113 protein-coding genes and 3 pseudogenes (2 of these 116 only partly in view) are annotated in these 107,530 nt (G+C 72.3%); 62 read left to right on the top strand and 54 right to left on the bottom strand.

All coding sequences use genetic code 11. The features are described 5' to 3' along the window. A protein-coding gene (locus ACZ6S4_RS11830) for an NAD(P)-dependent alcohol dehydrogenase (RefSeq protein ID WP_465474904.1) crosses the window boundary here: on the bottom strand, positions 1 to 470 show its beginning. It extends 493 nt beyond the left edge of the window; 470 of the gene's 963 nt are visible here — the first part of the coding sequence; its start codon is at positions 468 to 470; its stop codon lies beyond the left edge, outside the window. 190 nt (positions 471 to 660) lie between these two features. After that, on the bottom strand, positions 661 to 1,569 hold the full coding sequence (locus ACZ6S4_RS11825) for an AraC family transcriptional regulator (protein ID WP_465474903.1): 909 nt from the start codon (positions 1,567 to 1,569) through the stop codon (positions 661 to 663). A gap of 160 nt (positions 1,570 to 1,729) precedes the next feature. Between ACZ6S4_RS11825 and ACZ6S4_RS11820 the strand changes: the two genes are divergently transcribed. From ACZ6S4_RS11820 to ACZ6S4_RS11795, 6 genes are all read left to right on the top strand, one after another. Further along, positions 1,730 to 2,503 (top strand): SDR family NAD(P)-dependent oxidoreductase, encoded by a 774-nt coding sequence (locus ACZ6S4_RS11820; protein ID WP_465474902.1) that lies wholly within the window; start codon positions 1,730 to 1,732, stop codon positions 2,501 to 2,503. Positions 2,504 to 2,756: 253 nt separating this feature from the next. Further along, positions 2,757 to 3,716, top strand: a complete 960-nt coding sequence (locus tag ACZ6S4_RS11815; RefSeq protein WP_465474901.1) for a TolB family protein — start codon at positions 2,757 to 2,759, stop codon at positions 3,714 to 3,716. Positions 3,717 to 3,733: 17 nt separating this feature from the next. Then, on the top strand, positions 3,734 to 3,874 hold the full coding sequence (locus ACZ6S4_RS11810) for a hypothetical protein (protein ID WP_465474900.1): 141 nt from the start codon (positions 3,734 to 3,736) through the stop codon (positions 3,872 to 3,874). Continuing rightward, entirely contained in the window at positions 3,862 to 4,071 is a 210-nt protein-coding gene (locus tag ACZ6S4_RS11805) for an Imm51 family immunity protein (protein WP_465474899.1), read from the top strand. The genes ACZ6S4_RS11810 and ACZ6S4_RS11805 overlap by 13 nt, the downstream gene beginning before the upstream one ends. 129 nt (positions 4,072 to 4,200) lie before the next feature. After that, positions 4,201 to 5,322 carry a hypothetical protein gene (locus tag ACZ6S4_RS11800; protein ID WP_465474898.1) on the top strand — a complete coding sequence of 374 codons (1,122 nt, stop codon included), beginning with the start codon at positions 4,201 to 4,203 and terminating at the stop codon, positions 5,320 to 5,322. Between the two features lie 169 nt (positions 5,323 to 5,491). Next, positions 5,492 to 5,713, top strand: a complete 222-nt coding sequence (locus tag ACZ6S4_RS11795; RefSeq protein ID WP_465474897.1) for a hypothetical protein — start codon at positions 5,492 to 5,494, stop codon at positions 5,711 to 5,713. 180 nt (positions 5,714 to 5,893) lie between these two features. On the opposite strand, the gene ACZ6S4_RS11790 is transcribed toward ACZ6S4_RS11795, so the two are convergent. Beyond that, positions 5,894 to 8,947, bottom strand: a complete 3,054-nt coding sequence (locus tag ACZ6S4_RS11790) for an EAL domain-containing protein (protein ID WP_465474896.1) — start codon at positions 8,945 to 8,947, stop codon at positions 5,894 to 5,896. 171 nt (positions 8,948 to 9,118) lie between these two features. Between ACZ6S4_RS11790 and ACZ6S4_RS11785 the strand changes: the two genes are divergently transcribed. Together ACZ6S4_RS11785 and ACZ6S4_RS11780 are read left to right on the top strand one after the other, a co-directional pair. Beyond that, on the top strand, positions 9,119 to 10,729 hold the full coding sequence (locus ACZ6S4_RS11785; RefSeq protein ID WP_465474895.1) for a chitinase: 1,611 nt from the start codon (positions 9,119 to 9,121) through the stop codon (positions 10,727 to 10,729). 60 nt (positions 10,730 to 10,789) lie between these two features. Continuing rightward, the gene (locus ACZ6S4_RS11780; protein WP_465474894.1) at positions 10,790 to 11,968 is read left to right on the top strand and encodes an amidohydrolase family protein; all 1,179 of its coding nucleotides are present in this window, start codon (positions 10,790 to 10,792) and stop codon (positions 11,966 to 11,968) included. 340 nt (positions 11,969 to 12,308) lie between these two features. On the opposite strand, the gene ACZ6S4_RS11775 is transcribed toward ACZ6S4_RS11780, so the two are convergent. Beyond that, positions 12,309 to 13,076: an NIPSNAP family protein gene (locus ACZ6S4_RS11775; protein ID WP_465474893.1), complete on the bottom strand. Its 768-nt coding sequence runs from the start codon at positions 13,074 to 13,076 to the stop codon at positions 12,309 to 12,311. Between the two features lie 41 nt (positions 13,077 to 13,117). Here ACZ6S4_RS11775 and ACZ6S4_RS11770 point away from each other — a divergent pair, with 41 nt between their 5' ends. After that, positions 13,118 to 13,765 carry an Rrf2 family transcriptional regulator gene (locus tag ACZ6S4_RS11770; protein WP_465474892.1) on the top strand — a complete coding sequence of 216 codons (648 nt, stop codon included), beginning with the start codon at positions 13,118 to 13,120 and terminating at the stop codon, positions 13,763 to 13,765. Here the strand turns inward: ACZ6S4_RS11770 and ACZ6S4_RS11765 are convergent. Beyond that, positions 13,707 to 14,198 (bottom strand): Lrp/AsnC family transcriptional regulator, encoded by a 492-nt coding sequence (locus ACZ6S4_RS11765; RefSeq protein WP_360556522.1) that lies wholly within the window; start codon positions 14,196 to 14,198, stop codon positions 13,707 to 13,709. The genes ACZ6S4_RS11770 and ACZ6S4_RS11765 overlap by 59 nt on opposite strands. Positions 14,199 to 14,309: 111 nt before the next feature. Between ACZ6S4_RS11765 and ACZ6S4_RS11760 the strand changes: the two are divergent. Further along, positions 14,310 to 15,431: pseudogene (locus ACZ6S4_RS11760) on the top strand (APC family permease); the annotation flags it as partial. 85 nt (positions 15,432 to 15,516) lie between these two features. Here the strand turns inward: ACZ6S4_RS11760 and ACZ6S4_RS11755 are convergent. Beyond that, positions 15,517 to 16,359 carry an alpha/beta hydrolase family protein gene (locus ACZ6S4_RS11755; protein WP_465474891.1) on the bottom strand — a complete coding sequence of 281 codons (843 nt, stop codon included), beginning with the start codon at positions 16,357 to 16,359 and terminating at the stop codon, positions 15,517 to 15,519. Between the two features lie 74 nt (positions 16,360 to 16,433). Between ACZ6S4_RS11755 and ACZ6S4_RS11750 the strand changes: the two genes are divergently transcribed. Next, positions 16,434 to 17,381, top strand: a complete 948-nt coding sequence (locus tag ACZ6S4_RS11750; protein ID WP_465474890.1) for an LLM class F420-dependent oxidoreductase — start codon at positions 16,434 to 16,436, stop codon at positions 17,379 to 17,381. Here the strand turns inward: ACZ6S4_RS11750 and ACZ6S4_RS11745 are convergent. The 3 genes from ACZ6S4_RS11745 to ACZ6S4_RS11735 form a co-directional block, all read right to left on the bottom strand. Then, positions 17,374 to 17,931 (bottom strand): hypothetical protein, encoded by a 558-nt coding sequence (locus tag ACZ6S4_RS11745; protein WP_465474889.1) that lies wholly within the window; start codon positions 17,929 to 17,931, stop codon positions 17,374 to 17,376. The genes ACZ6S4_RS11750 and ACZ6S4_RS11745 overlap by 8 nt on opposite strands. A gap of 9 nt (positions 17,932 to 17,940) precedes the next feature. Further along, positions 17,941 to 18,150, bottom strand: a complete 210-nt coding sequence (locus tag ACZ6S4_RS11740; protein WP_465474888.1) for a hypothetical protein — start codon at positions 18,148 to 18,150, stop codon at positions 17,941 to 17,943. A 195-nt stretch (positions 18,151 to 18,345) separates the two neighbouring features. Next, positions 18,346 to 18,987 carry a hypothetical protein gene (locus tag ACZ6S4_RS11735; RefSeq protein ID WP_465474887.1) on the bottom strand — a complete coding sequence of 214 codons (642 nt, stop codon included), beginning with the start codon at positions 18,985 to 18,987 and terminating at the stop codon, positions 18,346 to 18,348. Positions 18,988 to 19,167: 180 nt separating this feature from the next. Between ACZ6S4_RS11735 and ACZ6S4_RS11730 the strand changes: the two genes are divergently transcribed. The 8 genes from ACZ6S4_RS11730 to ACZ6S4_RS11695 all read left to right on the top strand — a co-directional run bounded on the left by ACZ6S4_RS11730 (position 19,168) and on the right by ACZ6S4_RS11695 (position 28,602). Beyond that, on the top strand, positions 19,168 to 21,249 hold the full coding sequence (locus ACZ6S4_RS11730; protein ID WP_465474886.1) for a sensor histidine kinase: 2,082 nt from the start codon (positions 19,168 to 19,170) through the stop codon (positions 21,247 to 21,249). After that, a complete protein-coding gene (locus ACZ6S4_RS11725; protein WP_465474885.1) occupies positions 21,246 to 21,896 on the top strand; it encodes a response regulator in 651 nt (216 codons plus the stop codon). Before ACZ6S4_RS11730 ends, ACZ6S4_RS11725 begins: the two co-directional genes overlap by 4 nt. A gap of 379 nt (positions 21,897 to 22,275) precedes the next feature. Beyond that, complete coding sequence (locus ACZ6S4_RS11720; RefSeq protein ID WP_465474884.1) at positions 22,276 to 22,689, top strand: hypothetical protein; 414 nt, start codon at positions 22,276 to 22,278, stop codon at positions 22,687 to 22,689. A 26-nt stretch (positions 22,690 to 22,715) separates the two neighbouring features. Beyond that, on the top strand, positions 22,716 to 24,770 hold the full coding sequence (locus tag ACZ6S4_RS11715; RefSeq protein ID WP_465474883.1) for a S9 family peptidase: 2,055 nt from the start codon (positions 22,716 to 22,718) through the stop codon (positions 24,768 to 24,770). Between the two features lie 129 nt (positions 24,771 to 24,899). After that, complete coding sequence (locus ACZ6S4_RS11710; RefSeq protein ID WP_465474882.1) at positions 24,900 to 25,364, top strand: hypothetical protein; 465 nt, start codon at positions 24,900 to 24,902, stop codon at positions 25,362 to 25,364. Between the two features lie 196 nt (positions 25,365 to 25,560). Further along, complete coding sequence (locus ACZ6S4_RS11705) at positions 25,561 to 27,120, top strand: pectate lyase family protein (protein WP_465474881.1); 1,560 nt, start codon at positions 25,561 to 25,563, stop codon at positions 27,118 to 27,120. A 123-nt stretch (positions 27,121 to 27,243) separates the two neighbouring features. Further along, positions 27,244 to 27,795: a hypothetical protein gene (locus tag ACZ6S4_RS11700; protein WP_465474880.1), complete on the top strand. Its 552-nt coding sequence runs from the start codon at positions 27,244 to 27,246 to the stop codon at positions 27,793 to 27,795. A 24-nt stretch (positions 27,796 to 27,819) separates the two neighbouring features. After that, positions 27,820 to 28,602: a hypothetical protein gene (locus ACZ6S4_RS11695; protein ID WP_465474879.1), complete on the top strand. Its 783-nt coding sequence runs from the start codon at positions 27,820 to 27,822 to the stop codon at positions 28,600 to 28,602. 160 nt (positions 28,603 to 28,762) lie between these two features. Here ACZ6S4_RS11695 and ACZ6S4_RS11690 read toward each other — a convergent pair whose 3' ends face one another. Together ACZ6S4_RS11690 and ACZ6S4_RS11685 are read right to left on the bottom strand one after the other, a co-directional pair. After that, complete coding sequence (locus ACZ6S4_RS11690; protein ID WP_465474878.1) at positions 28,763 to 28,918, bottom strand: hypothetical protein; 156 nt, start codon at positions 28,916 to 28,918, stop codon at positions 28,763 to 28,765. Positions 28,919 to 29,021: 103 nt separating this feature from the next. Then, positions 29,022 to 30,059, bottom strand: a complete 1,038-nt coding sequence (locus ACZ6S4_RS11685) for a flavin-containing monooxygenase (RefSeq protein WP_465474877.1) — start codon at positions 30,057 to 30,059, stop codon at positions 29,022 to 29,024. Between the two features lie 60 nt (positions 30,060 to 30,119). On the opposite strand from ACZ6S4_RS11685, the gene ACZ6S4_RS11680 reads away from it, so the two are divergent. After that, positions 30,120 to 30,461, top strand: a complete 342-nt coding sequence (locus ACZ6S4_RS11680; RefSeq protein WP_465474876.1) for an ArsR/SmtB family transcription factor — start codon at positions 30,120 to 30,122, stop codon at positions 30,459 to 30,461. Between the two features lie 65 nt (positions 30,462 to 30,526). After that, positions 30,527 to 31,109, top strand: a pseudogene (locus tag ACZ6S4_RS11675) (hypothetical protein); the annotation flags it as partial. Here the strand turns inward: ACZ6S4_RS11675 and ACZ6S4_RS11670 are convergent. Continuing rightward, the gene (locus ACZ6S4_RS11670; RefSeq protein WP_465474875.1) at positions 31,096 to 31,566 is read right to left on the bottom strand and encodes a DUF4262 domain-containing protein; all 471 of its coding nucleotides are present in this window, start codon (positions 31,564 to 31,566) and stop codon (positions 31,096 to 31,098) included. The pseudogene ACZ6S4_RS11675 and the gene ACZ6S4_RS11670 overlap by 14 nt on opposite strands. Before the next feature lie 167 nt (positions 31,567 to 31,733). Between ACZ6S4_RS11670 and ACZ6S4_RS11665 the strand changes: the two genes are divergently transcribed. After that, the gene (locus tag ACZ6S4_RS11665; protein WP_465474874.1) at positions 31,734 to 32,261 is read left to right on the top strand and encodes a YsnF/AvaK domain-containing protein; all 528 of its coding nucleotides are present in this window, start codon (positions 31,734 to 31,736) and stop codon (positions 32,259 to 32,261) included. On the opposite strand, the gene ACZ6S4_RS11660 is transcribed toward ACZ6S4_RS11665, so the two are convergent. Further along, positions 32,237 to 33,334: a PQQ-dependent sugar dehydrogenase gene (locus ACZ6S4_RS11660; protein ID WP_465474873.1), complete on the bottom strand. Its 1,098-nt coding sequence runs from the start codon at positions 33,332 to 33,334 to the stop codon at positions 32,237 to 32,239. The two genes, ACZ6S4_RS11665 and ACZ6S4_RS11660, sit on opposite strands and share 25 nt — an antisense overlap. A 59-nt stretch (positions 33,335 to 33,393) precedes the next feature. Next, the gene (locus ACZ6S4_RS11655; RefSeq protein WP_433729872.1) at positions 33,394 to 34,182 is read right to left on the bottom strand and encodes a DeoR/GlpR family DNA-binding transcription regulator; all 789 of its coding nucleotides are present in this window, start codon (positions 34,180 to 34,182) and stop codon (positions 33,394 to 33,396) included. A gap of 109 nt (positions 34,183 to 34,291) precedes the next feature. Between ACZ6S4_RS11655 and melA the strand changes: the two genes are divergently transcribed. The 5 genes from melA to ACZ6S4_RS11630 all read left to right on the top strand — a co-directional run bounded on the left by melA (position 34,292) and on the right by ACZ6S4_RS11630 (position 39,677). Further along, positions 34,292 to 35,584, top strand: a complete 1,293-nt coding sequence (gene melA, locus ACZ6S4_RS11650) for an alpha-galactosidase (RefSeq protein WP_465474872.1) — start codon at positions 34,292 to 34,294, stop codon at positions 35,582 to 35,584. Positions 35,585 to 35,666: 82 nt separating this feature from the next. Next, positions 35,667 to 36,554 carry an SIS domain-containing protein gene (locus ACZ6S4_RS11645; RefSeq protein WP_465474871.1) on the top strand — a complete coding sequence of 296 codons (888 nt, stop codon included), beginning with the start codon at positions 35,667 to 35,669 and terminating at the stop codon, positions 36,552 to 36,554. 17 nt (positions 36,555 to 36,571) lie between these two features. Next, positions 36,572 to 37,891: an ABC transporter substrate-binding protein gene (locus ACZ6S4_RS11640; protein ID WP_465474870.1), complete on the top strand. Its 1,320-nt coding sequence runs from the start codon at positions 36,572 to 36,574 to the stop codon at positions 37,889 to 37,891. Beyond that, on the top strand, positions 37,891 to 38,835 hold the full coding sequence (locus ACZ6S4_RS11635; protein ID WP_465474869.1) for a carbohydrate ABC transporter permease: 945 nt from the start codon (positions 37,891 to 37,893) through the stop codon (positions 38,833 to 38,835). The genes ACZ6S4_RS11640 and ACZ6S4_RS11635 overlap by 1 nt, the downstream gene beginning before the upstream one ends. Then, positions 38,835 to 39,677, top strand: coding sequence for a carbohydrate ABC transporter permease (locus ACZ6S4_RS11630; protein ID WP_465474868.1), 843 nt, complete (start codon positions 38,835 to 38,837; stop codon positions 39,675 to 39,677). Before ACZ6S4_RS11635 ends, ACZ6S4_RS11630 begins: the two co-directional genes overlap by 1 nt. On the opposite strand, the gene ACZ6S4_RS11625 is transcribed toward ACZ6S4_RS11630, so the two are convergent. The 3 genes from ACZ6S4_RS11625 to ACZ6S4_RS11615 all read right to left on the bottom strand — a co-directional run bounded on the left by ACZ6S4_RS11625 (position 39,658) and on the right by ACZ6S4_RS11615 (position 41,807). Next, on the bottom strand, positions 39,658 to 40,134 hold the full coding sequence (locus ACZ6S4_RS11625) for a DUF3291 domain-containing protein (protein ID WP_465474867.1): 477 nt from the start codon (positions 40,132 to 40,134) through the stop codon (positions 39,658 to 39,660). The two genes, ACZ6S4_RS11630 and ACZ6S4_RS11625, sit on opposite strands and share 20 nt — an antisense overlap. Before the next feature lie 32 nt (positions 40,135 to 40,166). Next, positions 40,167 to 40,826 (bottom strand): helix-turn-helix transcriptional regulator, encoded by a 660-nt coding sequence (locus tag ACZ6S4_RS11620; RefSeq protein ID WP_465474866.1) that lies wholly within the window; start codon positions 40,824 to 40,826, stop codon positions 40,167 to 40,169. Between the two features lie 81 nt (positions 40,827 to 40,907). Beyond that, positions 40,908 to 41,807, bottom strand: a complete 900-nt coding sequence (locus tag ACZ6S4_RS11615) for a carbohydrate kinase family protein (RefSeq protein ID WP_465474865.1) — start codon at positions 41,805 to 41,807, stop codon at positions 40,908 to 40,910. Between the two features lie 245 nt (positions 41,808 to 42,052). Between ACZ6S4_RS11615 and ACZ6S4_RS11610 the strand changes: the two genes are divergently transcribed. Genes ACZ6S4_RS11610 through ACZ6S4_RS11595 form a run of 4 tightly spaced genes read left to right on the top strand, consistent with a single transcriptional unit; the run spans position 42,053 to position 46,052 of the window. Then, positions 42,053 to 42,883: an endo alpha-1,4 polygalactosaminidase gene (locus tag ACZ6S4_RS11610; protein ID WP_465474864.1), complete on the top strand. Its 831-nt coding sequence runs from the start codon at positions 42,053 to 42,055 to the stop codon at positions 42,881 to 42,883. Between the two features lie 4 nt (positions 42,884 to 42,887). Next, a complete protein-coding gene (locus ACZ6S4_RS11605; RefSeq protein WP_465474863.1) occupies positions 42,888 to 43,946 on the top strand; it encodes a 1-phosphofructokinase family hexose kinase in 1,059 nt (352 codons plus the stop codon). A 12-nt stretch (positions 43,947 to 43,958) separates the two neighbouring features. Next, positions 43,959 to 44,810 carry a class II fructose-bisphosphate aldolase gene (locus tag ACZ6S4_RS11600; RefSeq protein WP_465474862.1) on the top strand — a complete coding sequence of 284 codons (852 nt, stop codon included), beginning with the start codon at positions 43,959 to 43,961 and terminating at the stop codon, positions 44,808 to 44,810. Further along, the gene (locus tag ACZ6S4_RS11595; RefSeq protein ID WP_465474861.1) at positions 44,811 to 46,052 is read left to right on the top strand and encodes a Gfo/Idh/MocA family protein; all 1,242 of its coding nucleotides are present in this window, start codon (positions 44,811 to 44,813) and stop codon (positions 46,050 to 46,052) included. A 4-nt stretch (positions 46,053 to 46,056) separates the two neighbouring features. Here the strand turns inward: ACZ6S4_RS11595 and ACZ6S4_RS11590 are convergent, their stop codons facing one another. Then, positions 46,057 to 46,611 (bottom strand): hypothetical protein, encoded by a 555-nt coding sequence (locus ACZ6S4_RS11590; RefSeq protein WP_465474860.1) that lies wholly within the window; start codon positions 46,609 to 46,611, stop codon positions 46,057 to 46,059. A 392-nt stretch (positions 46,612 to 47,003) separates the two neighbouring features. Here ACZ6S4_RS11590 and ACZ6S4_RS11585 point away from each other — a divergent pair, with 392 nt between their 5' ends. The 9 genes from ACZ6S4_RS11585 to ACZ6S4_RS11545 all read left to right on the top strand — a co-directional run bounded on the left by ACZ6S4_RS11585 (position 47,004) and on the right by ACZ6S4_RS11545 (position 55,604). Then, on the top strand, positions 47,004 to 48,449 hold the full coding sequence (locus ACZ6S4_RS11585; RefSeq protein WP_465474859.1) for a Y4yA family PLP-dependent enzyme: 1,446 nt from the start codon (positions 47,004 to 47,006) through the stop codon (positions 48,447 to 48,449). Beyond that, on the top strand, positions 48,446 to 49,765 hold the full coding sequence (locus ACZ6S4_RS11580; protein WP_465474858.1) for a pyridoxal-phosphate dependent enzyme: 1,320 nt from the start codon (positions 48,446 to 48,448) through the stop codon (positions 49,763 to 49,765). Before ACZ6S4_RS11585 ends, ACZ6S4_RS11580 begins: the two co-directional genes overlap by 4 nt. A 1-nt stretch (position 49,766) precedes the next feature. Next, a complete protein-coding gene (locus tag ACZ6S4_RS11575; RefSeq protein ID WP_465474857.1) occupies positions 49,767 to 50,939 on the top strand; it encodes an aminotransferase class V-fold PLP-dependent enzyme in 1,173 nt (390 codons plus the stop codon). A 99-nt stretch (positions 50,940 to 51,038) separates the two neighbouring features. Continuing rightward, entirely contained in the window at positions 51,039 to 51,812 is a 774-nt protein-coding gene (locus ACZ6S4_RS11570; protein WP_465474856.1) for a class I SAM-dependent methyltransferase, read from the top strand. 92 nt (positions 51,813 to 51,904) lie between these two features. Beyond that, positions 51,905 to 52,885 (top strand): metal ABC transporter substrate-binding protein, encoded by a 981-nt coding sequence (locus ACZ6S4_RS11565; protein WP_465474855.1) that lies wholly within the window; start codon positions 51,905 to 51,907, stop codon positions 52,883 to 52,885. A 1-nt stretch (position 52,886) separates the two neighbouring features. Then, the gene (locus ACZ6S4_RS11560; protein WP_465474854.1) at positions 52,887 to 53,657 is read left to right on the top strand and encodes a metal ABC transporter ATP-binding protein; all 771 of its coding nucleotides are present in this window, start codon (positions 52,887 to 52,889) and stop codon (positions 53,655 to 53,657) included. Further along, positions 53,654 to 54,505, top strand: coding sequence for a metal ABC transporter permease (locus ACZ6S4_RS11555; RefSeq protein WP_465474853.1), 852 nt, complete (start codon positions 53,654 to 53,656; stop codon positions 54,503 to 54,505). Before ACZ6S4_RS11560 ends, ACZ6S4_RS11555 begins: the two co-directional genes overlap by 4 nt. Then, positions 54,502 to 55,314 (top strand): metal ABC transporter permease, encoded by an 813-nt coding sequence (locus ACZ6S4_RS11550; protein ID WP_465474852.1) that lies wholly within the window; start codon positions 54,502 to 54,504, stop codon positions 55,312 to 55,314. The genes ACZ6S4_RS11555 and ACZ6S4_RS11550 overlap by 4 nt, the downstream gene beginning before the upstream one ends. Then, complete coding sequence (locus ACZ6S4_RS11545) at positions 55,311 to 55,604, top strand: ArsR/SmtB family transcription factor (RefSeq protein WP_465474851.1); 294 nt, start codon at positions 55,311 to 55,313, stop codon at positions 55,602 to 55,604. Before ACZ6S4_RS11550 ends, ACZ6S4_RS11545 begins: the two co-directional genes overlap by 4 nt. A gap of 17 nt (positions 55,605 to 55,621) precedes the next feature. Here ACZ6S4_RS11545 and ACZ6S4_RS11540 read toward each other — a convergent pair whose 3' ends face one another. From ACZ6S4_RS11540 to ACZ6S4_RS11520, 5 genes are all read right to left on the bottom strand, one after another. After that, entirely contained in the window at positions 55,622 to 56,869 is a 1,248-nt protein-coding gene (locus tag ACZ6S4_RS11540) for a CobW family GTP-binding protein (RefSeq protein WP_465474850.1), read from the bottom strand. A 207-nt stretch (positions 56,870 to 57,076) separates the two neighbouring features. After that, a complete protein-coding gene (locus tag ACZ6S4_RS11535) occupies positions 57,077 to 57,733 on the bottom strand; it encodes a lamin tail domain-containing protein (RefSeq protein ID WP_465474849.1) in 657 nt (218 codons plus the stop codon). Positions 57,734 to 57,806: 73 nt separating this feature from the next. Next, on the bottom strand, positions 57,807 to 58,778 hold the full coding sequence (locus tag ACZ6S4_RS11530) for an NAD(P)-dependent alcohol dehydrogenase (protein WP_465474848.1): 972 nt from the start codon (positions 58,776 to 58,778) through the stop codon (positions 57,807 to 57,809). Continuing rightward, a complete protein-coding gene (locus ACZ6S4_RS11525) occupies positions 58,775 to 59,008 on the bottom strand; it encodes a helix-turn-helix transcriptional regulator (RefSeq protein WP_465474847.1) in 234 nt (77 codons plus the stop codon). The genes ACZ6S4_RS11530 and ACZ6S4_RS11525 overlap by 4 nt, the downstream gene beginning before the upstream one ends. Beyond that, entirely contained in the window at positions 59,002 to 59,430 is a 429-nt protein-coding gene (locus ACZ6S4_RS11520) for a hypothetical protein (RefSeq protein ID WP_465474846.1), read from the bottom strand. The genes ACZ6S4_RS11525 and ACZ6S4_RS11520 overlap by 7 nt, the downstream gene beginning before the upstream one ends. 167 nt (positions 59,431 to 59,597) lie before the next feature. On the opposite strand from ACZ6S4_RS11520, the gene ACZ6S4_RS11515 reads away from it, so the two are divergent. From ACZ6S4_RS11515 to ACZ6S4_RS11505, 3 genes and pseudogenes are all read left to right on the top strand, one after another. Continuing rightward, positions 59,598 to 60,623 carry a sigma-70 family RNA polymerase sigma factor gene (locus tag ACZ6S4_RS11515; RefSeq protein WP_465474845.1) on the top strand — a complete coding sequence of 342 codons (1,026 nt, stop codon included), beginning with the start codon at positions 59,598 to 59,600 and terminating at the stop codon, positions 60,621 to 60,623. Continuing rightward, a pseudogene (locus tag ACZ6S4_RS11510) lies at positions 60,607 to 60,996 on the top strand (PhzF family phenazine biosynthesis protein); the annotation flags it as partial. The gene ACZ6S4_RS11515 and the pseudogene ACZ6S4_RS11510, both read left to right, overlap by 17 nt. A 13-nt stretch (positions 60,997 to 61,009) precedes the next feature. Continuing rightward, on the top strand, positions 61,010 to 61,204 hold the full coding sequence (locus tag ACZ6S4_RS11505) for a hypothetical protein (protein ID WP_465475079.1): 195 nt from the start codon (positions 61,010 to 61,012) through the stop codon (positions 61,202 to 61,204). A 72-nt stretch (positions 61,205 to 61,276) separates the two neighbouring features. Here ACZ6S4_RS11505 and ACZ6S4_RS11500 read toward each other — a convergent pair whose 3' ends face one another. After that, on the bottom strand, positions 61,277 to 61,918 hold the full coding sequence (locus ACZ6S4_RS11500; protein WP_465474844.1) for a DUF4360 domain-containing protein: 642 nt from the start codon (positions 61,916 to 61,918) through the stop codon (positions 61,277 to 61,279). A gap of 420 nt (positions 61,919 to 62,338) precedes the next feature. On the opposite strand from ACZ6S4_RS11500, the gene ACZ6S4_RS11495 reads away from it, so the two are divergent. Next, positions 62,339 to 62,983 (top strand): DUF4360 domain-containing protein, encoded by a 645-nt coding sequence (locus ACZ6S4_RS11495; protein WP_465474843.1) that lies wholly within the window; start codon positions 62,339 to 62,341, stop codon positions 62,981 to 62,983. Positions 62,984 to 63,062: 79 nt separating this feature from the next. On the opposite strand, the gene ACZ6S4_RS11490 is transcribed toward ACZ6S4_RS11495, so the two are convergent. Both ACZ6S4_RS11490 and ACZ6S4_RS11485 read right to left on the bottom strand, forming a co-directional pair. Continuing rightward, positions 63,063 to 63,749: a response regulator gene (locus ACZ6S4_RS11490; protein ID WP_465474842.1), complete on the bottom strand. Its 687-nt coding sequence runs from the start codon at positions 63,747 to 63,749 to the stop codon at positions 63,063 to 63,065. Continuing rightward, a complete protein-coding gene (locus ACZ6S4_RS11485; RefSeq protein ID WP_465474841.1) occupies positions 63,746 to 64,945 on the bottom strand; it encodes a sensor histidine kinase in 1,200 nt (399 codons plus the stop codon). Before ACZ6S4_RS11485 ends, ACZ6S4_RS11490 begins: the two co-directional genes overlap by 4 nt. Before the next feature lie 162 nt (positions 64,946 to 65,107). Here ACZ6S4_RS11485 and ACZ6S4_RS11480 point away from each other — a divergent pair, with 162 nt between their 5' ends. Continuing rightward, the gene (locus ACZ6S4_RS11480; protein ID WP_465474840.1) at positions 65,108 to 65,824 is read left to right on the top strand and encodes an ABC transporter ATP-binding protein; all 717 of its coding nucleotides are present in this window, start codon (positions 65,108 to 65,110) and stop codon (positions 65,822 to 65,824) included. Next, positions 65,821 to 66,546: a hypothetical protein gene (locus tag ACZ6S4_RS11475; RefSeq protein WP_465474839.1), complete on the top strand. Its 726-nt coding sequence runs from the start codon at positions 65,821 to 65,823 to the stop codon at positions 66,544 to 66,546. Before ACZ6S4_RS11480 ends, ACZ6S4_RS11475 begins: the two co-directional genes overlap by 4 nt. On the opposite strand, the gene ACZ6S4_RS11470 is transcribed toward ACZ6S4_RS11475, so the two are convergent. After that, a complete protein-coding gene (locus tag ACZ6S4_RS11470) occupies positions 66,539 to 67,129 on the bottom strand; it encodes a TetR/AcrR family transcriptional regulator (protein ID WP_465474838.1) in 591 nt (196 codons plus the stop codon). The two genes, ACZ6S4_RS11475 and ACZ6S4_RS11470, sit on opposite strands and share 8 nt — an antisense overlap. Before the next feature lie 86 nt (positions 67,130 to 67,215). Between ACZ6S4_RS11470 and ACZ6S4_RS11465 the strand changes: the two genes are divergently transcribed. Together ACZ6S4_RS11465 and ACZ6S4_RS11460 are read left to right on the top strand one after the other, a co-directional pair. Beyond that, entirely contained in the window at positions 67,216 to 67,665 is a 450-nt protein-coding gene (locus ACZ6S4_RS11465; RefSeq protein ID WP_465474837.1) for a hypothetical protein, read from the top strand. Between the two features lie 32 nt (positions 67,666 to 67,697). Next, the gene (locus ACZ6S4_RS11460; RefSeq protein ID WP_465474836.1) at positions 67,698 to 67,949 is read left to right on the top strand and encodes a hypothetical protein; all 252 of its coding nucleotides are present in this window, start codon (positions 67,698 to 67,700) and stop codon (positions 67,947 to 67,949) included. Here the strand turns inward: ACZ6S4_RS11460 and ACZ6S4_RS11455 are convergent. Beyond that, entirely contained in the window at positions 67,928 to 68,959 is a 1,032-nt protein-coding gene (locus ACZ6S4_RS11455) for an MFS transporter (protein ID WP_465474835.1), read from the bottom strand. The two genes, ACZ6S4_RS11460 and ACZ6S4_RS11455, sit on opposite strands and share 22 nt — an antisense overlap. On the opposite strand from ACZ6S4_RS11455, the gene ACZ6S4_RS11450 reads away from it, so the two are divergent. After that, positions 68,909 to 70,039, top strand: coding sequence for an FAD-dependent oxidoreductase (locus ACZ6S4_RS11450; RefSeq protein WP_465474834.1), 1,131 nt, complete (start codon positions 68,909 to 68,911; stop codon positions 70,037 to 70,039). The genes ACZ6S4_RS11455 and ACZ6S4_RS11450 overlap by 51 nt on opposite strands. A 3-nt stretch (positions 70,040 to 70,042) precedes the next feature. Here ACZ6S4_RS11450 and ACZ6S4_RS11445 read toward each other — a convergent pair whose 3' ends face one another. The 3 genes from ACZ6S4_RS11445 to ACZ6S4_RS11435 all read right to left on the bottom strand — a co-directional run bounded on the left by ACZ6S4_RS11445 (position 70,043) and on the right by ACZ6S4_RS11435 (position 72,903). Beyond that, a complete protein-coding gene (locus ACZ6S4_RS11445; RefSeq protein ID WP_465474833.1) occupies positions 70,043 to 71,458 on the bottom strand; it encodes a cellulase family glycosylhydrolase in 1,416 nt (471 codons plus the stop codon). A gap of 103 nt (positions 71,459 to 71,561) precedes the next feature. Beyond that, a complete protein-coding gene (locus ACZ6S4_RS11440) occupies positions 71,562 to 72,206 on the bottom strand; it encodes a GNAT family N-acetyltransferase (RefSeq protein ID WP_465474832.1) in 645 nt (214 codons plus the stop codon). A gap of 46 nt (positions 72,207 to 72,252) precedes the next feature. Then, positions 72,253 to 72,903: a TetR/AcrR family transcriptional regulator gene (locus ACZ6S4_RS11435; RefSeq protein WP_465474831.1), complete on the bottom strand. Its 651-nt coding sequence runs from the start codon at positions 72,901 to 72,903 to the stop codon at positions 72,253 to 72,255. Between ACZ6S4_RS11435 and ACZ6S4_RS11430 the strand changes: the two genes are divergently transcribed. Continuing rightward, positions 72,872 to 73,303, top strand: a complete 432-nt coding sequence (locus ACZ6S4_RS11430; protein ID WP_465474830.1) for a hypothetical protein — start codon at positions 72,872 to 72,874, stop codon at positions 73,301 to 73,303. The genes ACZ6S4_RS11435 and ACZ6S4_RS11430 overlap by 32 nt on opposite strands. Before the next feature lies 1 nt (position 73,304). Here the strand turns inward: ACZ6S4_RS11430 and ACZ6S4_RS11425 are convergent, their stop codons facing one another. Beyond that, entirely contained in the window at positions 73,305 to 73,757 is a 453-nt protein-coding gene (locus ACZ6S4_RS11425) for a DoxX family protein (RefSeq protein WP_465474829.1), read from the bottom strand. Positions 73,758 to 74,077: 320 nt separating this feature from the next. Here ACZ6S4_RS11425 and ACZ6S4_RS11420 point away from each other — a divergent pair, with 320 nt between their 5' ends. From ACZ6S4_RS11420 to ACZ6S4_RS11405, 4 genes are read left to right on the top strand one after another with little or no spacing between them, the layout of a single operon-like run. Next, entirely contained in the window at positions 74,078 to 74,677 is a 600-nt protein-coding gene (locus ACZ6S4_RS11420; RefSeq protein WP_465474828.1) for a DUF4956 domain-containing protein, read from the top strand. Continuing rightward, complete coding sequence (locus ACZ6S4_RS11415; RefSeq protein WP_465474827.1) at positions 74,674 to 75,462, top strand: polyphosphate polymerase domain-containing protein; 789 nt, start codon at positions 74,674 to 74,676, stop codon at positions 75,460 to 75,462. The genes ACZ6S4_RS11420 and ACZ6S4_RS11415 overlap by 4 nt, the downstream gene beginning before the upstream one ends. Beyond that, on the top strand, positions 75,455 to 77,533 hold the full coding sequence (locus ACZ6S4_RS11410; RefSeq protein WP_465474826.1) for a CotH kinase family protein: 2,079 nt from the start codon (positions 75,455 to 75,457) through the stop codon (positions 77,531 to 77,533). The genes ACZ6S4_RS11415 and ACZ6S4_RS11410 overlap by 8 nt, the downstream gene beginning before the upstream one ends. A 30-nt stretch (positions 77,534 to 77,563) precedes the next feature. After that, a complete protein-coding gene (locus ACZ6S4_RS11405) occupies positions 77,564 to 77,971 on the top strand; it encodes an ester cyclase (RefSeq protein WP_465474825.1) in 408 nt (135 codons plus the stop codon). Here the strand turns inward: ACZ6S4_RS11405 and ACZ6S4_RS11400 are convergent. The 6 genes from ACZ6S4_RS11400 to ACZ6S4_RS11375 all read right to left on the bottom strand — a co-directional run bounded on the left by ACZ6S4_RS11400 (position 77,968) and on the right by ACZ6S4_RS11375 (position 82,993). After that, positions 77,968 to 79,182 carry an NAD(P)/FAD-dependent oxidoreductase gene (locus ACZ6S4_RS11400; RefSeq protein WP_465474824.1) on the bottom strand — a complete coding sequence of 405 codons (1,215 nt, stop codon included), beginning with the start codon at positions 79,180 to 79,182 and terminating at the stop codon, positions 77,968 to 77,970. The two genes, ACZ6S4_RS11405 and ACZ6S4_RS11400, sit on opposite strands and share 4 nt — an antisense overlap. Before the next feature lie 72 nt (positions 79,183 to 79,254). After that, the gene (locus tag ACZ6S4_RS11395; RefSeq protein WP_465474823.1) at positions 79,255 to 80,097 is read right to left on the bottom strand and encodes a hypothetical protein; all 843 of its coding nucleotides are present in this window, start codon (positions 80,095 to 80,097) and stop codon (positions 79,255 to 79,257) included. A gap of 9 nt (positions 80,098 to 80,106) precedes the next feature. Then, entirely contained in the window at positions 80,107 to 81,732 is a 1,626-nt protein-coding gene (locus ACZ6S4_RS11390) for an alkaline phosphatase D family protein (protein ID WP_465474822.1), read from the bottom strand. Positions 81,733 to 81,751: 19 nt separating this feature from the next. Then, positions 81,752 to 82,333, bottom strand: coding sequence for a glycosyl-4,4'-diaponeurosporenoate acyltransferase CrtO family protein (locus ACZ6S4_RS11385; RefSeq protein WP_465474821.1), 582 nt, complete (start codon positions 82,331 to 82,333; stop codon positions 81,752 to 81,754). 22 nt (positions 82,334 to 82,355) lie between these two features. Next, positions 82,356 to 82,733 carry a response regulator gene (locus ACZ6S4_RS11380; RefSeq protein WP_465474820.1) on the bottom strand — a complete coding sequence of 126 codons (378 nt, stop codon included), beginning with the start codon at positions 82,731 to 82,733 and terminating at the stop codon, positions 82,356 to 82,358. Between the two features lie 80 nt (positions 82,734 to 82,813). Further along, positions 82,814 to 82,993: a hypothetical protein gene (locus ACZ6S4_RS11375; RefSeq protein ID WP_465474819.1), complete on the bottom strand. Its 180-nt coding sequence runs from the start codon at positions 82,991 to 82,993 to the stop codon at positions 82,814 to 82,816. A gap of 178 nt (positions 82,994 to 83,171) precedes the next feature. Between ACZ6S4_RS11375 and ACZ6S4_RS11370 the strand changes: the two genes are divergently transcribed. From ACZ6S4_RS11370 to ACZ6S4_RS11355, 4 genes are read left to right on the top strand one after another with little or no spacing between them, the layout of a single operon-like run. Next, on the top strand, positions 83,172 to 83,690 hold the full coding sequence (locus ACZ6S4_RS11370) for a sigma-70 family RNA polymerase sigma factor (protein WP_465474818.1): 519 nt from the start codon (positions 83,172 to 83,174) through the stop codon (positions 83,688 to 83,690). After that, on the top strand, positions 83,674 to 84,753 hold the full coding sequence (locus ACZ6S4_RS11365; RefSeq protein ID WP_465474817.1) for a hypothetical protein: 1,080 nt from the start codon (positions 83,674 to 83,676) through the stop codon (positions 84,751 to 84,753). Before ACZ6S4_RS11370 ends, ACZ6S4_RS11365 begins: the two co-directional genes overlap by 17 nt. Then, the gene (locus tag ACZ6S4_RS11360; protein WP_465474816.1) at positions 84,750 to 85,721 is read left to right on the top strand and encodes an ABC transporter ATP-binding protein; all 972 of its coding nucleotides are present in this window, start codon (positions 84,750 to 84,752) and stop codon (positions 85,719 to 85,721) included. Before ACZ6S4_RS11365 ends, ACZ6S4_RS11360 begins: the two co-directional genes overlap by 4 nt. Next, complete coding sequence (locus ACZ6S4_RS11355; protein WP_465474815.1) at positions 85,718 to 86,560, top strand: ABC transporter permease; 843 nt, start codon at positions 85,718 to 85,720, stop codon at positions 86,558 to 86,560. The genes ACZ6S4_RS11360 and ACZ6S4_RS11355 overlap by 4 nt, the downstream gene beginning before the upstream one ends. Before the next feature lie 18 nt (positions 86,561 to 86,578). On the opposite strand, the gene ACZ6S4_RS11350 is transcribed toward ACZ6S4_RS11355, so the two are convergent. The 6 genes from ACZ6S4_RS11350 to ACZ6S4_RS11325 all read right to left on the bottom strand — a co-directional run bounded on the left by ACZ6S4_RS11350 (position 86,579) and on the right by ACZ6S4_RS11325 (position 93,142). After that, a complete protein-coding gene (locus ACZ6S4_RS11350; protein WP_465474814.1) occupies positions 86,579 to 87,553 on the bottom strand; it encodes an ABC transporter substrate-binding protein in 975 nt (324 codons plus the stop codon). 3 nt (positions 87,554 to 87,556) lie between these two features. Beyond that, positions 87,557 to 87,922 carry a 4Fe-4S dicluster domain-containing protein gene (locus tag ACZ6S4_RS11345; RefSeq protein ID WP_465474813.1) on the bottom strand — a complete coding sequence of 122 codons (366 nt, stop codon included), beginning with the start codon at positions 87,920 to 87,922 and terminating at the stop codon, positions 87,557 to 87,559. Continuing rightward, the gene (locus ACZ6S4_RS11340; protein ID WP_465474812.1) at positions 87,919 to 89,529 is read right to left on the bottom strand and encodes an FAD-dependent oxidoreductase; all 1,611 of its coding nucleotides are present in this window, start codon (positions 89,527 to 89,529) and stop codon (positions 87,919 to 87,921) included. The genes ACZ6S4_RS11345 and ACZ6S4_RS11340 overlap by 4 nt, the downstream gene beginning before the upstream one ends. Beyond that, positions 89,526 to 90,293: an ABC transporter ATP-binding protein gene (locus ACZ6S4_RS11335; RefSeq protein ID WP_465474811.1), complete on the bottom strand. Its 768-nt coding sequence runs from the start codon at positions 90,291 to 90,293 to the stop codon at positions 89,526 to 89,528. Before ACZ6S4_RS11335 ends, ACZ6S4_RS11340 begins: the two co-directional genes overlap by 4 nt. A 2-nt stretch (positions 90,294 to 90,295) precedes the next feature. Continuing rightward, positions 90,296 to 91,159, bottom strand: coding sequence for an ABC transporter permease (locus ACZ6S4_RS11330; RefSeq protein WP_465474810.1), 864 nt, complete (start codon positions 91,157 to 91,159; stop codon positions 90,296 to 90,298). 348 nt (positions 91,160 to 91,507) lie between these two features. After that, a complete protein-coding gene (locus ACZ6S4_RS11325; RefSeq protein WP_465474809.1) occupies positions 91,508 to 93,142 on the bottom strand; it encodes a methyl-accepting chemotaxis protein in 1,635 nt (544 codons plus the stop codon). A 321-nt stretch (positions 93,143 to 93,463) separates the two neighbouring features. Between ACZ6S4_RS11325 and ACZ6S4_RS11320 the strand changes: the two genes are divergently transcribed. Next, complete coding sequence (locus ACZ6S4_RS11320; protein WP_465474808.1) at positions 93,464 to 94,480, top strand: sensor histidine kinase; 1,017 nt, start codon at positions 93,464 to 93,466, stop codon at positions 94,478 to 94,480. Positions 94,481 to 94,533: 53 nt separating this feature from the next. Further along, complete coding sequence (locus ACZ6S4_RS11315) at positions 94,534 to 95,157, top strand: DedA family protein (RefSeq protein ID WP_465474807.1); 624 nt, start codon at positions 94,534 to 94,536, stop codon at positions 95,155 to 95,157. Positions 95,158 to 95,165: 8 nt separating this feature from the next. On the opposite strand, the gene ACZ6S4_RS11310 is transcribed toward ACZ6S4_RS11315, so the two are convergent. The 6 genes from ACZ6S4_RS11310 to ACZ6S4_RS11285 all read right to left on the bottom strand — a co-directional run bounded on the left by ACZ6S4_RS11310 (position 95,166) and on the right by ACZ6S4_RS11285 (position 101,188). Further along, entirely contained in the window at positions 95,166 to 95,549 is a 384-nt protein-coding gene (locus tag ACZ6S4_RS11310; RefSeq protein ID WP_465474806.1) for a VOC family protein, read from the bottom strand. After that, the gene (locus ACZ6S4_RS11305) at positions 95,546 to 96,289 is read right to left on the bottom strand and encodes an arsenate reductase/protein-tyrosine-phosphatase family protein (protein WP_465474805.1); all 744 of its coding nucleotides are present in this window, start codon (positions 96,287 to 96,289) and stop codon (positions 95,546 to 95,548) included. The genes ACZ6S4_RS11310 and ACZ6S4_RS11305 overlap by 4 nt, the downstream gene beginning before the upstream one ends. A gap of 20 nt (positions 96,290 to 96,309) precedes the next feature. Continuing rightward, on the bottom strand, positions 96,310 to 98,229 hold the full coding sequence (locus tag ACZ6S4_RS11300) for a hybrid sensor histidine kinase/response regulator (RefSeq protein WP_465474804.1): 1,920 nt from the start codon (positions 98,227 to 98,229) through the stop codon (positions 96,310 to 96,312). Positions 98,230 to 98,234: 5 nt separating this feature from the next. Further along, on the bottom strand, positions 98,235 to 98,669 hold the full coding sequence (locus tag ACZ6S4_RS11295) for a response regulator (protein ID WP_465474803.1): 435 nt from the start codon (positions 98,667 to 98,669) through the stop codon (positions 98,235 to 98,237). Then, positions 98,669 to 99,799: a sensor histidine kinase gene (locus tag ACZ6S4_RS11290; RefSeq protein WP_465474802.1), complete on the bottom strand. Its 1,131-nt coding sequence runs from the start codon at positions 99,797 to 99,799 to the stop codon at positions 98,669 to 98,671. Before ACZ6S4_RS11290 ends, ACZ6S4_RS11295 begins: the two co-directional genes overlap by 1 nt. Before the next feature lie 75 nt (positions 99,800 to 99,874). Then, positions 99,875 to 101,188: a hypothetical protein gene (locus tag ACZ6S4_RS11285; RefSeq protein WP_465474801.1), complete on the bottom strand. Its 1,314-nt coding sequence runs from the start codon at positions 101,186 to 101,188 to the stop codon at positions 99,875 to 99,877. A 272-nt stretch (positions 101,189 to 101,460) separates the two neighbouring features. On the opposite strand from ACZ6S4_RS11285, the gene ACZ6S4_RS11280 reads away from it, so the two are divergent. After that, positions 101,461 to 101,640 carry a hypothetical protein gene (locus ACZ6S4_RS11280; RefSeq protein ID WP_465474800.1) on the top strand — a complete coding sequence of 60 codons (180 nt, stop codon included), beginning with the start codon at positions 101,461 to 101,463 and terminating at the stop codon, positions 101,638 to 101,640. Between the two features lie 36 nt (positions 101,641 to 101,676). Here the strand turns inward: ACZ6S4_RS11280 and ACZ6S4_RS11275 are convergent, their stop codons facing one another. The 3 genes from ACZ6S4_RS11275 to ACZ6S4_RS11265 all read right to left on the bottom strand — a co-directional run bounded on the left by ACZ6S4_RS11275 (position 101,677) and on the right by ACZ6S4_RS11265 (position 105,568). Then, a complete protein-coding gene (locus tag ACZ6S4_RS11275; protein WP_465474799.1) occupies positions 101,677 to 103,227 on the bottom strand; it encodes an alpha/beta fold hydrolase in 1,551 nt (516 codons plus the stop codon). A 9-nt stretch (positions 103,228 to 103,236) separates the two neighbouring features. After that, entirely contained in the window at positions 103,237 to 104,214 is a 978-nt protein-coding gene (locus tag ACZ6S4_RS11270) for a serine hydrolase domain-containing protein (protein WP_465474798.1), read from the bottom strand. Between the two features lie 73 nt (positions 104,215 to 104,287). Beyond that, positions 104,288 to 105,568, bottom strand: coding sequence for an aminotransferase class I/II-fold pyridoxal phosphate-dependent enzyme (locus ACZ6S4_RS11265; protein WP_465474797.1), 1,281 nt, complete (start codon positions 105,566 to 105,568; stop codon positions 104,288 to 104,290). Positions 105,569 to 105,804: 236 nt separating this feature from the next. Between ACZ6S4_RS11265 and ACZ6S4_RS11260 the strand changes: the two genes are divergently transcribed. Beyond that, positions 105,805 to 106,308: a hypothetical protein gene (locus ACZ6S4_RS11260; protein ID WP_465474796.1), complete on the top strand. Its 504-nt coding sequence runs from the start codon at positions 105,805 to 105,807 to the stop codon at positions 106,306 to 106,308. A gap of 301 nt (positions 106,309 to 106,609) precedes the next feature. On the opposite strand, the gene ACZ6S4_RS11255 is transcribed toward ACZ6S4_RS11260, so the two are convergent. Beyond that, positions 106,610 to 107,530: the 3' portion of an ROK family transcriptional regulator gene (locus ACZ6S4_RS11255; RefSeq protein ID WP_465474795.1), read on the bottom strand. Its footprint extends 255 nt past the window's final position; 921 of the gene's 1,176 nt are visible here — the last part of the coding sequence; its start codon lies beyond the right edge, outside the window — the gene reads right to left on this strand; its stop codon occupies positions 106,610 to 106,612.

The following is a 107,530-nucleotide window of genomic DNA, read 5'->3' as shown; positions in this document are numbered from 1 at the left end:
ACCAGGACTCTTTGTCCTTTTCGGACCCGAGTCAGTTCGCGGAGGAAGTACCAGGCGGTGGTGAAGCCGTCGACGCTGGCTGCGGCCTGTGCGTAGCTGACGTTCGGCGGCATCGTGGTGAGCGATGCCCGCTCGGACAGGCACTTGTACTCGGCATTGGCCCCGACGGCGAAGCCGGTGAACCCGAACACCCGATCACCGATCTCATACCGGCCCGCTGCCGGGCCGAGCGCCGTGACCTGGCCGGCGAACTCCAGCCCGAGCACGCGGACTCCCTTGCGGGGGCGGAGTGGTCCGAGGATGAGTCTGCCCCAGCGGGGTTCACCCCGACGCATGCCACATTCGGCGGAGGTGACCGTGGTCGTGTGCACCTGAACCTGAACTTGGTCACCACGGGGCACGGGCTTCGGCAGGTCGATCGGGGTGAGGACTTCGGGCGGGCCGTACGCCTGGAACATCACCGCTCGCATGGACCCATCATGGGGCGGCGCCGCTGTGACTGCGCTGAGGGCGCTACGACCGGGCCGGGCCGCGCCGAGCGAGGCGGACGCGTCAGGACCGGGCGTCAGGCGGGCTGGGACGGACGAGTCAGGACCTGGCGTCAGGCGGGCTGGGACGGACGAGTCAGGACCTGGCGTCAGGCGGGCTGGGACGGACGAGTCAGGGCATCGACATCTCGGGAGACTCTGTGGCGTCGCGGAGTCGCGCGGCGTCCTGGCTCGGTGGCGCGCCGAACTGGCGCCGGTACTCGCGGCTGAACTGCGACGGGCTTTCGTAGCCCACCTGGTGGCTGACCGCCGTGACGTCGCCCGGCTGGGTGGCCAGTAGCAGCCGCGCCTGCTGGAGCCGGAACTGCTTCTGGAACTGGATCGGGCTCATCGCGGTGACCGCCTGGAAATTGCGGTAGAACGCCGACACGCTCATGCCGGACATCCGCGCCACGTCCTGCACCCGGAACGACTCGCGGTAGTTGTCGCGGATCCACCGCACCGCGCGGGCCACGTGGGCCAGGCTGCTGTCGGCCAGGCCGAGCTGGCGTACCGTGGCGCCCTGCTCGCCCGTGATCAGCCGCCACAGGATCTCCCGGGCGATCAGCGGGGCCAGCACCGGGATGTCGCGGGGCCGGTCGAGCAGGCGCAGCATGCGGACGGCCGCATCGATGAGCTCGGGCGGTGCGTCGCTGACGGCCATCGCGGACGGTGTGCCGCCGCCGGGGGCCCGGGGCAGGTCGCCGGGCGGTGCGTCGAGCAGCAGCTGCGCGATCGCCGACGGCTGCAGGACGAGACCGAAGCCGAGCGCCGGCCGTTCGGGGCTGGCCTCGGTGTAGTAGCCGGTGACCGGCAGGTCGACCGAGGCGACCAGATACTGCCCGGCGCGGTACTCGTACACCCGGTCGCCCAGCGCGAGCATCTTCGCGCCCTGGGCGACCAGGGCCAGCACCATGCCGGACATCGATGTCGATGACTGGAACGCCTGCTCGGCGCGGCCGATCAGGACACCGTCGATGGGGGTGGTCCCGTCTTCGCGGGCATGGCGGGTCAGCAGGGCGCGCAGTTCGTCGAGGGGCACGCATCTATTGGAGCATCCGGCCGCATTCCTCACAAGGAGAGGATCAGGCAAGGGTACGAGAGCATCGCTCTACTGTTTTGCCTGCTCACGGTGATGTGATGGATTCACCGAGATAGCACGGAGCTGGACAAGGCTCCATGAATGAACAGGTGGGCACAACATGAAGGTCGCCATCGTCATCGGCGCCAGCTCGGGCATCGGGCAGAGCACAGCGATCCAGCTGGCGAAGCGGGGGACGGACGTCATCCTCACCTACAGCGGCAACGAGGCCGGCGCGCGGGGCACGGTCACCGCCATCGAGAAGGAGGGTGGCACAGCCGTCGCCCTGCGGCTCGACATCGGCCGCAGCGAGACGTTCCCGGCGTTCCGCGAGCAGGTCGTGGCCGCTCTGCGCGACACCTGGCAGCGGGACACGTTCGACTGCCTCGTCAACAACGCCGGCTTCGGCGGGATGTCCATGTTCGAGGACACCACCGAGGAACTGTTCGACAAGTTCATGCGGGTGCTGCTCAAGGGCCCGTACTTCATGACCCAGACTTTGCTGCCGCTGCTGACCGACGGCGGCGCCATCGTCAACGTGAGCAGTAACTCGGCGCTTCCGACCGGACTGGTGGATGCCGGCTTCTCCGCGTACGCCACGATGAAGGGCGGCCTGAATGTGCTGACCCGCTACCTGGCCAAGGAATTCGTGCCGCGGGGCATCCGGGTCAACGCCGTCTCGCCCGGCCCGACGCGCACCCGGCTCTCCGACTCCTCCGGCGTCGCGGCCTTCGAGGCGTACCCCGAGGTCATCCCCGCGCTCGCGGCCAAGACCGCCCTCGGCCGCATCGGCGAGCCTGACGACATCGCCTTGGTGATCGCGACCCTGCTCGGAGAGGAGGGCCGCTGGATCACGGCGCAGAACATCGAGGTCTCCGGCGGCTACGACCTCTGATCGGGTCGGTGTCGCAAGGCTCTACGGTATCGGGATGGCTGTCGTGGAGACTGTGGCGCGCGTCCGGATCGGTGCTGGAGCTGCCATCGAGCGACTGCTGTGCCATCCCAGCCTCCCGTTGGTCGCCGGTTTGGCCTCCGGAAGCCCGGCGGTGCGCATCTGGGACTGTGCCGCAGGGCACCTGCGGGAGGTCGGGACCATCAACGCTGATCGCCTGCCTCCTGCGGCGTGGCATCCGACCGAGCCTTCGCTCATGGTGGCCGGTGCGGACGGAGTGTTGCGATGGACGACCGCGGGACTCTCCGAAGTGGAGGGCGCGTCGGCCGACGCGGCGTACAGGGATCTGGCCTTCAGCCCGGACGGCCGGACGTTGTGGGCGTCGCCGTCGTCGCGCACGACGGGCTACAGCTCGGACGTCATCGACCTCGCCGCCGGAACGGTCGGCGCGGGGCCGTGGTGGGACACCGGGGTCGCGGTGCACCCGGCCGGCGGTCTGATGGTGACCTTCAGCAGCGATCAGGGTGCGACCCTCGGCCTCTTCGCGCGGGTCGACGGGAGCGCGATGCGCGTGGTCCGCCGGGCACTGATCCTGGACTTCGACGGGTACGAGACGCCGCTGTTCAGCCCGGACGGCGCTCACCTCGCGATCCGCGGCAACGCCTACGACAACTCGGTGGAGGTCTTCGCGTTCCCGTCGCTCGAACGGGTCCTGGCCACGACGCTCGGCGAGCCGAGCCCCGGATATCCGTATCCGCCGGAGTGGCTGGAACAGATGCAAGCGTGGTCGCGGCACAACCTGGCGTTCGCGGGCAGGCCCGGCGTGCTGTGGATCGGCACGCCGGCCGGAAGTCTTGTTCAGGTTGACGTGAACAGCTCGCAAGCCACCGCGCACGACGTGCTGACCGGCGCGGTGACCGCGCTGGCGACCACGGCGGCGGGTGAGCTCGTCGTAGCCGGTGACGAAGGCGACCTGCTGCTCCTGACGGTGGACGGTGCCGGCGGCGAAGCGTCGCCGGCCGGCGTGGCGGCCTTCCTGGACGCCACTTCCGATGTTCCCGACGACGGCGACCCGGAGCAGCATCTGGTCCTCACCGACGGTTCGCGCAGCTGGGAGCAGAATGACCTCGCGACCGTGACCACCGCCGAGACCACGGATCCGACGTGGCTGCGCATCCGGGCGGCCATGAATGCCGCGCCGGACCAGGCGACCTGATCTGCGAAGATCGCCCGATGGCATCCATCGAGGTAGCAGAACTGACGCCGGGCGAGTTCCGCCTGTACCTGGTAGCGGGCACGACGGCGGTGGACGGCGTGATCGTCGGACTCGGCCACGAGCCGAACGGCCGTTCTGGGCGGGCATGGTCGAGCTGATCGTGGCTACCGAGGCGCCGGAGCTCGATGGGCGGTTCTGGACCGATGCGGAAGCGGACGCTTTCCTCGCCCACAGCAAGGACCGGGCGGTGCTCGACGATCTGGCGGCCCGGCTCCGGACGGTCGCGGCCGACGAGGCCCGCCTACGCGGACTGATGGACCTTGCGACGAGCCGAGGCCACGCCTTCGACGACTGACCCGGGCCCTCGTTTCGATGAGTCAGCGAAGCGACAGAGCGTTCCGTGAACGAAACCGCTGCCCACGGTGACGAACAAGGTGACATGGCCACTGAGCGAGGAGCCGACACCTTGTATCCGATCCGAAAAATGAGTCTCATTCTGACCGCCGGCACCGTGGTGCTGACCGCCGCTGCCGTCCCGTCCATGGCGACCGCGGCCGCGCCACCCGCCGCCGGTACGGGACGGCTGGTCCAGCTGCACTCGCTGGGTGGCCAGGGGTCGTTCGCCAAAGCCGTGAACGAGCGTGGCGACATCATCGGCGCCAGCGTCGACGCCGGCGACAACTATCGGGCCGTGGTGTGGTGGCAGGGCCGGCGTACTCCGACCGCCCTGCCCGTCAAGGGCGCCACCGCCGGCGACATCAACGAGAAACGGCACATCGTCGGAGGCGTCGAGGCCGGACTGTTCCTGTGGCGCGGCGGCCGGTCCGTCAGCTATCTGAAGCGGCCCGCCGGGGCGTCGTTCGGGGCGACCTTCATCAACGAGCGCGACCAGGTCGCCGGCACCGCGACCGACAGCAGCGATGCCTCCCGCGCCTTCGTCTGGGCGCGTGGGCGGATGACGATGCTGGCGACACCCAAAGGCATGGACAGCCGGGCCGTCGGGATCAACAACCGGGGTCAGGTCATCGGTGTCCTCACCACGCCCGGCGTCTCCACCGAGCGGGCGGTGCTGTGGCAACAGGGCCGGATGACCGAGCTGGGCACCCTGGGCGGAGAGAGCAGCACGCCGACGGCGATCAACGACCGGGGTCAGGTGGCCGGCACCAGCGCGGTCGCCGGGTCGGCCGGTGACCACCCGTTCCTCTGGCAGCGCGGCCGGATGACCGACCTGCTCACCGGTACGGGCGCCACCGCCGGCCGGGTCGCGGACCTCAACCAGGCCGGGATGGTCACCGGCGCCGCCAGCTTCGGCGCCCATGACTCACGGCCGGTTGTCTGGCGGGCCGGCCGGATGCTCGACATCGGCCTGCCCGGGCACGTGGGCGCGGCCTTGGACATCAACGAGCGCGGCGACGTCACGGGTTACACGAGGGCGGACCCGCAGAGTTCCGCGGTGCCGTTCCGCTGGCGCAAGGGGCAGACCACGCTGTTCCCCGAGCCGGCCAGCGACATCGCGATCACCGTCATCGGCATCGACCGGCGCGGTGTCATCGTGGTGGACCAGGAGACCTCGCAGTTCGGCAACCTCGTCCTGCGGTCAGCCTGATCAGGTGAACCCACGCCGGGCGCTCAGTGCCCGGCGTGGGTCGTGCGCACGGAACCGGTCAGGAATCGAGAAGCGGCCGCCACCGCACCGCACATAGCGTGACCGCCGTGAGATCCCATCGCGGCGGCCCGCCGCAAGCTGGGGTCAGCCACTTCAGGAGGAGGTCCCCATGAACAAGTGGATCCGGCAGTTCCACCGCTGGCTCGCCATCGCCTTCACGGTGACGGTCATCGTCACGTTCGTCGCCCTCGCGCAGGAGGACCCGGTGGTGTGGGTGTCCTACGTGCCACTGCTCCCGCTGGCGTTGCTGCTGTTCTCCGGCCTGTACCTGTTCGCGCTGCCGTATCTCACCAAGCGGCGCAGCAGGCGGCGCCTCGCCGCTGACAGCTGAGGGGGCATGCGCAGCTCGCCTCTGAGAGCGGAGGCCGCACACGGCAATCGCGGCGCGGCGTCGCGTTGAGCGGACCCACCCGGTGCCGACGTCACCCGCGGCGCGGCGTCGCGTTGAGCGGACCCACCCGGTGCCGACGCCACGCGCGGCGCGGCGTCGCGCAGAGCGGATCCCCGCCAATCAGCGGCTGGCAGCGTCAGCGAGCGCCCGCTCCACCGGAACAGGACGCCCCAGATAGAACCCCTGCCCGAGCGGCACCCCACACTCAACCAGCGCATCTCGCTGCTGAGCCGACTCGATCCCCTCAGCGATAACCGTGCAGTTGTGCTCGCCGGCAAATTCCACCAGCGACCGGATCGAAGCACGACGAGCCCCCTCGGCCTCAACCCCGGCCAAAGATGCACGCCCCAACTTGAGGAAGCCCGGCTTCAACGACTCCATCCGAGCCAGAGTGTCGTAACCCGCACCCGCGTCATCGACCGCGATCCGAACCCCCGCAGGCAGGTTGTCCAGATCAGCACCCTCGGCATCAGAAATCTCCAGAATCAGCGGCCGCGCACTCTCCGCCAGCAGCGGCTCCAGCTCCCGGGGCCGCCGCAACAGATCACCGGAGACGTTGACCGCCAGCCATGTGTCCTCCGGCAGAGCGTTCGCCGAGGCCAACGCCGCCCGGATCAGCGCCGCGTCCAGGTCGATGTGCACACCCTGCGCCTGCGCCGCCGCCAGGCCGCGTTCCGGCCGGGTGCCGTCGGCGAACCGGGTGAGAGCCTCGTAACCCACCACCGTCCCCGACTTCAGCTCGAAGATCGGCTGGAAGACCGTGAAGAACGTGAACTCCTCGAACGAGTTCGACCGCGGCTGCGGATCCTGCGGCCCCCGCCGGGACCGGCCCCCGGCCGGCGCCTGAGCCGACCGGACCGCCACCAAGCCCGACGATCCCTTGTCGGAACGGTAATGCAGCACTGAGGCCCAATCACCGATCGCGCCGGTCGCCGCCATCGCGCGACCCTCCGAGTGGGTGGCCGGTGTCGGCTGCTTGCCGGCCACGCGGGAACGCTTGGGCTGCACCGGCCGGTACAGCCAGTTGCGCAGGTGTGTGACCAGGTCCACGACAGTGTTGCCGACCCCGACGAACGCCACCATCGCGTACGTGGCCAGCACCAGGTTGAGCCCGGCGAAGACCAGGTTGTCCCACTGGTGCAGCTGAACGTCACGCACAGCGGTCCAGGCGCACAGAGCGATCAGGGCCAGCGGCGCGATCAGGTACGTGGTTGCGGCCGTCGTCCGGTTGCGCACTTTCGGCGTACGTTTGAACGCGCTTTTCTCTCCGGTCAGCAGTTGCAGGATCGAGGCGAAGCTGCCGGAGAGGTTGACCGGCAACAGGATCAGGTTGAAGCCGTAGACCCGCAGCACGTCCAGCCGCTTGTAACCACAGGCTTTCAGGTCCGCGCTCATCATCAGGAAGTACGGCACCGACACCAGCAGCAGGATCGGGTTGAGCAGGTCGGCGTTGAACGGGTACGCCAGCATGACCACCAGGCACACGGAGCTCCAGAAGATGGAGGCCATGTAGTTCACCCGCAGGAACAGTTCACCGAAGCGGTTCTTCTTGCCCCGCGCCGCCCGCGCCCGGAACTGGTCCTTGAGCCGGGACAGAATCAGCAGACCGCCGTTGGCCCAGCGCTGGCGCTGGATGCACAGCGAGCCGAAGTCCGGCGGAGTGGCGCTGTACGCCATCCGTTCCGGGTAGTTGTAGAGCGTCCAGCCGTGCACCCCGAGGTCGATCGTCGACTCGGTGTCCTCGATGACCGTCCGGTCCTGGATGTAGCGGCTGATCTCCCAGTCACCCTCGTAGGCGACCTCGCGGATGTCGTCCAGGGCCTTCTTGCGCAGTACAGCGTTGGCGCCGACCCAGAACGTCGCGTCGTAGTGCGTCATGCCCTGGTGCACGATGTGCTGGATGTCGGTGGTGGCACCGGACATGCGCTCGATCCGCGTCGCCGAGCCCGGGAACGCGCTGTACGGCGTCTGCGCCACCGCGTCCCGCTCGTGCGCGCCCTGCTCCATCAGGTGCACCAGCCGCAGGCAGTATTCCGGGAGCAGCACGCTGTCGGCGTCCAGGGTCAGCACGTAGTCCGGGTCGGGCACGACCAGCTCGGCCTGCCCCGGCCCGGCCGGCACCAGCGCCACCCCGAGCGGGGTGCTGACCTCCTGGTAGCCGCCGCCCATCAGCCCGATGTAGCTGTTGAGGTTCATCGCCTTGTTCGCCTCGCTCGACAGCGAGACGTACCGCTTGCGCTCGAAGCTCGTCACCGAGGCGTCGAAGATGGCCAGCAGCCGCCGGTACAGCTGAGTCAGCCGTTCCACCGGCAGGGCGGCCTCCTCGTCGGCGCCGGAGCCCAGCGCCTCGGCGATCGTGCCGAGGTCCTCGGCCAGCGCGTTGAGGATGTGCTCGACGAAGAAGACGTCGGTGTGGTCGACCATGTCCTGTCGCCGGCCCAGGCCGATGAGCCAGCCTGCGGCGAACCGGTACTCGGCGGCCAGGTCACGCATGTCCTCGGTGGTGGCTGCGCGCTCGTCGCGCTCGGCGAGGGCTTCTTCGAACCGTTCGTACGCCGCCTGCACCCGACCGTACGGGACACTCAGCTCGGCCTCGAGCGCGCCTGGCAGCGCCCGGGCGGCCAGGAGCAGGTCGCGGGCCGCGCGGGTCCGGGGTTGCTGCGGGTCGTCGATGAGCAGCACGACCCGCAGGCCGGGATACTCCTGCAGCGCCGCGGACAGTAGCGTGGTGCGGATGACCCGCTCGTCCTCCTGGTACGAGGGCACGATGACCGTCACCGACGGTGTCGTCCCCTGCAGGAAGTTGTCCAGGACGATGCGCGGCGCCCGGTGGTGGGCCCGGGTGCGGTAGAAGTAGCCGATCCGGGTGATCAGGTACGCCGTCGCGGAGGCGGCCAGCCCGGTCACCACGATCAGGTAGACGATCGCCTCGATGGCCAGCCGCGCCGTGCTCGCCCGTCCGGCGATGAACTGCTGGATCACCGTACCGATGACGTAGCAGGCCCAGACGGTGATGGTCAGCACGATCGCGAGCCGGCCCCGGGCGATGCGGCCCTCGGAGATCGCCGGCGGCACCAGCGGATGCGGCGCCGACCGCCGGTCGGCGCCCCACTGGCGCGGGGCGTCCGGACGGCGCTGGTCCACCGGGTTGCGCTGCATCAGGTCGCCCTTCACTGTCGTACGGCACCGGCCATCGGCGGACCTGTCGCGCCCGTTCGACCTCCCATCGGCGTTCTCGGACCCGTTCTTAAAGGTTTGCCCGCCCCGGCCTTCAGTTGCCGGGGAATCTGCCGATCCGAGAGCTGGAGGGGTCCGCCCCGACGCCCCACGATCGAGAGGCCGCCCATGCTCACCGACCGCGCCGTCCCGCTGTCCGTGCGGCCGGAGGACGACCCGCTCGCCGACCCGGACTGGCAGGAACCGGAGGCTCCGGCCGAGCGCCTGTCCTGGCTGCGGCTCGGCTTCCTGGTGCTGGTGCTGGCCGGGCTCGGAGCCGGCGGCACGGTCGCGGTGCTGCACCTGCGCGACGCGGCCGGCCCGACCGCGAAGTCGTGGGCCGTACCTTATGTTGACGTCACCCTGACCCCGACGTTCGAGTTCCAGGACCCGGCGGCGAACCCGGCCAACGACGTGGCTCTGGCCTTCGTCGTGGCTGACCCCAAGGACGGTTGCGCGCCCAGCTGGGGCGGCGCCTACACCCCGGACGAGGCGGCGGCCTCGCTGGAGCTGGACCGCCGGATCAGCCAGCTGCGCTCGGCCGGCGGCAACATCCTGCTCAGCGTGGGCGGCCTGACCAACACCGAGCTCGCGGTGGCCTGCACCGACCAGGCCCGGCTGACCGCTGCCTACCGGCAGCTGGTGCGCCGCTACGACGTGCAGACCTTGGACCTGGACATCGAGGGTACGGCGGTAGCGGACCAGGCGTCCTTGCAGCGGCGCGCGCTCGCCCTGGCGACGTTGCAGGCTGAACGGGCCTCGGCGGGCAAGCCGCTGGCGGTGTGGCTGACCCTGCCGGTTGCGCCGGACGGCCTGACCGCCGACGGGCTGGGCGCGGTACGCGCGACGCTGGAGGGCGGCGTCTCGCTGCGCGGCGTCAACGTGATGACCATGGACTTCGGCTCGGAGGCGGGCTCCGACCCCGACATGCTGGAGCTGAGCACCCGGGCGCTGGAGTCGACCCACCGCCAGCTCTCGGACCTCTACCTGCGGCTGGGTGTGCAGCTCACCTCGCCGCAGGTGTGGTCCCGGATCGGGGCCACCCCGATGATCGGGCAGAACGACGTCGACGCCGAGCGGTTCACCGTCGACGACGCGCGCGGGCTGGCCACGTTCGCCGTCGACAAAGGGCTGGGCCGGGTGTCGATGTGGTCGCTGAACCGCGACGCCCGGTGCCGCGGCACCTTCACGAACGTGGTCGTGCACTCCAACACCTGCAGCGGCGTGGCCCAGGAGGCGCTGGCCTTCTCGTCGGTCTTCGCGGGCCTGCCCGGCAGCGCGGTCGGCACCTCCGGTCGCGATTCCGTGGCCATCCCGGACCAGGCGCCCATCGTCGACGACCCGGAGACCAGCCCGTACCCGGTGTGGCGGCTCACCGCCCAGTACGTGAGCGGTTACAAGGTGGTCTGGCACGGCGTCGTCTACGAGGCGAAGTGGGTCAACCAGGGCTTCGACCCGTCGGCGACGGGCGACGGTTCCAACCCGACACCGTGGTCGGTGATCGGCCCGGTGGGCCCGTCGGAGAAGGCGCCCCGCCCGAGCCCGGCGGTGACCGGGGTGACCGACAAGTGGGACCCGGCGACGGTCTACGCCCGGGGGGACCGGGTGCTGTTCGACGCGCTGCCGTACCAGGCCCGATGGTCGACGAAGGGTGACGCGCCCTCGACCGAGTATCCGACCAACCCGGACGACCCGTGGCAGCCGCTGTTCACGGTGCCGGGGGAGCCGCCGACGAACTGACCCCTCCGGGCGTGGCACTATGCCCGTTTGATGCGCGCCGGCGCTTCTGGGGGAGTTCGCATGCTTGCGGTTCGGGTGGCGAGGGTGTTCGACGGCGAACGGATGCACGACGGCGGCGCGGTGGTGCTCGTGTCCGGCGGCCGGATCGCCGAGGTGCGGTTCGGCACGGACGCGGTGCCCGACGGCCTGACAGCGTCCGAAGCGCCGGACGGCACGTTGCTGCCCGGGCTGATTGATGCTCACGTCCACCTGAGCGCGGACAGCTCTCCCGGTGCGCTCGACCGGCTGGCCGACCTGCCGGATGCCGAGGTGTCCGGGGTGATCGAGGCGTCGTTGCGTGCCCAGCTGGCCGCAGGCGTGACCGCGGTCCGGGACCTGGGCGACCGGCGCGATGCGGTGCTGGCCTGGCGGGCCGCGGCGAGTGCGGGCCTGCCTGTCGTGGTGGCCTCGGGCGCACCGCTGACGACGGTCGGTGGGCACTGCTGGTCGCTGGGCGGTGAGGTCAGGGGCGTGGCGGAGATCCGTGCCGCGATCCGGGAGCGGGCTGCCGCGGGCGCCGACCTGGTGAAGATCATGGCGAGCGGTGGCGTGTTCACTCCGGGGACGGACACCACGAGGCCGCAGTTCACCGACGACGAGCTGACCGCGGCCGTACGGGAAGCTCACGACCAGGGCCTGCCGATCACCGCGCATGCGCATGCCACCTCCGCCGTCCGGCAGGCGGTGCGGGCCGGGGTCGACGGCATCGAACACTGCACCTGCGTGACGGCCACGGGGACCCGGGTCGAGGACGACCTGGCAGCCGCGCTCGCCGAGGCGGAGATCGCGGTGTGCGCCACGCTGGGCTCGGATCCCGCCGTGGTGGTGCCGCCGGCCGTGCTGGCCATGGCCGAGCGTGCCGGTCTCACCCAGGCCGGCCTGCAGGACGGGGCCGCGCGGCTGTACCGGGCCGGAGTGCGCCTCGTGGCCGGCTCGGACGCCGGGATCGGCCCGGCCAAGCCGCACGGCATCCTGCCCGCCACCATCGCGGAGTACGTGGACTCCGGCATCGACCCGGCCGCCGCCCTGGCCGCGGCCACGTCGATCGCCGCGGAGGTCTGCGGCCTGGGCGAGCACAAGGGCCGCATCCGCCCGGGCTTCGACGCCGATCTCGTGCTCGTGGAAGGCGATCCCACCCGGGACATCACGACTCTGGCCCGGCCGCGGACGGTGTACCTGGCCGGTGCGCCGGCTGCCTGAACCTGAGGTCATCATGCTCCGGCTGACCTGAGGACGCACCGCGCCACCCGGCTCTGGCCGACAGCTTCCGCGCTGCGCCTCAGGCCGGCGCCGGTCGCTTTCGCGCTGCGGCTAGGCCGGCGCCGGTCGCTTCCGCGCTGCGGCTAGGGCGGCGCCGGTCGCTTCCGCGCTGCGCCTCAGGCCGGCGCCGGTCGCTTTTGCGCTGCGGCTAGGGCGGCGCCGGTCGCTTCCGCGCTGCGCCTCAGGCCGGCGCCGGTCGCTTTTGCGCTGTGGCTCGGGGCGGCGCCGGTCGCTTCCGCGCTGCGGCTAGGGCCGGCGCCGACAGCTTCCACGCTGCGGCTCAGGCCGGCATCGGCCGCGGATGGCGTGACGTGGCCGTCGGCTCGAGGCGCATGAGCTCGGCGGTCGCCCCCGCGTCCCCGAGCCGCTTGGCGAGCTGCTGCCATTCGGTGTCGGCGCTGAGCCGCTTCTCCGCCTCTGCCCACTCCTCCCGGTCGGCAAAGACCGCCAGCGCGACCACGTGGTTGCCGTCGCGTACCGGCAGCCGCGGGAACGTGTTGGCGCTCGGCTCGGTGCGCCACATGGCCACCGGCACGCCGAGCACCCGCTGGAGCACCTCGTGTCCGCGGCCGGTCACCGCCGCCTCGAGGTCGGAGCCGGCTGGGAGCGACCACGCCAGAGTGATCACCCACGCCGGGTCGGCCGTCGGTCCCGGGGCTCCGGCGGTAACCGCAGGACCCGGGCGATGAGCCGGCGAGGTCGGGCGCAGCAGCAGCACGTCATCGCTGTCGATCATGGTGGCGTTGGCGGCGTCCCGATGCTCCAGCCACACCGGCCCGAGGTAGAAGTCCTCCAGCGCCTCCTGGCGTTGCGCCATGGACGTGAAGCCGCGGAACCACACGAAACGATCCGGGTCGTCCCGGTCCCGGAACTGCCCGCCCAGCCGCATGCCCGACCGCTCCAGGCCGTCGACCAACCACCGCTGGAACACCTCCTGGAGCTCGTCGAACGTGCCCGGCCGCAGCGTGTACCGGCGCATCTCGACGACGTCGCAGCCGGCCAGGTCGGTGGCCACGGTGTTCTGCTGATTCCGCACGGGCTCCCCCATCTGTAACAATGTGTGTTACTCATTATGGGGGGAGGCCAGCCATGGCCGGCAACAGTCGTCTCACCGTGGCCGTGCACGCCCTGTGCTGGCTCGCGCTGGCCCGGCGGCACGGCCACCCCGGGCTGACCAGCGATCAGATCGCCGCGAGCCTGGACAGCAACCCGGTCGCCGTACGCCGGGCACTCGGGCCCCTGCGCGACGCCGGCCTGGTCACCGCCGACCTAGGCCCCGGCGGCGGCTGGTCGCTGGGCCGGCCGGCCGCCGGCATCACGCTCGCCGACGTGTACGCCGTGGTCGAGCCGGGCGCCGTCTTCGCCCCGCACCCGCACCGGCCGAGCCAGGAATGTCCCGTGGGCTACGGCATCGGACCGGTTCTCGGGGACATCTACGACGGGGTGGCCCGGGCCGTGGCCGGCGAGCTGTCCCGGCACACGATCGACCACCTGCTGGACACCCTGCTGCGCACGCACCCCCTGCCCACCGAGTGGGCCGGAATACCCGCTGCCGGCGGCCGGCCGGCCCAGCGACCAACCGCCCCCGGAGCCGGGGCCGCCGCCGGGGCCGGGGCCGCCGCCGGGGCCGGGGCCGCCGCCGGGGCCGGGGCCGGGGCCGCCGCCGGGGCCGGCGTGTCTAGCGGTCGTCCCGGCGCGGCGCGAGGTGGTCCAGCGGCAGCGGCCCCCGGCTCTTGACGGTACGGATCGCGAAAGTGCTGCGCGCGTCGATGACGGACGGGATGGCGAGGATGCGGTCCAGCAGCAGCCGTTCGTACGCGGCGAGCGTCGGCACCGCCACCTCCACCAGGAAGTCCGAGTGGCCGGAGATGACGTGACAAGCCACCACGCCGGAGATGGCGGTCAGGGCGCGTTCGATCCGCTCGGAGGTCTCCTGTGAGTGCCGCTCGGCCTTCAGCTCGACGAAGACGGTGAGCTCCAGCCCCAGCCGGGCGCGGTCCAGCTCGGCCCGGTAGCCGGCGATGATCCCGTTCTCCTCCAGGGCCCGCAGCCGGCGCAGGCACGCCGACGGTGACAGCGACACCGCGTCGGCCAGGTCGACGTTGGCGATGCGTCCGTCGTGCTGGAGCCGCTCCAGGATCGCGCGGTCGGTGGCGTCGTACAGAGGCATTCGAACATTATGGCGCGCCAAGCCGGTTCTGCGACATGATCGTGCTCCGCCCACGCTCTGCAGCGGCATCTTTGCCATCGCGTGCGGTCCGGTACGGAACAAAATTGCGGCATGAAGCTCAGCGTCACCCGGGGCGTGGCCCTCTACGTCGGTGCCCTGCTCGGCCCCGGTCTGCTCGTCCTGCCCGGACTGGCCGCGGCGGCCGCCGGCCCGGCCTCGATCCTCGCGTGGATCGGCCTGCTGATCCTGTCCGGCCTGCTCGCCGTGGTCTTCGCCGCCCTGGGCGTGGCCCGGCCCTCGGACGGCGGGGCCGCCACGTACGTGCGGGCCGGGCTCGGGATGCGGGCCGGCCGCGCCGCCTCCTGGTGCTTCCTCGCCGGCATCATCACCGGAGCACCCGTCGTCTGCCACATGGGCGCCGGCTACCTCGCCGCCCTGCTCGGCGCCGGTCGGGAGGCCACCGCGCTGGCCGGCGCCGGCCTGCTCCTGGTCGTGCTCGCCGTGACCATGTGCGGAGTGCGGGCCTCGACGACGGTGCAGCTCGCGTTGATCGGTGTGCTCGTCGTCGTGGTCATCGTGGCCGTCGCCGGCGCGGTGCCGAGCTCGGCCGCCCGCAACTGGCAGCCGTTCGCGCCGCACGGCTGGCCGGCCGTCGGGTCGGCGGCCGCCCTGCTGATGCTGTCCTTCGTCGGCTGGGAGGCGATCGCCCCGCTCACCGCGCGGTTCACCGATCCCCGTCGGCAGTTGCCCAAGGTCATCGGGATCGCCTTCGCGGTGACGACCGTCGTCTACCTGTCGCTGGCCGCCGTCACCGTCGCCGCGCTCGGCCCGCGCGCCGGCACGGAGGTGCCGCTGGCCGCCCTGCTGTCGCTGTCCTTCGGCTCCGCGGGTTCGGCCGTGGCGGCGGGCGCCGCGATTGCCCTGACCGTCAGCACGACCAACGCGTACTTCACCGGCGGCGCCACCCTGGCCCGGAGCCTCACCGCCCCCGGCCGCCGGCGCTGGGCCGATCGCCTGGTCATCCCGCCGTGGCTGCTGACCGTCATGCTGACCGCCGAACTCGTCGCGACCTGGCTGCTCGGCACCGGCACGGTCCCGGTCTCGGCCATGCTCACCGTGCCGAGCGCCTTCTTCCTCGCCGTCTATCTCGGCTGCACCGTGGCCGGCTGGCGCACCCTCACCGGGGCCTCGCGCACTGTTGCCGCCGTCGCCACGGTGGCCGTCGCCGCCGTCCTGCTCCTCACCGGATACGCCCTGATACCGGCCCTGCTCGTGACGGCTGCGACGGCAATGTGGCCGGCCGGCCGCGCGGGCGTGGTCACATCCCGGCCGGCAGATGCCGGTCGAGGAAGTCGACGACAGCGCGAGCCAGCGCGGTCCGGTGATCGGACAGCGCGTGATCGGTCTCGAAGAGCCGGTGTTCCAGCCGATCGAGCGGAAACTCCCGGTACAGCCGCACCAGCGGGTGGTGATGCGTGTCGGCGGGCGTGACGGGATCGCGGCCCGTGCCGACGAGCAGCACCGGCCGGTCGGCCAGCCGCGGCGCGAGCCCGCCCAGGCTCCACGCCGGGCCGGCGGCCTCCATCTCCCGCACGAGTGCCTCGCCGCTGGTGTCCCGCAACGGCAGCAGATCGTCGTCGAAGGCCTCGACGTATCCGGCGCGGATCGCCGGGTCCTGGCAGGCCGCCGCGGCCGCGCCGAAGTCGAAACCGGCGATCGAGGCCACCGCGCCGACCCGCGGATCCGCGGCCGCGGTCATGAGGGCGGCGAACCCGCCGAGGCTGTGACCGACCACAGCGACCCGGGAAGGGTCCAGCCGGTGCGCGCCGGCCATGGCGTCCCCGCGTACGGCGTCCACGACAGCGGCCGCGTCCTCGAGCACGTGGCCCCAGGACCAGGAACCGTCCACGCCCCAGGAGCCGCGGTAGTGGAACACGAGGGCCGCGTAGCCCGCCCGCCGCAGCGCCTGGGCCAGGTCGAAGTTGCGCTCGTTGCCCGGGAACCCGTGCAGGACCACGACCACCGGGTGCGGGCCCGGTCCCGCCGGCAGGTGCAGAACGCCCAGCAGCGTGTGGCCGCCGCTGGCGAACCGCACCGCGGGCGTGGTGGCCGGCGGCGTGAGGGACGGCGGGAAGTCCGCCTCAGAACAAGCGGCTGTCATGGCGATTCCTTTCCGGTGCGCGCTCGGTCGGTACCACGTAACCACCGGCATCCGAGCGGAAGGACCGTCGTACCGTGGCCCTGACTTTCAGTATTTTTCTTCCCACCGGTTTCGGGCAGGAGTTTGCCCGCTTCACCGACCCGGTCCAGGCCTACGAGACGCTGACCCGGATCGCCCGCGCGGCGGACGAGCTCGGCTACGGAACGCTGTGGGCACCCGACCACCTCACCACGATCCCGCCGTCGGCGGAAATGGTCTTCGAGTCCTGGTCGGTGCTGACCGGCCTGGCCCGCGACACCACCCGGGTCCGGGTCGGGCAGCTGGTCACCGGCAACAGCTACCGCAACCCCGCCCTGCAGGCCAAGATGGCGTCCACCGTGGACGTGCTCTCCGGCGGCCGGCTCACGCTGGGGATCGGCGCGGGCTGGTACGAGCCGGACTACATCGGGTACGGCTACGAGTTCGGCACCGCGGGCGACCGGCTCCGTCGGCTCGGCGAGGCAGCGCAGATCATCCTCTCGCTGTGGACGGAGAAGGAGACGACCTTCGACGGCAAGTACTACCAGTTGCGCGGAGCGGTCAACGAGCCCAAGGGCGTCCAGTCGCCGCACATCCCGCTGATGATCGCCGGCGGCGGTGAGAAGGTCACCCTGCGACTGGTCGCGAGGTACGCCGACGCCTGCAACGTGATGGATTCGCCCGCTGTCCTGGCGCACAAGTACGCGGTGCTGCGCGCGCACTGCGAAGAGGTCGGGCGGGACTACGAAAGCATCCTGCGCACGGCGACGACGGTGTGCATCATCCGGGACACCGACGCTGAGGCCCGTGCCGCGGTGCCGCCCGGCATCGAGTTCGCCTATCCGGGCGACCTGGGCGGGTACGGGCTCGTCGGGACGGTGGCCACGGTCCGTGAGCGGATCGCCGCCTACGAGGCCGCCGGGGTCCAGGAACTCATCGTCGGCTTCGACGATCCGACCGACGTGGAGCAGGTCCGCGGTTTCGCGGAGGAATTCCTCAGTTGACAGGCCGCAGCCACTCCTCGAACTCCTGCGGCGTGCGGACGCCGTGCTCCAGCACCGCGGTGTAGATCTCGAAACCGCTCACCTCGTCCGGATACTCCGGACGCCGGTGCCACACGTCTTTGATGCGCAGAATGGTCAGCCGCTGGACGGTGGTGAGCGAGGCGGCCAGGTCCCGGTGGTACGCCGTCACGTTCGCGTGATCGTCGTACAGCCAGACCGACAGGTCGACGCGCCACGCGCCGACACGCAGCGGCAGGTGGAACCGCTCGTCACGCTGCTCACCGGTGGGCGAGCGTTCCCCGCGTTCGTCGGCGCAGGCGAAGCTGGTGAGACCGGGCAGCTCGACGGCGCGGCCGAGCAGCCCCAGCACGTCGTGCGGTCCGAACGACGGCCCGCCGAGCAGCATCACGTCGAGGTCGCGCCACACCATCAGCCCGGACACGAAGCTGCCGGTCGGCGCGAGCGGTCCCAGGATGCCGAGCCGGGACAGCAGTTCGGCCCCCTCGGCCTGCAAGGCGGCCTGTCGTTCGAGCAGTTCCTGGTCACCCATGACGTCGTCCTACACCAGCGGGCAATCCCATGCCTTCGGCGCGCTGTGCCGGGCCGGCTGCTCGTCTGCCCACGCCGCCGGCACGTCGTCCGGCACCGTCACGATCACGAGCGACTGCGCGGCCTCGGGCTGCGCTGCCGGCTCGGGACCGGCGACGACCATCGTGATCACGGCGGCGAGGGAAACGAGTGCGGCACTGACGGCGGTTCTGATCCGCATGGCACAGCTCCTGACGTCTTCGGGCGAGGCGTGTGGGCGTCAACCGTGCGTCCAAGGTTAGGCCGACCGCACGAGCGGCTGGGAGGACCTGGCATCGGGGGTACTGACAGACCCTCCCGGGCCGGCCACCCGCGGCACAGCTGAACGCCCCGGGCGCCCGCGGTGGCGGGGGACCGGGGCGTGCCGGACGGGAGATCAGTCGCGGGCGCCGGTCAGGTGCGGGCGCAGGGCCAGGATCAGGCCGAGGCAGCCGTAGCCGAGCGCGGCGTGGGTGGCCCCGATGTACTGGGCCACGCCCATGCCGAATATGGCGAAGGACGGCACGGTCACCACGGCCCAGCTCTCGGCGACCAGCGGCCACACCCGGGCCAGGCCCCGCCAGCGGCCGGCCACCGCGATCTTCACGCCGATCACGAACATGCCGAGCATGGACAGCGGCCAGAACGCGTCCAGCACCGCCAGCCACAGGTCGTCGCGGAAGGCGGGCACGGCCCCGTGCAGGATCGTCCAGAGCGTGGCCAGGGCGAGCAGGACGTACTCGACGCGCAGCATGCCCCGGGCGAGCCGGGTGGTGCCCGTGGCGGCGGTCCGCAGCTGGGTGGTGACCAGGGCGAAGAGACTGAACTGGAAGGGCAGTGAGCCGAGGTCGATGAGGGTGATGCCGGTCGGGTCGGTGGTCTGCGGGTTGACCGCGTACATGGTGGCGGCCCAGATCGCGCCGCCGGCGGCGACGAACCAGCCGGTGCGGCGCACGCTCGCCGCGGAGGCGGCGGGCCGGTCCGGGCCGGCGGCGGAGACATCGGTACGGGCCGGCACGGCGCTGGTGCTGATCGACATGGTGAGTCCTCTCGTTGAGCGGCGGCGGTGCGGTGTGCGCCGCGACGAGGAGAACTCTGTCCGGGACGCGTCCCGGGCCGGCAGGGCCGCGCGCCCCCGACCCGGTCCCGCGGATCGTCCCGGGTCGCCCGGGACACCGGTCTCGGGACCGCGGGACGCCTGGGCTGCGACGATGACCCGGTGGAAGAGCACGGACGCGCGCGCCCCGCGCACACCGCGGTCGGCGTGTCGGCCGTTCTGCTGTCGATCGCCGCCACCGTCGTCGCGGCGGTGCTGGACGTCGCCGTACCGGCCGCGCACCGCGCCGTCACGGTGCTCGAACCCGGCTCGATCTCCGGCATCCCCGGTCTCGCCCTGACCGTGCCGGGTGCCCTGCTGCTGCGCCGCCGGCCGCGGCACCCGCTCGCCTGGGTGCTGCTCGTGACCGGGGTGCACTGGAGTCTCGACGGGCTCGCCTCGTCCTGGCTGGCCTACGCCACGCTCACCGATCCGGCCCGGCCCGGCGCCGCCCTGGCCTTCTGGGTCTACCAGCGGCTGGGTGCCGCGCTGCTGCTGTCGCTGCCGGTGGTGCTGCTGCTCTACCCGTACGGGCGGCTGCCGCGCGGCCGATGGCGGCTCGCCTCGCTGGCCGGGCTGGCCAGCACCGCGCTGCTGCCGCTGGTGCTGCTGCTGGTGCCCTCCGGGCTGGCCCAGGCCGACGCGGGCGGCCCGATCCCGGCGCCGTTCGCCGGTCTGGACCTCGACCTCACCACGGTGTGGCTGCCCGACGGTGTGTGGACCGCCCTGCTCGGCGTGGCCGGTGCGCTGGTGCCGGTCAGCCTGGTCGTGCCGGTCGCAGTGGTGATGGGCCGGTACCGTCGCTCGGCCGGCGACCCGCAGCGCCGGGCCCGGATGCGCTGGCTGCTGTGGGCGGCCGTGGTCGCCACCCTGGTGATGCTCTCCACCCTGGTGCTGCCGCCGGCGTGGACGTCGATCGGGCTGACCACCTCGGTCGCGCTGACCGGGATCGCCCTGGTGATCGGCATCGTGCGCCCGCAGCTCGTCGACATCGACCGGCTGCTCGGCGGGACGGTGCTCTACGGCGCCCTGGCGGTCAGCGTGCTCGCCGTCGATGCCTGCGTCCTGGGCCTGACGAGTGCCGTGCTGGGCGAACGGCTCGCCGAACGGGACGCGGCGGTGCTGGCCCTGCTCGTGGTGGCCGCCGGGTACGGGCCGCTGCGGCACCGGCTGTGGCTGCTCGTGCGTCGGGTCGTGCTGGGCCGGCGCGACGACCCGTACGGTGTCGTCGCCGGGCTGGCCGAGCAGCTGGAACGCTCCGACAGCCCGGAGGACCAGCTGCTCGCCGTCGCCCGCAGCGTGGCCGAGGCGTTCCGTTCGCCGTACGTGTCGGTCGAGGTGGACCGGGCCGGCGGGGACCGGATCGTCGCCGCGCACGGGCAGCCGCCGGCCCAGACGCAGGTGCTGCCGATCACCTACCGGGGTGAGGCCGTCGGCCGGCTGGTGCTGCCCCGCGGTGGCGCCCGGGCCGTGCTGTCCGCGCGCGACGAGCGGCTGCTCGGTGACGTGGTGCGCCAGGCCGCTTTCGCCGCCCGTACCGCGCACCTGGCCCGTGAGCTGCAGCGCAGCCGGGAGCAGATCGTCTCCGCCCGGGAGGAGGAGCGCCGCCGGTTGCGCCGTGACCTGCACGACGGGCTGGGTCCGGCGCTGGGCGGGGTGGCGCTGCGCATCGACGCGGCCCGCAACCTGGCGGTGCGTGACCCGCAGCAGGCCGACGCACTGTTGCGCCAGGCCCGCGACGACGTCACGGCGGCTCTGGCCGACGTCCGGCGGCTGGTGCACGACCTGCGCCCGCCGGCCCTGGACGACGTGGGACTGCTCGGCGCGGTACGGCAGCAGGCCGCCCGGCTGCGCGCGCCGGGGCTCAGCGTCACCGTCGACGGCGGCGACGGGCTCGACACGCTGCCGGCGGCGGTCGAGGTGGCCGCGTACCGGATCGCCTCCGAGGCCCTGACCAACGTGGCCCGGCACGCGGGCGCGCGCACCTGCCGGGTCCGCCTGGAGGTCACCGGCGGCGACCTCGTCGTCGAGGTGGCCGACGACGGCGCCGGCATCCCGGCCGGCACCCCCTCCGGGGTGGGACTCGTGTCGCTGCGCGAACGGGCTGCTGAGCTGGGCGGCGACTGCCGGATAGAGTGCCCCGACGAACAAGGCACGGTGGTACGCGCGCGGCTGCCGCTCGCTGTCACGGAGGTGGGGGCATGACCGAGGAGCCGGTACGGGTACTGGTCGCCGACGACCATCCGATCTTCCGCGACGGCCTGGCCATGCTGCTCACCTCGGTGGCCGGCGTCGAGGTGGTCGGCACCGCGGCCAACGGCGCCGAGGCGGTCGCGGAGGCGGTCCGGTTGCTGCCCGACGTGGTCGTGATGGACGTGCAGATGCCCGAGCTCAACGGGGTGGAGGCGACCCGGCGGCTCGCGCTGGAGGCACCCTCGGTGGGCGTGGTCGTGCTGACCATGTCGGAGGACGACGGCACAGTGTTCGCCGCGGTCCGCGCCGGCGCCCGCGGCTACCTGGTGAAGGGCGCCGAGCAGGAGGAGATCGTCCGGGCGATCACCACGGTGGCGGCCGGCGGCGTGGTCTTCGGGGCCAGCCTCGCGGCGCGCATCGCCGAGTTCTTCGCCGCCGGCCCGCCCGCCCCCACGGCGGCGTTCCCGCAGCTCACCGCCCGGGAACGGGAGATCCTCGAGCTGCTCGCCGCGGGCCGGTCGAACGGCCAGATCGCCGCCGCGCTGTACCTGTCACCGAAGACGGTCCGCAACAACGTCTCCAACGTGTTCGCCAAGCTCCAGGTGGCCGACCGGGCGGAGGCGATCGTCCGGGCCCGCGAGGCCGGCCTCGGCCACTGATCCCGTCGCGGCCCCGGCGTCAGGACATCAGGTCGCGTCAGGACATCAGGTCGACCAGCGCGTCGCCGTCCGTGGTGCGCCGGAGCCGGACCCGGCGGCCCCGGCGATCCCGGACGATTCGGCGTCACCATCGAGCTGGGGGCCGGCTGGTACCAAGGCTTCCGGTACGGCTGGGCCCGGGTCAGCGCCGCAACGACGGAACGACTGCACCGCCGAGTGGTGACGCTGTCCTGAGGGGGAGCCGGCCCGGACCGGGCCGGCTCCCGTGGCCGGTCAGCCGCCGTGCTCGTGCGGTGCGCCGATCGTGGTGAGCAGCGCCGCCAGGGCCGCCACGGTGAGGATCACCAGGGCGATGCGCTGCCAGGTCCAGGTGTGGATCATGTTTCACCTCCTCCGCGTCGCCGGGTTCGCCGATCATGATCACGGTCCCGGCGGCCCGCAGCGGCTGCGGCCAGCCGGCGATGCCCACGGCCAGCCAGCCCAGGACGGCGAGGAAGACCACCGCGAGCAACGGCAACCTCTCGGTGACGGTGTTGTGCATGAGCTGCACGGCCGCCGCGATCCACACCAGCCAGACGGCCCTCGTCGCGAGAACGCGCAGCCCGGCGAGGCGCCCACCCAGCAGATAGCCGAGGGCGACACCGGCGGCGGGCGGGGCGGTCGTCAGCATCAGCATCCGCATCGCCATGATCGGGCCTCCTGGATCGCCGCCGGTGTCCTCGATCCTTTGCCCGGCCGGGCCGGACGACCAGGCAGGCACCCGGCAGCCGACCGGCAATCCGGCCGCCCATGAAGGTGGGCGAGCGGAGAGACTGGGGCATGACTTCTTCGTTTCCCGCGCTGGTCGCCCGCACCCAGGGATTCACACTCGGCCGCCCGCGCCGGTTCGCGGTGGCCCCCGACGGCTCCCGGGTGCTCTTCCTGCGCTCGCGCGGCGGGGCCGACCCGGTGGGCGATCTCTGGGCGTACGAGGTCGCCACCGGGACGGAACGCCTGCTGGTGGACGCGACGGCGCTCGGGGCAGCCGACGGCATGCCGCTGTCCGAGCGCGAGCGGGCCCGGCGGGAACGGGCCCGGGACCGGTCCGCGGGCATCGGCTCCTACGCCACCGACGCCGCCGTACGCACAGCCGTGTTCACCCTGGCCGGCCGGCTGTACGCGGTCGACGTGGCCTCCGCGAAGGTCACCGACCTGGGCGCGCGGGAGCCGGCCGCCGAGGCCCGGATCGACCCGACCGGCCGCACGGTCGCGTACGTGTGCGAGGCCGAGCTGCGGGTGGTCGGCCGCGACGGCAAGGACGACCGGCCGCTGGCCGAACCCGACGGTCCCGAGGTGACGTGGGGCCTGCCCGAGCACGAGGCGTCCGAGTCGATGGACCGGTTCGAGGGCTACTGGTGGTCGCCGGACGGCCGCAGCCTGGTCGCGGCCCGGGTGGACGACACCCCGGTGCAGATCTGGTACGTCGCCGACCCGGGCCGCCCCGAGCAGCCGCCGACCGCCCTGCGCTACCCGTCCGCGGGAACGCCGAACGCCGACGTCAGCCTGCACGTGCTCGGCCTGGACGGCAGCCGTACGCCGGTGGCCTGGGACCGGGCCGAATTCGAGTACGTGACCCGGGTGGTGTGGGACGCGACCGGGCTGCTGGTCGTCGTGCAGAACAGGCGCCAGACCGTGCTGCGGGTGCTGGCCGCCGATCCCGCGACCGGCGCCACCACGGTGCGGCAGGAGAACACCGACCCGGAATGGACGACGATCGTCACGGGCATCCCCGCGCACACCGCGTCGGGATCCCTGCTGTGGAGCGTGGACGACCGCGACACCCGGCGGCTCACCGTCGACGGCGTACCGGTCACGCCGCCCGGCCTGCAGCTGGACGAAGTGCTCGCGGTCGACGGCGACACCGTGCTGTTCGCCGCACGGCAGAATCCGGCCGAACGGCACCTGTGGACCTGGTCAGCGGCGGCCGGCCCGGCCCGGATCACCACGACCCCCGGACTGTACGGCGGGCGCCGCGCCGGCGGTGTGACCGTGGTGGACGCGCAGACCCTCGACGGCGAGACGGTCACCGTCGACGGACGCGAGCTGCGGAGTCTCGCGGCTGAACCGCCGGTCCGCCCGGCACCGCAGCTCCTGACCCTGGGGGAGCGGGACCTGCGGACGGCGGTGCTGTTCCCCACCGGTCACGAACCGGGTGCGGCCCGGCTGCCGGTGCTGATGGACCCGTACGGTGGCTCGGCCGCGCAGCGGGCCGTCGCCGCCCGCTCCCGGTACTGGGCCGCCCAGTGGTTCGCCGACCAGGGCTTCGCGGTGATCGTCGCGGACGGCCGGGGCACGCCCGGGCGCGGACCCCGCTGGGAACGCGCCCGCGCCGGCGACCACGCCGGCCCCCGCCTGCAGGACCAGGTGGACGCGCTGCACGCCGCCGCCGGGCGGTTCCCCGACCTGGACCTGGACCGGGTGGGCATCCGCGGCTGGTCGGCCGGCGGCTACCTGGCGGCCCTGGCGGTCCTGCGCCGCCCCGACGTGTTCCACGCCGCCGTGGCCGGCGCCCCGGTGACCGACCAGCTGCTCTACAGCTCCCACTGGCAGGAGCGCACGCTGGGCCTGCCGGCCGAGAACCCCGAGGGGTACGCACACGGCTCACTGATCGCCGACGCCCCGAAGCTGCGCCGGCCGCTGCTGCTGGTGCACGGCATGATCGACGACAACGTGCTGCCGGTGCACACGATGAAACTGTCCGCGGCGCTGGTGGCGGCGGGCCGCCCGCACACCGTGCTGCCCCTGCCGGGCGTGACCCACATGGGTGCGTCGGTGCCGGGCCTCTGGGAGTACGAGCTGGCCTTCCTGCGGCAGTCCCTCGGCATCGCCCCCTGACGCCGCTCAACCGCCGGCGGCGGCCAGGGTGTGCCGGTGGCCTGACCAGGGTGTGTCACCGGCTCGGCAAATCTACGGAACGGGGAGGCTGGCACCAGTCAGCAGAATCCCCGTTCCGAGGAGCACGTCATGGCCACGATCCACCTCAAGCAGACCACCACGGCGACACCTGAGCAGGTCGTCGCCGCGCTCACCGATTTCGGGCCGGGGCGTTCGGAGCTGTTCGGGAACAGCTCCGACGAGTTTCTGAAGGTGCATGATCGGGGCGCCGACTGGGCCGATGTCACCGAGGGGTCGGGCGGCATCTGGGAACGCCTGCGCTACGACTGGTCCGATCCGCGCCGCGTGGTCATGACGACCACCGACTCCAACATCTGGGGCGGCGCGTCGGGCCACACCTACACGCTCACCGGCCGGCCCGGCGGCGGGACCGACCTGGACGTCGTGGTGGTCCGCGAGGGCCGCAATGTCAAGGGGCGGGTCGTCGGGGCGCTGCTCGGCACTGTGGGTAAGGGCTTCCTCGCGAAGACCCTCGGCACCACCGTCAAGGCGATCGAGGCCCGCGCCGGCTCGCCGGGTGGTGGCCGCGGCTGACTCAGTTGCAATACCGCGGAAACGTCACGGCCGTATGCCCGTAATCCGGACACGGCCTTGCTCTATCGATGAACGTCTCTCTATCCTCGCCCCAGGTAAGCGCTTTCCTGGCCCGAGCCGGCCGGCATCTTCGTCGGTGCCGTGGGGCGCTGCACCCTTCCGACCCACGGCACATGCGAGGAAAGGTGAGACGAGAATGAGACGACCAGTCGCATTGCGACTAGTGGCGGCCCTGGGCACGGCGGCCGTCGGTGCCGCCGTCGCGGTGGCCCTGCCGATGTCCGAGGCGTCGGCCGCGACCGGCGGCGTCACCGGCTACGCGACCCAGAACGGCGGAACCACCGGCGGTGCGGGCGGGCAGACGGTGCGGGCCACCACGGGCACCGCGATCCACGCGGCCCTGTGCGGCCGGGCCAGCAGCAGCACCCCGATCATCATCGAGGTGCAGGGCACCATCAACCACGGCAACACCACCAAGGTGTCCGGCGCCAGCTGCAACACCGCCGCCGACAAGATCGAGCTCAAGGAGATCAGCAACGTCACGATCGTCGGGGTCGGCGGCGGCGCGGTCTTCGACCAGCTGGGCATCCACATCCGGGACTCCAGCAACATCATCATCCAGAACGTGACCGTCCGGAACGTCAAGAAGTCGGGCTCGCCCACCTCCAACGGCGGTGACGCCATCGGCATGGAGAGCACCGTCCGCAACGTCTGGGTCGACCACGCCACCCTGGAGGCCTCCGGCGGGGAGTCGGAAGGATTCGACGGCCTGTTCGACATGAAGGACAACACCCAGTACGTGACGTTGTCCTACAGCATCCTGCGCAACTCCGGCCGCGGCGGGCTGATCGGCTCCAGTGAGAGCGACCGGTCCAACAGCTTCATCACGTTCCACCACAACTCGTACGAGAACCTCGACTCGCGTACGCCCCTGCTGCGGGGCGGCGTCGCGCACATCTACAACAACTCGTACGTGAGCCTCAACGAGTCCGGCATCAACTCCCGGGCCGGCGCCCGCGCCAAGGTGGAGAACAACTACTTCAAGAACTCCAAGGACGTGCTGGGCACCTTCTACACCTCCGAGGCCGGCTTCTGGCAGGTCAGCGGCAACATCTTCGACAACGTGACGTGGTCCGCCCCGGGCAGCGAGAACAACCCCGCCGGCCCCGACCCGCAGAGCAACACCACAGTCAGCATCCCGTACGCGTACACCCTCGACGGCGCCTCCTGCGTGCCGGCGATCGTCAGCCAGACGGCCGGCGCCGACAAGGGTCTGCAGGTCTCGAACGGCAACTGCTCGCCGCAACAGCCGACCCCGACCACGCCCGGCCCGACCAGCCCCACGCCGACCACACCGGCCCCGACCACCCCGGCCCCGACCCGGCCCAGCGGCACGAACCTGAGCATCGGCGCCGGGTCGGACGGCTCCAGCAAGGCCAGCGGTACGGGCTACGGCAACGTCCGCGACGGCGACCTCAGCACCTTCTGGTCCCCGGCCGGCGCGACCGGCTCCATCTCGATCAAGTGGGGCTCCGCGACCACGGTGTCCCGGATCAACATCCGCGAGGCGTCGGGCTCGGCCGGCAGCATCGGCTCCTGGCAGGTCGTCAACCATGCCACCGGTGCCGTCCTGGCCTCGGGCGGCGGGGCGGGCGTGATCAGCTTCGCCGCGACGTCGCTGACCAAGATCACCTTCAACATCACGAGCTCGACCGGTACGCCCAAGGTCGCCGAGTTCGAGACGTACGCCGGCTGACGGTCGGCAGTCCATCGCAGCGGAACGGGGTCGCCGGGGTTCGGCGGCCCCGTTCCGTGTACCCGCAGACATTGATGATGTGCGATGATGGGAGCGCTCCCATGGCTGCCCCGGGAGGTCTTCTTGACCATTGTCAGTTCTGCTCCGCGCCACTTGCGGCAGCGTCGCCGCGTACCGTCCTATGTCGTTGCCTCGGCCCTCGCGGCCGGCTGGGCCGCGATGCTGCTCGCCGCGCCGCACATGCCGGCCGCGCCGGGCATCCGGCCGTTCGCGCTCTTCGTGCACCTGGCCGCGCTCGTGCTGGGCATGGGCGCGGTGCTGAGCCTGGACTGGTTCGGTCTGATGTGGCTGATCGGGCGCCAGGACCTGCTCTCCCTGGTACGGGCGGCCCAGGTGGCGCACACCCCGATCTGGCTGGGCCTGGCCGGCCTGAGCCTGAGCGGGGTGTTCCTGGCGCCGGACACCTCCGCGCCGCTCACCGTGGTCAAGCTGGTCGCCGTGCTGGTCGTGGCGCTCAACGGGCTGAGCGCCTCGACGGTCCAGCGGCGGCTGCTCGCGCTCAACGGCACCACCCCGCCGCGCCGGTTGCTGGTGCGCGCCGTCCTGGTGGCGACCATCTCCCAGGCCGGCTGGTGGACCGCCACGCTCGTGGGCTTCCTCAACGCCCAGACCTGACCGTCCCGACCCCAGGAGGAAACATTGAAGCCCATCCGTCTGCTGACCGCCGTCTCCGCGCTGACGCTGTGCCTGCTCGCCGGCAGCGGCACCGCCGGGGCGGCCGGTGCGTCCAGCGCCCGAGACTGTACGAGGCCAGGTGTGCTGTTCTGCGAGAACTTCGACCGGCTGCCGGTCGGCGGCGCCAGCAGTCTCGACTGGGGGATCGACACCCGCAACGGCACGCTGACCGTGGAACGCCGGGGCGCCGGCCGGGGCGGCAAGGTGCTGCACGTCCGCACCGTGGACAACGGGCGCGCCTTCCTGCGGGTCGACGATCTGGCCGTACCCGCGGGCGGTTTCTACGGCCGGATGCGGCTGCGCGTCGACGCGTTCCCGACTGCGCCCGACTGGGCGCACTTCACCCTGGTCGAGGCGACCGGATCGGGCAGCGCCGAGGTGGTGCGCCCGCTCGGCGGCCAGTACGTGCCCACGGTGGACCGTTCCCTGTGGGGCATCGGCGCGGACGGCGGACCCACCGGCGACTGGACCGCCTGGACCGAGTCGGCCCCGACCGTCGCGGACACCTGGCAGTGCGTCGAATGGCGCCTCGACGCGGCGACGAACACGGTGACCACCTGGATCGGCGACGACGTGACCCTGACCGCCGGCGAAGAGGCGCACGGCGGCAACCAGGTCCCGTTCGTGCTGCCGGCCGTCGACACGGTCAAGATCGGCTGGCAGCTGTACCAGGGCGGCACCACGCCGGCCGGTTTCGACCTCTGGATCGACGACATCGCGCTCTCCGGCCGGCGCCTGGGCTGCTGACGCTCCCGCGGCGGCGGCGGCGGCAGCTGGCGGCCGCGGCGGTCGAGGCGGCGAACCGCGGTCCGCGTTCCACTCGGTGACGGCCCGGTGTGCGGCCACGGTCTCGGGAGGCCCGGGACCGAGGACGCGCACCGGCCCGGCCGGATCCCCGGCACCCTCATCACCTACACGCCGTCAGCCGCATCTCGTCCAGGCGCCGGCCCTCGTCGGCGAGCCGGTCCGCCGGCTGCGCGCGGCCCGTCCGGCTGTGACGCTGCTGGTCGGTGGCACCGACGGCGGCGAGCCACCAGGGCGGGTGGGTCAGATTCCGGCGCACGGTCAAGGGTGGTCGGTCGCCTGCGTCCGGGTTCACGTGGGATGGTCGGCTCCGACCGACGACGGCAAGCGGCTCACGCGAGGAGCCGCGCGTCGCGCGGAGGTCAGGGGAGCAGCTGGTCGAGCACGTGGGCGGCGTCGCGGCCGACTCCGCGCAAGGTCGCGGACGCGAAGCTGCGTTGCTTCTCCAGCCCCACGTAGCCGAGCCCCGGCACCACGGTGGACACCCCGCCCCGGTGCAGCGGCCGGCCGTCGCTGCTCAGTGCGGCGCTGGGTCCGAGATAGCCGAGATCCGGCCGGTAGCCGGTCGCCAGGATGACCGTGTCGACGTGCTCGGCAGGGTGCCCGGGCCAGTGCGCGAGGTCCCGGTCGAGGCGGGTGAGGACAGGCCGCTGGTCGGGGTGGCCGGTGCGGATCGCGGCGCGGTAGCGGCCGTCGTCGATGACCGGGATGAGGCGGCCGATCAGCCCGGGCGCCCAGCCGGCGGTGTCCAGGCCGGTGCGGGCCAGCCACCAGTGGAAGTCGCGGCCGAGGACCCGCTGGGACTGCCAACGCAGCGGGGCGCGGGTCGCGATGGTGACGCGGGCGACCGTGGCGAGCTCCACGGCGATCTGGACCGCGGAGTTGCCGGCACCGATGACGACGACGCGGTGACCAACGAACGGTTCCGGCCGGCGGTACTCGCTCGAGTGCAGGACCGTACCGGTGAAGGTGTCCAGGCCCGGGAGCGCGGGCCGGTGCGGCCGGCCGAATCCGCCGGTGGCGGCGACGACCGCTCGTGCCGTCACGGCGGGCCCGCGGTCGGTGGTGACGGCGAAGCGGCCGCCGGCCATGGTGACGGAGGTGACCCGGCGGCCGAACTCGATCGGCGTGTCGAGGCGGGCGGTGTAGTCACGCAGATAGGCGATGACCTCGTCGCGGGCCGGGTAGTGGTCGGGGTCGCCGGGGAACGGCCGGCCCGGCAGCGCGGAACAGCGGGCGGGGGAGAACAGGGTGAGGCTGTCGTAGTAGCGCTGCCACGAGCCGCCGGGCTGGTCCGCCGCGTCCAGCACGATCGCCCGCAGTCCGCGCGCCGCGGCGGCATGGGCGGTGGCCAGTCCGGCCTGACCGCCACCGATGATCGCGAGGTCCATGTCTGTCATGACCCAAACATATCGTCATATCGTTGAATGACGAAACGTTGGCGTGGAAGACTGGACGTGATGACCACGACACAAGCGCTGGACGAGGCGACGCAGGGCTTCCTGAAGGCCCTGGCGAGCGAGACCCGCCAGCAGATGCTGCTGCTGTTCGCCGGCAGCGCCGAGCTCACGGTGGGGGAGATCGCCACTCGCTCCGGGCTCAGCCAGTCGACGGCCTCGGAACAGCTGGCGTTGCTGCGCCGCGGCGGGCTGGTGACCTCGCGCCGCGACGGCAAGCTGGTCCGCTACCGGGTCGATCCGGACGCCATGCGCACCCGGTTGCAGCAGCTCCAGGCGTACCTGACGGTGTGCTGCCCGCCGGCCGTCGCCTCCCTGGCCGGGGAGACCGACCGGGAACATTGACGGCTGTCGTGCCGGTCGTGGACGTCAACGGCACCGGCCGCGGCTTTCCGGGCTGGTCCGCGGCCAACGCCGACGGGCAGCACCGGGTCGTCTTCCAGGACTACACCAATCCGCTGGCCACGGACGTCGTGCCGAGCCTGTACGCCGAGGACGACCGAGCCGACGACCGGGACAAGTTCCGGGCGCCGGGCGCGGAACGGTACCGGGCCGGTTGTCCCGTGCACCGCGCCAGCCTGGCGGCCGGGCACTCGTTCTCCGCGGCCCTGGGCAGCCTGGTGTCGGCCGTGCACGCCGGCATGTCGGCTGAGTTCCCGGCGCTGACCTGGTCCACCTGAACGTGCAACGGGCGTTCGACGGTGCCCGGCTGTGCGAGTCCGGCGCCGGCCCCGCCGCGGCTCTGGCGACCCCGATCCGCCTGCAGGACGGGCCGACCGGTGTCTTCCTGACCGACCTCGCGGGCTACGACAAGATCGCCGTGCAGCGCATCGCCAGCTCCTGCGTCTCGTACTTCCAGACCTGCCAGGAGTCGTGGCACCCCAACGCGACGGGCACGCGGTGCCGGGCCGCTGCCTGACCGGCGCGGCCGCGACAACCGCCCGTACCGTTGCCTGCACCCGCAGCCCGGACGGGCAGCTCACCGTCCGGTGACCCCGGCGTGCTCGCCCAGCACCGGCATCTCGTGCACCCTGGTGCCGGGCTGCCACGGCCACCGGTGGTACCGGTCCGGCCACACGATCTGCAGGGCCCGTAACCGCCTGCCCGTGCCGGCGTAGAACTGCGCGGCGACGGGCAGGTGCCGCTCCGGCTCGGTCACCGCGACGAAGGTGACCGGGTGTCCCTCGAGCACGTCGTCGGCGGTGCCGCCAGCGGCGAGCTCCCGGCGCCCGGCGATGACCGCGGCGGCCAGGGCGCGCAGGGCGGGACGGGTGATGTCCGGCGGCAGCCCGAACAGGATCAGCTCCGGCTGGCCGTGCCCGGTCAGGCCGACCGTGTACCAGCAGGTCTCCAGGGCCGTCGGCTGCGGCTCGAACTGCAGGTACACGCCGGCCTGCTCGATGGTCCCGGCGATCGCGCGGAGCGCGGCGTCGTGGTGTCCGGCCGTCATCGGATCCGCCCTCTCGTGTGCTTCGCCTGCGGCATACCCGGACGCCGACGAGATTACCGACCCGATCGGGTGCGGAAGCGCCCGGCGCGTTTACGTCGTAAACGTGCGGGCAGTTCTGCGGCACCGCGGTGCGCAGGTCGCGGGCAGACGACGCTCATGGAGGCAGTGTGGACACCCACTTGGACGCGATGAGCGACGAGCAGCTCCGGGAACGGGTCCACGAGGCCGGCGTGCTCGGCGCCGCGCACCTGTCCCGCGAAGAGCTGATCGCCACACTGCGCGACGGTGCGATGACCCGGTCGGAGGAGCGGCTGGTCGTCGGGGCCGACGTCGTGGAGATCGGCCGGGCCCGGCTGCGCAAGCACGTGGTCACCGAGGACGTGCAGATCACGGTCACGATCCGCCGCGAGGAGCTGCGGCTGGAACGTGAGCCCATCCCGTCCCACGCGCAGTCGCTGGTCACGGACCCGGACGTGTTCGGCACCGACGAGGCCTTCCTGACGCCGGACGGCGGCACCATCTTCGAGGTCACCCTGCACGAGGAGCGCCCGGTCGTCACCACCGAGATCGTGCCGGTCGAGCGGGTCCGCCTGCGCAAGGTGATCCACACCGACCAGCAGACCGTCTCGGGCGAGGTGCGCAAGGAACGGATCGAGGTCCAGGTGCCGGGTCAGCCGCCGGCGACCGTGGACTGAGCCGGGAAGCGGATCACCCGGTCGTCGGTCGCCGCCGGGGTGCCCCGGCCGTCCCGGTTGCTCGTGGTGATCCAGAGTGAGCCGTCGGGAGCCCGTTCGGCGGTACGCAGGCGGCCGTACTGGCCCTGTAGCAGTGCGGTCGGCGTACCGGCGCCGCCGTTGCCGTCCAGCGGGACCGACCAGAGCCGTTGGCCGCGCAGCGCGGCGACGTAGAGCGTGCTGCCGTCGATCGTGGCGCCGCTGGGCGAGGCCTCGGCGGTGCTCCACACGACGATCGGGTTGCGGAAGCGGGTGTCGGTGCTGCGGCCCTCGACCGTCGGCCAGCCGTAGTTGCCGCCGGCCACGATCTGGTTGACCTCGTCCCAGGTGTTCTGGCCGAACTCGGCGGCGTACAGCCGGCCCTGCGCGTCCCAGGCCAGGCCCTGCACGTTGCGATGGCCCAGGCTGTAGACCAGCGAGCCGGGGAACGGGTTGCCCTGGGCGGGGACACCGCCGTCCGGCCGCATCCGCAGGATCTTGCCGTTGCGGCTCTGCTGGTTCTGCGCGTTCGCGGTGGTCCCGGCGTCGCCGACGCCCGCGTAGAGCATGCCGTCCGGCCCGAAGGCGATCCGGCCGCCGTCGTGAATGTTCGCCTTGGCCAGCCCGCTGAGGATCACCTGCTGGTCCTGCGGGGCGTCGAGCCGCAGGCGCGCGATGCGGTTGTCCGAGGCCGAGGTGAAGTAGACGTACACGTAGCCGTCCTCGGCGTACGTCGGTGACACGGCCAGGCCGAGCAGGCCGGCCTCACCGGCCGGGACGACCCCGTTGACCGTGGCCACGACGGCCGGTGCGCTGCCCGGGCGCAGCTGCAGGATGCGGGCACTGTTGCGTTCGGCGACCAGGGCGCTGCCGTCGGGCAGGAACCCGAGCCCCCACGGAACGGTGAGACCCGTCGCGACGACCTCCGGATTCGCCAGATCGGGGGCGAGCAGCACGGTCGTACGGGTCTCCGAGTGCGCTTCGGTGGCCTGCGCGACGGCGAGCCCGCCGACACCGAGTATCAGCGTGCTGACCAGGGCGAGTTTGCGGCGCATGACTCCAACCTCCAGCTATGTGGCAATTGAAGCATGTCAATGTACTCCCCCGAGCTGAATCAGCTCGCGGCGCTGGCCACGATCACCTCGGTGCCGGCCCGGCGGATGGCCTCGATGCCCGCCGGATCCGCGCTCGTGTCGGTCACCAGCGTCGCCACGTCGGTGATCGCGCAGATACCGGCCAGGCACACCTTGCCCACCTTGGAGCCGTCCGCCACCACGATGACCCGGTCGGCCCGCCGGATCATCACCGCGTTGGTGTTCGCCTCGATCTCGTCGTGGGTCGTCAGGCCGCCCCGGGCGCTGATGCCGTCCACCCCGACCACCGCCACCGCCATGTTCAGGCCGGCCAGGGCCTGGTCCGCGATCGGCCCCACCAGCTCGTACGACTGGGTGCGGGACACGCCGCCGGTCATGATCAGTTTGAGCCGGGGGCGCAGGGCCAGCTCGGCCGCGATGTTCAGCGCGTTCGTCACCACGGTCAGGTCGACGCGCTCGGCCAGCAGCCGGGCCAGCAGGTGCGTGGTCGTGCCGCCGGTCAGGCCCAGGGTCAGCGGCCCCTTCGGCAGCAACGCCGCGACCTTCTGCGCCACCAGGGCCTTCTCCTCGCGGTGCTGGCCCACCCGGTAGCGCACCGGCAGCTCGTACGCGACGTCGACCGCGACCGCGCCGCCGTGGGTGCGCGACAGCAGCCGCTGGTCCTCCAGGACCTGGAGGTCGCGGCGGATCGTGGCGGGGGAGACGCGGAACTCGTCGGCCAGGTGCCCGGCGTCGACGGAGCCGTGGCTGGCCACCCGCTCGAGGATGGCCGACACCCGGTCGGCACGGCGCAGCGAACTCTGTGGCATGGGCCCTCATCAGGAAAGAATGATCAAACGCGCAGTCACTGTAGTTCGTTTCCAAGCGAAACACCAGATTTCCTTGCGCGCTTGGGGCGTAACCGCCAACAATCCCGCCATGACAGTGATCGCTTTCCTCGGCGCGGGCAGCGTCGTGTTCACCCGTGAGCTGCTCGCCGACATCCTCTCCTTCGACGAGCTGCGCGGCGTCACCCTTGCCCTGCACGACATCGACGCCGAGCGCCTGGAGACGGCCGAGGCGATCGCCCGCCGTACGGCCGAGCAGCTCGGCGCGCAGCCCGTCATCACCACGAGCCTGGACCGCCGTACCGTGCTCGACGGTGCCGACTTCGTCATCAACGCCATCCAGGTCGGCATGCACGCCGCCACCGTGCGCGACTTCGAGATCCCGGCGAAGTACGGGCTGCGCCAGACCATCGGCGACACCCTCGGCGTCGGCGGCATCTTCCGCGCGCTGCGCACCTTCCCGGTGCTCGAGGGCATCGCGCGGGACATGCGCGAGCTGTGCCCGGACGCGTGGCTGCTCAACTACACCAACCCGATGGCGATGAACGTCGGCTACCTCGCGGCCGTCGCCCCCGAGCTCAAAGCCGTCGGCCTGTGCCACTCGGTCTACTGGACCGTGCGCGACCTGAGTGAGCTGCTCGGCGTCCCGTACGAGGAAGTCGACTACACCGGAGCCGGAGTCAACCACCAGGCGTGGCTGCTGCGCTTCGAGCACCGCGGCCAGAGCCTGTATCCGCGGCTGGACGAACTGCTCGCCCGGGATCCCGAGCTGCGCCGCCGGGTGCGGATGGACATGTACTCGCGGCTGGGCTACTTCCCGACCGAGACCAGCGAGCACTCCTCGGAGTACCTGCCCTGGTATCTGCACGACGACGCCGAGATCGAGCGGCTGCGCATCCCGGTCGGCGACTACCTGCGGATCAGCGCCGACAACGTGGCCGAGTACCACGCGGTGCGCAAGTCTGTGCTGGCCGGCGAGCCTCTCGACGTCAGCCGCGACGCCACCGAGTACGCACCTCAGGTCATCCACAGCATGGTCACCGGAACCTTGCGCCGCATCCACGGCAACGTCGCCAACCGTGGGCTGATCAGCAACCTGCCCGAGGGCTACGCCGTCGAGGTGCCGTGCGTGGTCGACGCTCTGGGCGTACGCCCGGAACGGGTCGGCGCGCTGCCCCCGCAGTGCGCCGCGCTGAACCGCGGGTTTGTGAACGTGGGTCAGCTGACCGTGCAGGCGGCGATCACCGGCGACAAGCGCATGGTGCGGCAGGCGGCGATGGTCGACCCGAACACCGCGGCCACCCTGTCGGTGGAACAGATCTGGGCATTGTGTGACGAGCTGACCGCCGCCCACGGTGATCTGATTCCCGAATCGCTGCGGTGACCACTCCAAGACGCGCAGCGTGGAATGTTCGTTTGGACGCAAAAGCTTGTGAAGCGAAAACAAACGAGCATAATCCTCGACCATGAACGACACGTCGGAGGAAATCGCCAGCCAGCCCACCGTCTGGGAACGGGGCCTCGGCCTGACCGCCCAGGCCCGCCGCGAGCTCGCCGTGCCGGGGCAGCGGATGCTGGTCCTGGGCTGCGGCACCTCGTGGTTCGTCGCCCAGAGCATCGCCGAGCTGCGGGAGAGCGCCGGTCTCGGCGAGACCGACGCGGTGTGCGCCTCCGAGTACGTGCCCCGGCGCCGCTACGACCGCGTCGTGGCGATCACCCGCTCGGGCACCTCCACCGAGGTGCTCGACGCGCTGCGCCAGGTGCCGCAAGGCACCCACCGGGTGGCGGTCACCGCCGTCGCCGGTGAACCGGTCGACACGCTTGCCGAGACCCGGCTGCTGCTCGACTTCGCCGACGAGCGCAGCGTGGTGCAGACCCGCTTCCCGACCACGGTGCTGGCCCTGGCCCGCGCCGCGTTCGGGGCGGACCTGAGCCACCTGGTCGCGGACGGCACCGCCGCCCTCGAGGCGCCGCTGCCGGCCGACCCGGCCGACATCGACCACCTGGTGTTCCTGGGCACCGGCTGGACCGTCGGGCTCGCCCACGAGGCGGCGCTGAAGGTCCGCGAGGCGGCACAGGCCTACTCGGAGTCGTACCCGGCGATGGACTTCCGGCACGGTCCGGTCGCTGTGGCCGGGGCCCGCAGCCTCGTCTTCTCGTTCGGCGACGTGCCGGTCGCGCTCGACGAGGTCGGCCGTACGGCGGGAGCCACCACCTACCGCGACGACCGCGACCCCCTCGCCCAGCTGGTCCTCGCCCAGCGTTTCGCCCTGGCCCTGGCCGCGCACCGCGGCCTGGACCCCGACCGCCCCCGGCTGCTCACCAGATCCGTGGTCCTCACCGACGCGGTTTGACGAAAGTAGGTACAGGGATGACCTCCACTCGGCGCGGCCGGCGGACCCGGCTGCTGGCGGCCGCGAGCGCGGCACTGCTCCTGAGCGCGGCCTGCACGGGCGGCGAGAGCGACGACGGCAAAGATGCGGCGGCGGGGTACGACCCCGCGGCGGCGGTGACCCTCACCTGGTGGACCGGGCAGACCTCGGAGGCCGAGAAGGTCGCCGAGGGCCTGGCCGCCGAGTACCACGCCGCCCACCCCAACGTCACGATCAAGACCTCGGCGGGCGCACCCACCACGGACGACCTGCTCACCAAACTCTCCGCCGGCTTCGCGGGCGGCAGCTACCCCGACATTTCGTACGCGTTCGGCAACTGGGCCGGCGACCTGGCCGCCAGCGGCAAGACCCAGGACCTGACCGACTTCGTGGCCGAGCCGTCCTTCGCCTGGACCGAGATGCCCGCGGCCGCCCGTACGGTGGCCACCTCGGAGGGCAAGGTGATCGGCGTCCCGGCGCTGGTCGACAACCTGGCCCTGATCTACAACAAGAAGCTCTTCGACGCCGCCGGGCTGGCCTATCCCACCGACGACTGGTCCTGGGAGCAGTTCCGCGAGGCGGCCAAGAAGCTCACCGACCCGGCGACCGGCACCTACGGGACCGCGTACTCGGTCTCCGGGAGCGAGGACACCACCTGGCACCTGTGGCCGCTGCTCTGGCAGAACGGCGGCAAGATCCTGGAGGGCACCAAGCCGGCCTTCAACTCCGAAGCCGGTGTCAAGGCCCTGGAGACGCTGCGGGTGATGGCCGTCGACGACAAGTCGATGTACCTCGACCAGACCGACGAGAAGTACGGCCCGCTGTTCAACAGCGGGCACGTCGGGATGATCCTCTCAGGACCGTGGGCGCTGCTGGAGATCAAGGACGCCAAGCTCGACTACGGCGTGGCGGCGCTGCCCGGCGTCAACGGTGACCACCAGACCGTCTCCGGCCCCGACCTCTGGGTGCTCTTCGACCACGAGGACGCCAACCGGGCCGGCGCGTCGCGCGACTTCATCAAATGGCTGACCAGCGCGCAGATCGACGCCAAGTGGAACCTCGCGGTCGGTAATCTGCCGCTGCGGTCGTCCGAGCAGAGCACGCCCGAGTTCGCGGCCTACGTCAAGGAGTACCCGGGTGGGCAGAAGTTCTTCGACAACCTGGCCAACGCGAAGCAGGCCCGGCCGACGGTCGCCGGCTACGAGGTGATGTCCCGCAACGTCGGTGACGGCATCGCCAGGGTGCTGCAGGGCGCGGCCAAGCCGAAGGAGGCCCTCGACGAGGCGGCCCGCAAGTCGGCCGACGCCCTGGAGAACTGATGACGCTCACGTTCGCCGCGACGCCGCGTACGCGGAGCCCCGAGCAACCCCGGCCGCGCTCGGCGCGCGGCCGGGCGGCCCGCCGCTCGCTGACCGGGTGGGGGTTCGCCGGCCCGGCGACCCTGCTGGTGGTCGGCCTGTCGATCTTCCCGGCGGTCTGGGCGTTCTTCATCTCGCGGACCAAGTGGAACGGGATCGCGCCGGCCACCGACGTCGGCTGGCGCAACTACCAGCGGATCGCGACCGACCCGGACGCGATCGCGGCGGCCCAGCACACCCTGGTGCTGACGGTGCTGTTCGTGCCGGGCTCGATCCTGCTCGGCATCCTGATCGCGGTGGCGCTGAACCAGAAGATCCGGCTCATCGGCTTCTACCGCACCTGCATCTTCGTGCCGTACGTGGCGTCGGCCGCGGCGACCGGCATCCTGGCCAGCTTCGTGTTCAACCCCCAGTTCGGCGCGGCCAACGAGGCACTGCGCCGGCTGGGGCTGCCGGCCCAGCAGTTCCTGGAGAGCCCGGGCCAGGCGCTTATCGTCATCTGCCTGATCGCACTCTGGGGCGAGGTCGGCTTCTGCGCGGTCATCTACCTCGCCGCCCTGCAGGACATCCCCAAGGAACTGGTCGAGGCGGCCACGGTGGACGGCGCGAGCAAGTGGCGCGTCTTCCGGCACATCACGCTGCCGGAGCTGCGCCCGGTCACCGTGTTCACCGCGATCTGGCAGACCATCACGGCGATGCAGCTGTTCGACCTGATCTACACGACGACCCGCGGCGGGCCGCTGAACAGCACCCAGACCGTCGTCTACTACATCTACGAGCTGGCTTTCCAGACCCAGAGACTGGGGTACGGCGCAGCCGTCGCCTACCTGCTCTTCGCCGTGACGATGCTGCTGACCGTCGTCGTCATCTGGTACAACCGCCGTTCCGGATCGGGGGCCTTCTGATGACGAGCCCGGTTGCCCTCAGGCGGCGCCGCCTGCCGTTCAACCCCTGGCACCTGCTGCTCATGCCGCTGGCCCTGGTCTTCGTCCTGCCGCTGGTGCAGATGGTGCTGACCTCGTTCATGACCGCGCAGGAGATCAACCAGTTTCCGCCCAGGTTCATCCCCACCAGCCTGCACCTCGACGGGTACCGCGCGCTGCTGAGCGAGTCGCACATCCTGCGCTGGTTCGCCAACACCGTGCTGGTGTCGGGGATCGCGGTGGTCTCGCACCTCATCCTGTGCTCGCTGGCCGGCTACGGCTTCGCCCGCCTCAAGTTCGCCGGGCGCGGCCTGGCCTTCCTCGCCGTCGTGGCCACGGTGATGATCCCGATGCAGCTGCTGATGATCCCGACGTACCTGATGTTCGCCCGGGCCGGCATCGTCGACACCCTGGCCGCCGCGTTCGTGCCGTGGCTGGCGTCCGCGTTCGGCATCTTTTTGATGCGGCAGTTCTTCCTGTCGCTGCCGGTCGAACTGGAGGAGGCGGCCCGCCTCGACGGTTGCAGCACGCTGCGCACGTTCATCAGCGTGGTGCTGCCCCTGGCCCGCCCGGCGCTGGCCACGCTGGCCATCTTCACGCTGCTGTCGAGCTGGAACGACCTGCTCTGGCCGCTGGTGGCGATCAGCGACGACAGCAGGTTCACGCTGCAGGTCGGGCTGGCCAGCTTCCAGGGCACCCGGCGCACGGAATGGTCGCAGCTGATGGCCGGCAACGTGATCGCCACCATGCCGCTGATCATCGCGTTCCTGGTGGCCCAGAAGCGGTTCATCGCCACCATGACCTTCAGCGGCCTGAAGGGGTAGCGCTCAGCGCCGGGGCGGGGAAGGCCTGCCGGAACGTGAACGCCTCCGGCGACGCTCCGGCGGCCACCAGCTCGAGCCGCTCGCACGCCTCCTCGACGGTCGGGAGGTGGCCGGCCGGGACCCACCACAGGACCAGCGAGGCCGGCCGGTCGTGCGGCCGGAACCAGTCGCGGCGGCGGCGCAGATAGTCCAGGTGGGCGCTCTGGTACGAGAACGCGCGCAGCGATTCGATCGAGTCCCACACCGACAGCGTGACGATCACGTCGGGGTCCAGGGGACGGACGGCGGTGGCGTCGCCGTCCGGGCCCTCGGCCAGCCGCCAGACGAAGCCGGGGGCCGAGTCGGCCAGGGCATTGATGAGCTCCAGCCCGACCACGAAGTCCGCGTTGGACGGGTCGGTGAGCGGTGCCCGGAGGCGGGCGACGTTGAACTGGGCCAGGTGGAATGCGCTCGTCATACCCAGCAGCACAGCAGACCCGCTCTGTACTGTCAATCAGAATTGTTTTTAGACACCACGACGCAGCAGCGGCCGGGAGCGGCGTCCATCCGGGCCTGCCAGCCGGCCGCCGCGCCGGCACCCTCCAGCAGGCCGTTGACCATGGCGAGGTTCATGCCGCAGATCAGCGGCGGGAACTGCTCGGCCAGCCGGTGGAACGGGCAGTTGGTCAGCAGGATCCCGGCCGGCGTCTCCACCGGCAGATAGCCGTGCGCGGTCAGCAGCTCGCGGACATCCGTGCCGGGCGGTGTGCGGCGGCCGTGCTCGCGCGCCACGTCGAAGAGGGCGGTGTCGGCGCCGCTGCGCTCCACCGACTCGGCCAAGAGCTCGGCCGCCGTCCGGTAGTCGCGCGGCGGCACGCTCACCGCGTGCTCGGTGGCGGAGGCCCGGTAGAGCTTGGCCGGGCGGCCCGCACCGGGTCCGGTACGGCCGGTGCGCCGGGCGTAAGAGACCTCGAGGAGTCCGGCGTCGACCAGCTTGTCCAGGTGGAACGCGGCCAGGGTGCGGCCGACGCCGAGCGCCTCGGCGACCTCGTCGCGGCCGACCGGGGTGGTGCCGGCGGCCAGGACCGCGCGGTAGGCGGCACGGCGCACGCCGTCGGTCAGCGCACCCAGCGCCGCCAGGCCGGAATCGAGTTCATCGGGGGCCGTCATCCCGCCATCGTATTGCCAATCCGCGTTGATTTAAGACGCCGGCCTTCGTCGCGCGCCGGCCCCGGAGCGTGAACCCGCCGCTCAGTCCAGCTCGTCCCGGGTGGCCTGGGCGGCGGTGCCGCCCGCGGCCCGCGTGCTCAGCGACCCGGCGGCGGCCGCCCACCGGATCGCCTCCGCCACCGGCAGCCCGGCGAGCCGCCCAGCCAGGAAACCGGCATTGAAACTGTCGCCCGCCCCGGTTGTGTCCACCACGTCGATCTCCCGGCCCGGCGCGCTCGCCCCGCCACCCGGCCACCACGCCCGGGCCCCCGCCGCGCCGTTCTTCATCACCACGGTCGTGCCCGCCGCGACCAGCCCGGCCGCGGCCACCTCGACGTCCTGCTCACCGGTGACCGCGCGCAGTTCGTTGGCGTTGGGCAGGAACACGTCGGTGTGCGCGAGCACGTCCGCGATCGACTCCCACTTCTCGGCCGGGTCCCAGTTGGTGTCCAGCGACGTGCCGACCCCGCGCGCCCGGGCCCGTTCGAACACGCCGGCCAGCCCGGCCGCCAGCTGCGGCTGGAGATAGAGCGACGCCACGTGCAGGTGCCGGGTCGTGGCCAGGTGCTCGTCGGTGATGTCCTCCGGCCGCAGCGTGGGGATCGTGCCCGGCAGCGTGAGTATCGCCCGGTCGTCCTCGGGCGGGGTGAGGATCACGCTGAGCCCGGTCGGCAGGCCGGTCGCCGTACGCGGCTGGATCAGCGTCACACCCCGCTCGGTGAGGCGCTCGCGGGTGATGTCGCCGAACACGTCGTCGCCGATCGCGGTGAGCAGCGAGGTCGCCAGACCCAGCCGGGCGCAGCCCGCCGCGGTGATCGCCGCGGAACCGCCGAGGACCAGGTCCGCGCCGGTCAGCAACTGCTCGGCCTGGCCGAAGCGCGGGCGTACGTCGCCGCGCAGCACCAGGTCCGGGTTGGCGTCGCCCACCACGAGCACGTCCATGTAGTCCTCCGACCGTTGTCCAAATGAACAATCTGAAATGCGCACTTGCCCTTTTCCGCCCCCAGCAAGCGGCCCGAGAGCACCATACGCGCACAAACGACTATTGACACCTGTGCGTTCGATCAGTTGAATCGCTGACAACGATCGAGCCCAGCCGGTAGCCAGCCCGGCACCTCCTGCGCCAGGGTGGCCGGCACCGCACCCGAGGCGGGGCAGATCCCTGAGCATCGCCGGGAGTCTCAGTCGTGATCACCCGTACCGTTCGCCGCTGGATCGTCGCCGGAGCGGCCGCCCTCACGGTCGCCGTCGGGTTCACCCTGCACGCTGACGCTGGCACCACCGCCCGGATCGCCGCGGGCTACACGCTGCCGCCGGTCAACGCCACCTTCGACTACCAGATCGGCCAGGCCTACACCCCGCCCGCCGGGGTACGCGTCGTCAGCCGCGACCGCGAGGCCGCGCCGGCCGCCGGGCTCTACAACATCTGCTACGTCAACGCCTTCCAGGTGCAGCCGCAGGAGGCCACCTGGTGGCAGCAGCACCACGACGACCTGCTCCTGCGCGACGCCAAGGGCCGGTACGTCATCGACGGCGCCTGGGACGAGATGGTGCTCGACATCCGCACCCCGGCCAAGCGCACCGCCCTGGCGGCCATCGTCAACGGCTGGATCGACGGGTGCGCCGCCAAGGGCTTCCAGGCGGTGGAGCCGGACAACATCGACACGTACGACCGGTTCGCGGGCCTGCTCACCCGCGACCAGGCGGTGGCGTACCTGCGCCTGCTCGCCCCGCACGCGCACAGCGCCGGGCTGGCCATCGCCCAGAAGAACACGACCACCCTCGAGGGCCGGGGCAAGGCCGCCGGGCTCGATTTCGCCATCGCCGAGGAATGCGGCCGGTACGACGAGTGCGACGCCTACACCGACGTCTACGGCGCCCACCTGATTGTCGTCGAATACACCAGCGGCGCCTTCAAGAAGGCCTGCACGGCGGTCGGCGCGAGCGTCTCGGTGGTACGCCGCGACGTCGACGTCACCGCGCCCGGCAGCGGCACCTACGTCTACCAGGCCTGCTGAGCCGATGATCGTCACGGTCACCCTGAACCCGGCGCTCGACCTCACGTACGAGATCGACGCGCTGGTGCCGCACGGCACCCACCGGGTCACGACGGTCGCCGAGCGGCCCGGCGGCAAGGGGCTCAACGTGGCCACGGTGCTGCACGCGCTCGGCGAGCCGGTGCTGGCGACCGGCCTGCTGGGTGGCCCGACCGGTGACCGGGTGACCGGGCTGCTGGCCGGCGTGGGGGTGCCGGCCGCGTTCGTGGCCATCGCGGGCGAGACCCGCCGCACGGTCGCGGTCGCCGACCGGGACGACGCGACCGGGTTCTGGGAGCCCGGGCCACAGGTCACGGCGGCGGAGTGGGCCGCTTTCACCGACCACTTCGGCGTCCTGCTGGCCGGGGCGTCGGTGATCGCGCTCAGCGGTTCGCTCCCGCCGGGCGTCCCGATCGACGGGTACGCGACCCTGATCCGTCTCGCCGCGGCGGCCGGAGTGCCCACGGTTCTCGACACCAGCGGCGAGGCGCTGCGGCACGGCCTGACCGCCGGTCCCGAGCTCGCCAAACCCAACGCCACCGAGCTCGCCGCCCTGCTCGAAGCCTCGCGGCCCGCCCTGGCCGCGACCCGGAGCGCCCCGCGGCCTGTCTCGGCTGAGAACCGGGACGCCCAGCGGCCGGTGCCGGCCGGGACCCGGGACGCCCCGTGGTCCGTGCCGGCCGCGACCCGGGACGCCGCCGGTGTGGCAGCGGCCGGGCGCGAGGTCGCCGACGCGACGGTGGCCCTGGACCACGGGGCCCGGGCCGTCGTCGTCTCCCACGGGCCACTCGGCCTGCTCGCCCTCACCAGGCAGGGCGCCTGGCGCGGCGTACCCCCGGAGCGGCTCGCCGGGAATCCCACCGGCGCGGGCGACGCCTGCGTCGCTGCCCTCGCCCGCGGCCTGCGGGACCGCACGCCGTGGCCGCAGCTGCTCGCCGACGCGATCGCCCTGTCCGCCGCGGCCGTCGCCGCGCCGCTGGCCGGGCGCATCGACGAGGACACCTACCGCCGTCTGCTGCCCGCCGTCCGGGTCAGCGCGGCCTGAGAGGGGATCCACTTGTACACACCCACCGGCGAGATCGTCGCCCGGGCCCGGTCCGCCGGTGGCGGCGTGGGCGCGTTCAACGTCATCACCGTCGAGCACGCCGAGGCCATCGTCACCGGGGCCGAGCGGGCCGGCCTGCCGGTGATCCTGCAGATCAGCGAGAACGCCGTGCGTTTCCACCACGGGCGGCTCGCCCCGATCGCCGCGGCCGCCCGGGCCATCGCCGAGGCGGCCACCGTGCCCGTGGGCCTGCACCTGGACCACGTGGAGAGCGACGAGCTCTTCGACCAGGCGGCGGCCAACGGCTTCGGCTCGGTCATGTACGACGCCTCGAAGCTGGGCTACGGCGACAATGTCTGCGCCACGGCGGCCGCCGTGCGGCGTGGGCACGCGCAGGGACTGTGGGTCGAGAGCGAGCTGGGCGAGGTCGGCGGCAAGGACGGTGCGCATGCGCCCGGCGTACGGACCGACCCGGCCGAGGCGGCTGCCTACGTGGCCGCCACCGGGGTCGACGCGCTCGCCGTCGCGGTCGGCTCCTCGCATGCGATGCGCAGCCGTACGGCCCGGTTGGACCACGACCTGATCGCCCGGTTGCGGGCGGCGGTGCCGGTGCCGCTGGTGCTGCACGGTTCGTCCGGCGTACCGGATGACGAGCTGATCGCCGCGGTCCGCGGCGGAATGGTGAAGATCAATATCGGCACGGCTCTGAACAGCGCCTTCACCGGTGCGGTCCGGGAGTCGCTGGACGGCAACGCCGCCCTGGTCGATCCGCGCCGGTATCTGGCCTCGGCGCGCACGGCGATGGCCACGACGGTCGACGGTGCACTGCGCCTGCTCACCGCGAGCACCACCGCGGCGCGCTAGATGGTCACTCTCGCCCTCGTCGGGGCCGGGCTGCGCGGCCAGACGTACGCCCGGCACGCCGTGGCCACCGGTCAGGGCCGGGTCGTCGCGGTCGCCGAGCCGGACCCGCGCCGCCGGGCGGGTGTGGCGGCCGAGTTCGAGATCCCCGCCGGCCGGGTCTACGCGGACTGGACGGAGCTGGCCGCCGCGGGCCGGCTCGCCGAGGCCGCGATCGTCGCGACCCAGGACCGCCTGCACCTCGCCCCGGCGGTGGCCCTGGCCGACCTCGGCTACCACCTGCTGCTGGAGAAGCCGATGGCGCCGACCGAGACCGAGGCGGCCGAGATCGCCGCGGCGGCGGTCCGCAACGGCGTCATCCTCGCGGTGTGCCACGTGCTGCGGTACACGCCGTACACGAAGCTGGTGAAGGGCCTGCTGGACCAGGGACGGATCGGGCGGCTGGTCAGCGTGGAGCACCTCGAACCGGTGGGCTGGTGGCACCACGCGCACTCGTTCGTCCGCGGCAACTGGCGGCGGGAGGACGAGTCCGGGCCGATGCTGCTGACCAAGTCGTGCCACGACATCGACTGGCTGGTGCACCTCTTCGGCGGCCTGCCCGAGCGCATCAGCTCGTTCGGCAGCCGCACCCATTTCCGGGCCGAGCAACGCCCGGACGGGGCTGCGGACCGGTGCCTGGACTGCCCGGTCGAGCCGGTGTGCCCGTACTCGGCGAAGCGGCTCTACCTGGGCGCGCTCGCGGACCCGGAGCAGCACTTCTGGCCGCTCGGCGCGGTGACCCCGGAGCCCACCGAGCAGGCGGTGCTGCAGGCGCTGCGCGACGGCCTGTACGGCCGCTGCGTCTACACCGCCGACAACGACGTGGTCGACCACCAGGTGGTGACGATGGAGTTCGCGGGCGGTGCGACGTGCTCGTTCACGATGAGCGCCTTCACCCCGATGGAGCACCGCCACACCCGCCTGATGGGCACCCACGGCTACCTCGAGGGCGACGGCCGGAGGCTGCGTCACGTCGACTTCCGCACCGGCGCGGAGACGACGCTGGACTCGGCGGAGGCGGGCGGCCCGTCCGCGTCGGACGGTCACGGCGGCGGCGACGAGGGGCTGGTGGAGGCGTTCCTGGCCGCGGTCGCGGCGGGCGAACCGGCCCTGGTGTCGTCCGACGCGGCGGCGAGCCTGGCGAGCCACCGGGTGGTGTGGGCGGCTGAACGGGCCCGCCGCAACGGCGAGGTCGTCAGCCTCTGACGACTCAGCGCGCCTCGCGGTGACGCCGGCGTGCGATGTCGTCCTGGATCTCGGGGTCCCAGTGCCCGGCGTCCCAGTCCTGCGGCCGCGGTTCCGGGGACGGTAAGCCGTTCCACGACGGCGCCGCCACCGTTTCAGCTCCGGCGCCGGCCTGCGGGTCCGCGGTGGTGAGCCACGACTGGATCTTCGCCCGCGCGACGGCCAGGCCGAGGATCAGCAGGGCCGCGGCGGCGACCCGGATGAGGTGGTACGCCGCCGTGTCCGACGACAGCACGAGGGACACCACGACAAGGACCGCCGCGCCGGACATTGCCCAGTTCCGGACCACGGCGACCGTGCCGCCGTGGGCTTCGACGATGCTCTTGGTGAGGCGGCCCCAGACCACGAACGTCACCACCAGGGCGGCCGCCAGAGCAGCGGAGAGCGCAACGGGAATCTGTTTCCCGGACGACTCGAGCACATCGCCGGCGATCGCGGCCTTCGTCAATGAGCGGGTGCCGAGTGCCGCGGTGAGCAGCAGTAGCGCCCACCATGCGATCCGCCACCGCAGCGGGAGCATAATCCGCGGTACCGAGCCGCCCGCGCAGCGGTGGCCCTGCCCGGCGTGGGTGAGCCGGACGCCACACGTCGAGCAGTTCATCTCATTCGTCCCCGTGCCGCCCCGTTGTTGTCCGCACGCTAGCAACGCGACGACGGGCTCGCAGCCCGGTTTCCCCGACAGTGGATATCAGGCCTGGTCAGGCCGCAAGATTCGATTCCCCGGGCATATGCGCAAGATTGCATGTAGTGACCGATGCACTACTCGGCGTTCGTGAAGCCTTGGCGGGTGGCCGGGTTTCGGCTACGTTGAGGGGTATCAGCGCCGCCCACATCGATGTGATCGGTATTGCACCGTTGCCGCCATTCCGGAATGTATTTCTCTCCGCCGGAGAATTGCGCTGGGGAACCGCTATGACGCCTTATCTGGTGCCACGCACGGAACCGCTGTTACGGTCGGCGCTCGACCAGGAAGCATTGCTGCGGCAACTGGTCGACGCCCTCGGATCACCGTTGAACGTCGTTCTGCCAGGACAGCTCGCCGACAATCTCGCCGGTTTCCGGGCCGTGCTCGACACCCACCGCCTCGCCGGTGGGATCTACTTCGCCCACAAGGCCAACCGCTCCAGTGCCCTGGCGCGTGAGCTGGCGGCCACCGGTGCCGGCATCGACGTCGCGTCGCTCGGCGAGCTCCAGCACGCGCTGGGCGCCGGCTTCGCGCCGGCCCGGATCATGGCCACCGGACCCAAGAGCCCGGCCTTCCTCGCGCTGGCCGCGCGGACCGGCGTCATCGTCAACGCCGACACCCGGGACGAGCTGAGCGAGCTGGCCCGGCTGGTCACCGCGTACGGGCTGCCCCCCGTACGCGTCATGGTCCGGTTGTCGTCCTTCGACTCACCGGGCGTCAATGTGATGAGCCGCCGGAGCCGCTTCGGCACGCCGGTCGCTCAGCTCGGGGCGGTTCTCGACCTGCTGGAGAAGCACGCCGACACGCTGGAGCTGATCGGCATGGCGTACCACCTCGACACGATCGGCCTGCCCGAGAAGGCCGCCGCGCTGGACGGCTGTCTCAAGGCGATGGACGAGTGTCACCAGCGCGGGCTGCGGCCCCGGGCGCTCGACATCGGCGGCGGCTTCGGCGTCAACTATCTGGCCGACGGCGCGCAGTGGGAGAGCTACACGACCGCGCTGACCGAGGCCGTACTGGGCAAGCGGCCGCCGATGACGTGGCACGGTCACGGCTACGGGCTGCGCAACGAGGGCGGCAAGGTGCGCGGCACGTTGAGCGTCTACCCCTCGTACCGGCCGGTGGCGGGGGCCGCCTATCTGGACCGGTTGCTGTCCGGCACGTCGCCGTCGCTGCGCCGCCCGCTGGCCACGTTGCTGCTGGACAACATGTACGACCTGCACGTGGAGCCGGGCCGGGCCCTGCTCGACCAGTGCGGGGCGGTGCTGGCCACCGTGCTGGAGGTCCGCGACGAAGGCGGCGAGACGCTCGTCCGGCTCGATCTCAACGCCCGTGACCTCAGCATCGAGGAGCACGGCGTGCTGATGGACCCGGTCCTGATCGGCCGTCCGGAGCGCCCGGAAACCGAGCCGGCCGGTGTCTATCTGCTCGGCAACCTGTGCCTGGAGTCCGATCTGATCACCCGGCGCAAGGTCTTCCTGCCGTCCCGGCCCCGACCCGGCGACCTGCTGGCCTTCGTGAACACCGCGGGATACCTGATGGACTTCCGGGCCGATCACGCCCTGATGCAACCGATCGCCCACACCGTCGCGCTGTACAGAGAGCACGGCGCCTGGCGGTGGTGCCTGGACGAGCGGTACTGGCCGGCCCCCGGCCGCGGCGAGGCGGCATGAGGTACGACCACGTCACCGACCTGATCGGTGACACCCCGCTGCTGCGCATCGATCCGGCCGTGCACGGCCTGGTCAACATCGACCTGTACGCCAAGCTGGAGCTGTTCAACCCGTTCGGCTCGGTGAAGGACCGGGCGGCCTGGAGCATGGCCGAGCCGCACCTGGGCCAGGCGACCGAGCGCGGGGACACAGTCGTCGAGCTCTCCAGTGGCAACACGGCCAAGGCGCTCGCGATCATCGCCGGCATGCACGGGCTGCCGTTCCGGAGCGTCACCAACCGGATGAAGGTCCCCGAGATCAAGGATCTGCTGTTGCTGCTGGGTGCGGAGATCGACGAGCTGCCGGGCCAGGCGGAGTGTCTCGACCCGACCAACACCGAGGATCCGCTGACCCGCATGCACCAGTTGCTCGCCGAGAGCGACCACGGCCACCTGCACACCGACCAGTACTACAACCCGCGCAACGTCGGGGCGCACGTGCGGGGCACGGGTCCGGAGATCGTCGCGGACCTGGACGGGCGGGCCCCCGACTACTTCATCGCCTGCGTGGGCACGGCCGGCTCCTCCGCGGGTGTGGCCACCGTGCTGCGCCAGCACGATCCCGGGGTGACCGTCGTCGGGCTGGTCGCCGAGAAGTCCGACTTCATCCCCGGCATCCGCACCATCGACGAGGTGCACGAGGTCGGGCTCTTCGACCCGGACCACTACGACCGGATCGAGACGATCAGCGCCCAGGAGGCGATCGACGGGCTCCTGACCCTGGTACGGCGGTCCGGCATCCTCGCCGGTCCGACGGGCGGCGGCGCGTACCAGGGCGCGGTGCGGTATCTGCGCGCCGTCGACGACGGGCTGACCGAGCGCCGCACCGCGGTCTTCATCGTCTGCGACCGCGTCGAGAGCTACCTGAGCTACCTGCGCGAACGCCGGCCGGCGCTGTTCCACCAGCCCGCCCGGCGGCACTCGACCGGTACGCTCACCGCGGCCGACCTGGCGCAGGCCAAGGCGATCGACGTGCCGGACGCGCAGCGCTGGATCGCCGAGCAGGGTTGCCTCGTCGTCGACCTGCGCGGCCCGTTCGCCTTCCAGGCGCTGCACATCGACCGCTCGATCAACATCGTGGACGAGCTCTTCGCCGAGCTGGTGCACGGCGGTCTGCCGTTCGGGCGCCGCCAGCCGGTGCTGCTGGTCTGCCCGGTGGGGGAGAAGTCCGCCCGGTACGCGGCGCTGCTGACCAGGATGGGCCATCCGGACGTACGGTCGCTGACCGGCGGGATCATCGCCTGGCGCGACGCCGGCGCCGCCCTGGTCCGGGACTGACATGGACGACATCGGCGAGCTGCGCGCCCAGTTCCCCATCCTGGCCGCGCATCCGGGAGTGGCCTATCTGGACAGTGCCGCGACCGCACAGAAGCCGCAGGCGGTCCTGGACGCCGTGGTCGACTATCTGACCACCAGCAATGCCAACGCCGGCCGCGGCACGTACACGTGGGCCAATCACACCACCGCGCGCATCGACGCGGCGCGCGACCGGCTGCGGGCTTTCCTCGACGACCCGGAGCCGGGGAGGTCCGGGGTGCACTTCGTCAGCGGCACCACCGAGGGCCTGCGGTCGGTCGCGCTGGACTGGCTGGCACCGCAGCTGCGGGACGGCGACGAGATCATCGTGCCGTTCGCCGACCATCGGGCCAACACGCTGCCGTGGCTGGAGGCCGCCGAGCTGCTCGGCCGGCAGGGCTGCAAGGTCACCGTCACACCCATGCCGTACGACGCCGCGCACGATTACGACCACCGGCGGCTGGCCGGCCTGATCACCGAGCGGACCAGGTTCATCGCCGTCACGCACGTGCACCACGTCTACGGCGGTGACATGAACGTCCAGCGGATCCGGGCCGCCGCGGGTCCCGGCATCCCGATCTGTCTCGACGCGGCGCAGAGCATCGGGCACCTGCCGGTCTCGGTCTCCGACCTGGACGTGGACTTCGTGGTCTTCTCCGGGCACAAGGCGATGGCCCTGCCCGGCACCGGCGCGGTCTGGGCCCGCAACCTGCGTGGTCCCGCCTACGCTCCCGGTGGCTGGAGCGGCACGCCGAACACCAGCGGCATCGTCAGCCTGGCCGCGGCCCTGGACTGGCTCGACGCGGTGGGCCTGAAGCGCATCGAGCGGCGGACGGTCGCGCTCGCCGCCCGGCTGACCGACGCGTTGTGCCGGCTGCCGAGCTACGAGGTGCTCGGGTGTCAGCGCAGCCTCGCGGCCGGCTCGCCGGTGCAGAAGCGCCGGGGCATCGTCACTTTCCGGCATCGCGACATCGGCTCCAACGACCTGGGCTTCATCCTGGCCGGCGACGCGATGATGGTCCGCGCGGACGACCACTGCCAGGGCGACGCCGGCGAGAAGACCACCTCCGTACGGGTCAGCCTGCACGTCTACAACTCCGTCGAGGAGGTGGACCGGCTGATCGCCGCGCTGACCGCCCTCGAGACCCGCCGATGACAACCCGTAGCCGCTAAACGAAAACGGGTTCCGTTATCGTGTGGTCGTCGACCGGATCGCGGCCGGCCGACCACGTCACTGCGTCCCGAGGTAGCTGAGATGGCATCGCGCGCCCCGAGCTCGACATCGCCGCCGGCCGTCGACCCGGCCCGGATCGCCCGGTGGCGCACGGACTGGGACGCGGTGATGGCTCGTTTCGTACCCGGGCTGGACGGCTTCGAAGCCGCACTGTTCGCCGCCGCCGAGGCGGTGCGCCGCGGTGCTCCCGGCGGGGTCCTGGATGTGGGCGGTGGACCGGGGGTGCTGGCCGAGCGGATGGCGCGACGCTGGCCGCGGGCCCGGGTCGGCCTGCTGGACCTCGATCCCGTACTGCTGGCCCTGGCCGGCGTGGCGGTGTCCGAGTCGGTGACCCTGCTGGAGGGCGACCTCGCCGGGCCGTCGTGGCTGAGCGCCGCCCGCCGGCACGCCCCGTACGACGTCGTCACGGTGGTCATGACCATGCACTACCTGCCCGAGGAGCGGGCCCGGGCGCTGTACCGCGAGGCCCGCGCCGTCCTGGCGCCCGGCGGCCTGCTGGTGGTCGCCGATCTCATGCCCGACGACGGCCTCAGCTCGGTCATGGCCGCGATGCCGTCGATCGTCGACGAGGCCGCCGCCGAGCTGGCCTGGGCCGGCTGGTGGAGCGAGGTCACCGGCACGCCCGCTCTCGCGCCGCTGGTACGGGACCGCCGGACCCTGTTCGCCGCCCGGGCCACCGCCGAGTTCACCCCCGGTGCCGCGTGGCACCTCGCCCAGGCCCGCGCCGCCGGCTTCACCGAGGCCGGCATTCTGTGGCGCTGCGGCCGGCACGCAGCGGTGGCAGCAGTGGCCTGACCAGCCGGTACGCCATGCATGGTCAGTTTGCCATTAGACGATTCTTAGTGAAAACGATTACCGTTCCGGTTCTGCCGACAGGAGCGTTGATCATGAACCGAACCCCCCGGAAACTGGCTGTGGCCGCGGCCGCCGCGGCAGTCCTGCTCGCCGCCGGATGCGGCTCCGACGGTGCCGGCGCGACCGGCGGCACCGCGTCGAGCGGCACGTCCCTGGCCGTGGTCGCCACCACCCCCGAGGTCGCCGATTTCGTCCGCACCATCGGCGGTGCCGACGTCACGGTGACCCAGCTCATCAAGCCCAACGTCGACCCGCACGAGTACGAGCCCACCCCGGCCGACATCCAGGCCATCGGCGCCGCGAAGCTGGTCGTCAAGAACGGTGTCGGCCTCGAGGCCTGGCTCGACCAGACCATCGAGTCGTCCGGCTTCCGCGGCACCGTCGTGGACGCCAGCCAGGGTGTGACCCTGCGCGAGGGCGGCCACGAGGAGGAAGAGGGCGCGGAGCCGGAGGCCGGGCACGCGGACGAGGAGCACGACCCGCACATCTGGCACGACCCGCGCAACGCGAAGATCATGGTCACCGGCATCGAGAAGGGCCTGGCCGCGGCCGACCCGGGCCACGCGGCCACGTTCGCGGCGAACCTCACCGCCTACGCGGCCAAGCTCGACAAGCTGGACGCCGACAACGAGGCCGCCTTCGCCAAGCTGCCCGTGGACCAGCGCAAGCTGGTCACCAACCACGACGCCTTCGGTTACTACGTGGACCGGTACAAGCTGGAGTTCGTCGGCTCGGTCATCCCCAGCCTGGACACCTCGGCCGAGCTGTCCGCCAAGCAGCTCACCGACCTGGTGGCGAAGATCAGGGCGACCGGCACCAGGGCCATCTTCACCGAGAGCTCGCTGCCGCCCAAGACCGCCGAGGCCATCGCCAAGCAGGCCGGCGTCAAGGTGGTCGGCGGCGAGGACGCCCTCTACGGCGACAGCCTCGGCGCGCCCGGCACCCAGCAGGGCACCTACCTCGGCGCGGAGGAGCACAACACCCGGGTCATCGTCGCGGCACTGGGCGGCTGACATGAGCGATGTCGCGGTGGCCGGCACCGCCCTGCGGTTCTCCGGCGTGACCGCCGGCTACCGCGGCACGCCCGTGCTGACCCACGTCGACCTGGACCTGCCGGCCGGGCAGCGCCTCGTCCTGGTCGGCCCGAACGGCGCCGGCAAGTCCACCCTGATCAAGGCCGTGCTGGGGCTGGCCCAGGTGCTCGGCGGGACGGCGTCCGTGCTCGGCCGCGCCCCGGCCCAGGCCCGCGGCCTGACCGGGTACGTGCCCCAGCTGGACACCCTGGACGCCGGCTTCCCGGTCACCGCCGCCCAGGTCGTCCTCATGGGCCGGTACCGGCGCATCGGCTGGTGGCGGCCCACCCGCGCCGCCGACCGCCGGATCGCCCGCGAGGCGCTGGACCGGGTCGGCCTGGCCGACCGGGCGGGCCGGCCGTTCGGCGTGCTCTCCGGCGGACAGCGCCAGCGGGTGCTGCTCGCCCGCGCGATCGCCGCCGAGCCGCGGCTGCTGCTGCTCGACGAACCCTTCAACGGCGTCGACGCCATCAGTCAGGAGGCCATCGTGGCGGTGCTGCGCGAGCTGACCGCGGCGGGCACCGCGCTGGTGCTCAGCACCCACGACCTGGCGGTCGCGCGCGACCTGGCCGACCAGGTCTGCCTGCTCAACGGCCGGCAATGGGCGGTGGGCCCGCCGGGCGAGATCCTCACGGCCGGGCCGCTGCGCCGCACGTACGGCGGCCACGCGGTCGATCTCGCCGACGGCCGTACGGTGCTGGTCGAGACATGATCGCGCCCTTCACCACGCCGTTCATGGGCCGCGCCCTGGCCGAGCTGGCCCTGCTCGCGCTCGTCTGCGGTCCGGTCAGCGTCTTCGTCTTCGCCCGCCGGCTGTCGTTCGTCTCCGACGCGCTGACCCACACCGTCTTCCCCGGCGTCGTCATCGGTTTCCTCGCCGGAGGCGTCGAGGGCATCTTCGCCGGCGCCCTGATCGCCGCCGTGCTCACCGCGGTCGTGCTCACCCTGCTCACCCGGGGCGGGGCGCTGTCCGACGACGCGTCCACCGCCGTCGTGCTCACCGCCATGTTCTCGATCGGGGTGGCGCTCGTGTCGCGCCGTTCGTCGTACACCAATGACCTGACGACGTTCCTGTTCGGCCGGATCCTCACCGTGACGCCGCGGCAGATCGCCGAGACCGCGGTCCTCGCGGTCGTGATCCTTGCTCTGCTGGCGCTCGGCGCGCGGGCGTTGCTGTTCCGGACGTTCGATCCGGCCGGGGCCGCGGCCGCGGGCTACCGGATCGGCTGGCTCGACCTGTGGCTCAACGTGCTGGTCGCGCTGGTGGTGGTCGCCGCGGTCCGGGCGGTCGGCACGATCCTGGTCGTGGCCCTGCTGATCGTGCCCGCCGCGGCGGCGCGCATGCTGACTCACCGCCTCGCGGCGATGGCTCTGCTGGGCACAGTGCTGATTCTCGCGGCCGGCTACGGGGGACTGCTGCTGAGCTGGACGGCCTCCGTCGACCACGGGATCAACCTGACGTCCGCCTCGACGGTGGTGCTGCTGCTCGTGGCCGCGTACCTGATCCTCCTGCCCGTCGGCCTGCTCCGGGCCCGTCTGCGCCGGCCGGTGCTGTCATGAACTGGTGGGATGACGCCCTGCACCGTGCCACCGCCGAGGTGATCCTCGTCGGTGCGCTGGCCGGCCTCATCGGTGTGCAGGTCGTGCTGCGGCGGCTGTCGTTCTTCACGATGGCCCTGACCCACGCGACCTTCCCCGGGGTGGTGGCCGCGTCGATCATCGGCGTCAACATCTTCGTGGGTGGCGTGGCGGCGGGCGCCGTGGTGGCTCTGGGTGTGGCCGCGCTGAGCCGCCGCCAGGGCCAGAACGCGGCCGCCGCCACCGGCGTGGTGCTCTCCGGCGGCTTCGCCCTGGGCGCGGGCCTCGTCGCCACCCAGAACGGATTCAGCCGCGACCTGTCGTCCTTCCTGGTCGGCTCGGTGCTGACGGTGAGCCCGCAGGACCTCGTCATGACGGCGGTGGTGCTCGTCGTGGTGGCCGGCGTCCTCGCGATCGGCGCGCGCCCGCTGCTGTTCACCGGCTTCGACCGCACCGGCGCCCGGGCGGCCGGCTTCGCCACCACGGCCTGGGACGTGGTGCTGCTGTTCACGATCGAGGTGGTCGTGGTGACCGTGGTACCGGCGGTCGGCACGATCCTCGCCCTCGCGCTGATCGTCGCCCCGGCCGCCGCGGCCCGGATGTGGTCGCACCGGCTGCCGGTCATCACCGCGCTGGCCATGGCGTTCGGCGTGCTCAGCGGCCTCGGCGGGCTGTACGTCTCGAGCCGGTGGAACCTGGCCGCCGGGGCGAGCATCACGCTGGTGGCCACCGCGACGCTGCTGCTGTCGTCGCTGCTGGTCCGCATCCCCGGCCGGGTGGTGCCGGCATGAGCGAGATGGCAGGCGCGCTGGAACGGGCGGTCGCCGTCCTGCGGGGGATGGCGTACGAGCACCGGCTGCACATCCTCGTGCTGTTGCAGGCGGGGGAGTCCACCCCGGCCGTGCTGGCCGAGGCGATGCGCACGGATGTCACCGGAGTGGCGCACCACCTGCGTTTCCTGCGCGACGCCCGGCTCGTACGGCGGGAACGCCGGGGCCGCCACGTCTTCTACTCACTCAGTGGCGACCCGACGAGGCGGCTCGTCCAGGAGGTCCTGCACTACGCCGAACGCTTGACCTGAGCCCGGTTTCCGCGGTCTCAGGCTGCGTTGTTGTCGTCGGTCAGGGGAAAGAAGCCGGCGAACGGGTCGACCCAGCCGGGCCACGCCTCGAAGCCGTCGGCGAGCTCGTCGTCGGTGAGCAGGCACCGGGTCAGCCGGGCGGTGGTCGCCGCGGCGTCGAGGTCGAGGCCGACCAGCGCGAGCACCGTGCGGCGGTCGCCGTAGTAGGGGTCCCAGTCGACATCGGCGGCCATCCGGCGCAGCCCGCTGGTCTCGGGCCACCGCTCGGCCGGCAGTGCGGCCAGCCAGTAGCCCAGGGCGCCCAGGCTGACGCCGCCACCGGCGGACTCCCAGCCGATCGCGGCGTCCGGCTGACTGGCGATCCACAACTGGCCCCGCCCGCGCAGCGTCTCGGTGGTCAGCTCGCCCAGGGCCGCGTGCAGCCGTACGGGATGGAACGGGCGCCGGGAGCGGAACAGCACCGAGCTCGCCCCGTGCTCACCGGCCGGGTCGTCGATCCCGATCGGGAAGCCCTCGAGGGCCCGGCCGAGGATGCCCGGGGTCTGCGGATCGTGGCGGCCGGTGCGGCGCAACCGGGCGGCCAGGGCGGTGCAGTCGATGGTGCCGCTGTCGCCCACGCGGAGGTGGGTGGCCCAGGGGGCGAGCCGGTGCAACAGGGCGGTGAGGCGGGCGTCGTCGAGCGCGTCGTGCTGCGGGTGGCCCCAGACGACGATCGTGTCGGCGTACTCCACCTGCCGGACGACAACGTCGGCCACACCCCGCCGATCCTCCGCGGCGGCGTGCAGATCACGATCGCGCAGGCCCTCGGTACTGGCGAGATCGTCGAGGAACCCGGCGGCTTCGACAACGGTCACGTACGAGTCGAAGCGCAACTGCTCACCGGCCCCGGCATGCGCACACACGGCGGCGACGTTCTCGGGCTCGACGACCGGCGGAAGCGCCAGCAGGATGTCGCTGTCCGGGCGCTCCCGGGCCAGGCGCAGCAGTGTGGGCAGCACGTCCTCCCGCAGGGTGCAGGACACGCAGCCGTGGACCAGCTCGATCACCTCGTGCTCCAGCACGGCGTCCGCGGTCCGCACCGTACGGCGGACCAGGCCCTCACGGAGACGGCTCACGTCGTGCGACACGAGCAGCAGCCGCCGGTCCGTGACCAGCAGGCTGCGCCCGATGGCGGCGGTGGCCTCGGCGGAGAAGCCGGCCAGCACGGTGACCCGCGGCCGGGCGTCGACCGACGGGGATGACCCGAGGAACGTGGAAGAAGTCACCGGCTCACCCTACAACGAAAACCATTTTCAACAAGCCCTGGGCCTGCCGTATGGGCGGCCGGTACCTGTACTGGCGTTCGGCAAGGGGGTGTCCGGCTCGTGGGGTCCAGCAGGCCGGCGGGCGCACTCCGCCCGCTGGCCTGCTGTCCCGCAGCAGCTACCTGGTGCCGCAGACGTTCCACCGCCGCGGCGGGCGGCGGTGAGGCTTCAGCCGATGAAGGTCGGCGGGGTCTCCAGCGGGGGATCGGCCGGAGGCGGCGTCGGCGGCGTGGCGGGCGGCGTGGTGGTCGGCGGTGTCGTGGGCTCGGCGGGGGCCGGCCGGGTTGTGGTCGGTGCGGGAGCCGGCGGGTTGGGGCCGACCGCGGTGTTGCCGAGCGGGCCGCAGTTCGTCGCGCCGGTGCCGCGGCTCGTCCACTTGCACGTGTCGTAGACGCGGCCCGACGAGCTGCGCAGCGTCGCCGTGTCGCCGGGGTTGTTCCAGATGTGCCAGGCCCGTCCCTGGTAGAGGCGCGAGCTGTCGAGCGTGCCGTCCGGCTTGCGGCCGTTGGTGCCCTTGCCGGTGTGGACGTAGACCGTCTTCTTCGCACCGATCACGTGCGACGGGAAGGTGTACGTGTAGCCGTTCGCGTCCTTGATGGTGAAGCGGTCCAGCCGCGCCGCGAACGTCGAGTTGTTGTAGATGCGGACGAACTCCCCGTTGACGCTGCTGTTCGCGTTGGTGTCGGGGTTGCTCGGTGAGTCGAACTGGATGAGGTGGAACTGCAGGTTCGGGGTGGCGGCCTCGGCCGGCAGGGCGACGGCCACAGTGCCGAGGACGGCGGCACCGGCTGCGGCGGCCACGGAGATACGAAGACGGCGGTTCATGGCAGTCAGGCTAAATGCGACACTGCCGGACACCCCTCCTGCGAAAGGTCATGATCGGACAGCCGTGCGGCTGCTAGATCGTGACGACGAGCTTGCCCGGGTAGCGGCCCGCCGACAGGTCGCGGATCGCCCCGGCCGCGTCGGCCAGCGGATAGCTGCGGCCGATCACCGGCGTGACCTGGCCCGACTCGAGCAGTGCGCTCAGCTCCGCGAGCTCCTCGGCGCGCACCCGGGCGGTCACGCCGCGCAGGCGCTGGCTCATGAAGGACGACAGCAGCGGCGCGGCCATCTGGCGCTGGAAGCCGCCCATGATCCGGCCCTGCGCGTGCCCGCCTCCGACCAGTGCGATGGTGCCGCGCGGCGTCGCGGCCCGGCGCAGCAGTGACAGTGGTCGGTTGCCCGCGGTGTCGATGATGACGTCGTACACCGGGCCGTCGCGGTCCACCTCGTGCCGGGTGTAGTCGATGACGCCGTCGGCGCCCAGAGAACGGACCAGGTCGGCCTTTCCGGTGCTGCACACGCCGGTGACGCTCGCCCCGTACGCCTTGGCGAGCTGGACCGCGAAGGTCCCGACGCCGCCGCCCGCACCGGTGATCAGCACCCGCCGGCCGGCCCGCACGCCTCCGTCGCGCAGGCTCTGCAGGGCGGTGACGCCGGAGACCGGGGTCGCCGCCGCCTGCTCGAAGGAGATCGCGGCCGGTTTGACGGCGAGCCGGTCCTCCTTGGCGGTCGCCTGCTCGGCGAACGAGCCGGTGCCGCAGGTGCCGTACACCTCGTCGCCGGGCCGGAAGCGGGTGACCCGCGCGCCGACCGCGGTCACCACGCCGGCGACGTCGAGGCCGCGCACCGCCACGTTGGGCCGGCGCAGTCCGAAGGCCAGGCGGGCCGCGTACGGCCGGCCGGTCATGAAGATCCACACGCCCGGGTCGACCCCGGCGGCGCGCACCTCGAGGAGCACCTCCCGGTCGCCGACCGGCGGCGGGTCGACGTCGCGGAGCTGGAGGACGTCGGCTGAGCCGTACGCGTCCTGGGCGATGGCTTTCACGGTTTCTCCTCGGGGTCGTCGGGATACTGGAACACGTCGTCGAGCGGCGCCCGGAACACCCGGGCGATCCGGAAGGCCATCTCCAGCGAGGGCGAGTAGCGCCCCTGCTCGATGGCGATCAGCGTCTGCCGGGTCACGCCGATCCGGTCGGCCAGCTCGGCCTGGGTCATCTCGCCGTGCGCGAAGCGCAGCGCGCGGATGCTGTTGGTGACCTGCGTCGGCTTCACCATGGCGGCAGGCTCCGGCGGTAGACGATCACCTTGGTGAGGCCGCCGAGGACCGCCGACAGCACGAAGCACAGGTAGATCACGTTGGCGATCCAGAAGGGCGCCCAATCGGCCATCGCCATGCCCATCGCGGCGACCGCGCCGATGACGACGAACGACTGCCCGACGTGCTCACCGAGCCGGCCGATTTCGCGGTCGCGGTCGTCGGTGAGGCGGGAGGCGCGCGGGTTGCCCACGGCCATCGCGATCTCGGCGATGATCGAGGTGACGATGGCGGCGCCGACCGTCCACAGGAGAACGCCCGCGTACGGCACCGAGGCCAGTGGGTGCCCGTCGACGCGGCCGGCGATGACGGCCACGTAGGCGGTGTAGCCGAGGACGGCCACCACCAGCCTGATCCACGCGCGTTTCTCCTCGTGCGTCACGGCCGGGACCCCTCGATGTACAGAATCTTTGACATGCCGAAGGTAGCAAATCTTTGACACGATGTCTAAAGATTTTTACATCCGATTCCTTCGGGCCCGCCGGGCGGTCTGTCACTCTGGGCCGGAGTGTGCGCTCGCGGCCAGCCACCGGTACGGGAGGACGACAAATGCCGAGCACCAGGGACAGCGGGGGCGCCGATGACGAGTTCACCGCCCGGGCCGAGGCTTTCCGCCGCGAGCTGCTCGCCCACTGCTACCGCATGACCGGTTCGGTCGACGACGCCGAGGACCTGGTGCAGGAGACGTACCTGCGGGCCTGGAAGTCGTACGGCGGCTTCGAGGGGCGGGCGTCGCTGCGTACCTGGCTCTACCGGATCGCGACCAACGCCTGCCTGACGGCTTTGCAGCACCGCGAGCGCCGCGTCCTGCCGTCCGGGCTCGGCGCTCCCAGCGACGACCCGTACGCGCCGTCCGTGCTCGGCGATCCCGGCACCAGGTGGATCCAGCCGGCGCCCGACGCGCTGTTCGCCGCCGCGCTCGGCGACCCGGAGGCGACGGTGATCTCCCGCGACTCGATCCGGCTGGCCCTGATCGCCAGCCTGCAGTACCTGCCGCCGAAGCAGCGGGCCGTGCTGATCCTGCGGGACGTGCTGGCCTGGCCCGCGGCCGAGGTGGCCAGGAGCCTCGACACCACCACGCCCGCCGTGAAGAGCCTGCTCCAGCGCGCCCGGCGCCGCATCGAGGAGGTCACGCCGAGCATGGACGACGTGGTGGAGCCGACCCATCCCCGGGCGCGCGAGCTGCTGCGCGGGTATCTGGCCGCCTTCGAGGCCGCGGACATCGACGCCATCGAGCGGCTGCTGCGGGCGGATGCCGTGCTGGAGGCCGTACCGGTGCGCAGCTGGTACTCCGGCAAGAAGACCTGCCTGCGGTACCTGGCGCACCAGGCCCTGGGCGCGCCGGGTGAGTGGCGCATGCGGCCGGCCGGCCTGAACGGGGAGGCGGGTTTCGCCGCCTGGCATCGCACGGCCGACGGCTCGTACGAGGCCTTCGGGGTCGGCATGATCACGCCGACCGGGACGGGGATCGCTCGCATCATCGTGTTCTCCGACCCGGCCACCGTGCACCGGCTCGGCGGTCTCGACTTCGCGCGCCGCACCGCCGAGACTTTGCCGGGTGACTCCACCCCGTGATCCGGACCGGCCGCGCTATCGCCATTTCGAGTCCATCTTCCTGGCCCGCGACGGCGAGGCCTGGGTGGCCCGGGTCTTCGATCTGCTGGCGGAGCTCGACTTCGCCGGTCATCCGGTGGTCGGGGCGGCCTGCGTGCTGCACGCACTGCACGGCACGGCCGACAGCGAGACCTGGTCGCTGCGGCGGCCGGCCCGCACGGTCCGGGTGACGACCCGGCGGCACTCCTCCGGGCGGTACGCCGGTGTGCTGGAGCAGGGCGCCCCGGACTTTCTCGCGGCTCCTGAGGTGGCGGGCCTGCTCCCGTTGTTCTCTCTGCGTGCGGAAGATCCCGACACCGGCCTGCCCGCCGAGGTGGTCAGCACCGGGCTGCCGTATCTGATCCTGCGTGGCGGCCTATCCGCGCCGGCACGGCCGGCTCGCCGACGGCGACCCGGCCACCCTGCGGCAGGGCCGCTTCGCCGGCCGCCCGAGCCGGATGACCATCACCGCGTACGGCCCGAGCGACGCCGTCCGCACAGTGGCCGTCGGTGGTGACGTCTTCCTGATCGGCACCGGGGAGCTGTGGCAGCTGCCGGAGTGAGCCGCGGTCACGAAGGATTCCGGGGGGAGTCCTTCGTGACCGGCCGGGGTGCCGTGGCAACTCGTTACGGGATCAGCACCGGATCCAGCTGAAGTTGAACAGGGTGTCCACGTCGCCCTCGCTGGACCGCATCGACATGCTGCTGCGGCCGCTCGACGTGCCGGGGTCGACCCGCAGCTCGGTGTTGACGTTCAGGACCCGCTGCTCCGTGCAGGGGGCGTAGATCAGCACGGGGGCCACGTCCCTGGTCGCCCAGAAGCCGTTGAGCGGACCGGCGAACGTCTCGTCGTTGGCGTTGTTCGCCGACGATCCCTGCCAGTAGTAGTTCGTGCGCTGCAGGGCGGTCGCGCCGGAATAGAGGCGTGCGCGGCCCCGGTAGTCCGCCTCGGCAACGGCGAAGGTCCAGCCGGCCGGCACCGTGACCAGGACGCCGACCTGGCAGTTCTTCCGACGGTCGGTGGGGTCGGCGCTGCCGCCGGCTTCCGCCACGAAGTCGTGGTACCTGATCCGGAAGCCTGTCTTGTCGGAGTCGGCGATCACCGTGGCCGTGCCGGGTGCGCACCCCGACCCGTTGGCGGCTATCACCTCGAAGGTGACGTTACCCTCCGGGACGGCGGCGGCCTCGGCGTGCGCCGGCGCGGACAGCGACAGCGCAAGAACTGTGCCGATTACGGCGAGAGCCGTATGTCTTACGCCGACGAGGCTCTTGATCATGGTATTCCTCTCGTTTCTGACGGAGCATTCTGGAAGGCTTCCAATATTAAACCCTGAACTGCTCAAGGCGGTCGGACGGCGTTCGGTAGGGAATGTTAGTCAGCTGTCGTGCTCCAGACAAGCATTGGTGTTCATCTATCTGAGTTGATGATCCGCCGTTGCCGCTCGGATGGGATATGCATGCTGCAGGCGGCCAGGGAAGCGGATTCTTCGGTGTAAATCGGCGCCAACCATCGCCCGATTAATCCTGAAGATGTGGTGTGCGGCTTTGAGCGGTCAACCGTAAACGCCTAACCACCTGTATGGCGCCTCCCATTTGCCGCACAATGCGACCTCACAATGTTTCATTGACGTTCCTCAATGTTCGCCCATAACATCTGTCCCGCGTGTGCATTGTCGTCGTTACTCGAAGGGAGTTCCATGCGTAAATTGCTGGTGCGCGGGGGAGCGGTGTTGGCGTTGCTCGCCGCCTCGTTGACCGCGGCCTCGCCCGCCTCCGCCGGAAACCCGCTGGAGGACCCGCCGTCCGACCACATCGTCATCGACCTGGTCGCCATGGCCGGGTCCGGCTGCCGGCCCGGTACGGCGGACGTCGCCGTCTCACCGGACAACACCGCCTTCACCGCCATCTACAGCGAGTACCTGGCCCAGGCCGGCCCGGGCATCGCCACCACCGAAGGCCGTAAGAACTGCCAGCTCAACGTGCTGGTCCACGTGCCCCAGGGCTTCACCTTCGCGATCACCAAGGTGGACTACCGCGGGTACGGCCTGCTCCAGCGCGGTGCCACGGCCTCGCAACGGGCGAACTACTACTTCCAGGGCATGAGCCAGAGCACCTTCACCACGCATCCGGTCACCGCACCGCTGGACGACAACTGGTTCGCCAGTGACGAGGTTCCGGTCGCCGCCGTCGTCTGGCACCCGTGCGGGGAACTGCGCAACCTCAACATCAACACCGAGCTGCGGGTCGCCAAGGGCACCTCCACCGACGCCAGCTTCCTGACCATGGACTCCACCGACGGCAGCATCTCCACCACCTACCACTTCGCCTGGAGGCAGTGCTAAGCACTTGCTTCCCCAGCCCGTGCCCAGGGTCGCCGGACCGGTCCGGCGACCCTCGGCCGTTTCCGCCCGGTCAGGCCGCTCAGCAGCCCGCTCCGCCCGGTCTGATCAGCCCGCTCTCGTACGCCAGCACGACCAGCTGGGCCCGGTCGTGCGCCCCCAGCTTCATCATCGTGCGGTTGATGTGGGTCTTGACCGTGTGCGGGCTCAGCGTCAGGTGCGCGGCGATGTCGCTGTTGGACAGTCCGGACGCCACCAGGATGAGCACCTCCCGCTCCCGTTCGGTCAGCTCGCTGAGCCGGTGCGCGGGGATCTCCCCGCTGCGTTCGGGGCGGGCCAGGTAGCGGGCGATCAGGCTGCGGGTCGCCGCCGGGGTCAGCAGGGCGTCGCCGCGGTGGACGACCCGGATGGCGTGCAACAGCTCCTCCGGCTCCGCGCTCTTGCCGAGGAAGCCGCTCGCCCCGCTGCGCAACGCCGCGAAGACGTACTCGTCGATCTCGAACGTGGTCAGGATCAGCACCCGGACCCCGGCCAGGTCCTCGTCGGCGGTGATCAGCCGGGTCGCGGCCAGCCCGTCGAGCTCCGGCATCCGGATGTCCATCAGCACCACGTCGGCGCGCGCCTCGCGGGCCAGGGCGACGGCCTCGGTGCCGGTGCGGGCCGTACCGGCGACGCACATGCCCGCGGTGGCGGCGATCAGCGTCGCGAAGCTGGCCAGCAGCAGCGGCTGGTCGTCGGCGAGCAGCACCCGGATCGGTTCGTCGGTCACGCCGGGTGCCCCGCCGGCAGGACCGCGGTGACCCGGAAGCCGCCGCCGGTGGCCCGGGGGCCGGCCAGCAGGGTGCCGCCGAGCGCCGCCACCCGTTCCCGCATCCCGATGATGCCGTGCACGTCCGCCGCCGGGCCGGTGACCGCGGGCCCGGGGTCCACCGGCCCGGTCGTCGGCGGGCCGTCGTTGTCGACGATCACCGTCAGCATCTCCCGTTCGCGACGCAGGCCGAGCCGGACCTCGACCGGGCCGGCGTGCTTGCAGACGTTGGTCAGCGATTCCTGGACGACCCGGTAGGCCGTCACGTCCGCGGCCCAGGACAGGTGCGTCGTGTCGCCGTGCCGGTCGCAGACGATCCGCAGACCCGAGCGGGTGAACGAGCTCAGCAGGTCGTCGAGCCCGGCCAGGCCGACCGTGGGCTCCACGGGCGCGCTCACCTCCTCGGGCCTTCGCAGCAGTCCGACGGTGTCGCGCAGCTCGTCCAGCGCGGCCCGGCTGCCCTGCCGGATCTGGTCGAAGGTCTCGCGGACCGGGGCCGGCTGGTCGGTCAGCACGTGCCGGGCGACGCCCGCCTGCACGTTGATCAGCGCGAGGTGGTGGCCGACGCTGTCGTGCAGGTCGCGGGCGATGCGCAGGCGTTCCTCGGTGAGCCGGCGCCGGGTCTCGGCCTCCCGGTCGCGCTCGGCGTCCTCGGCCCGCAGCAGCACCTCGGCCAGATAGGCCCGCCGGTTGCGCGACGCCGCACCGGCGGCCACGGCGAGGCCGCCGAGGGCGGCCAGGGCGACGTTCTCCGGTCCGAGCCAGCGCGCCGGCGCCCCGACCGTGTGGAACGCGCCGAGCGCCAGCACCAGCAGCCCGCCGACGAGCAGCGACCGCCGGCGGTCGCTGCTCTCGGCCACGGTGTAGAGCGCGATCAGCGGCGCGGTGAGGATCAGGATGTCGCCGGTCCCCGGCTGGTGGGCCAGGAACAGCTCGGCGGCCACCGTGCTGACCAGCAGCACCGGGTACGGCCGGCGCCGCCGCACCACCAGCGCCAGGCACGCGACCGTGGCCAGCAGCACGGAACCGGGGCCGTCGACATGACCCGGTCCCGCGGTGGTCAGCAACGTCGCCACCCACACCAGGACCGCGATCGCGCCGTCGGCGACGTGCGGGCGGGCGTGGGCCACCCGCCGCAGGTGGGCGATGACGTGCATGGCCACACCGTACGGCCGGCCGGCGTCCCGGCGCCTCCCCTCGTGGCGGCATCCGCGGCATACCGCGCCCGCGGTACGGCGAAGATGCCCCGCTGAGGCGACGAGAACGCGGGCGCCGGGCGCGAGAGTCGGTGCCGTAGCGCTCACCACGAAGGGACTGCGATGACCGACGTGTCCGTCCGAGGACTCACCAAACGGTTCGGCGCCGTGACCGCCGTACGCGATCTCAGCTTTGATCTCGGGCCGGGAGTGACCGGCTTCCTCGGCCCCAACGGGGCCGGCAAGACCACCACCCTGCGGATGCTGCTGGGCCTGGTCCGGCCGACCGCCGGTACGGCGACCGTGGACGGGCGTCCCTACGCCGAGCTGCCCCGTCCCCGCCGGGTCGTCGGCGCACTGCTCGAGGCCTCCGGCTTCCACCCCGGCCGCACCGCTCGCGACCACCTGCTCATCCAGGCGCAGCTGGCCGGGCTGCCCGCGACCCGGGCCGACGCGGTGCTGGACGAGGTGGGACTGGCCGCGGACGCCGGGCGCCGGGTCAGCGGCTACTCGCTGGGCATGCGCCAACGGCTCGGCCTGGCCTCGGCACTGATCGGCGACCCACGCGTGCTGATCCTCGACGAACCCGGCAACGGCCTCGATCCGGCCGGGATGGCCTGGCTGCGCCGGCTGCTGCGGCAGCTCGCCGATCAGGGCCGCACCGTCGTGGTGTCCAGCCACATCCTGGCCGAGGTGGCCCAGACCGCCGACCGGGTCCTCATCGTCAACGGCGGGGTGCTGCGCTTCGCCGGGCCGCTCGCCGAGCTGTCGGCCGGCGGCGACACCCTGGAGTCGGCCTTCCTGCGCCTGACCACCGAGCTGGAAGGAAGCACCCGATGATCCTCGCCGCCGAGTTCCGCAAACTGCGGACGGTCCGCAGCGGCTGGCTGCTGCTCGGGGTCGCCCAGCTCGTCATCGTCGCCGGGGTCAGCGGCCTGATGCTCGCCCGGGACGACGCCGCCACGATCGCCGCGCAGCGCGAGGCGGTGGCCCACATCGGCGTGGTCTCGCTGTTCACCCTGGTGCTGGGCATCATGGCGGTCGCGGGGGAGTACCGGCACCGCACCATCAGCGACGCCTACCTCGCCACCCCGAGGCGCTACCGGGTCGTGCTGGCCAAGCTCGGCGTCTACACCGCCGCCGGCGCGGTCTTCGGGGCAGTCGCCACCCTCACGGCGCTGATCACGACCGCCGGCTGGCTCGCCGCCGACGGCGCCTCGCTGGAACTGGCCTCCGGGGACCTGTGGCGCACCGTGCTCGGCGGCATCGGCTGGAACGCCGCCTTCGCCGCGATCGGGGTCGCCGTCGGCGCGCTGATCACCAACCTGATGGCCGCGGTCGCCGCCGCGCTGGCCTGGCTGGCCCTGGTCGAGGGCATCGTCGGGCAGCTCGTCGGGGATGCCGACCGGTGGCTGCCGTTCGCCCTCGGGTCCGCTCTGGGCGGGCTGCCCACCGTCGCCGACGCCCCTCCTCAGTGGCAGGCCGGCCTCCTGCTGGCGGGATACGCCGCGGCGCTCGCCGTGGCCGCGGTCGTGACGACCGTGCGCCGCGACATCACCTGACGGGCGAAGGGCCGCGGTGCGGGTCCTCGCGGGGGCGGTCGAGCACCAGGTCGGCGGCGCGGGCGAGGACCTGGGCCCGGGTACGGTCGCCATGATCGGCGGCGAGGAAGTGCTCGCCGATCGCCACGCAGAAAGCCAGCAGGCTGCGGGCCTCCACCTCCTCGGGGTCGGTGCAGAAGGTGCCGATCATCTCGCGCAGCAGTGCCATGCGCCGGTTGTCGACCCGGCGCAGGCGCGCGGCGACCGCCTCGTCCCGCCGCGCCCAGTCGCGGACCGCCAGGTCGATCGGGAGCAACCGGCCGCTGGAGAAGGTCAGCACGCCGGCGCGCCGGATCCGGGTCCGCGGGTCGCCGCCCTCGCGCTCGACGCGCGCCAGCACCTCGTCGGTGCTCTCCCGCTCCCAGGTGTCGAGCATCGCCGCCAGCAGCGCGTCCCGGTCGGCGAAGGACCCGTAGAACCCGCCCTTGGTGACGCCGAGCCGCTTGGCCAGCGCCTCGACCCGCACAGCGTCCGGTCCGCCGGTCGCCAGCACCGCCAGACCTTCCTCGATCCACCTGTCCCGGGTCGTACGTGTCGTGCCCACGAGTTCCTCACTCTGTCTATACGCCAGCGTATACATCGGTTAGCCTGCGAATATACGGTAGCGTATAGAAGAACGGAGATCGTGAGATGCACATCCCCGAATCCGTCCGCACGCTCAGCTCGGTGCCGGAGATCGACTACGCCGACCGCTTCGCCCTGGCCACCGACGTGCCCGCCACCCCGGAGCAGTGGGCCCGCGCGATGTTCGGCGACGTCCCCAGCCCGGGGGAGGTGTTCATCTGGCGTGGCGTGCTGGGCCTGCGCCTCAGCCGGCACCCCTCGCCGGCCACCGTGGCCGGCTGGCGGATCGGCGGGCACGGCGAGGACTGGATCCGGCTCGAGGCGGCCTCGTGGTTCCTGGCCGCCAACCTGCTCGTCGAGACCGGCGCCGGCCGGGTTTCGCTGGTGACCTTCGTGCACTACCGGCGGCATCCGGCCGGTGCCGTCTGGCCGCCGTGCTCGGCCGTCCACCGCCGGCTGGTGCCCCGGGTGCTCCGCGACGCCGAGGCGAGGATCCGCCGTGGGGGTGTGCGCTGACCCGGGCACCGCCCGCCTCTACGCTGGGTGCCGTGACCGACGTGGAAAGCAAGATCCTTGACGAGACGACCGCCGAGCCCGCCCCCGAGCTGATCGCCACGCACTACCTGGCCAGCGTCGAGGAGCTGGTCGAGCACCTGCGCGCGGCCGACCAGCTGGGCCTGGGCGTACGGGTCAGCTCCTATCTGGTCGCCACCGACGAGGACAGCGAGGTGTACTCGGCGCGGTGGGAGCTCGACCTGCTCACCGCCTCCCCGGTCCATCAGGAGGATGAAACCGAGTAGTTCTCCGCCGGCTCGCGGTGCTCGGCTGCCCGGCGCACCACCGGCGGCACGAGGCAGCCGACCACCGCGAACGCCGCCCCGAGCACGAGCCAGCCCGGGGTGCCCCAGCCGAGGGTGAGGGCGGTGACCGCCGCCGGGGCGACCATCTGGCCGAACTGGTGGCCCATCGCGTACGTCCCCTGGTACTGCCCGTGCGCGTGGTCCGGGGCCAGGCCGAAGGAGATGGCCCAGCCGCCGGCCGAGTACCACATCTCGGCGGTCACCTGCACCAGGGCGGCGACGACCAGCAGCACCACGGTCAGCGCGAGACTGGTGCCCGCGGTCAGCGAGAAGATCAGGCAGGCCGGCAACACGCCGAACCGGCCCGGCGGGAAGCGCGCGCCGCCCCGGCCAGCGTGTCGGTGCCCCGGGCGGCGCGCACCTGGAAGAGCACCACGGCCACGGTGTTCACCACGAACACCACCGGCCGCGGCGAGCAGGAAGGTCGCCGCGTCCCCGAGGTTCAATGACAGGTACGCCGTCCGGGTGTCCACCGTCAGGCCGATGCCGGCAACGGCCGCGCCGACGGTGATCCCGACGTTGGTGATCGAGCGCAGGTACGCGCGGGTGTAGACCCGCTTGTCGGGCGGCACGGCCCCGCCGATGATCGCGCCACGGACGGCCCGCTGCGCCGCCTCGAAGACCGCCATCGGGGCGGCCACCAGCAGGAACCCGGCCATCGACCGGACCCCGACCATCGCCGTCTCGCAGAGGCCGAGCGCGACGAGGGCTCCGGTCGCCACCCCGCGCGGCCCGAGCCGGTCGGCCACGTAGCCCACCGGTGTGCTGGTCACCAGGCTGATCAGGGCGACCAGGGTGAGGGCGAGGCCGGTTTGCGATGCCGGACGGTCCGGGGAGAGTCCGTGAAGGTGTTGTGCGCGCGGCCGCCGCAGGGCCCCGGCGCCGTTACGGTCGCGGTCATGAAGATGGTGGATGTCCTGGTCGTCGGGGCCGGTCTGGCCGGTCTGCACACCGCCCGGCTGCTGGCCCGGCGCGGCTTCGACGTGCTCGTGGTCGACCGGCGCAGCACCCTGGACACGGGCATCCGCACCACCGGGATCTTCGTGCGCCGTACCCTCGAGGACTTCACCCTGCCGGCGGGGGAGCTCGGTCCGGCGATCCGCCGGGTCCTGCTCTATCCGCCGTCGCTGCGCGAGCCGGTCGAGCTGGTCAGCGCGCGCGACGAGTTCCGGGTGGCCGACATGGCCGGCGTCTACGCCCACGCCCTGGCCGCCGCACGGCAAGCCGGCGCCCGGGTACGGCTCGGCGTCTCCTACCCCGTGCCCGGCGTCGCGGCCCGCTTCACCATCGGCGCGGACGGTGCCCGGTCGACGGTCGCGCGCCGGCTCGGACTCGACGTCAACCGCCGGCTCATCGTGGGCGTCGAAGAGGTGTTTCCGGTGGCCGGCAGTGGTGCCGAGCCGACGTTCCACTGTGTGCTCGACCCGCGGCTCGCCCCCGGCTACCTCGCCTGGGTGGTCGACGACGGACGGCACGCGCACGTCGGGCTGGCCGGGCGCCCGGACCGCCTGGCCGGCCCGCTGCCCGAGCTGCTGCGTACCTTCGGCCGGCGGTTCGGCGCGTTGCCGGCCGCGACCGGAGCGGTGCAGCGCCGCGGCGGACCGATCCCGGTCGGCGGCGTGCGGCGCCGGCTCGCCTGCGCGCAGGGGCTGCTCGTCGGCGACGCGGCCGGTGCGGTGTCCCCGCTGACCGCCGGTGGCCTCGACCCGTGCCTGCGCATGGCGGAACTGGCCGCCGCGGTGACCGGCGACTATCTGCGTACGGGCGACGTTTCGGTGTTGCGGCGCTACGACGGCGCCGCACTGCGCAGGCGCTTCCGGACCCGGTTGCTGATGCGTCACGCCCTGTCGGCGGTACGGTCACCGGCCTTCACCGAGACCGCTTTCACCGCTCTGCGGACTCCGCCGGGCCGGGCAGCCGCCGCCCGGGTGCTGTTCGGCGACGGCTCGTTCCCCGACACGCGCCCCGGCCTGGCGAACGGCGATGCCGGCGGGTCACGGGGACCCACCGGCATCGTCCTGCGTGGCTGACTGTCAGCTGGTCGGGAAGTTGTCCGGCGTGCGGATCCGGCTGCGGATCAGCGCACCCGATTCGGACAGGACACCGGTGCCCGCGTACGTGCCACCGGCGCACGTGCCGGCCCGGAACGCCGCGCTGCCCTCACCGGCGTCGGAGAACGTCCAGTTCGCGTAGCTGATCTTGAGCCGGTCGAGCAGGTCGAGCCAGGCCGTGCTGCTCGCCGTGTCGACGGCACCGCCACCGGTGGCGCTCACCGTGCCGAACTCGGTCACGAACAGCGGCAGCGCGGTGGCCGCCCGCTCCACCTCGGCACGGTAGTTGTCCTTGTGCGACGCCGCGTAGAAGTGGAACGCGTACATGATGTTGGTGGCCCGGACCGGGTTGGCGGTGATCTCGCTGGAGCCGGAACCGTCCGAGACGCCCAGCGAGGACCAGCCCCGGGTGCCGACGATGATCACGGCGTCCGGGTCGTTCGCGCGGATCACCGGGATGACCTGCTCGGCGTAGTTCTTGATGCCGGTCCAGCTCACGCCGTTCGGCTCGTTCGCGATCTCGTAGATCACGTTCTTCTTGGCGGCGTTACGGGCGGAGACGGCGGCGAAGAAGGTCTTGGCCCGCTCCAGGTTGTAGTTGGGGTCGCCCGGCGTGAGGGTGTGGAAGTCGATCAGCGCGTACATGCCGCGGGCCTCGGCCAGGTCGACCAGGTTGTTGACCTGGGAGGTGAAGCCGGCCGGGTTGGTCTCGTAGCCGCCCTCCTGCACGTACATCGCGATCCGGAACAGGTCGGCCTGCCAGTCGTTGGCCAGCGCGTCCAGGGAGGCGTTGTTGTAGCAGTTGGCGAACCACTGCAGGCCGTGCGTGCTCATGCCGCGCAGCTGGATCGGCCGGTTGTACTGGTTGCACAGGTTGACGCCGCAGACGTGCAGCAGACCGTTGATCGCCACCGGCGTCCGGCCGGCCGGCGCGGTGGTCGGCGGGACGCTGGGCGTGGTGGCCCGCGTCGGCGTCGGGCTCGCGGTCGGCGACGACGGCGTGCCGGAGCCGTCGCAGGAGCGGCCGTTGACCAGGCAGGTGGTGGGCCGCCCGGTGCCGTTGAGGACCAGGCCGAACTCGGTCGACGCGCCGGCGGCGAGGGTGGCGTTCCAGCCGGCCGGGGTGAACGTGTACGTGCCGCCGGAGCTCGCCTGGGTGGCGTTCCAGCTGTTGACCACGGTTGTCCCGGCGGGCAGGCTGAGCTCCACCCGCCAGGTGGAGATGGTCGCCGAGGTGTCGTTCTTGACCACCACGTTCGCCTGGTAGCCGGAGTTCCAGGAGTTCGTCACGGTGAACGCGGCGGTCTCCGCGGACGCCGGCATGGCGATCAAAGCCACCGCCGAGGCGGCGACGACGATCCCGCCGGCCGCGAGGAGCTTGAGTCTGAGGCTGCGCATGAAAGGGGCTCCGTCGGATCAAGGGGGGAGGACGGGTGTGTGGGAGCGCTCCCACGCCGGCCGACTGTAACCCTCCGGGTGAAGCGGCGCAATGCGGGAGGCGCTAGCCGAGGCCCAGGACGGGCCAGCACTGCTCGACGCCGATCAGCTCGATGTCCGCGCGGCGGATCCGCTGCCACGCGTCCCGGGTGAGCCGCCACCGCTGGATCTGCGCGGGCTCGCCGCGGCGGGTGTCCCAGTCCGTACCGTTCGGTTCGTAGCCCAGGCCGCGGGAGACGCGGTTGGACGCCTCGTTGTCGACAAAGGCGTCGCTGCCGGCCTCGCGTGCGCCCAGCCCGGCGAAGGCCAGCTGCAGGATCGCCGCCCGCATCTCCTTGCCCAGCCCCCGTCCGCGGCTGCCCGGGGCCAGCCACGAGAAGCTGGTCACCGTGCCGAACCGGGTGAAGTTCGTGCCGATCAGATCCTGCATGCCGACCGGTTCGCCGTCGACGAGCACGGCGAAGTACAGCCGCCAGGCATCCGGGCTCACCCGGGCCCGGCCGGCCCAGATGCCGCGCAGCCACCGCCATTCGCGCTCCGGATTGTCGGCGTAGAGCGACATCGGGTCGTCGAACGGCCACGGCGCCGCGTCGGCGATCCCTGCCCGCACCAGCGGCACGAGACGTTCCAGCAGGTCGTCGGACGCACCGGCCAGCGTCAGGCGCGGCGTGCGGACCTCGACGTTCAGCGGGGGATAGGTGTGGGCCACGCCCGGACGCTAGCCAGGTCGCGGGTCCAGGTGCACCCGGTTTTGCTCAGCGGCGTCCTTTGAGGATGGCCGCGGTGAGCATGCGGCGGAGCCAGTCCTCGTAGCGCTCGGGCGGCCAGCCCCGGCCGGCCGTGCACAGCCGGTAGACCGCGGGTGCGGTCAGCAGCCACGCCTCGTCGGCCGCCTGGGCGGGATCACGCCCGGCGGGCAGGTGCCCGGCGGCGGCGAGGTGGCCGACGAAGGCGGTGACGCCGGCCAGGCGTTCCCGATCGGTCTCCGCCGCGATCTCGGCGGCTTCGGCGCCGCCGGTGCTCAGCGCGGCGGTGACGGCTCCGAGCCGTTCGGAGACACCGCGGGCGATCCGGGCGTACGCCGCGAGCTTGCGGAACGGGTCCGGCTCGGCGAGCAGGGCCCGCACCTCGGGTCGCTCGCTCATCGGTACGGGTGCGTCGTCGCCGGCCAGGGTGACGTCGTACATCGCTTTGACCAGGCCGCGTTTGCCGCCGAAGGTTTTGTAGACGGTCTCCTGCGAGACGCCGGCGGCCTCGGCCACCGCGCGGATGGTCAGGCCCGCGTACCCGTGCCGGAGCAGGCCTTCCCGGCAGGCGTCCAGGACATCCGCCCGGCACCGCCGGGCCTGCTCCTGACGGCCGGAACTGTCGTAGGTGCGACGGGAAGCAGCGGGTGGGCGGGGCACCGGCGGCGTCTCCGCGCTCACCACGCGGGTGAGTTATCCGCTCTACGCCGCTGTCCCGGCCGGGGCGTTCGTCGCCTGTCACCGGCGGTACAGCCGGCAGACCCTTCCGGTGGTGGTCGTCCCGGGGTTCGCCGGCTTCGTCGCCTGCCTGGCTCTGCCGCTGGTCCGCCCGGCCGCGGTGCCGCTCTGGGTGGCCTCATTGGTCGCCGCCGGTGGGCTGATCGCGTTGCTGGCCACCGTCACCGCGGCCGTCCCGTCGCATCTGCTGCTGCAACGGGACGGCTTCGCCGACGGGCCCTACCGCCGGCTGCGGGTTGCGGACCGGATCAGGACGGCGGCCTGCGGGGGCAGTGCCGCCCTGCTCGTCTGGTCTGTGGCGCTGGCGTTCGCGGCCCGCTGAGCTATCCCCGGCTGCCGGCGAGCTGGCTCTCGGGGGCCGTGACGGCCGTCGTGTCGCGGCGGCGGGCGATGAGCGCGTCGATCGACCACGGGCCGGCGCCCAGCACGGCGATCGCGAGGAAGGTCCAGGCGTACAGGGCCGGGGTGACGCCGCCGTTCTGGATCGGCAGGACGCCCTCCGGCTGGTGGACCACGAAGTAGGCGTACGCCATCGAGCCGGAGGCGAGGATCGCCGCGGGCCGGGTGGCCAGGCCGGCCAGGACCAGGGCGCCGCAGACCAGCTGGATCACGCCGGCGTACCAGTTCGGCCAGGTGCCGGGCTCGATCGCCTGGCCCGAGCCGCGGTTGCCGCCGAGGACGCCGAAGACCGTGGCCAGTCCGTGGCAGAGGAACAGCAGGCCGACCGCGATGCGGAAGAGCGACCACAGCGGAGCCGCGAAGCGTTGGGAGGACATGGCTCTCCTTGCGGGACGGGGATGAGGGGTGCTCGCAGGTTAGAAAAGGAACGTGGCAAAGGCAATGACGTCGGTCAATATATGGGAGCGCTCCCAGGCTGTGGGACGAATGGCCCGGCGGTCCGAAACTTCCAGCACCGGAAGCCGATCACCAGAGCGAGGGTCCGCGCAGGTAAAGCCCACATTTAGCGAACAAATAGCCATGGTTAAGCGCAGATTAACATTGACATGCGTCGAATGGCGGTTTTAGTCTGCGGACCAAGTTCCGGCCTTGTTCCGGAACTTTCTTCTCGTTTCGCCGCTCGGAGGAGGACCGGAGCATGTCCGCATTCGTCTTGCTCGGGGCCGAGGTGCTGGCCGTCACCGTGCTCGTGCTCGGGTTGTACTTCCCGCGGCACCGGCGCCGGGACCTGATGGTGGCCTACTTCGGTGTCAACATCGGGGTCCTGGCCGTGGCCGACGCGCTGCGCACCACCGGCTCCGGCGCCGGGCTGGGCCTGGGCTTCGCGCTGTTCGGCGTGCTGTCCATCATCCGGCTGCGCTCGACCGAACTGGACCAGCACGAGGTCGCGTACTTCTTCTCCGCGCTCGCGCTCGGCCTGCTGGGCGCGCTCGACACCGTCTCGATCTGGCGCAACATCGCCCTGATGGGCCTGATCCTGCTCGTCATGGCGATCGTCGACAACCGGCGGCTGTTCAACCGGTACGAGCACCAGACGGTCGTGCTGGACTCCGTGGTCACCAACCGTGAGGAGCTGATCGGTCTGCTCGAGCGCCTGCTCGACGGCAAGGTGCACTCCGCGCGCCCGCTGCGGGTGGACCTGATCAACGACTCCACGGTGGTCGACGTCCGGTACGCCCGTACCTCGTCCAGGGCGGTGGCGCCGGTGAGCCCCGCCGCGTACGCGGCCCGGCGGTGACCACGGTCATGGACTTCGCCGCTCTGGACACGCTGCCCCGGATCGGCCTGGCCGAGCTGGAGGAGCGGGCCGCCCTGCAGACCCGCGTCGACCGCAAGTACGTCATGCCCCTCGACGCCGCCCGCCTGCTGCTGGAAGCCCTTGCGCCGCATGCCGTGGTGCTGGAGATCAACGGGATCCGGCAGTTCGCGTACGAGTCGCTCTACTTCGACACCCCCGATCTCAGCGGCTACCACCGGACCGCGCACCGGCACCGCCGCCGGTTCAAGGTCCGCACCCGCACGTACGTCGACTCCGGCAGCTGCTGGCTCGAGGTGAAGGTGCCCGGCTCGCGGGGCAGCACGGTCAAGTACCGGGCTCCGCACGACCGCGAGCAGCAGCACACCGTGGCGGCCGGGCGCGCCTTCGTCGACGACGTCTTCGCCCGCCACGGGCTGCCGGCCGGCAACCACGTCGTCCTCGCCTCGGCGCTGCGTACCGAATATCTGCGTTTCACGCTGCTGCTGCCCGACACCGACAGCCGGGTCACCGTCGACACCGCCCTGCGGTGGAGCACCGACGGCGACGGGGTGCGGCTGCCGCGGACCGCGATCGTGGAGACCAAGACCGGTTCGGCCGCCTCCCGCGCGGACCGGGAGCTGTGGCGCCGGGGCCACCGTCCCGTCGCCTTCTCCAAGTACGCCACCGGACTGGCCGCCCTCCGCCCGGATCTTCCGGCGGCGCCCTGGCGGCGGGTGCTCCGGCGACACTTCACCGCTGCGAGAGAGGAACTGGTCCATGGCTAGGCGGATACCAAAGATCCTCGGCGCACTCATCGCCCTGTGCGTCGTCACCCCGATTGCCCTCACCGTCAGCGCCCGCGCCGAAGCGGGCCGCGCGCCGGACGCCCCCGCGCCGGTGGCCGCGGCTCAGGACGAGCTGACCGGCGACATCACGTTCTCGGTGCCGAGCGGCACCTTCCAGGGCTCGGTCTCGGTGGCGCTGAGCACCACGATCGCCGGCGCCGAGATCCGGTACACCACGGACGGCCGGCCGCCGGCCGCCACGTCCACCGCCTACCCCGGCCGGGCGTTGAGCCTGACCGGGACCACCCAGCTGCGGGCCCAGGCCTTCGTCAACGGTACGGCCACCGGCGCCCCCGGCACCGCGATGTACGTGGCCCGCTCGTTCGACGCCCAGCACGACCTGCCGCTGATGCTGATCGACGACTACGGCAAGGGCAAGCCCGGACGCGACTACGTGGACGCCGCCGCCATGGTCTTCGACACCGCGGGTGGGCGTACCTCTCTCGCCGCGGCCCCGACCGTCGCCTCCCGGGCCGGTATCCACCTGCGCGGGCAGTCCTCGGCCATGTTCGACAAGGCGCCCTACCGGCTCGAGCTGCGCGACAACGCCGACGACGACGCGGATCTGCCCCTGCTGGGCATGCCGGCCGACTCGGACTGGGTGCTGCGCGGGCCGTTCAGCGACAAGTCGCTGATCCGCGAGGCGCTGGTCTACGACCTCGGCCGGGAGATGGGCATGGCGACGCAGCGGTACCGCTTCGTCGAGCTCTACCTCAACGTCGACTCCGCGCCGGTCGCCGCCGCCGACTACCAGGGCGTCTACATGCTGGTCGAGACGATCAAGAACAGCAAGGACCGGCTCGACCTCAAGCAGCTCAAGGAGGCCGACACCACCCTGCCCAAGATCAGCGGTGGCTACATCTTCAAGTTCGAGTGGCTGGCCGCCGAGGAACCCACCCTGACCTGTACGGGGCCGGCCGCGACCTGCTGGAACTACCTCGAGGTCGAGGACCCGTCACCACTGAACGCCCAACAGAAGTCCTGGCTCACGCAGTACCTCCAGCAGTTCCACGACATGCTGCACAGCTCCCGCTTCGCCGATCCGCAGACCGGCTACCGCAGCTGGATCGACACCAAGTCCTGGGTCGACCTGGTGATCCTCAACGAGTTCAGCCGCGAGATGGACTCCTATCTGCGCAGCACGTACTTCTACAAGGACCGGGAGGGCCCGATCGTGGCCGGGCCGCTGTGGGACTACGACCTGACCTTCGGCACCGGCGGCTTCTTCGGCAACGAGCAGACCGCCGGCTGGCAGTACCAGCAGACCCGGTCGCCGCAGGCCAACGACTGGTTCCAGATCCTGCTGACCGATCCCGCGTTCCAGAACGACCTCAAGGTCCGCTGGCAGGCACTGCGCCGCGGCCTGCTCTCCGACGCCTCGCTCAACACCCGCGTCGACGCGCTCAGCACCCCGCTGACCGCGGCGGCCCAGCGCAACTTCCAGCGGTGGCCCAACCTGAGCTCCCGGATGGTCGGGCCGTTCGTCACCGACACCTCCGCGACCTGGGCGGGTCAGGTCCAGGTCATGCGCAGCTGGATGACCCGGCGCGCCGCCTGGCTCGACGGCCCGACCGCCTGGGGCGGCGCCACCACCTCGCCGTCCCCGACGCCGTCGGCGCCTTCCCCGTCCACCCCGTCCCCGTCGAATCCGGTGCCGCCGACCACGCCGCCGCCGACCACGCCGCCGCCGACCACGCCGCCGCCGGCCGGCGCCGGCTGCACGGCGACCTACACCCCGGCCGGTCAGTGGGCCGGCGGCTTCCAAGGAGAGGTACGGGTCAGCGCCGGCACCACCGCCATCAGGAGCTGGGCCGTCACCCTGACCTTCGCCAACGGTCAGCGGATCAGCCAGGCCTGGAACGCGGTGCTGTCCACCAGCGGTGCCGCGGTGACCGCCCGCAACGAGAGCTACAACGGCGCTCTCGCCGCCGCGGCCGGCACCACCTTCGGCTTCGTCGGCACGTGGACGGGCACCAACACACCACCGGCGGTGACCTGCACCGCGACCTGACCGGTCCGGCCGCCGCCTACCATCGCGGGCATGGCGGATCTGCGTGAGCTCACCACGAGACTGATCGACGACGTGTGGAACGGTGCCCGCGAGGAATCGGTGTACGAGCTGGTCGACGCCCGCTACACCGGCGAGGCCGGCGACGGGCCGGACGGCTACCTCGCGTGGCACCGCGACCGGCGCAGCTCCTTCCCGGACCAGCGGTTCGAGATCGTGCAGCTGCTGGTTGACGGGGACGACGTCGCCGTGCGGTGGCGGGGCACCGGCACGCAGTACGGCCGGTTCGGGCCTGTCCCGGCAACCGGCCGTGCTGTCGACTACCAGGGCGCGTCGTTCATGCGTTTCGCCGACGGCAAGGTGGTGGCCAACTGGTCGGTGAACGAGCTGTTCACCGTCCTGCGGCAGCTCGGGGTCGACTTCACCCCGCCGGCGGGCTAGGTCTGCGCCGCCTGGCTCATGATGCGGCCGATGTTGTCGGGCGCGAAGAACTCCGCCGGTGGGGTGGCGCCCGAGTTCACCCGGGCGAAGGCGTCCATCGCCTCCTGGTTGCCCTGTACGGCCGTGAGCAGCTGCACCATCTGCGGGTCCGGTGGCTGGAGCGAGGCGATCTGCGCGGTCATCTCGTACATCGGGAGGACCCGCTCGTCGCGGCTCGACCAGTAGTCGCCCATGGCCTCGGCGTACGGCCGGGCGCCGCCCAGCGCCTGATCGAGCGCGTCGGCGCAGAGCTCGGCGTCGTGGAAGGCGTCCGTGATGCCCTGGGCGGTGATGAAGTCCCGGTTGTAGCCGGCGTCGCCGACCAGCGCCCAGCCCGGACCGAACGGCGTACGGAAGTAGTTCGGCACCGACGTACCGATGAACCGGCTCTCCCGCTTGGCGTCGGCGAGCCGCTCGGCGAAAGCGGGCGCCAGCGCGAACGTCTCCCGCAGGGTGCCCTCGATGTTGTTGCGGTGCTCGGCCAGTTCCGCGTACGGCCAGCCGCCGATGACCATGGTGAGATCGTCGTGGGTCGGGCAGACCGCCCAGCCGCGCCCGGTCCGGCTGTAGATCTCGAACGTGCCGTCGGTCGGCAAATTGCTCCAGTACGAGTAGTAGCCGCAGGTCAGCGGCGGGAGCTCGTGATACTGCCGGGGCTGCACGGCCTTGGCGACCACCGAATTGCGCCCGTCGGCCCCGACGACCACCCGGGCGCGCTCCACCACGGGTGAGCCGCCGGCGTCACGTCCCCGGATCTCGGCCGGCTCACCGTCGGCGACCCGCACCTCCTCCACGGTGAACCCCTCGCGGACCTCCGCACCGGCGGCCGCGGCGGCGTCGAGCAGGATCTTGTCGAGCACCGTCCGCCGCGGCGCGTACGCCACGGGGGAGCGCTCGGTCCCGGGCGCACCGGCCAGCGTGACCGGCCCGAAGTCGAACGTGTACCGGGAGATCGGCGGGCAGCCCGTGGCCGTGACCTGCTCCAGCAGCCCCCACCGGCGCAGCGCGTCGACACCCGGCGGATGGATGAAGTGGGTGGACACGGTGTCGCTCGGGAACGTCGCCCGGTCCACCACGAGCACCCGGTGACCCCGGCGGGCCAGCAGCATCGCGACGGGCGACCCCGCACACCGTGCACCGACAACAATCACGTCGTACGCCTGATCCGGCATCTGTCTCCCCCTCCGGACCATCATGCTGGGCGGCTCCGGCCAATGTCGACAGACCGTCCGAGGGAAATCCGGTTAGGAGACGGCGAGTTCGACGATGCGGGACTGGTCGTCGGTGCCGTTCGCGGCGTTGGTGACGATGCGCAGGGCGGTGCTGGGCTGCCTCGGGAAGGTGCTGCTGACCGTCCGGGCGGTGTTGCCGCGGACCTCGGCGACCGTGTGCCAGCCGGCGTGGGTGGCGAGCTGGACGTCCCAGTCGCGCAGGCCGTACCGGGCGGTGGGGTACTGCGGGGAGTCGACCGTGGTGACGGTGACGCGGGTCAGCTGGTGGGGGCGGGACCAAGTGAGTGCGTACCAGTCGGGCCACTGCCGGCCGGTGCCGTCGGCCCAGCCGGTGCCGGTTCCCCAGTGGGCCGGGTCGGCGTCGCCGTCGACCGCCCCGCACACCGGGAAGCCGGTGCGCGACGACGAGGCGGTGACCCGGGCCGCGGACCTGGCCAGGTCGGTGGTCGGCCGGGCCGGTGACACTGCGACCGGTACGGCGGCCCGCCGCGCACCGCCGGCCACCCGCACGGTGTAGGTGCCGGTGGGCGTTCCGGCCGGCGCGCTGACCGCCACCGGCACGGTACGGGTGTAACCGGCCGGCAGCCACGTCGAGATCAGCCGCCGGGGCAGGTGCAGGGCCTCCGGTGCGGTGAGCACGGCGTCGGCGTGGACCGGGGCCCGGCCGCTGTTGGTCAGGCGTACCAGAAGCTGCCCGCCGTTGCACTGCCCGGTGGTGATCGACAGGGTCGCGGGGCCGACCGACAGCCGCACGCCGGTGCGGGGTGGGCCGGCGGTGGCGGGCGCCGGGCCGCCGACCGCGGTGACGACGACGGCGAGCAGGGTGGTGGCACGGTGTGCCCGGGTGCGGTCCATGGTTGTCCCTCAGGCCGGGCTCAGGCCCGGGCGGTCGCGGTGGGATACGAACGAGGCCCGGGTGGTGACGGGCGCGCCGGGGCGGTTGATGTACGGCAGCGTCCGGTAGTCGGCGCGCAGGGTGTTGCGGGTCAGCGTGCAGCGCACGTAGCCGCGCTGGGCATTGGCGAAGAGCAGGTGCGGGCTGTCCCGCCGCTGCTGGTCCAGGATCGGCGTGCTGTCCGTACCGTTGCCGCCGCTGGAGATCGATGTGCCGACCAGCTCCACCGCCACGGCCGGCAACCGCGGCCGGGCGAAGTCCGGGCGCAGGTCGGCCGCGTAGTTGAAGTGGATGTCGCCGGTGAGGACGACGGTGCCGGGGACCCGGGCAGCCGTCCGCAGGATCTTGTCCCGATCGGCCCGGTAGCCGTCCCACTTGTCCATGTCGAGCAGGGGCGGGTCCGCGCCGTAGCGGCACTCGGCCATCATCACCTGCTGGGCCAGGAGGTTCCAGCGGGTGCCTCCCCGCCGCATGCCGTCGAGCAGCCAGCCGCGCTGGGCCGCGCCGAGCAGGGTGCGGCGGGGGTCGTCGCGCTGCGCGCAGCCGGCCCGCAGCCCGTCGCCGCAGGCCTGGTCCGAGCGGTACTGCCGGGTGTCGAGGACGTGCGCCTCGGCGAGATCGCCGAACCGCAGCCGGCGGTGCAGCCGCATGTCCGCGCCGGACGGCTGCTGCGGGCGGCGCAGGGGCTGGTTCTCCCAGTACGCGCGGTAGGCGTTGGCCCGCTGCACGAGGAAGTCCCGGGCCGGGATGTCGAAGCGGGGCACCCCGGCGGCGTAATTGTCCTGGACCTCGTGGTCGTCCCAGGTGAGCACCCACGGGACGGCGGCGTGCGCGGCCTGCAGGTCCGGATCCGTGCGGTACAGCGCGTACCGCATCCGGTAGAGGTCGAGGGTGTCGACCGGCAGTTCGAAGGTGTCCGGCAGGTGGAGTCCGGGGTCCAGCCGGTTGCCGCCGGCGCTGGTGACGGCGTTCTCGTAGATGTAGTCGCCGAGGAAGAAGACCACGTCGAGGTCCTCCGCGGCCAGGTGCCGGTAGGCGCTGAAGTACCCGTCGCCGTAGGCCTGGCAGGACGCGACCCCGAAACGCAGGGCCTGCGGGGAGGCGGACGCGGCGGGTGCGGTGCGCGTACGGCCGGCCGGGCTGAGGTGCGCCCCGGTGCGGAACCGGTAGTGGTAGTCCCGGCCGGGCCGCAGGCCGCGCACGTCGACGTGGACCGAGTGGCCGTACTCGGCCCGCGCGGTCGCCGTGCCGGAGCGCACCACCTGCCGGAAGGCCGCGTCCTCGGCGACCTGCCACTGCACGGGGTAGCCGGCGAACGGCAGCCCGCCCATGGGTTCCAGCGGCCGTGGCGCGAGCCTGGTCCACAGCACCACGCCGTCGGGCAGCGGATCACCCGAGGCGACCCCGAGCGTGAACGGATTCTGCCGGAGAGGCACGGCTGTCGTCGCGGCCGAGGCGGCGACCGGCGTGAGCGCCACCGTCAGTGCGGCGCCGCCGAGGGCGAACAGGCCGCGACGGGGCAACGCTCCGAGCCGGGTGGCGGGAGCGGGCCGGTGCGGTGGCAGCATGGGCGGCTCCTGACGGCTGCTGGGCATGATCGCCACCAGGTCAACGTCACCGGCCACCCCGCGGATACGCCCCGCTCACCTCCTCGCCCGGCGGCCGCAGGCGCTGGATGCGCGCACGAAGGGCCCGCTGGAGCAGCACGGGGAAGACGTGCAGGAGCAGCGTGAGGCCGGACAGCCAGGCGACGGCGTCCCACGACCCGGCCCCGGCCGCCACGACCGACACCGCGGTCACCACGACGGCGACCACAAGATGGCCGCACTCCGCGGAGCGTGTCTGCCTGTCCAGCACCGCGAGCGACTCCCGGGTGCCGGTGAAGCCGCGGCCGCCGCGCATCAGCCGCTCCCAGCCGATCGCGCGCAGCAGCCGCAGGTACCACCACGCGCCGAGCCGGCGGTACACGGCCGGCTCCCAGGCGCGGACCCGGAAATAGGTGCTGGTCAGTCGCGGCCGCGCGGCGTCCAGGACGCCGGAGATCCACCCCATCAGCAGGAAGTGCAGCACCCAGGCGAAGGCCGGTCCGCGGTAGCCGAACGCGGTGCCGGTCGCCCAGGCGACGCCGGCCACGACGGCGCCGCCGCCCAGGGCGACCGCGGCCGCGCGTACCCGTCGATCTTGAATTTCCCGCACCGCCATGCCGTTGCCGCGGCGGCTATGACCGCGCGGGTGCCGGTTCCAGCGCCGCGTCGACGCCGGCCTGCAGCTGAGCCGGCGTGAACGGCTTGGGCACCAGCTGGTCACAGTCGTGCAGAACCTCGGCCGCGGTGGCCGCCGACACCGATCCGCTGGCCAGCACCACCGGGATGTCGGCGGTGGCCGGATCGTCGTGCAGGGCCTGGACGACCTGGAGCCCGTTCATGACCGGCATCTCGTTGTCGGTGATCACGACGTCGGGGTGGTGGGAGCGGGCCTCCTCGACCAGCGCCGCGCCGTCGTCGTACGTCGTGACCTCGTGCCCCGCCCGCCGGAGGATCCGCTTCACGATGGTCCGGACGGCGAGGTCGTCGTCGGCTGCTGCGATGGTGGCCATGATTGATATCTTCGCATACTTCTTCATTCAGTTATATAGCGCGATTCGGGAATAACCGGGCAGTTCCGGCGGGAGCCCGTCTAGTCGTCGTCCCCGTCTCCGTCGTCATCGTCGTCCTGCTCGCCGCCGGGGCAGCCGGTGAGCGTCAGCAGCCCGCCCACGGCGCCGGCCGCCAGCAGCGCCCGGCCGAAGAAGGCCCGCCGACCCATCGCGGCGCCGGCATCCGGGTCGTCCCGCGTGTCCTTCTTTGTCTCATCCATGCCGGCATTCTCGCAGTGTCCGGGCCCGGCCGGGAAGTCCTGCGCCACGCCGCCTGGCCGGACACGATCGAGGTGGGGGCGGATCCGGGTGTCACATCGGCGGCACCGGCGGTGCTCTGTAGGTGTGGAGCAAGATGTGAAGCTCGTCAGGCCGGCTGGGCGGGAGGGTGGCGGGGCGGTGTCGACTCCTCCGGTACGGGGTGCCGTGCGAGCCGATCTCGAACAGGTCTTCCGCGGCGCCTATCCGCGGGTCGTCGCGGTCGCCGCCCGGGTGCTCGGTTCCCGCGACGAGGCCGAGGACGTGGCGCAGGAGGTCTTCCTGACCTTCGGGCGCTCCGCGGTGCCGGCCGGGGAAGCGGTGGGCTGGCTGTCCGTCGCCGCGGCGCACACCGCGCTCAACCATCTGCGCTCCAGCCGGCGACGCGCCGCCCGGGAGGAGGCCGCCGGTGACGACGGCGCCGTCTGGCCCGATGTCGCCGACACGGTCGTGACCCTCGAGGAGCGCCGCCGGGTGCGCTCGGCGCTGGCCCGGCTCCCTCGCAAGCACGCCGTGGCCCTGGTGCTGCGGCACAGCGGCCTCAGCTACGCCGAGGTGGCGGCCGCCCTGGATCTTTCCCCCGGCAGCGTGGGCACCACCGTGCGGCGCGCCGAATCCGCCCTACGCAAGGAGTTGAACCGTCATGCGTCATCCGACTGACGGCACGCTGCGCCGGCTGCTGGACGAGCCGGCCGGCGTCGCCGACGCCGATCGTGAGCACGTCGCCGGTTGCCCGGCCTGCCGGTCCGGGCTCGCCACCGCCGAGCGGGACGCGCGGCTGACCCGGGCGGCGCTGGACGTCGACGTCACCGTGGATGTGGACGCGGGATGGTCCCGGCTGTCGCAGGCGGTCGCCGCCGACAAGCCGCACCGGCAGCCGGCCGCCGCCTCACGGTGGCGCACGGCGCTGCGCAAGCCGGTGGTCGCCGCCTTCGCCGCGGTCGCCCTGCTCGGCGGGGCCAGCGCCGCGGCCGCCGCCGACTGGCTGGAGATCTTCCGGACCGAGCAGCTCGCCCCGGTCACGCTCACCCAGGCCGACCTGGTCGCCCTGCCCGACCTGGACGCGTACGGCAAGGTCGAGATCACCCAGGAGGTGAAGGTCCGTCAGGTCGCCGACGCCGACGCCGCGGAGAAGGCCTCGGGGCTCGCCGTCCCGCGGGTGCGCGAGCTGCCCCGCGGCGTGACGGGACAACCGGCGTACCAGGTCGGGGGCCGGGTGAACGCGGTGTTCACCTTCGACGTCGACAAGGCGGCCCGGACTGCCGCCGCGGCGGGCAAGACCCTGCCGCCGCCACCCGCGGGTCTCGACGGCAGCCAGTTCCGGTTGAGTGCCGGTCCGGGCGTCGCCGGGGTCTGGTCCGAGGCGCGGGGCGTACCGGCGATGATCGTGGCCCGGGTCGTCGCTCCCACCGCCTACTCCGCGGGGATCCCGTTCCGGACGGCCGTGGACTACCTGCTGTCCCTGCCGGGTCTGCCCGAGAGCGTCAAGTCGCAGCTGCGCGGCTACACCGGCGATGCGACGACGCTGCCGCTGCCGGTGAACTCGCAGTACCTCACCAGCTCGGCCACCGATGTCGGGGGCACGCCCGCCACGGTGCTGGCTTCCCGGGACGGGCTGATCACTGCCGTGGTCTGGGTCAAGGACGGGGTCGTCACCGCGGTGGCCGGCTCGCTGAGCGCCGACGAGGTGGTCTCCGTGGCCCGCGGGCTGGGGCAGCGGTGAGCACCGAACCCGCGGTCACCACTGAGCGCCTGCTCGCCGACCTGCCGCCCACTCCGGCGGTGTGGTGCTCCGGCCTGCGCAAGCGCTACCGCAAGCAGACCGCGGTCGACGACGTGTCCTTCACCGTGGGTCGCGGCGAGGTGCTCGGCCTGCTGGGACCCAACGGCGCCGGCAAGACCAGCGTCATCAAGATCCTGCTCGGCCTGGTCCGGCCCGACGCGGGGGAGGTGCTGCTGCTCGGCCGCCCGGGTACGGACCCGCAGGCCCGCGCCCGCGTCGGCTACCTGCCGGAGCTCTTCCGCTACCAGCCCTGGCTCAGCGCCGCCGAGGTGCTCGCCCTGCACGTGCGGCTCGCCGGTGCCGCGGTGCCGGTACGGGAACAACGCGAGAGCCTGGCCCTGGTCGGTCTGGCCGACCGTGCCCGGGACCGGGTCGGTGGCTTCTCCAAGGGCATGCAACAGCGTCTCGGCCTGGCCGTCGCGCTGGTGGCCCGCCCGGAGCTGGTGCTGCTCGACGAGCCGACCAGCGCGCTGGACCCGATCGGCCGGGCCGACGTGCGCGACCTCCTGCTCTCCCTCAAGGAACGCCGGGTCGCCGTGCTGCTCAACTCGCACCTCATCGGCGAGGTCGAGCGGGTCTGCGACCGGGTCGTCATCCTCGACAAGGGCCGGGTGGCGGCCTCCGGCACCCTGGCTGAGCTGCTCGGTCAGCGGGAGCTCCGGATGCGGCTCGACGAGGTCAGCGCCCAGGCGGAGGCTCGCCTGGCCGCCGCCGGGCACCTGACCCGCAGCGGCGACTCGTACACGGTCACGCTGCCGGCCGACCAGAGCGCCACGATGGTGCCCGACCTGGTGGCGGAACTGGTCCGCCTCGGGGTGCGTGTGCACGCCGTCGAACCCGCCCGGATCAGCCTGGAGGAACGACTGCTGGACATCCTGCGCGCCGGTACCGGAGGGGACCACCGATGATCGCCCGTACCGTCCTGACCCTGGCCGTCCTCACGCTGCAGGAGGCCCTGCGCCGGCGGGTGCTGCGCTCGCTCGTCGTGATGACGGTCGTGCTGTTGTCGCTGAGCGCCTGGGGGTTCTACCGGCTGGACTCGGAGTTCGGCACGCTCACCACCGGGGAGGCCCGGATCGCCGCCTCCACGGTGCTCAACCTGGTGATGTTCGGCCTGAGCCTGATCGCCGCGCTCGGTACGGCGTTCCTCGCCGGTCCCACCCTGGCCGGGGAGATCGAGTCCGGGATCGCGCTGGCCGTCATGACCCGGCCGGTACGCCGCTCGGCCGTTTTGCTCGGCAAGTGGCTGGGCCTGGTCGCCTTCGGCAGCGGCTTCGTGGTCGTGGCCGGACTCGGGCAGCTCCTCATCGTCCGGATCACCGTGGGCTACTGGCCCCCGCAACCGGCCACCGGCCTGGCCCTGCTGGCGGCGCAGACCACGGTGCTGCTGACCCTGGGCCTGCTGCTGTCCACCGTGATCTCCCCGATGGCGTCGGGCATCGTGGCGGTCGGCCTCTTCGGCGCCACCTGGATCGCCGGCGTGGTCGGCATGGTGGGCGAGGCGTTCGGCAACGAGGGCATGGCCAGTGTCGGCACGGTGTCGCGGATGCTGCTGCCGACCGACGGCCTGTGGCGCGGGGCGATGCACGCGTTCCAGCACCCGGCCCTGTCGCAGTTCCCGGCGTTCGAGGACTCGCCGTTCCTGAGCGTGGCCCCGCTCACCGCCACCTACCTGGCCTGGGCCGCCCTGTGGGTAGCGGTCGTCCTCGGCCTGGCCGCCCTGGCCTTCCAGCGCCGCGACCTGTGAGCGGCGCTGGAAGGGAGCTCAGGGCTGGGCCACGATCCAGTCGTCGAGGTTGAAATCGGTACGGATGAACTTCTGCTCCACCAGGAACTGCTTGGTCCCCTTGAGCAGCGCCAGCCCCTCGGGGGTGAAGGGCTCCGCCGGCCACTGGTCGGCGTGGGTCGAGGCCTCCACGATCTTCGGCGGGAAGCCGTTGATGCTCACCGTGTACGCCAGGAAGCCCGCCCAGTCCGCCTTGGCCTTGGTGGTGGCCTCGCGCTGGGCCTGCTGCCACACGGACACGATGCCCGGCTCAGCCTTGAGGAACTTCTCGGTGACCACTGTGGAGCTGGTGCCCAGGTACTGGCGGTGGTCCTTGGACGCCAGCGTGATCAGCGGGTAGCCCTTGGCCTTCAGCGCCTCCACGTTCGCGATCGGCACGGCCGCGGCGTCCACGTCCCCGCGTTCCAGCGCCGCCTCGACGTCCGCGCTGTAGATGTGGATGACCTCGGCCGGCTTGACGCCCGCGTCGCCGAGCGCGCCCAGCAGGTAGCGGTGGATGTACGAGCCGGTCTGCACCGCCACCTTCCTGCCGGCCAGCCCGGCGAGCGAGGTCGGGCCGCCGGACTTCTTGGCCAGGATGCCGGCGTCCAGGTTGATCTGGGACTGGGCGATCAGCCGGGTGGGCTGCTTGGCGCCCCGGGCCACCAGGGCCGGGGTGTCGCCGTACGTGGCCAGGTCGAGCTCGCCGGCGGCCAGCGCCTGGTTGAGGTCGGGGCCGTTCGGGAAGGTGACGACCTTGATCCCGGTGACGCCGAGCGATGACAGTGCCGGGACCAGCCCGTTCTTGCTGTTGAGGTAGCCGACCGGGCCGGACAGCTTGTTGCCGTTGCCGATCGCGCCGATGCGCAGGGTGAACGTGTCACCGGGGCCGGCGGCCTCGGACGGCTCGCCACCGCAGCCGGCCAGCGCCAGCAGCGCGGCGGTGGCGACAGCCAGCAGAGTTCTCGTACGCATCGGTCAGTCTCCTTGAGCGGGTGCGGGGGTGATCCGGGCGCGGCCCAGTTCGGGGCCGACGGCGGTCCGGGCGCCGGACTTGCGGCCACGGCCCCAGCCGAGCTCCTTGCGGTAGCTGCCGAGCAGGCCGGTGTCCGTGACGTGGTCCTCGTCGCGCAGCGGCGAGTCCGGTGGCGCGGGGTGGGTGAGCGGGGCGACGAACAGGGCGTCGGCCGGGCAGTGCGCCTCGCACATGAAGCAGGTCTGGCAGTCGCTCTGCCGGGCGATGACCGGCACGCCGTCGGCGCCGCGGTCGAAGACGTTGGTCGGGCACACCGCGATGCACACGTCGCAGGTGACGCACCGGCCGGCCGAGACGACCTCGATCATGACGCCACCGCCAGTTCCGGACGCGGGGCCGGCAGGGACTCGGGACGGACCCAGAGCTCGTCGAGGCCGCCGACCGTGAGCCGGCGGTGCTGGGCCGGATCGAGGTCCGGGAACTCCTGGCGCCGGGCCATGCCGCGGCTCTCGGTCCGGGCCAGGGCGCTGGTGTACATCCACCGGGCGTGGGCGACCATCGCCGCGGCCTGCCGCAGCCGGGGCGTACCGGCCGGGTCGGCGCTCGCACCCGCCCGCAGCCGCTGCCACAGTTCGTCCAGTTCGGTCAGCGCGGGCCGCAACCGGTCGCCGTGCCGCAGGTAGTTCTTGTCGTACGGGTGCACCTGCCGGCGCAGCACGTCCTGCGCCTCGGCCCACGGGTCGCCGTCGAAGGCCCGCCCGCCGGTGGGCCGGACCGCGACGCCGCCGGCCCCGGTGAGGCGCCGCTTGACCGCCGAGCTGCCCAGCGCCGCGGCGAAACGGGCCGCGCCGCCGCCGGCCCAGGTGCCGGACGACATCGCCCAGGCCGAGTTGTGACTGCCGCCGCCGGTGAAGCCACCGCAGATCAGCTCGCGGGTGGCCGCGTCGCCGGCGGCGTACAGGCCGGGGACGCTGGTGGCGCAGTCGTCGTCGACGATCTGGATGCCGCCGGTGCCGCGGACGGTGCCCTCCAGCAGCAGGGTGACCGGGAACTTGTCGGTGAACGGGTTGATGCCGAGCCGGTCGAAGGTGAGGAAGAAGTTCGGCTGGCCCGAGCGCATGAGGGCCTGCTGCTCCGGCGTCGCGTGGTCGATCTGGCACAGCACCGTGCCGGTGCGCAGCAGCTCCTTGGCGATCACCGAGCGCCCGCCCTGGCTGCCGGCCCCGGCCAGCGGGGTGCCGTCGCCGTGGAAGAACGTGGCGAAGCCGTAGTAGGCCGTCTTGGTCACCGAGGTGAAGGCCGGGGCGATCGCGTACGAGTTGGAGAACTCCATGCCGGACATCGCCGCTCCGGCCTCGGCCGCGTAGAGGGCGCCGTCACCGGTGGCCACGTCGCAGCCCAGCGCCTTGGACAGGAACGCGCAGCCGCCGGTGGCCAGCACCACCGCGGAGGCGCGGACCCGGTAGTCGGTGTTGTGCTGGCGGCGGTGGCCGCGTACCCCGGCGACCGTGCCTCCTGCGTCGACCAGCAGCTCGGTGACCGGGCTGTGGTCCAGGATCCGCACCCCGGCCCGCTTGATCCAGGACCGCATCCGGCGCATGTACTCGGGCCCCTGCAGGCCGCGCTTGTGCGCGACGCCGTCGACGACGGGGAACGGGTAGCGGGCCTCGGCCTCGAGGCGGTTCATGTTCTCGTAGGTCTGGTCCAGGACGCGGGCCATCCAGCGGCGGTCCTGCAGGTGGCCGCCGAGCGCCTCGCGGCTGGCCATCGCCTTCTCGCGGGCGGCGGGTTCCGGCTGGACGTACCAGACGCCGGTGCCGCCGGAGGCGGTCGGGCCGGAGGTCCCGCAGTAGCCCTTGTCGAGCAGCAGGACGTCGGCCCCGGCCGCGGCGGCGGTCAGCGCGGCCCAGGTGCCGGCGGGGCCGCCGCCGACGATGACGACGTCGGCGGTCAGGTCGAGGGCGGTCGTGGTCATGGCTTCTCCTCGGGTACGGATTCGTCGGTCGGCAGGTCGGCGTTGACCCCGAGGGCACGCAGCAGGGCGCGGCGCAGGGCGAGCAGCCGCGGGTTGTCGAGGGCCCGCGGGCGCGGCACGTCGACGAGGAACTCCTCGGCGATGCGCCCGTCGCGCAGGACCAGCGCCCGGTCGGCGAGCAGCAGGGCCTCCTCGACGTCGTGGGTGACGAGCAGGACGGCCGGCCGGTGCTCGGTCCAGAGCTTGGCCACCAGCGCCTGGGCCTTGATCCGGGTCAGCGCGTCGAGGGCCCCGAACGGTTCGTCGAGCAACAGCAGTTCGGGGGTACGCACCAGGGCCCGGGCCAGGGCGACCCGCTGGGACTCGCCGCCGGACAGGGTCCGCGGCCAGGCGTCGGCCCGCGCGGCCAGCCCGACCTCGGTGAGGGCGTGCAGCGCGCGGCCGCGCAGATCGGGCCCGCGGACGCCGAGGGTGACGTTGCGCCACACCCGGCTCCACGGCATGAGCCGGTGCTCCTGGAAGACGATGGCGCGCCGGTCGGGCACCCGGAACTGCCCGGTGGCCCCGCGGTCGAGCCCGGCCACGGCCCGCAGCAGGGTGCTCTTGCCGGAGCCGCTGGCCCCGAGCAGGGCGACGAACTCGCCGGGGGCGATGTCGAGGTCGGCGCCGGCGAGCACGACCCGGCCGTCGAAGGCCCGGCGCGCGTCGCGGACGCGGACGGCAGCGGTACCGGTGCCGGGGACGGCAGTCGTGGTGGCGGTCATGCTCACTCTCCCGCGAAGCCGCGGCGCCAGGCCAGCGCGCGGCGCTCGATGAGGCGGACGAACAGGTCGGTGGCCAGGCCCAGCAGGGCGTAGATGACCAGGACCACGAAGATCACATCGGTCCGCAGGAACTCGCGGGCGTCGTTCATCAGGAACCCGACCCCGGCCGTGGTGGCGGTCTGTTCGGCGACCACGAGGCTGAGCCAGCCCAGCCCGAGCGCCTGGCGCAGTCCGACCAGGATCTGCGGGAGCGCGCCGGGCAGGATCACCCGCAGGATCAGGCCCAGCCGGCCCACCCCGCAGGAGCGGGCGGACTCGACCAGGCGCTCGTCGACCCCGCGGATGCCGTGCAGCACGTTGAGGTAGAGCGGGAAGATCGGCCCGATGGCGATCAGCGCGATCTTCGACGTCTCACCGATGCCGAACCAGATGATGAAGATCGGTACGAGCGCCAGGTGCGGGAGCATCCGCAGCGACTGCAGGGGCCCGTCGACGAGGTCCTCGGCCAGGCGCAACAGCCCGGCGGCGAGCCCGAGCAGCAGGCCTGCGCTGAGCCCGATGGCCAGTCCCTTGGCGACCCGGGTCAGCGAGACGCCGAGGTGGTGGGCCAGTTCGCCACTGGCGATCAGCTCGCGGGCGGCGGTGATGACGTCGGTCGGTGAGGGGGTCGTGGTGCCGAGCCACCCGGCGCCCGCACCGACCTGCCAGAGGACCAGGACGGTGAGCAGGCCGGTGGCCTTGCGGGCGGGGGTGAGCCGGCGGGCGACGCGGCGCCAGCGGGCCGGCGCCGCCGGTGCGTCGTCCGGCTGGTCGGTGCGGACCGGTCCGGCGGCGATGCCGGCACGGTCGAGGACGGATGAGGACATGGCGACTCCTTCGCGCCACACGCGGGCGGATGGCGCCCGGGTGGGTCGTCGACGGGGATCGTGCGGAGTGGACCCGGCGTGCCGGGGTGAGGGTGGTGCGGGGCTGGTCGACCGGCGGCGGTCAGCTGCGGCGGCAGCGGCCGCGGGAGGACGTCCAGTCGCGGCAGCAACCTCGCGACACTGCGAGTGCGGTGCCGGCGAGGCGGATCCCCTGGCTGGTCATGCTCCGATCCTTAGTCCTCAAATCCTATATGTCAACTAGGGTTTTGGTCCGTGGGACCGGAAATGGCCGCGGCCCGCCCCCGGACGTGCGGGGACGGGCTCCGGCCGGTGACGGCAACGGGACGATCAGCGGCGGGTGGCCAGTCCCTCGAGGCGGTCGATGGCGGCGCTCACCTCGGCGGTGAGGCCGGCCACGGTGGCGGCCTGCTCGGTGGTCATCAGCTCGGCGTCGGCGGTGGTGTGGTCGATGTCGGTGATGGTGGCGCTCATCGTGGTCATGATCTCCACCACGGCGGTGACGTGCTCGTTGAGCTCGCCGAGCGTCGCGGTGATGGTCTCGGTGGACTCGGCGGTGGTGGCGGCCAGCGTCTTGACCTCGTTGGCCACCACGGCGAAGCCCCGGCCGGCGACCCCGGCCCGGACCGCCTCGATGGTGGCGTTCAGAGCGAGCAGATTGGTCTGGCGCGCGATGCCGCCGATGAACCGCGCTACCTCGTCCACCTTCTGCAGGCTCTCGTGCAGCGTGCCGACGGCCCGGCTGGCCTCACTGTTGTTGCTCAGCAGGTGACTCGCCGCCGTCCGGGCGTCGCGTACCCGGTCGTCGATCCGGCTCGCCGCGATGCCGACCGTGCCGGCCCGGGCGGAGACGTCCGCCAGTTGTCGCGCGACCACGGTGGAGGTCTCGGTGACCAGCTGCCGGGCCTGCTCCCGGGTCTCCCGCTCGGCGGCGTTCTGCCGCTCGTGGGTCTCCTGCAGCTCCCGCTGCCGCTGCTCCTGTTCGGACTGCAGCAGCCGGTCGCGACTGCTGATCGTGTCCAGCATGGCGTCGACGGCCCGGCCCAGCGCGGCGATGTCGTCGTCGCCGGTCGCGCCGATCCGCAGCTCGTGGTCGCCGGACGCGACGATCTGCTCGGTCGTGCGGCGCAGCGGGCGCACCCGCCGGCGAACCGCCCGCCGGGTCGAGACGGTCATCAGCACGACCAGCAGCAGCGTGGCCAGGGCGATGAGGACGAACAGCTTGCCGGCGGTGCTGGTCGCGGCGGCGTGGATCGGACGGTCGCGAACCGATTCCAGGACCAGGGTCTGGCCGTCCACGGTGGTGATGCTCGCGGTGAGCGCGATGCTGCCGGCGTTCAGCACGCTGGTGCGTACCTCGACGGGACCGAGCAGGCTGGTCACCGTCGGCTGGGCCACGCCGTCGTCGCGGCGCCGGGCGACGACCTCGGTGGTCAGGTCGATGTCCGCGCTGAGCGTCCGCAGCCGGTCGGGGGAGAGCCGCTTGAGCAGGACCAGACCACCGGACGGGGTGCCCTCGCCGCTGCTCGGGTACGCGGCCACACCGCAGTAGAGGTACATCGCGTCGGCGGAGACGACACCGCAGCGGGCGGCACCCGGCTCGCCGGCCGGGTCGTAGAGCCGGCTCAGCAGTGCGGGCTCGGTCAGCTGCGGCGCCGGGGCACCGTAGCCGGCCGCGTCGCTGAGAACGCCGCCCGCGATCAACTCGCCGGTGGGGGAGACGCCCAGCAGGCCGTCGAGGTCGCTGACCGCGTGCGTCGCGTCCGGCGGGAAGTCCTCGGCGAAGCCGGCCCGGTCCGCGTCCTTGAGATCCTGGTAGCTGTCGTCCCAGACGGCGTTGGTCGCCCCGAACGCGGTGAGCAGCCGGGCCTGACCGTCCAGGCCGATCCGGATGCGGTCGGCGTCCTGGGCCACCTGCCGCGCCTCCAGTGCATCGAAGGCACCAGTGGTGACCTGCTGCAACATTAGGAAGCCCAGACCACAGCCGACCAGGGCGCCCAGCACGGGCCCGAAACGTCTCACCTTTACGCGCATACGAGTCTGGTCGGCGTACCGGCCACGGAGATGAGTGTGACGGTGCTGACAGGGCCGGGCCTGTCCTAGAATGTCCGTATCGTCTCACGCCCGCAAACTCGCCTGCTCGGAAGCGGGCCGCGCGCCGCAGCTCTGCAGGTCGCGGCCCTGTTCGCGCTCTCCGGGCTGCTCGCTCTCGTCGGCATCACCAACGACACCCGCCGGGCCGGCGACCTGCTGATCATCGCCGCGGCGGACCTGGCCCTCGCCGCGGTGGTCACGCCGCTGCCCTGGCACCGCTGGCGGCCGTGGGCGCCCGCGTTGCTCTCCCTGCCCGCCTTCGCCATCCTCGGCTTCTCCACGTGGGCGTTCGGTGGCATGGCCGCCGGTACGGGCCCGTTCCTGGTGCTCATCTTCGCGTGGGCGGCGCTGCACTACTCGCGCCGGCTGCTGATCGCGCTGGTCGGACCGGCGCTGGTGGCGTACGTGGCGCCGCTGATCCTCACCGGCCAGCCGCCGCCCATCGTCGGCTCGGCGGCGGTGCTGCTGCCTGTCGCTCTCGGCATCGCCTTCCTGATCGAGGCGCAGGCCCGCTACCTGCGCGAGGACCGGGCCCGGATCGCCGAGATCGAACGCTGGCGGGCGGCGCTGGTGGCCGCCCTCGCCCACGACGTGCGCTCGCCGCTGACCACCGTGCAGATGGTCCTGGAGGAACTGCGCGACGAACCCGGCGACAGCGCCGGCGACCTGATCGAGCGGGCGCTGCGGCAGGTCGCCCGGATCACCCACCTCACCGCCGGGCTGCTCGACCTCGACCGGATCGACTCGCAGGGCCGGCTCAACCTCGACCTGCGGCCCTGGCCGGTCCGCGAGGCGGTGACCGCGGCCGTGGCCCACCTGGGCCGCGACGACGTCGTGGTCGACGTCGACCCCGTGCTGGTGCTGGCCATGGACCGGGACCGGTTCGAGCAGATCGTGGTCAACCTGGTCGGCAACGGCCTGCGCCACGGCAAGCCACCCATCGTGGTCCAGGTGACCGAGAGCGGCGGCACCGCGACGCTGGTGGTCCGGGACCACGGTCCGGGCGTACCCGAAGCGGCGCAGCCCCGGCTCTTCACCCGCTTCGGCAGCGATAACCCCGGCAGCATCGGCCTGGGTCTGTGGATCGTCGCCCAGCTCGCGCAGGCCCACGGCGGCGAGGCCCACTACGAGCCGGCCGACCGCGGCGCCCGGATGGTCGTCACCTGGCCGGTGCGTCACATCGTGTGTACGCCGGACGCGAGCGGGTAGCTGACCGGACGTCCGGGTCACGCACCCCGGGCCGGACGACTGGAGATGTGCCGATGGTGCTCGACCCGGAATGGCTCATCTCCACCTTCGGCCTGATCGGCATCCTGGCCGTCGTCTTCGCCGAATCGGGCCTGCTGATCGGCTTCTTCCTGCCGGGCGACTCGCTGCTGTTCACCGCGGGCCTGCTCATCGCCGGCGGCACCTACCTGCACCTGCCGTTGTGGCTGATGTGCCTGCTGGTGTCGCTGGCCGCGGTGGCGGGCGATCAGACCGGCTACGCCTTCGGCCGTCGCTTCGGACCGGCGCTGTTCCGGCGGCCCGACTCCCGGTTGTTCAAGCAGGAGAACCTGACCAGGGCCAAGGACTTCTTCCAGCGGTACGGGGCCCGCTCGATCGTGCTGGCCCGCTTCGTGCCGATCGTGCGCACGTTCACGCCGGTGGTGGCCGGCGCGAGTCACATGCGGTACCGCACGTTCCTGACCTTCAACATCGTCGGCGGGACGTTGTGGGGGTGCGGCGTGACGACGCTGGGCTACTTCCTGGGCCGGATCGCCTTCGTCCGCGACAACATCGAGTTCATCCTGATCGGCATCGTCGTGGTCTCGGTCGTCCCGGTCGCCGTCGAGCTGCTGCGCGCACGCGGTCGCAGCCGCCGTTCGCCGGCCGAGCCGGGCTGATCCGGGCGTCAGTGCTGCGCCGGCTGGAACAGTTCGATCAGATTGCCGGCCGGGTCGGAGATCAGGACCTGCCGGCCGCCCGGGCCGCTGACCGGATCGCTGCGGAAGGGCACCCCCTGGCCGCGGAGGCGGTTGATCTCGGCATCCAGGTCCTCGACGATCAGGTGGATGCGGTTGCGGCCCGCGGTGGCCGCGTCGTCAGGGGTGGCGCGGGCGCCCGAGCTGGCCGGCCCGGACAGCAGCAGCCGCAGCGGGCCGCGGACGACGTCGGCGAAGGCGGGGGCTGCGCTGCTCTTCACGGTGAAGCCGAGCTGGGTCGTGTAGAAGTCGGCGGCCTGCTGGACGTCGTCGACGAGGTAGCGGACGGCGGCGTACTGCTCGGTTGCGGTCACGGCTGAACTCCTTCGGTCAGGACGGGCAGCAGGTGCGTGATGCGGGTGTCGAGGGCGGCCGCGGTGTGCGCGAAGGCGTGCCGGGGGTCGCCGGAGGTGGCGGGGTCGGGGATGCTCCAGTGCATCCGCCGTGGGCGGCCGGGGAACTCCGGGCAGGCCTCACGGGCCTTGTCGCACACGCTGATGACGTAGTCGAACCGGTGGCCGGTCAGCGTGTCGAAATGCCGGGGGCGGCGGTCGCCGAGGTCGATGTCGAACTGCCGGCGCAGCACCCGTACGGCATCGGGGTGCAGCTCGGCCTTGGGCCGGATGCCGGCGCTGGCCACCTCGATCCGGCCACCGGTGCGGTGCCGCAGCAGGGCCTCGGCGATCGGCGAGCGGGCGCTGTTGCCCGTGCAGACGAAGAGCACGCCGCCGCCGGTGGGCAGCTCCGGCGAGGACTGCTGCCGCAGCGCCGGGTGCAGGGCGGCGGCGGCGCCGGAGAGCGCGGCCGCGCAGCGATCGAGGTCGAGGTGGTAGTAGCTGTCGCGGCCGTCGAAGCTGCTGCGGGAGGCGGTGACCAGGCCACCGTCGCGCAGCAGCCGCAGGTGATAGGAGACCAGGCTCTGCGGCTCGCCGACCAGATCGACGAGCTCGCGGACCCGGTGGTCGCTGCCGGCCAGGGCGGTGAGCAGCCGCCAGCGCAGCGGATGGGCGGCCAGCCGCACGAACGCCGGGGGTTCCTGACTCGACGACCTCATGGCGAGGACATTACATCAAATCAATTTGATGGAGTAGCCCGGGAGAGCAGCTGATGGAGCTCGCGCAGCAGGGTTTCCGTCTCGAACGGTTTGCGGATCAGGGGTGCGTCCTCGGGCAGTTCGTGCCCGCCCGGGGTGGGGCCGTTGGTGTAGCCCGACATGAACAGCACCGGCAGGTCCGGGCGGGTCTGGCGGAGCTCGGCGGCCAGCCGGGTGCCCGACATGCCCGGCATGATGATGTCGGTCAGCAGCGCGTCGACCACGAAGGACTCGTCGACGCACATCTTCAGCGCCTGCTGCGGGTCGCCGGCCGCATGCACCTGGTAGCCGGCCTTGACCAGGGTGCGGCAGACGATGTCGCGGACGGCGTCCTCGTCCTCGACCACCAGGATCCACTCGCCGCTGCCGGAGGCCCGGGTGCCCGCGACGCTGGTGCTCTCCGGTGCGGCCGTGGAGCTGGCCGGCAGGCAGACGCGCAACGTGGTGCCGACCCCCGGTCGTGACTCGAGGCTGATCGTGCCGCCCGCCTCGGTCACCGTCCCGTACGCGGTGGACAGGCCCAGGCCGGTGCCCTGACCGCGGCCCTTGGTGGTGTAGAACGGCTCGAACGCGCGGGCCGCCACCTCCGGCGTCATGCCGCAGCCGGTGTCGGTGATGGTCAGGTTGACCATGGGCACCTCGGCGCCGTACGAGACACCCGTGACGATGCTCAGCCTGCCGCCCGCCGGCATCGCCGCTCGGGAGTTCACCAGGGCGTTCATCAGGACCTGTTCGAGTTTGCTGCGGTCCATGGTGACCGCCGGCAGTCCCGCGGCCAGGCCCGTGGTGACCTCGATGTCCTCACCGAGGGTGCGACTCAGCAGCCGCTGCATGTCGGTGACGACGGCGTTGACGTCGAGGACCTCCGGCTGCGACGGCTCCAGCCGGCTGAAGATCAGCAGCTGGCGGGTGAGCCCGCTGCCGCGTACGGCGGCCTGTTTGATGCCGTCCAGGTCGGCCCGGCCGGGGTGTTCCGCCGCGAGTTCCTCGTTGAGCATGTCCGCGTACCCGGCGATCACGGCCAGCAGGTTGTTGAAGTCGTGGGCGATGCCGCCGGCCAGCTGGCCCAGCGAGTCGAGGCGTTCCGCCTGGCGCAGCTGGCGTTCCAGCTCCGCGCGTTCCTGTTCGGCGGTGACCCGTTCGGTGATGTCGCGCAAGATGCCCTCCACCGCCACCGGCCGGCCCTCGTCGTCGAGGATCGCGACGGCCCGCTGCTCGGTCCACACGACCTCGCCCGAGGACCGGTGCCAGCGCACGGTGAGAGTGCCGGGGTTCGCCGAACGCCAGGACTGCTCGATGACCGGCCGGTCCTCGGGCTCGATGATCCGGAAGATCAGTCCCGGATCGGCGTAGAACTGCTCGGGCGTGTACCCGGTGACCGACTCCACGGCCGGGCTGAGGTACTCCATCGCCGGCTCGGGGACGCCGCGGTAGCGGAAGATGATGTCCTGCGCGTGCTCGGCCAGCAGGCGGAACCGTTCCTCGCTGTCGCGCAGTGCCGCCTCGGCCCGGCGTCGCTGCCGCCGGTCGCCGGCCTCCCGCAGTTCCCGCTGCACGGCCGGGCCGAGCCGGGAGAGCCGGTCCTTGAGCACGAAGTCGCGAACCCCGGCGCGCATCAGCGCCGCGGCCATCTCCTCGCCCATCTGGCCGGACACCAGGATGAACGGGATGTCCGCGTCGCAGGCGCGGATCTGTTCCAGCGCGTCCTCGGCCCGGAAGCCGGGCATGTTGTAGTCGGAGATGACGACGTCGGGAACCTGCTCGTCCAGGGCGGCGGCAACGCCGGCCGCGGTGTCGGCGCGCGCGTGGGTGATCGCCAGCCCGGCCTTCTTGAGCTGCCGGACGATCAGCAGGGCGTCGTCCGGGCTGTCGTCGATGACGAGGACGTGGATGTCGTCCATGGCCGTCAGCCGTTCCGGGCCGGCGGTGCGGGCTGGTTGACCAGCAGCCAGTAGACGCCCAGCACGTTGGCCGCGTCGACGAACTCCTCGAAGACGACCGGCTTGCGGACGAAGCTGTTGGCGCCGAGGCGGTAGCTCTCCACGATGTCGCGTTCCTCGTTGGAGGTGGTGAGCACGACCACCGGCAGGGAGCTGGTCCGCTCGTCGTCGCGGATCGCCCGCAGCACCTCCAGGCCGTCGACCTTGGGCAGCTTGATGTCGAGCAGGATCAGCGCCGGGCGCAGCGGCTGGCCGTCGTCGGGCAGCAGCAGCCGCAGGGCCTGCTCGCCGTCGTTGGCCACGACGATCTCGTTACGGATGTGGTTCTTGGCGAACGCGCGGATGGTGAACAGCACGTCGTCGGGGTTGTCCTCCACCAGCAGGATCGGGCCGTCGCTCATCACAACCCCCAGCCGGTCGGCGCCGGGGTGAGGCTGAACCGGAAGGTGGCCCCCGCGCCCGGCGTGGACTCGGCGCGGATCTGGCCGCCGTGGCGGGTGACGATGCGGTGCACGATGGCCAGCCCGATCCCGGTGCCCTCGAAGTCGGTGGCCGAGTGCAGCCGCTGGAACGGGTCGAAGAGCTTGTGGGCGAAGCGCATGTCGAAGCCGGCCCCGTTGTCCCGCACCGAGAAGACGTCGACGCCGTCGTGCTGTTCCTGGGCCAGCCGGATGGCCGCGTCGGGCTTGTGCACGGTGAACTTCCACGCGTTGCCGATCAGGTTCTGCAGCACCAGGCGGATCAGGTGCGGGTCGCCCTGGGCGACGAGGCCGTCCGGGACGGCGACGTCGACGCTGCGCTCCGGTTCGCGACCGCGCAGCTCGGCCACCACCTCACCGGCCAGCGCCGTGATGTCGGTGTGCTCGCGGCGCAGCTCGACCCGGGTGGCCCGGGAGAGGTTGAGCAGGTCGTCGATCATCTGCGCCATCCGCGCCACGTTGGCCTGGATCCGGCCCAGGTACTGGCGGGCCTCGGCCTCCAGCGCCTCGCTGTAGTCCTCGATCAGGATCTGGCTGAACCCCTCCACCGAGCGCAGCGGCGCGCGCAGGTCGTGCGACACGGAGTACGCGAACGCGTCCAGCTCGCGCGTCGAGGCCTCCAGCTCCGCCGTGCGTTCCCGGACGCGCAGCTCCAGCTCGTCGTTGAGCCGGCGCACCTCCTCCTCGGCGTGCTTGCGCTCGGTGATGTCGGTGGAGATGCCGCAGACCGCGTACGAGTGGCCGGCCGCGTCGGTCAGCGGGAACTTGACCGTCACGTAGGTGCGCAGACCGTCGTCGCTGGGTGCCTGCTCCTCCATCTGCACCGGGAAGCCCCGGGCGAACGCCCGCAGGTCGTTGGCGCGGAAGTCGTCGGCGATGTCCTGCGGGAACAGGTCGTGGTCGGTCAGCCCGACGATGTCCTCCCGGCGCAGCTTGAACAGCCGCTCGTACTCCCGGTTGACCAGCAGGTACCGGCCGTCGGCGTCGCGCATGTAGATGACGGCCGAGGTGTGGTCGATGAGGGCCATCAGTTGTTCGTGGCCCACCGTCATGAGCTTCCGGCTGGCTCGAGCCTGCACCGCCCACCCCCACGTACTGGCGGATGACTCCGTCACCGGCGGCACCGTTCAGGCCGCCAGAGTCACGGCGACCGCCGCCGTCCCAGAGGGTGACCGTACCGCGCCGGTGGACGGGTTTGCGGTGGTTTCGCCGGTCAGCACCTGCCGGAGCGGGGCGAGCAGGTGCTCGCGGCGGGCCCGGGTCAGCCGTTCCAGGAACGTCTCGGTCATGCCGGTGGTGCCGGACCGGTTGGACACCAGCCGCTGGTCGCCCCGGCCGGCCAGGTCACGCTGGGTCTGCGGCTTGAACAGGAACTTCTTGCTCAGCATCAGGTGTGCTCCGGCCGCTCGCGCGTGCGCGTTGAGCAGCGCGTACCAGTCGGCGAGGGCCGGCGCGCGGCTGACCAGCCGGCTCAGGTCGGCGGCATCGGCCGTCGCCAGCGTGGCCGCGTCCACCTCCAGGGTGGTCAGCAGCCGCTGCGGCAGCGTCGGCTGGACCATCAGCGCCTCGAGCGCGGTGCGTTCGTCGGCCAGCAGCGCGGGGAAGAGCCGGCGCACGTGCCGCGCGTAGTCCGGCAGCGCGATGCCGAGCAGGAAGTCCCGCTTGAGGGCCTCGGGATCGAGCGCCCCGCTGGGCGGGATGTCGTCGGGCAACCAGTGCACGGCGAACTGGCGGAACACGTCCATGAAGTGCTCGGCCGGCATGCTCTGATCCGCGGGCAGCGCCGCGAACGTGAGGAACAGGTGCCGCATGGCCTCCAGCAGGGTCGCCGAGGTCCGCAGGCGCAGGACGGCGTCCTCGGAGTCGAGCCGGCAATCGGCGCAGGCCAGCGGTTCCAGCAGGTTGTTGACCGCGAGCTCGAGCGCCTCGCTGCGTTTGACCAGGGCGAAGAAGCGTTCCTCGGCCGGGGTGCCGGTGTAGCTGCGGATCCGGCCGTCGTCGAACACGCCGGGCAGGGCGGCCAGCACCTCGTCGCCCAGGCAGACCTGTACCGTGCCGACGTTCCAGCGGACCAGTGACGCATAGCTGTCGCGATGGTAGTGGCCGGTCCCGGTGTGGTCGGCCAGCGCTGTGAAGTACGCCGGGAACGGGACGGCCGCGTCCCCGGCGCTCAGCCCGTCGAACGCGCGCTGGGGTTCCTCCTTGCCGCCCGGCGTGCGTTCCTGGAAGTGCCGGGCCACCGAGGCGCCGGCGAAGCCGAGGTGCACGAGCAGGCGCTGCGCTTCGAGCTGGTCCAGGCGTTCGGGCCGGGGCAGCCCGGGCAGCACGTCGCGGCACAGGGCGTCGACCAGTACGTCCGGCGGCGCCTCACCGGCCAGGATCGCCCGGTTGAGACGGGGAAGCTCGTCCAAAGTCCAGGTGCCGACCCGCTCAAGCTCCATCGTGATCCCTTCACGAACCCCCGAGGCCGCTCACCGTCACCACGCCGGAACGTTCCCGGTGAGCTGCGGTTCAACCCATTTCCGGTAAATGGGGCAAATCAACTGTAGATCAGGTCGGGAGCATTTACCCACTAGGGGTACGGGGTACCGAGGTTCGGCGGATCGGCCGGAGTCTCTCGGGCGGACGGCCGGTTCTGCCCATCGCCGCAGCGTGCGACATTGTCGCGCGGGCCGGCGGGGAGCGCCGCGCCCGGGACGACGCGGAGGAACTCATGGACGACGCGCTGCTGGCCTACGACGCCGGCCGTGTCGACGCGCTGGCCGGGCGCCGGGACGCCGCCAAGGCCAAGGATCCCGCCACCGGGGCCGACTACCGGATGGGCTTCCTGGACGGGCGCATCGAGATCTTCCGGATGTTCGCCGGCGTCCGCGAGATCCTCGACGAGAGCTGACCACCGCCGCCGGTGCACGGCGGTGGTCGGCCCACGTCAGGCGGGCATCGGCGCGTCCCGGCAGACGGTTCCGGCCGGCGGGACGACCAGCCGCAGCAGGTACTCGTACATGAGGGCCTCGGCGCAGGCGCTCTTGCGGCGGGCGGTGTGGCCCTCGCCGTCCCAGGTGAGCAGATGGCCGTTGGCCAGGGTGTGCGCGAGTTTGACGGAGTCCGCGTACGGGGTGTCCGGGTCGCCGGTGTTGCCGACCACCAGGATCGGTGCCGACCCCTCGGCCCGGTACGAGCCGGTGTAGCGGCTGTGCCGGGCGACGGGCCACTGCAGGCAGGCAGGTGCGTGTGTCTGGTCGTACGCGGGCGGGCCGTACGCCATGCCCGGCGCCGTGAGCGGGAAGTCCGCCGCGGCCCGGGCCAGCCGGGTCTGCAACTGCGGGAGGCTGCGCGGGTACACCCGGTCGGCGCACTCCACCGCGACGTTCACCGCGTTGAAGGCCGTGTCGGACTGGGTGATGGCGTACAGCAGCGGGCCGGTGCGGGACTCCGCCAGGTGCAGATTGGTCCCCAGGGTGGCCCAGTAGCGGGTGCCGCTGTTCAGCCGGTACGTCAGCTCGGAGAGCATCGTCGCGCCGTTGACGCTGACCGCTCCGGTGGCGTCGCGGACCGGGTTCGCGTCTAGCGAGTCCAGCACGGTGTGGACCTTCGCCGCCAGTCCGGTGGCCGTGGGTTTGGGGATGCCCGCCGCGAACGGGCACTGGGCCGGGTTCGCCGCGCACCAGCCGAGGAAGCGGTACATCGCCGCCTCGGTGGAGCGGTACTGGCCGTAGTCGTACTCGTACGGGTCCTGGGCGTACTTGTGCGGGTCGTAGCCGGAGTCCAGCACCAGGGCGCGGGTGCGGTGCGGGAACATGTCGGCGTAGACGGTGCCGACGTACGAGGCGTACGAGCCGCCGAAGAACGTGAGCTTCTCGTCGCCGACCGCGGCCCGCAACAGGTCCAGGTCGCGCGCCTGCGACTTGGTGCCGATGTACGGCAGCAGCCCGCCGGAATGTGCCTGGCACGCGGCGTTCCACTCCCGGGCGAGACGCACGGCCGTGCCGAAGGAGTCCGCGGCGGGCCGGGTCTTCGCCTGCGCCCACTGCGCCCGGTACGCCGGCCCGTCGAGGCAGGTGACCGGCTGGCTGCGGTGCACGCCGCGGGGATCGAAGCCGACGATGTCGAACCGCTCGCGGATCTCCGGCGCCGACGAGGTCGCGAACGTCTGCACCCAGTCCCACCCGGAGCTGCCCGGACCGCCCGCGTAGAGGAACAACGTGCCGATCCGGGTGGCCGGGACGGCGGCCGGCCAGCGCCGCAGTTGCAGGGCGAGCTGCGTCCCGTCCGGACGGTGGTAGTCGAGCGGCACCTGGGCCCGGGTGCACTGGTAACCGCCGTCGCCGCAGGCACTCCAGTCGAGCGACGGCACGGCCACGCCCGGTAGCCCGCCGGCCGGCGGCGCGGCGGCGGGGGCCGCGTCGACCGCGCCCGCTGAAACCAGCATCAGGGCCGCGGCAGCGGCCAGGGACGACAGAAAGGAACCGGGGAATCTCATGGCCCGAAGTTAGGAGCCTTGCGTCCCCGTCCTGGGCGGAACCGCCTCGGCGTCACACGAAATGAGCACCGGCAGCAGGTGCTGCCGCACCAGTTCCAGGGCGGGTCGCCAGTCCGGGGGCAGCTCGTCCCGCGGCGGTGGGCCGGCGTCGAAGCGGGGATCGCCGGTGGTGACGACCACGGCGTCCGGCAGGACCACGACGTGCTGCCCGGCCCAGCCGGCGGCCAGCGACAGGCCGTCGCCGATCCAGATCCCGAAGCCGTACGGCAGCTCCTCGGGTGGCCCGCCCGGCGTCTGGGGAGTGGTCATCGCGGCGGCGAAGCCCGGATCGACCAGTGGCTGTCCGCCGGCCCGCCAGAGCTCGCCGAGCCGGCCCAGGGACTCGGCCGACAGGCGCAGATGCGCGTAGCCGTAACTGACACCGTCCGGGTCGGCGAGCCAGGACGCGTCGGTGATGCCCAGCGGCGCGAACAGCTCGGCGGTGGCGTACTCGCCGACCGGGCGGCCGAGGACCTGGGCCAGTCCGGCGGACAGCAGGTGGGCGGCGCCGTTGTCGTACCGGAAGACCTGACCCGGTGGGTCGATCCGCGGTGCGGAGGCGACCTGCGCGACCTGTCCACCCGGCAGGGCGGTGACCGCGTCGATGTCCCACGGCCCGTCGACGGCGGTGCCGCGGGTCATAGTCAGCAGCTGCCGCCAGGTCTGCCCGTGCGCGGGTGTGTCCCGCAGGTCGGGCAGCACCTCGTGCAGTGGTTCGTCCAGGCCGGGCAGCAGTCCGCGCCGGGCGGCCATCCCGGCCACCGTGGCGACGACGGTCTTGGTCACCGAGAAGACGTCGGCCACGGCCGATCCCCGGTAGTGCTCGTCGAAGACCGGGTCACCGCCGACGAGCACGCGCAGATGGCTGGTGTGGGCATAGCGGGGGTCCGTGCCGACCACGTCGCCGATACGGCGGCAGGCGGCACGGACCGCGGCAAGGTCCGGCATCCGGCGATGATCTCAGCGCCCCGGCGGCGCCGCACCCCGGTTTCCCGCCGTGCCCCGGCTTCTCGCCGCTGGGTCAGGCGTCGAGGTCGAGCACCCGGCGCAACGCGCGGCCGAGCCGGTCGAAGTCCTCGGAGGTCTGCCGGGCCGTCGCGCACAGGCGCAGCCGGGACTGGCCCTCCGGCACGGCGGGCGCGGGCACCGCGGAGACGTAGATGCCGTCGTCCAGCAGCTGCCGGGCCCACCGGTACGTCCGCAGCGTGTCGCCCAGCACCACCGGCACGATCGGCGTCTCCGTCGGTCCCGTGGTCAGCCCCAGGTCACGGACGAGGTTGGTCAGCCGGGCCGTGTTCTTCCACATGCTCTCGATGTGGTGCGGCTCGTCCAGCAGCACCCGGACGGTCTCGCGGACTGCCGCCGTGTTCGCCGGGGTCAGCGCGGACGAGAACATGTACGGCGCCGAGCCGTGCTGCAGGTAGTTGACCAGGCTCCGGCTGCCCGCGGCGAACCCGCCACCGGACGGGAACGCCTTACCGAGCGAGCCGGTGATGACGTCCACGGCACCGGCCGGGATGTCGGCGTGCGACGGGGTGCCCCGGCCGTCGGCGCCCAGCACACCGATCGCGTGGGACTCGTCGAGCAGCAGGAAGGCACCGTGCCGCTGCTTGGCCTCGACGATGGCGGCCAGCGGGGCGAGGTCACCGTCCATCGAGTAGACACCGTCGACGGCGACCAGCACCCGGGCGCCCGTGGCGCGGTGCCGGGCGAGCAGGGCATCCAGGTGTTCGACGTCGTTGTGCCGGAAGCGGACCGTCCGGGCGCCGGAGAGGCGGCACCCGTCGAGGATGCTGCGGTGCGCCTTCTCGTCGATGATCGCGACGTCGTGGCGGCCGAGCAGGGACGAGATCACGGCCACGTTGGCGTCGTACCCGCTGGAGTAGAGGGCGAGGGCCTCGGTGCCGAGGAAACCGGCCAGCTCGCGCTCGGTCTCCAGGTGCAGTTCCAGCGTGCCGGTCATCAGCCGGCAGCCGCCGGTGGTCGTGCCCCAGCGCAGCGCGGCGTCGGTCGCGGCCGCCACGATCCGCGGGTGCTGGTTCAGCCCTAGGTAGCCGTAGGTGGAGAAGAGCAGCAGCTCTCCGCCGGCGAAACCGCTGCGCACCGAGGCCGCCGCGTCGAGGGGCAGCCCGAAGGTGTACGCGTTCGCGTCCCGGCATTGGTCGATGCGCGACAGCCACTGCCGTGCGGCCTCGAAGTCCAGCAGCCCGCCCGGCTGCACGTCGGCCGAGTAGCGGGTGCCGGCGGGGTAGGCGGCGTACGGGTCGCTGGCGAAGTCACGCACCGCGTCGGTGTGCAGCAAGGCGTCAAATCCTGTTCCTGGTGCGGCGATTCGGGAGTAATCACCGCGCTTGCCCAGGATTGTCACGGTGACCGGGCTTCGTCAAGGGGGCAGCGAGCGCGGCCGCCGAATCCTGCCGCTTCGACCCCAGGCCGGGTCGGCTCCTCGGATCACCGGACCTGTCCGAACGTGCAGACTCGCGCCGGTCGGGCCGGGCCTGCCCAAATATCCGACAAAACGTGCATAGCGTCCTCGGCATGACGAAAACGCGGGTACTGGCCGTGGCCGGCGCGGCGGTCCTTGCCCTGACGGGTTGCACCGAGCAGCCCGCGCCGCCGGACCGCGCGGTCGCCCCGGAGCCCGCCGCGACGCAGGCGTTCGTGCCCCGCCGCGCATCGATGGGCGACCGCCCGGCTCCGGTCCCGGATCGGGGCAGCCCGGCCGCCCCGACGCCGACGGCGGTCACCACCGTGACCGTGCCGCCGGTCACGACTCCGCCGGCGCAGCCGGTGGCCGGCCGGGCCCGCCGGCCCGCGCAGGTGCAACGGGACACCCCGTCGGCCCCACCGCTGACGGACGTCACCGCGGACGAGGACACGAGCGCCGGGGACGACGCGGACGTGGACCCGGCGGCCGGCGACGACACGGCCGCCGGCTCCGATCCCGGATCGGCCGACGGACTGAACGGCGGCTTGCGCTGCGCCCGGGGAGACAACCACCGCCGCACCGGCCACCGGGTCGGTCGCTGGCGTTGCCGCTGAACGCGCCCCTCCCGCCGCAGCGGCACCGCCACCCGGTGCGGGGTCTGCCCGGCTCGTCGGCGGTAGGCGAGCCCGGCCAGTGCCGGGCCGGAGCCGAGGGTGCCGCCGCCGGCCAGGGTGACGGCGTGTTGCCGGCCGCGACGCCGGCGCCGCGGCAAACGGGACGCCGGGTGAGCTGGGCTCGGCCGTAGGCGGAGCCGGCCGGTGCAGGCGGCCGGCGCTGGTGTCGCGCGGCGTCGGGTGCCGCTGGACCGGAATCGGGGGCTGGATCCGCTCGCGGGCATCCCGGGCCGGCCTCGGGTCAGCTGAGCAGCGGGTCGTCCAGCAGGTGCTGGAAGGCGAGTTCGGCCGCGCCGATCAGGGCCGCGTCGTTGCCCAGCCCCGGGGTGCGCAGCCGGATGTGTTCACGGCACGCCGGCAGGGCCACCTCGTTCAGGCGGCTGCGGATCTGGGCCGCTGCGCCCAGGTAGATGTCACGCAGGGTGCCGCCGAAGATCACCGCTTCCGGGTTGAAGATGTTGGCCAGGTTGCCCACGCCGAAGCCGATCCAGTCGCCCACCTCGCGGACCGCGAACTGGGCCCGGCTGTCGCCGTGCGTCGCCGCCCGCACCACGCTCAGCACAGCCGCCCGGCCGGTCTCCCCCTCGCGGCCGGCCCGCCGGAGCAGCGCCTGCTCGCCGATCTCGGTCTCCCAGCACCCCCGGGACCCGCAACCGCACGCGCGGCCGTACGGGTTGACCACCATGTGGCCGACGTCGCCGCCGTGGCCGCCGTACCCGGTGACCCGGGCGCCGCCGGCGATGATGCCGGCGGCGACCCCGGCGTCGCCGTGCAGGTAGATGACGTTGTCGCAGCCGACGGCGGCGCCGCGGCTGTGCTCGACCAGGGCCGAGACGTCGGCGTGGTTGCCGACGGTGAGCCGGTGCTCGTCGCCCAGCTCGTCGCCGAGCGCGGCCCGGACCGGGTCGACCCAGCCGACGGTGGGGGAGAGGAGGACCGTGCCGTCCGCGCCCCGGATCCGGCCCGCGACCGCCACGCCGGTGCCGACGTGCCGCGCGCCGTCGGCCACCTCGTGGCGCATCTCGTGCACGAACGCGGCGAGCGGCTTGACCGCGTCGAGGACCGGCATGCCGGGCGGGCGTTCGCACTCGCGGCGGTCCAGGACGCGGCCGCCCAGGCCGACCCGGGCCGCGCGGAGCCGGTCGACCTCGATGCTCAGCGC

The organism is Actinoplanes sp. NPDC051405 (assembly GCF_055586185.1).
The sequence above is the reverse complement of the archived record's forward strand: the minus strand, read 5'-3'. Positions and strand labels throughout refer to the sequence as shown.

Excerpts from the sequence above, each read along its gene's own strand:
- ACZ6S4_RS11680 (WP_465474876.1), top strand. The coding sequence starts at position 30,120 with ATGACCACGACACAAGCGCTGGACGAGGCGACGCAGGGCTTCCTGAAG.
- ACZ6S4_RS11615 (WP_465474865.1), bottom strand. The coding sequence starts at position 41,807 with ATGGACGTGCTCGTGGTGGGCGACGCCAACCCGGACCTGGTGCTGCGC.
- ACZ6S4_RS11585 (WP_465474859.1), top strand. The coding sequence starts at position 47,004 with ATGACGCCTTATCTGGTGCCACGCACGGAACCGCTGTTACGGTCGGCG.
- ACZ6S4_RS11645 (WP_465474871.1), top strand. The coding sequence starts at position 35,667 with ATGAACGACACGTCGGAGGAAATCGCCAGCCAGCCCACCGTCTGGGAA.
- ACZ6S4_RS11315 (WP_465474807.1), top strand. The coding sequence starts at position 94,534 with ATGGTGCTCGACCCGGAATGGCTCATCTCCACCTTCGGCCTGATCGGC.
- ACZ6S4_RS11820 (WP_465474902.1), top strand. The coding sequence starts at position 1,730 with ATGAAGGTCGCCATCGTCATCGGCGCCAGCTCGGGCATCGGGCAGAGC.
- ACZ6S4_RS11705 (WP_465474881.1), top strand. The coding sequence starts at position 25,561 with ATGAGACGACCAGTCGCATTGCGACTAGTGGCGGCCCTGGGCACGGCG.
- ACZ6S4_RS11725 (WP_465474885.1), top strand. The coding sequence starts at position 21,246 with ATGACCGAGGAGCCGGTACGGGTACTGGTCGCCGACGACCATCCGATC.
- ACZ6S4_RS11410 (WP_465474826.1), top strand. The coding sequence starts at position 75,455 with ATGGCTAGGCGGATACCAAAGATCCTCGGCGCACTCATCGCCCTGTGC.
- ACZ6S4_RS11465 (WP_465474837.1), top strand. The coding sequence starts at position 67,216 with ATGCACATCCCCGAATCCGTCCGCACGCTCAGCTCGGTGCCGGAGATC.
- ACZ6S4_RS11515 (WP_465474845.1), top strand. The coding sequence starts at position 59,598 with ATGCCGAGCACCAGGGACAGCGGGGGCGCCGATGACGAGTTCACCGCC.
- ACZ6S4_RS11445 (WP_465474833.1), bottom strand. The coding sequence starts at position 71,458 with ATGCGCAGCCTCAGACTCAAGCTCCTCGCGGCCGGCGGGATCGTCGTC.
- ACZ6S4_RS11425 (WP_465474829.1), bottom strand. The coding sequence starts at position 73,757 with ATGTCCTCCCAACGCTTCGCGGCTCCGCTGTGGTCGCTCTTCCGCATC.
- ACZ6S4_RS11655 (WP_433729872.1), bottom strand. The coding sequence starts at position 34,182 with ATGCCACAGAGTTCGCTGCGCCGTGCCGACCGGGTGTCGGCCATCCTC.
- ACZ6S4_RS11735 (WP_465474887.1), bottom strand. The coding sequence starts at position 18,987 with ATGTCGATCAGCACCAGCGCCGTGCCGGCCCGTACCGATGTCTCCGCC.
- ACZ6S4_RS11285 (WP_465474801.1), bottom strand. The coding sequence starts at position 101,188 with ATGGAGCTTGAGCGGGTCGGCACCTGGACTTTGGACGAGCTTCCCCGT.
- ACZ6S4_RS11350 (WP_465474814.1), bottom strand. The coding sequence starts at position 87,553 with ATGCGTACGAGAACTCTGCTGGCTGTCGCCACCGCCGCGCTGCTGGCG.
- ACZ6S4_RS11355 (WP_465474815.1), top strand. The coding sequence starts at position 85,718 with ATGATCGCCCGTACCGTCCTGACCCTGGCCGTCCTCACGCTGCAGGAG.
- ACZ6S4_RS11565 (WP_465474855.1), top strand. The coding sequence starts at position 51,905 with ATGAACCGAACCCCCCGGAAACTGGCTGTGGCCGCGGCCGCCGCGGCA.
- ACZ6S4_RS11395 (WP_465474823.1), bottom strand. The coding sequence starts at position 80,097 with ATGGACCGCACCCGGGCACACCGTGCCACCACCCTGCTCGCCGTCGTC.
- ACZ6S4_RS11785 (WP_465474895.1), top strand. The coding sequence starts at position 9,119 with ATGCTCACCGACCGCGCCGTCCCGCTGTCCGTGCGGCCGGAGGACGAC.
- ACZ6S4_RS11295 (WP_465474803.1), bottom strand. The coding sequence starts at position 98,669 with ATGAGCGACGGCCCGATCCTGCTGGTGGAGGACAACCCCGACGACGTG.
- ACZ6S4_RS11450 (WP_465474834.1), top strand. The coding sequence starts at position 68,909 with ATGAAGATGGTGGATGTCCTGGTCGTCGGGGCCGGTCTGGCCGGTCTG.
- ACZ6S4_RS11405 (WP_465474825.1), top strand. The coding sequence starts at position 77,564 with ATGGCGGATCTGCGTGAGCTCACCACGAGACTGATCGACGACGTGTGG.
- ACZ6S4_RS11635 (WP_465474869.1), top strand. The coding sequence starts at position 37,891 with ATGACGCTCACGTTCGCCGCGACGCCGCGTACGCGGAGCCCCGAGCAA.
- ACZ6S4_RS11365 (WP_465474817.1), top strand. The coding sequence starts at position 83,674 with ATGCGTCATCCGACTGACGGCACGCTGCGCCGGCTGCTGGACGAGCCG.
- ACZ6S4_RS11685 (WP_465474877.1), bottom strand. The coding sequence starts at position 30,059 with ATGACAGACATGGACCTCGCGATCATCGGTGGCGGTCAGGCCGGACTG.
- ACZ6S4_RS11300 (WP_465474804.1), bottom strand. The coding sequence starts at position 98,229 with ATGGACGACATCCACGTCCTCGTCATCGACGACAGCCCGGACGACGCC.
- ACZ6S4_RS11550 (WP_465474852.1), top strand. The coding sequence starts at position 54,502 with ATGAACTGGTGGGATGACGCCCTGCACCGTGCCACCGCCGAGGTGATC.
- ACZ6S4_RS11480 (WP_465474840.1), top strand. The coding sequence starts at position 65,108 with ATGACCGACGTGTCCGTCCGAGGACTCACCAAACGGTTCGGCGCCGTG.
- ACZ6S4_RS11630 (WP_465474868.1), top strand. The coding sequence starts at position 38,835 with ATGACGAGCCCGGTTGCCCTCAGGCGGCGCCGCCTGCCGTTCAACCCC.
- ACZ6S4_RS11380 (WP_465474820.1), bottom strand. The coding sequence starts at position 82,733 with ATGGCCACCATCGCAGCAGCCGACGACGACCTCGCCGTCCGGACCATC.
- ACZ6S4_RS11390 (WP_465474822.1), bottom strand. The coding sequence starts at position 81,732 with ATGCCCAGCAGCCGTCAGGAGCCGCCCATGCTGCCACCGCACCGGCCC.
- ACZ6S4_RS11375 (WP_465474819.1), bottom strand. The coding sequence starts at position 82,993 with ATGGATGAGACAAAGAAGGACACGCGGGACGACCCGGATGCCGGCGCC.
- ACZ6S4_RS11305 (WP_465474805.1), bottom strand. The coding sequence starts at position 96,289 with ATGAGGTCGTCGAGTCAGGAACCCCCGGCGTTCGTGCGGCTGGCCGCC.
- ACZ6S4_RS11800 (WP_465474898.1), top strand. The coding sequence starts at position 4,201 with ATGAGTCTCATTCTGACCGCCGGCACCGTGGTGCTGACCGCCGCTGCC.
- ACZ6S4_RS11815 (WP_465474901.1), top strand. The coding sequence starts at position 2,757 with ATGGTGGCCGGTGCGGACGGAGTGTTGCGATGGACGACCGCGGGACTC.
- ACZ6S4_RS11745 (WP_465474889.1), bottom strand. The coding sequence starts at position 17,931 with ATGGGTGACCAGGAACTGCTCGAACGACAGGCCGCCTTGCAGGCCGAG.
- ACZ6S4_RS11780 (WP_465474894.1), top strand. The coding sequence starts at position 10,790 with ATGCTTGCGGTTCGGGTGGCGAGGGTGTTCGACGGCGAACGGATGCAC.
- ACZ6S4_RS11605 (WP_465474863.1), top strand. The coding sequence starts at position 42,888 with ATGATCGTCACGGTCACCCTGAACCCGGCGCTCGACCTCACGTACGAG.
- ACZ6S4_RS11560 (WP_465474854.1), top strand. The coding sequence starts at position 52,887 with ATGAGCGATGTCGCGGTGGCCGGCACCGCCCTGCGGTTCTCCGGCGTG.
- ACZ6S4_RS11420 (WP_465474828.1), top strand. The coding sequence starts at position 74,078 with ATGTCCGCATTCGTCTTGCTCGGGGCCGAGGTGCTGGCCGTCACCGTG.
- ACZ6S4_RS11340 (WP_465474812.1), bottom strand. The coding sequence starts at position 89,529 with ATGACCACGACCGCCCTCGACCTGACCGCCGACGTCGTCATCGTCGGC.
- ACZ6S4_RS11575 (WP_465474857.1), top strand. The coding sequence starts at position 49,767 with ATGGACGACATCGGCGAGCTGCGCGCCCAGTTCCCCATCCTGGCCGCG.
- ACZ6S4_RS11620 (WP_465474866.1), bottom strand. The coding sequence starts at position 40,826 with ATGACGGCCCCCGATGAACTCGATTCCGGCCTGGCGGCGCTGGGTGCG.
- ACZ6S4_RS11770 (WP_465474892.1), top strand. The coding sequence starts at position 13,118 with ATGGCCGGCAACAGTCGTCTCACCGTGGCCGTGCACGCCCTGTGCTGG.
- ACZ6S4_RS11710 (WP_465474882.1), top strand. The coding sequence starts at position 24,900 with ATGGCCACGATCCACCTCAAGCAGACCACCACGGCGACACCTGAGCAG.
- ACZ6S4_RS11660 (WP_465474873.1), bottom strand. The coding sequence starts at position 33,334 with ATGCGCCGCAAACTCGCCCTGGTCAGCACGCTGATACTCGGTGTCGGC.
- ACZ6S4_RS11495 (WP_465474843.1), top strand. The coding sequence starts at position 62,339 with ATGCGTAAATTGCTGGTGCGCGGGGGAGCGGTGTTGGCGTTGCTCGCC.
- ACZ6S4_RS11765 (WP_360556522.1), bottom strand. The coding sequence starts at position 14,198 with ATGCCTCTGTACGACGCCACCGACCGCGCGATCCTGGAGCGGCTCCAG.
- ACZ6S4_RS11290 (WP_465474802.1), bottom strand. The coding sequence starts at position 99,799 with ATGACGGTGGGCCACGAACAACTGATGGCCCTCATCGACCACACCTCG.
- ACZ6S4_RS11260 (WP_465474796.1), top strand. The coding sequence starts at position 105,805 with ATGACGAAAACGCGGGTACTGGCCGTGGCCGGCGCGGCGGTCCTTGCC.
- ACZ6S4_RS11715 (WP_465474883.1), top strand. The coding sequence starts at position 22,716 with ATGACTTCTTCGTTTCCCGCGCTGGTCGCCCGCACCCAGGGATTCACA.
- ACZ6S4_RS11625 (WP_465474867.1), bottom strand. The coding sequence starts at position 40,134 with ATGACGAGCGCATTCCACCTGGCCCAGTTCAACGTCGCCCGCCTCCGG.
- ACZ6S4_RS11335 (WP_465474811.1), bottom strand. The coding sequence starts at position 90,293 with ATGACCGCCACCACGACTGCCGTCCCCGGCACCGGTACCGCTGCCGTC.
- ACZ6S4_RS11720 (WP_465474884.1), top strand. The coding sequence starts at position 22,276 with ATGTTTCACCTCCTCCGCGTCGCCGGGTTCGCCGATCATGATCACGGT.
- ACZ6S4_RS11795 (WP_465474897.1), top strand. The coding sequence starts at position 5,492 with ATGAACAAGTGGATCCGGCAGTTCCACCGCTGGCTCGCCATCGCCTTC.
- ACZ6S4_RS11670 (WP_465474875.1), bottom strand. The coding sequence starts at position 31,566 with ATGACGGCCGGACACCACGACGCCGCGCTCCGCGCGATCGCCGGGACC.
- ACZ6S4_RS11580 (WP_465474858.1), top strand. The coding sequence starts at position 48,446 with ATGAGGTACGACCACGTCACCGACCTGATCGGTGACACCCCGCTGCTG.
- ACZ6S4_RS11280 (WP_465474800.1), top strand. The coding sequence starts at position 101,461 with ATGGACGACGCGCTGCTGGCCTACGACGCCGGCCGTGTCGACGCGCTG.
- ACZ6S4_RS11330 (WP_465474810.1), bottom strand. The coding sequence starts at position 91,159 with ATGTCCTCATCCGTCCTCGACCGTGCCGGCATCGCCGCCGGACCGGTC.
- ACZ6S4_RS11485 (WP_465474841.1), bottom strand. The coding sequence starts at position 64,945 with ATGCACGTCATCGCCCACCTGCGGCGGGTGGCCCACGCCCGCCCGCAC.
- ACZ6S4_RS11755 (WP_465474891.1), bottom strand. The coding sequence starts at position 16,359 with ATGACAGCCGCTTGTTCTGAGGCGGACTTCCCGCCGTCCCTCACGCCG.
- ACZ6S4_RS11275 (WP_465474799.1), bottom strand. The coding sequence starts at position 103,227 with ATGAGATTCCCCGGTTCCTTTCTGTCGTCCCTGGCCGCTGCCGCGGCC.
- ACZ6S4_RS11740 (WP_465474888.1), bottom strand. The coding sequence starts at position 18,150 with ATGCGGATCAGAACCGCCGTCAGTGCCGCACTCGTTTCCCTCGCCGCC.
- ACZ6S4_RS11595 (WP_465474861.1), top strand. The coding sequence starts at position 44,811 with ATGGTCACTCTCGCCCTCGTCGGGGCCGGGCTGCGCGGCCAGACGTAC.
- ACZ6S4_RS11640 (WP_465474870.1), top strand. The coding sequence starts at position 36,572 with ATGACCTCCACTCGGCGCGGCCGGCGGACCCGGCTGCTGGCGGCCGCG.
- ACZ6S4_RS11500 (WP_465474844.1), bottom strand. The coding sequence starts at position 61,918 with ATGATCAAGAGCCTCGTCGGCGTAAGACATACGGCTCTCGCCGTAATC.
- melA (WP_465474872.1), top strand. The coding sequence starts at position 34,292 with ATGACAGTGATCGCTTTCCTCGGCGCGGGCAGCGTCGTGTTCACCCGT.
- ACZ6S4_RS11400 (WP_465474824.1), bottom strand. The coding sequence starts at position 79,182 with ATGCCGGATCAGGCGTACGACGTGATTGTTGTCGGTGCACGGTGTGCG.
- ACZ6S4_RS11525 (WP_465474847.1), bottom strand. The coding sequence starts at position 59,008 with ATGGTGAAGCCGACGCAGGTCACCAACAGCATCCGCGCGCTGCGCTTC.
- ACZ6S4_RS11345 (WP_465474813.1), bottom strand. The coding sequence starts at position 87,922 with ATGATCGAGGTCGTCTCGGCCGGCCGGTGCGTCACCTGCGACGTGTGC.
- ACZ6S4_RS11775 (WP_465474893.1), bottom strand. The coding sequence starts at position 13,076 with ATGGGGGAGCCCGTGCGGAATCAGCAGAACACCGTGGCCACCGACCTG.
- ACZ6S4_RS11590 (WP_465474860.1), bottom strand. The coding sequence starts at position 46,611 with ATGCTCCCGCTGCGGTGGCGGATCGCATGGTGGGCGCTACTGCTGCTC.
- ACZ6S4_RS11810 (WP_465474900.1), top strand. The coding sequence starts at position 3,734 with ATGGCATCCATCGAGGTAGCAGAACTGACGCCGGGCGAGTTCCGCCTG.
- ACZ6S4_RS11535 (WP_465474849.1), bottom strand. The coding sequence starts at position 57,733 with ATGAACCGCCGTCTTCGTATCTCCGTGGCCGCCGCAGCCGGTGCCGCC.
- ACZ6S4_RS11570 (WP_465474856.1), top strand. The coding sequence starts at position 51,039 with ATGGCATCGCGCGCCCCGAGCTCGACATCGCCGCCGGCCGTCGACCCG.
- ACZ6S4_RS11805 (WP_465474899.1), top strand. The coding sequence starts at position 3,862 with ATGGTCGAGCTGATCGTGGCTACCGAGGCGCCGGAGCTCGATGGGCGG.
- ACZ6S4_RS11545 (WP_465474851.1), top strand. The coding sequence starts at position 55,311 with ATGAGCGAGATGGCAGGCGCGCTGGAACGGGCGGTCGCCGTCCTGCGG.
- ACZ6S4_RS11555 (WP_465474853.1), top strand. The coding sequence starts at position 53,654 with ATGATCGCGCCCTTCACCACGCCGTTCATGGGCCGCGCCCTGGCCGAG.
- ACZ6S4_RS11475 (WP_465474839.1), top strand. The coding sequence starts at position 65,821 with ATGATCCTCGCCGCCGAGTTCCGCAAACTGCGGACGGTCCGCAGCGGC.
- ACZ6S4_RS11325 (WP_465474809.1), bottom strand. The coding sequence starts at position 93,142 with ATGTTGCAGCAGGTCACCACTGGTGCCTTCGATGCACTGGAGGCGCGG.
- ACZ6S4_RS11270 (WP_465474798.1), bottom strand. The coding sequence starts at position 104,214 with ATGCCGGACCTTGCCGCGGTCCGTGCCGCCTGCCGCCGTATCGGCGAC.